The organism is Burkholderia sp. 572, from assembly GCF_040545135.1.
GTDB lineage: Bacteria > Pseudomonadota > Gammaproteobacteria > Burkholderiales > Burkholderiaceae > Burkholderia > Burkholderia cepacia.
The window spans coordinates 56,705-138,392 of record NZ_JBEPLH010000021.1 but is presented as its reverse complement, the minus strand read 5'-3'; the positions used below and the strand labels follow the sequence as shown (position 1 = coordinate 138,392).

Here is an 81,688-nt window from a genome sequence, read left to right as displayed (position 1 = left end):
TCCCGAACAGGACCGTGAAACGACTCTACGCCGATGATAGTGCGGATTCCCGTGTGAAAGTAGGTAATCGTCAGGCTCCCTAAGCCAAGAACCCCCGCCCGAAAGGCGGGGGTTTTTGCATTCCGGCGATGGAAATGCGCGAGTGATCGGGATCGGTGGCCAGGACGCTGCTCGAGCTGGGGCCGGGGTGCCGATTCTCCGCGACTCCCAGGTGCACCCAATCGCAACGCCTGGTTTTCCGAAATGACCGATATCATTCGCGATCCCTTGATCTATTGGTCGTATCTCCGATCAAAACCGCAACTCCCTCCTCTCCGTGTACCGATTAGCGACGTCGTGCACGATCTGCCTTCCATCGTCGACTACGCATATCGGATGGGCCATACAAGCCTCCCTCGCAGATGATGCGTGGTGTAACCGAAACTACCCCGGCTTCCTCGAATCGATTTTTGGTCAGATAACCCAGAATCCGAACGAAATGAACGCTTTATTCGGCGTGTCCACGTAAAATTTGCGAACCCCCATCTAAGCACTCAAAACGATGAACGCCGCGATTCAGGTAGCCCGGGCCGTTTGCCCGCACGATTGTCCGGACACGTGCGCAATGCGTGTGACCGTCGAAAACGGCAAGGCGATCAAGGTCACGGGCGATCCTGACCATCCGCCGACGCAAGGCGTGTTGTGCACGAAAGTCAGCCGATACGCCGATCGCGTTCATCATCCCGATCGCCTCACCGTTCCGCTCAAGCGCATCGGCGCCAAAGGGGAAGGGCATTTCGTACCGATCAGCTGGGACGAGGCGTTCGACGAGATCGGCCGTCGTCTCGGTGAAATCGCGGCGCGCGCACCGGAAGCGATCGTGCCGTACAGCTATGCGGGGACGATGGGGCTCGTGCAAGGGGAGGGCATCGCCCAGCGGTTCTTCCACAAACTGGGCGCCTCGCGGCTCGAGCGCACGATCTGCGCGGCGGCCGGTGCCGCGGGGTTACGGTACACATATGGTGGCAGTCTCGGTATGCATCTCGAGCATTTCGAGGAAAGCGAACTGATTCTGATATGGGGAGCGAACCCGATCGCGTCGAGTCTGCATTTCTGGACGCGTGCGCAGGAAGCGAAGCGCCGAGGCGCCCGTCTTGTCGCCATCGATCCGTACCGTTCGCTGACAGCGGAGAAGTGTCATCAGCATATTGCGTTGAAACCGGGCACCGACGGCGCGTTCGCACTCGGCATGATGCACGTGCTGATTACCGAAGACCTGCTCGATCACGACTACATCGCCAACCATACGCTCGGTTTTGACGCACTCAAGGAACGTGCGATGTCCTATCCGCCGGATCGTGTCGCGCAGATTTGCGGCATCGACGCGTCGGAGTTGATCGATCTTGCGCGTCGTTACGGCGCTACCCGGAAGGCATCGATCCGCCTGAACTACGGCATGCAGCGCGTCCGCGGCGGTGGCAACGCGGTACGGGCGATCGCAAGTCTGCCGGCGCTGACGGGTGCATGGCGCGATCGGGCCGGTGGGTTGTTGCTCTCGTCGTCGGAATCCGCGCCGGTCAACCAGGCTGCGTTGCTGCGCCCGGACTTGATGCCGGGCTGGCCGCACAAACTGCCGCGCATCATCAACATGAACGCGATCGGCGATGCGCTGTTGCACCCGGGCGATGCCACCTTCGGACCGAAGGTCGAAGCGGTGATCGTGTACAACTCGAATCCGGTGGCGGTCGCGCCGGATTCCTCGAAAGTCGCGGCGGGGTTCGCGCGTGACGATCTGTTCACGGTGGTTCTTGAGCATTTCAAGACAGATACCGCCGATTTCGCCGACATTGTGCTGCCGGCAACCACGCAGCTCGAGCATCTGGACATTCACAAATCGTACGGCCACACCTACGTGATGGCGAACCTGCCGTCGATTCCTCCGGTGGGAGACGCGCGGCCGAACACGGAGATCTTCCGCGGGATCGCGCGCAGCATGGGGCTGGACGAGCCCGCGCTCTATCACAGCGACGAAGAGATCGCGCGCGTGGCCCTCCGCTGGGACGATCCGGCACTCGACAGCGACTGGGACACGCTGAAGCGCGACGGCTGGTTGAAACTCAAGCTGCCGGAGGCGCCGTTCGCGAACGGCGGTTTCCGTACACCGTCCGGCAAGTGCGAGTTCTACAGCCCGCGGCTCGAGCAGATGGGCGTGGACCCTGTGCCCGACTACCTGCCGCCGTTCGAATCGGCCGAGGCGGCACCCGAACTCGCCGCGCGCTATCCGCTCGCGATGATTTCGCCGCCGGCCCGTCACTTCCTGAACAGCACGTTCGTGAACGTCGACAGCCTGCGTCATACCGAAGGCGAACCACATCTCGACATTCACCCGTCGGATGCCGATGCACGGGGCATCGCGGAGGGCGATCTCGTCCGCATCTTCAACGACCGCGGTTCGATGCAGGCGCTCGCGAGAATTACCGATCGCGCACGTGCAGGGCTCGTCGTCGGGTTGTCGATCTGGTGGAAGAAGCTGTCGCCGGACGGCAGGAACGCGAACGAGGTGACGAGCCAGGCGCTCACCGATCTCGGCAATTCGGCGACGTTTTACGATTGCCTTGTGGAAGTTGAACGCATTTGACCGAATATCACCGTATCATCCGACGAATCTCCACGGAAGTTCGAAGTGGACATCTAACCCTGTTGTATCGGGACGGGCGAGCCGTTACGATGCGTTTTAGCACGATCATTCGAAAATCCGTGAGGAGACGCGCAGTATGAACAAAATTTGGCTGAAATCGTACCCACCCGGCGTTCCAGCCGAAATTGACGCGTCTCCGTATCCCTCCGTTCCAGACCTGCTCGACGAAAGCTTCCGCCAGTACCGCGACCGCACGGCGTTCGTCTGCATGGGCAAGGGCATTACGTATGGCGAACTCGACAAGCTGTCGCGCCAGTTCGGCGCCTGGCTGCAATCGCGCGGTCTTGCGCGCGGGGCGCGCGTTGCGATCATGATGCCGAACGTGCTGCAGTACCCGGTGGCGATCGCCGCGGTACTGCGCGCAGGCTACGCCGTCGTCAACGTCAATCCGCTCTACACGCCACGCGAGCTCGAACATCAGTTGAAGGACAGCGGCGCGGAGGCGATCGTCATCCTCGAGAATTTCGCGTCGACGCTGCAGGCTGTCATCGCGAATACGAGCGTCAAGCACGTCGTCGTCGCGTCGATGGGCGATCTGCTGGGCATCAAGGGATGGCTCGTCAACTACGTCGTGCGCAACGTGAAGAAGATGGTGCCGGCCTGGCAACTGCCGTCGTTCACGCGCTTCAAGGCCGCGCTGTCCGAAGGCGCGCGGCAGGCATTCAAGGCGCAGAAGATCGGCCCCGATGACGTCGCGTTCCTGCAATACACGGGCGGGACGACAGGCGTAGCAAAGGGGGCGACGCTGCTGCACCGGAACATCGTGTCGAACGTGCTGCAGGCCGGCGCCTGGCATCATCCGGCTCACGAGAAGTTTCCGGAGGTGAAACAGTTCGTGACCGTTGTCGCGCTGCCGCTGTATCACGTGTTCGCGCTGACCGTCTGCGGTTTCCTGACGATGCGTACCGGGGGCATGGGCATCCTGATCCCGAACCCGCGCGACATCGCCGGCATGATCAAGGAGCTGAAGGGCTACCAGATCTCGACGATCCCGGCGGTCAACACGCTGTATAACGCACTGCTGAACCACCCCGAATTCAATCAGCTCGACCTGTCGAAGCTCGTGATCGCCAACGGCGGCGGCATGGCGATCCAGGAAGGCGTCGCGAAACGCTGGTATGAAAAGACCCATACGGCGATCATCGAAGGATACGGGCTGTCCGAAACGTCGCCGGTCGCGACCTGCAACCCGGTGACGGCGACCGAATACAGCGGAACGATCGGCCTGCCGCTGCCGTCGACCGAAGTGGCGATTCGCGACGATGCCGGCAACGACGTCGCGCTCGGCGAACCCGGCGAGATTTGCATCCGCGGGCCGCAGGTGATGGCCGGCTACTGGAACCGGCCGGACGAGACCGCGAAGGTCATGTTCGCGGACGGCTTCTTCAAGACGGGCGACGTCGGCGTGATGGATGCGCGGGGTTACGTGAAGATCGTCGACCGGAAGAAGGACATGATTCTCGTATCGGGCTTCAACGTGTACCCGAACGAAGTCGAGGACGTGGTGGCGTCGCATCCGGGCGTGTTCGAGGTGGCGGCGGTCGGCGTGCCCGACGAGCATTCCGGCGAAGCCGTGAAGCTGTTCATCGTGAAGAAGGACCCGGCGCTCACCGACAAGGACATCCTCGCCTACTGCAAGGAGCGCCTCACTGGCTACAAGCGGCCGAAGCTGGTCGAGTTCCGTACGGAGCTGCCGAAAACGAACGTCGGCAAGATCCTGCGGCGCGAATTGCGCGACGGACGCGCGTAACGTCGCGGTCGATCGAAGGGAAAGGCCCGGCACATGCCGGGCCTTTTTGTTTGCGGTTCGGCCCCGAGGAGGTTTGTCTCCGAACGAGATTGCCTCCGGAATGGGCTTGCGGCGGCGGCCGTGCGTTTCGATGGCTGCAGAGGCAAGCGGCATGGCCCCCCACGACGAGCGCGCAACGCCCGGCGCGATTCGCCGCGCTCCGGCTTTGCGGTTCTGCCCCGCAAAAGAAAAAGGCGCCCGGAGGCGCCTTCAATATGCTGCGGCTTGTCAGGCAAGCTGATTAGAACTTGTGACGGATGCCGACGCGTGCCGCGACCTGGTTGCTGGTGCTCGAACCGGCGAGACCGTTGATCGACGCGGTTGCCTTGATCACGTCGCCATTCGCGTCGAGCACGTTGCCCGATGCGTGCTGGTACACGCCGATCGCGTAGACGTCGGTGCGCTTCGACAGGAAGTAGTCGACGCCCAGCGAGCCTTGGTGGTACTTGGCTGCCGAGTTGCCGTCGATCTTGCTGCCTTGCGTGTAGTCGTACGCCGCGCCGAGAATCAGCGCCGGGGTCAGCTGATACTTGAAGTTGATTTCGCCGTTGTTGAACGTCGCGGTCTGGTTCACGAACGGGCCTGCCGAGAAGCCCTTGAACTTCGTGTTCGAGTACGTTGCGCCGATCGTTGCTGCACCGAACGTGTATGCGCCGCCTGCACCGATGACCTGGTACGTGTTCGCGTTGTTCGCGTACGCACCATAGATCGGCGACGAGACCGACGAGGACGCGGAACCGTTGTTGAACATGCCGCCGAACTGGTTCGGCGTACGTGCGTTCAAGTAACCGACGCCCAAGACCAGCGGGCCGTTGTTGTAGCCTGCGCCGAGCGACCAGACCTGGTTCTTCGAGAACTGGCCTGCCTGACCGCCGAAGCTGTACAGGCCGCCGAACGAGAAGCCGCCATAGGTCTGGCTCGTGAACTTGACCGCGTTGTTCACGCGATAGGCGTTGTTGAAGTTGTCGAGGTCGCCCGGGTGAGCGGCGATGTAGCCGCCCCACTGGTCGCCTGCCTCGAGCGGGCCGACGAAGTCGACGACGGAGTCGTATTGACGACCCAGCGTGACCGTACCGTACTGGCTCGACAGGCCGACGTAGGCCTGACGACCGAACATCAGGCCGCCCTGACCGAGCTTGCCGCTGTTCACGTCGAAACCGTTTTCGAGGGTGAAGATCGCCTTCAGGCCGCCACCGAGGTCTTCGGTGCCGCGCAGGCCGAAGCGGCTGCCTTGCATCACGCCGCTGGCCATGCTGTACAGGTGCTTGCCGCCCGCATTGTTGTTGAAGAGCAGGCCTTCATCGATGATGCCGTAAAGCGTCACGCTGCTTTGCGCATGGGCAGCGCCAGCGAACGCGCCCAGCGCGACGAGCGCGAGAAGCGACTTTTTCATTAACGGATCTCCAAAAATCACTGAATTTTTCTGGCGGGGCGGATAGTTATGTTCTGTTGACGGGCCCCATCAACTTCGCAAGAAGTCGCACGTAATGTAGCAAAACCGGTTTTTGCCACAAAGCGAAATGCCGCAGCTCAAGGCCGCCATGTTTCCTTTATGCAACAATGGTTAAAATCACGGGTTAACCGCAATTTCCGCTGAATAATCAAGTCGGTTACGCAGCGGACTCGTGCCCTTGCCGCTCGCGGCGGCACATGCAGCCAGGAGAACAGGATGGTGTTTGATGAACTGATCAGCGAATTCGATCGCGGCCTGCGGTCGCTGACGGGCATTAGCCGGATGAGCCGGCCGGTGCCCGCGCCGGCCGAGGCGCCCGCCGTCGAACTGACGCCCGCGGAGCGTACGCATGCCGCCGGGCTGATGCGCGTGAACCACGTCGGCGAGGTCTGCGCTCAGGCGCTGTACCAGGCGCAGAAGCTCACCGCGCGCACGGCATCCGCGAAGGCGATGTTCGAGGAAGCCGCGCGCGAGGAGGAGGATCACCTCGCGTGGACCGCGCATCGCCTGAAAGAGCTCGACTCGCGCCCGAGCCTGTTGAACCCGCTCTGGTATGCGGGTTCGCTCGCGATCGGCGTGGCGGCTGGCGCGCTCGGCGACAAGGTCAGTCTCGGCTTCATGGCAGAGACCGAACGGCAGGTCGAGAGCCATCTCGAAGGCCATATGTCCGAGTTGCCGGCGGCCGATACCGCGTCGCGCGCGATCGTCGACCAGATGCGTATCGACGAGGTGAAGCACGGCAAGGCCGCCGCCGACGCAGGCGGGATCGAACTGCCGCTGCCCGCGCGAATGCTGATGCGCGCCGCGTCGAAAGTCATGACGAGCACTGCGTACTATCTGTGAGATTCGCACCGGGGCGATGCGTGACGTCGCTCCGGTTCCCCGCCGCTGATGCCGCCCGTTTATTCCTCGTTTTCCCGCCCCCGAAAGCCCCGTCCGCACACCCGTCTGGCCCGTCTTTCTCACGTATCACCTTCACAAGTTGCACTAGCTCATTCATTTATAACGGTTTTTGGAATGAGGGGCAGCATGAGCATGTGCGCGTAAGTCCTTGTTCTAACTAACAAAATTCGTCAAAAAAGCGGGCCGCTCCCTTGACCGTGCCACACCCTTCCTCTAAAGTGGGAGACAGTGTGAGAAAGTGTATTTTTGTGTGATTTGGCGGGCTATTCCGGCTAAATTCTCAGCATTGAGCGGGTGCTTCGGTGCCCTGAACGGGAGAGCGGAAAGTGTTCCAAGGGGCGTCGGCGCTGACGCTCGATGCGAAAGGGCGGATGTCGGTGCCGGCTCGCTATCGCGAAGCGCTGCAAGGACAGGCAGAAGGACGGGTGACTGTGACCAAGCACCCGGACGGCTGCCTGTTGCTGTTTCCGCGCCCCGAATGGGAAGTATTCCGCGCCAAGATCGCCGCGCTGCCGATGGACGCGCACTGGTGGCGGCGCATTTTTCTCGGCAATGCGATGGACGTCGATCTCGACAGCGCCGGCCGGATTCTTGTATCGCCCGAGCTGCGCATGGCAGCTGGACTGGAAAAGGAAGTCATGTTGTTGGGAATGGGTAGTCACTTCGAGCTGTGGGATTCGCAGACCTACAACGCGAAGGAGCAGGCGGCGATGGCGCAGGGCATGCCCGACGCGCTGAAGAATTTCACGTTCTGATTGCGGTGACGGAGACGCCCGCGATGGGAAACGAATTGCGGCATCGGACGGTGCTGTTGGATGAAGCGGTCGAGTCGCTCGTGACGCGGCCGGACGGCGTTTATGTCGACGGCACGTTCGGGCGCGGCGGTCATAGCCGTGCGGTGCTCGCGCGGCTGGGGCCGGCCGGGCGGCTGATTGCGTTCGACAAGGACCCGCGAGCGATCGAGACGGCGCAAGGCATCGAGGATGCGCGCTTCTCGATCGTGCATGACAGCTTTGCATCGATGCGCGACGCGCTTGCGGCGCGCGGCGTCGAGAAGGTGTCGGGTGTGTTGCTGGACCTGGGCGTGTCCTCGCCGCAGGTGGACGATCCGGCGCGCGGCTTCAGCTTCCGCGCCGATGGCCCGCTGGACATGCGGATGGATCCGACGCGCGGCGAGTCGGCGGCGGAATGGCTCGCACGGGCTTCGGTGCAGGAATTGACGGAGGTGATACGGGATTATGGGGAAGAACGGTTTGCTTTTCAGATTGCAAAGGCGCTTGTTGCTCGCCGGGCAGAGTCCGACCGTCTTGGGCCTCTCGACACCACGGGCGAGCTTGCCCAAATCGTGGGTCACGTCGTCAAAACCCGTGAGAAGGGCAAGGATCCGGCAACCCGCACCTTTCAGGCTATACGGATTCACGTCAATCAAGAGCTTGCGGACCTGCAAGTCGTACTAGACGCGGCACTGTCGTTGCTGGAGCAAGGGGGGCGGCTGGTGGTCATCAGCTTTCATTCACTCGAGGACCGGATCGTCAAGCGATTCATGCAGGCGCACGCGAGTGCGCCTGCGGTCGATCGTCGCCTGCCGATCCGCGCCGTCGACCTCCCGAGCCCGCCGCTCAAGATCATCAGCCGCCAGTTTCCGAGTGAAGCGGAAGTCGCCGCGAACCCGCGCGCCCGCTCGGCCGTGATGCGCATTGCGGAGCGCGTCACGCCATGAGCCGCTTCAATATCTTCCTGTTGATCATCGTGATGGGCTGCGCGCTGTCGGTCGTCAATTCGACGAACCAGCAGCGCCAGATCTTTATCCAGCTGCAGCGCGCGCAGTCGCAGGAGCGTCAGCTCCAGCAGGACTACGCGCAGCTTCAATATCAGCAGAGCGCGCTGTCGAAGACGTCGCGCATCGAGCAGCTTGCGAACGATTCGCTGAAGATGCAGCCGATCTCGACCGGCCGCACGCAATACCTGACGCTGCCTCCGGGCGCGGCGAAGGCGATCGATGCACCGATCCCGGCATCGGCGGACACGGCCGGCAAGGGCAAGGGAGGCGCGCGATGAAGCCGTCCCAGAAGCGCCAGAACGTGAAGTTCTCGTCGAGCCCGGTGCTGGGCGTGCATCTGCCGATGTGGCGCTCGAAGCTCGTCGTGTTCCTGCTGTTCATGGCGTTCGTCGCGCTGGCCGCGCGCGCGTTCTGGATCCAGGGGCCCGGCAACGCGTTCTACCAGAAGCAGGGCGAAAGCCGCTACCAGCGCACGCTCGAGCTGCCGGCGACGCGCGGCAAGATCCTCGACCGTAACGGGCTCGTGCTCGCGACGAGCCTGCCCGTGCGCGCGATCTGGGCGATTCCCGACGCGGTGCCGGACGATCTCGATGCCGACAAGGTCAACCAGCTCGGCAAGCTCCTCGGCATGACGTCGAAGGAACTGCGCGTGAAGCTGTCGGAAGACAAGGGTTTCGTCTACGTGAAGCGCCAGGTGCCGATCGACGTCGCGGACAAGGTTGCCGCCCTCGACATTCCCGGTATCTATCAGCGCAACGAGTACAAGCGCTTCTATCCGGAAGGCGAGATCACCGCTCACCTAATCGGCTTCACGAACGTCGAGGACGAAGGGCAGGAGGGCGTCGAGCTCGGCGACCAGAAGATGCTGTCCGGCACGTCGGGCGTGCGTCGCGTGATCAAGGACCGGCTGGGGCACATCGTCGAGGACGTCGCCGAGCAGATCCCGCCGCACAACGGCACCGACGTCGACCTGTCGATCGACAGCAAGATCCAGTACATCGCGTACGCGAACCTGAAGGCCGCCGTCGAGAAGTTCAAGGCGAAGGCCGGCGCGGCGATGGTCGTCGACGTGCGTACCGGCGAGGTGCTCGCGCTCGTCAATTACCCGACGTACAACCCGAACGACCGCTCGCGCATGACGGGCGAGCAGTTGCGCAATCGGATCATGACCGACGTGTTCGAGCCGGGCTCGATCATGAAGCCGTTTACGGTGTCGCTCGCGCTCGACCTGCACCGCGTGACGCCGAACACGCTCGTCGAGACGGGCAACGGGCATTTCGTTCTCGACGGCGCACCGATCACCGACGACGCGGGTTTCGGCACGCTGACGGTCGGCGGCGTGATCCAGAAGTCGAGCAACATCGGCGCGACGAAGATCGCGATGACGATGCGGCCCGAGGAAATGTGGAATATGTATACGAGCATCGGCCTCGGCCAGGCGCCGAAGGTCGGGTTCCCGGGCGCGGTGGCTGGCCGCCTGCGTCCGTGGAAGAGCTGGCGTCGCATCGAGCAGGCGACGATGTCGTACGGCTACGGCCTGTCGGTGTCGCTGTTCCAGCTTGCGCGCGCGTACACGGCGATCGCGCATGACGGCGAGCTGATGCCTGTGACCATTTTCAAGACCGACCCCAATCAGCCGGTCGTGGGCACGCAGGTGTTCAACCCGACCACCGCGCGCGAAGTGCGCGCGATGCTCGAAACGGTGGTGGCGCCGGGCGGCACGTCGCCCGATGCGGCCGTGCCGGGCTATCGCGTCGGCGGCAAGAGCGGTACCGCGTACAAGCATGAGGGGCACGGCTACACGCGCAAGTACCGCGCGTCGTTCGTCGGGATGGCGCCGATGCCGAATCCGCGTATTGTCGTCGCGGTGTCGGTCGACGAGCCGACCGCCGGCAGCCACTTCGGCGGCCAGGTGTCCGGCCCCGTATTCTCGGCGATCGCCGGCGACACGATGCGTGCGCTGAACGTGCCGCCGAACATGCCGATCAAGCAACTCGTCGTGTCTGACGATTCGCCGGCAGCACCTTCCGCAGCGGGGCCGCAAAAGCTGGCCGCAGGTGGCGGTGCGAAGCATATGATCGTGTCCAGCACGACGCGTAATTCACCAGGAGTTGTTCGATGAGCGCCGCTCGCAGTTCCCATCCGGCGCATCAGCAGATCGCAGCCGCGCTTGCGTGGCTGCATCAGCATGTGGCCCCCGCAGCGCAACTGCATGCCGACACGCGCAGCCTCAAGGCCGGCGACGTGTTTTTTGCCTATGCGGTCGACGGGGCCGACAACCGCGCTTTCATTGTCGATGCCGTCGCGCGCGGTGCGGCCGCCGTACTGTATCAGCCGGAAGGGCTGGCCGCGGCGCCGGCGGTGCCCGTTGCACTGGCCGTGCCGGCGCTCGACCAGCTCGCCGGCGAGATCGCCAGCGGCTGGTACGGCAATCCGAGCGACAGCCTGCTTGCGGTGGGCGTGACCGGCACGAACGGCAAAACTTCGTGCACGCAATGGATCGCTGCCGCACTGACGGCGCTGCACCAGCCGTGCGCGGTGATCGGCACGCTCGGCACCGGGATGCCCGGCCAGCTCGTGCCGACGGGGTTCACGACGCCCGACGCGCCGCAACTGCAGCGCAGTCTCGCGCAGTTGCGCGACGCGGGCGCGAAGGCCGTGGCGATGGAAGTGTCGTCGCACGCGCTGCACCAGGGGCGCGTGAACGGCACGGGTTTCGACATCGCGGTGTTTACGAACCTCACGCAGGATCACCTCGACTATCACGGCACGTTCGATGCGTACGAGGCCGCGAAGGCGAAGCTGTTCGCGTGGCGCGGCCTGCGCGCGGCAGTCGTCAACCGCGACGATGCAGCCGGTCGGCGCCTGCTCGAGAAGCTCGCCGGCCGCGTGCGTACGATCGCGTACGGGATCGGCGACGCACCGGCGCCTGACGCCGATCGCGAACTGGTCGCACTCGACGTGCGCGCCACCGCGACCGGCACGGCGTTCCACCTGCGTTCGTCGTGGGGTGAAGCGGACGTCGAGGTCGGCACGCTCGGCACGTTCAACGTCAGCAACCTGCTCGCGGTGCTCGGCTCGCTGCTCGCGGCCGACCTGCCGTTCGATGCGGCGCTCGCCGAGATCGCGCGGCTCGAGTCCGTCAACGGGCGGATGCAGCGGCTCGGCGGCCGGCTGCAGAACGACGAACCGCTCGTCGTGATCGACTATGCACACACGCCCGACGCGCTCGAAAAGACGCTCGACGCGCTGCGCCCGATCGCCACGGCGCGCGGCGGCCGGCTCGTCTGCATGTTCGGCTGCGGCGGCGATCGCGATGCGACGAAGCGCCCGCTGATGGGCGCGATCGCGGAGCGGCTCGCCGATGAGACCGTCGTCACGAGCGACAACCCGCGCAGCGAGGATCCGCAGCGCATCATCGACCAGATCGTCTCGGGCATGACCGCGGCCGATCACGCACGTCGTATCGAGGATCGCGCGAGCGCGATCCTGCAGGCCGTGCGCGGCGCCGCACGCGAGGATGTCGTCGTGCTGGCCGGCAAGGGCCACGAGGCCACGCAGGAAATCATGGGCAAGAAGCGTACGTTCTCCGACCAGGATCACGCGCGGCTCGCGCTGGCAGCGCGCGCGACGCACGGCAAGGGAGGCGCCGAATGACGATGCTCAGTCTCGGCGAAGCCGCTCGCCTGATTCCCGGCGCAACCGTCCACGGCGATGCGGGCGTCACGTTCGACCGCGTGTCGACGGACAGCCGCACCGTCGGCCCCGGCGACCTGTTCGTCGCACTGAAAGGCGAGCGCTTCGACGCGCACGACTTCCTTGGCGATGTCGCTGCGCGCGGTGCGGCGGCGGCGCTCGTCGCGCACGTGCCGACGGGCGTCACGATGCCGGCGATCGAAGGCGGCGAAACACGTGCCGCGCTCGGCGCACTGGCACATGGCTGGCGCAAACGATTCGCGCTGCCGCTCGTCGCGGTGACGGGCAGCAACGGCAAGACGACCGTCAAGGAAATGATCGCGTCGATCTTCGCGGCGGCGGTCGGCGCCGACGCGCGGCTCGCGACGGCCGGCAACCTGAACAACGACGTCGGCCTGCCGTTGACGCTGCTGCGCCTGTCGGCCGCACATCGTCTCGCGGTGATCGAGATCGGGATGAACCATCCGGGCGAGACCGAAGTCCTCGCGCGTCTCACGGCGCCGACGGTCGCGCTCGTCAACAACGCGCAGCGCGAGCACCAGGAATTCATGGCGACGGTCGAAGCGGTCGCGCTCGAACATGCGGCCGTGATTCACGCGCTCCCGCCGGACGGCGTTGCGGTGTTCCCGGCCGACGACGCGTATGCGGGCATCTGGCGCGTCGCGGCGACCGGCAACCGGATCCTCGATTTCGCGCTGCACGATGCCGAACGGCAGAACGACGCGCAGGTCACGGGCCGTCTTCACGGCGGCGAACTCGCGATCGATACGCCCGCGGGCGCCGTCACGGTGCGGCTGCGCGCGCTCGGCGAGCACAACGCGCGCAACGCGCTGGCCGCCACGGCCGCGGCGCTGGGTGCCGGCGTCGCGCTGTCGGCGATCAAGCAGGGTCTCGAATCGTTCGAGCCGGTCAAGGGCCGGCTGCAGGTGAAGCAGGCGATCGCGGGCAGCCTCGCGGGTGCGACGGTCGTCGACGATACGTACAACGCGAATCCCGATTCGATGCGTGCCGCGATCGACGTGCTCGCCACGCAACCGGCGCCGCGCGTGCTGGTGATCGGCGACATGGGCGAGGTCGGCGACGAAGGGCCGGCATTCCATCGCGAGGTCGGCGCGTACGCGCGCGAGCGCGGGATCGACGCGCTGTTCGCGCTCGGCGACGCATCGCGAGATGCGTGCACGGCGTACGGCGACACGGCACGCCACTTCGACGACGTCGGCGCGCTCGTGGCGGCGCTGCTCGCGGCCGGTTACGGCGCGCAGGCGACGCTGCTCGTGAAGGGCTCGCGGTACATGAAGATGGAGCGCGTGGTCGACGCGCTGACGAACCAACCCGCGGCGGGCACGGCGCCCGCTGCACACTGAGTAGAAGGAAGGAAGCATGCTGCTGGCGCTGGCGCAATGGCTGCAAGGAGACGCAAGCTTTTTGCGCTTGTTCACGTACCTCACGTTCCGGGCGGTGATGGCCACCATCACCGCGCTCGGGATCGGGCTCGTGTGCGGACCGTGGGTGATCCGCAAGCTGACGCAAATGAAGGTCGGTCAGGCCGTGCGCAAGGACGGCCCGCAGACGCACCTTGTCAAGTCCGGCACGCCGACGATGGGCGGCGTGCTGATCCTGATCGGCATCGCGGTCGCGACGCTGCTGTGGGGCGACCTGACGAACCGTTTCATCTGGATCGTGATGCTCGTCACGTTCGGTTTCGGCGTGATCGGCTGGGTCGACGATTACCGCAAGGTCGTCCACAAGGACCCGCGCGGGATGTCGTCGCGCGAGAAGTATTTCTGGCAATCGGTGATCGGGCTGTTCGCCGCTGTCTACCTCGCCTTCAGCGTGTCCGAGGCGAACAACGTGCGCGTGTTCGACCTGTTCATGGCGTGGGTGAGGAGCGGCCTGTCGATGGGGCTGCCGGCACGCGCCGACCTGATGCTGCCGTTCCTGAAGTCGATCAGCTATCCGCTCGGCGTGTGGGGTTTCATCGTGCTGACGTACTTCGTGATCGTCGGCGCGAGCAACGCGGTGAACCTGACCGACGGCCTCGACGGCCTCGTGATCATGCCGGTTGTGCTGGTCGGCGCGTCGCTGGGTGTGTTCGCGTACGTGATGGGCAGCGCGGTCTATTCAAAATACCTGTTGTTCCCGCATATCCCGGGCGCGGGCGAACTGCTGATCTTCTGTTCCGCGATGGGCGGGGCCGGGCTCGCGTTCCTCTGGTACAACACGCACCCCGCGCAGGTGTTCATGGGCGACGTCGGCGCGCTGGCGCTCGGCGGCGCGCTCGGCACGGTCGCGGTGATCGTGCGCCAGGAAATCGTGCTGTTCATCATGGGCGGCATCTTCGTCGCGGAAACGCTGTCGGTGATGCTGCAGGTGTCGTGGTTCAAGTACACGAAAAAGCGCTACGGCGAAGGGCGGCGCCTGCTGAAGATGGCGCCGCTGCATCACCATTTCGAATTGTCCGGCTGGAAGGAAACGCAGGTGGTCGTGCGTTTCTGGATCATCACGCTGATGCTGTGCCTGTTCGGTCTGACCACCCTCAAGCTGCGGTAAAGGAAAGGTAACAAGGATGTCTGGCGAGATGTTTGGAGATCGGCAACGGCCGATGGTGCTCGTACTGGGGCTCGGGGAATCGGGTCTCGCGATCGCGCGATGGTGCGCGAGGCACGGGTGCCGGCTGCGCATTGCCGATACCCGCGAGGCGCCGCCGAACCTTGCCGCGCTGCAGGCCGAAGGCATCGATGCGGAGTTCGTCGGCGGGGCGTTCACGCCTGCGCTGCTCGACGGCGGCATCGAGCTCGTCGGGCTGAGCCCCGGGCTGTCGCCGCTCGAACCGGCGCTCGCGGCGCTGGTCGCGGCCGCGAACGAGCGCGGCATCGCGGTGTGGGGCGAGCTGGAATTCTTCGCGCAGGCGCTGCGTGCGCTCGGCACGAGCGGCTACCAGCCGAAGGTGCTCGCGATCACGGGCACCAACGGCAAGACCACGACGACGAGCCTCACGGGCCTGCTGTGCCAGCGCTCGGGCAAGAAGGTCGCGGTCGCGGGCAACATCAGCCCGGCGATGCTCGACCGGCTCGCCGGCGCGATCGACGAAACCGCGCTGCCGGACGTATGGGTGCTCGAACTGTCGAGCTTCCAGCTCGAGACCGCGCGCACGTTCGCGCCCGATGCGGCCGCGATCCTGAACATCACGCAGGACCACCTCGACTGGCACGGCAGCTTCGAAGCGTACGCGCAAGCAAAGGGCCGGATCTTCGGCGCGACGACGACGCGCGTGCTGAACCGCGACGATGCGGCCGTGATGAAGTTCGCGCCGGCAGCCGGCGCGGCCGACGCGCCGCGTACGGTCACGTTCGGCCTGAACGAACCGGTGCAGGACGGCGACTACGGGCTGTCGCGCGACAACGGCATCGCGTGGCTGGTGGAAGCCGTCGATCGCGATGCACCGGACGAAGCGGCGACGACGAGCCGCCGGCGCAAGCGCGATGCCGCGCACACGCCCGACATCGCGCAGAAGCGCCTGATGCCGGCCGACGCACTGCGTATCCGCGGGCTGCACAACGCGGCGAACGCGCTGGCCGCATTCGCGCTCGCACGCGCGATCGACCTGCCGGCCGCGCCGCTGCTGCACGCGCTGCGCGAGTACCGCGGCGAAGCGCATCGCGTCGAAGTGATCGCGACGATCGACGACGTGGACTACGTCGACGACAGCAAGGGCACGAACGTCGGCGCGACGGTTGCCGCGCTCGACGGGCTCGCCCAGAAGATCGTGCTGATCGCGGGCGGGGACGGCAAGGGCCAGGATTTCGCGCCGCTGGTCGCGCCGGTCGCGCGCTGGTGCCGCGCGGTGATGCTGATCGGCCGTGACGCGCCGGCGATCCGCGACACGCTCGCCGAAACGGGCGTGCCGCTCGCCGACCACACGACGCTCGAAGGCGCGGTGCACGCGGCGGCCGACCTCGCCGAGCCGGGCGATGCGGTGTTGCTGTCGCCTGCATGCGCGAGCCTCGACATGTTCAGGAACTACGCCCATCGCGCGGATGTGTTCCGCGCGGCGGTCGACGAAATCGCCATCGACAAAGGAGCGACGCCATGAGCTGGTCCGATCGCCTCGTCTCCCGTTTCAACGACCGGCGCGACACCGGCGGCAATGCCGCGGGCGGCCGCGTCGCGTCGGCCACGCGCGCCGCGACCGGCGGCCTCGCGAGCGTCGTCAACGGCGTGCGCCCGAGCCGTTCGCGGATGCTCGACTTCGACTACTCGCTGCTGTGGGTCGCGATCGCGCTGCTCGGGCTCGGCGTCGTGATGGTGTATTCGGCGTCGATCGCGATGCCCGATTCGCCGAAATACGCGGCGTATCACGATTACGCGTTCCTGATGCGCCACTGCGTGTCGCTCGTCGTCGCGTTCATCGCGGCGGTGATCGCGTTCCGGGTGCCCGTGTCGACGTGGGACAAATATGCACCGCATCTCTTCCTGATCGCGCTGGTCGGCCTCGTGATCGTGCTGATCCCGCACGTCGGCAAGGGCGTGAACGGCGCGCGCCGCTGGATTCCGCTCGGCATCACGAACATGCAGCCGTCGGAAATCATGAAGCTCGCGGTGACGATCTACGCGGCGAACTACACGGTGCGCAAGCAGGAATACATGCAGAGCTTCGCGAAGGGCTTCCTGCCGATGGCGTTCGCGGTCGGCCTGGTCGGTGCGCTGCTGCTGCTCGAGCCGGACATGGGCGCATTCATGGTCGTCGCGGCGATCGCGATGGGCGTGCTGTTCCTCGGCGGCGTGAACGGCAAGCTGTTCGGCGGCCTCGTCGCGACGGCGGTCGGCACCTTCACGATGCTCGTATGGCTGTCGCCGTGGCGTCGCGAGCGGATCTTCGCGTACCTCGATCCGTGGGACGAGCGCTACGCGCAGGGCAAGGCATACCAGCTCACGCACTCGCTGATCGCGTTCGGACGCGGCGAGTGGTTCGGTGTCGGCCTCGGCGGCAGCGTCGAGAAGCTGAACTATCTGCCGGAAGCGCATACCGACTTCATCCTCGCGGTGATCGGCGAGGAACTCGGTTTCGTCGGCGTGCTGGTCGTGATCCTGCTGTTCTACTGGATCGTGCGCCGCGCGTTCGAGATCGGCCGCCAGGCACTCGCACTCGATCGCACGTTCGCGGGCCTGATGGCGAAGGGCATCGGCATCTGGTTCGGTGCGCAGACCTTCATCAACATGGGCGTGAACCTCGGGCTGCTGCCGACCAAGGGCCTGACGCTGCCGCTCGTGAGCTACGGCGGCTCCGGCATTCTGCTGAACTGCGTGGCGCTCGCGGTGCTGCTGCGGGTCGACTATGAAAACCGGGTGCTGATGCGCGGAGGGAAGGTATGACCGCGTCGCAACGCACGCTGATGGTGATGGCAGGCGGCACCGGGGGCCATGTGTTCCCGGGGCTCGCGGTCGCGCACCGGATGGAGGCGGCGGGCTGGCGCGTCGTGTGGCTCGGCAATCCGGCCGGGATGGAAGCGACGCTCGTGCCGAAACACGGCATTCCGATGGAATACGTGCGGTTCGGCGGGCTGCGCGGCAAGGGCCTGAAGACCAAGCTGACGCTGCCGTTCAACCTGCTGCGCGCATGCGGGCAGAGCCTCGCCGCGCTGCGCCGCGTGCGGCCCGACGTCGTGCTCGGGATGGGCGGCTACATCACGTTCCCGGCGGGTGTGATGACGGCGCTGTCGGGGCGTCCGCTCGTGCTGCATGAACAGAATTCGATCGCGGGCCTGACGAACAAGGTGCTCGCGAAATTTGCGAAACGCGTGCTCGTCGCATTCCCCGGCGCGCTGCCGCACGCGGAATGGACCGGCAACCCGATTCGCGCGGAACTTGCCGGCACCGAAGCGCCCAAAGCACGCTACGCGTCGCGCAGCGGCCCGCTGAACGTGCTGGTCGTCGGCGGCAGCCTCGGTGCGGCCGCGCTGAACGAAGTCGTGCCGCGCGCGCTGGCGATGCTGACGCCGGGTGAACGTCCGCGCATCGTGCATCAGGCCGGCGCGAAGCACATCGACGCGCTGAAGGCGAATTACGAAGCGGCCGGTTTCGCGGCCGGCGAAGACGTGCGGCTCGTGCCGTTCATCGACGACATGGCGGCCGCGTATGCGGCGGCGGATCTCGTGATCTGCCGGTCGGGCGCGATGACGGTGTCGGAGATCGCGGCGGTGGGCGTGGCGGCGCTGTTCGTGCCGTTCCCGTACGCGGTCGACGATCACCAGACGAGTAACGCCGCGTTCCTCGCCGATGCGGGCGCGGCCGTGCTGGTGCAACAACGCGACCTGTCGGCGGAACTGCTCGCCGACTGGCTGCGCGGCCAGTCGCGGGCATCGCTCGCGGACATGGCGGAACGTTCGCGCTCGCTGGCGAAGCCCGAGGCCACCGACGAAGTCGCGCGCGTGTGCGCGAAGGCGGCCGGCGCGAACCTGGAAATATTGCAATGAAACATATCGTCAAACACATTCATTTCGTCGGGATCGGCGGCGCGGGCATGAGCGGCATCGCCGAAGTGCTCGTCAACCTCGGCTACGAGGTCAGCGGCTCGGATCTCTCGCGCAACGCGGTGACTGATCGTCTCCAGGCGCTCGGCGCACGGATCGCGATCGGCCACGACGCGGCGAACATCGAGGGCGCGAACGCGGTCGTCGTATCGACGGCCGTGCGCTCGGACAACCCGGAAGTGCTGGCCGCGCGCGCGAAGCGCGTGCCGATCGTGCAGCGCGCGGTGATGCTGGCGGAATTGATGCGCCTGAAGCAGGGCATCGCGATCGCCGGCACGCACGGCAAGACCACCACGACGAGCCTCGTCGCGAGCGTGCTCGCCGCGGGCGGCCTCGACCCGACCTTCGTGATCGGTGGGCGGCTGATCAGCGCCGGCGCGAACGCGCGGCTCGGCACGGGCGACTTCATCGTCGCCGAGGCCGACGAGTCGGACGCGTCGTTCCTGAACCTGTATCCGGTGATCGAAGTCATCACGAACATCGATGCCGACCACATGGACACCTACGGCCACGATTTCGCGCGGCTCAAGCAGGCGTTCATCGAATTCACGCAGCGCCTGCCGTTCTACGGCAGCGCGGTCGTGTGCGTCGACGATCCGAATGTGCGGCAGATCATCCCGTTCATCTCGAAGCCGGTCGTGCGCTACGGGCTGTCGCCGGACGCGCAGGTGCGCGCGGAAGACATCGACGCGCGCGATGGCCGCATGCACTTCACGGTGATTCGCGAAGGTCGCGCGCCGCTTGCGGTCGTACTGAACATGCCGGGCCTGCACAACGTGCAGAACGCGCTCGCGGCGATCGCGATCGCAACCGACCTCGGCGTGACGGATGACGCGATCCAGCAGGCGCTGGCCGAATTCAACGGCGTCGGCCGGCGTTTCCAGCGCTACGGCGAGGTGCCGACCGCGGACGGCGGCCAGTACACGCTGATCGACGACTACGGCCATCACCCGGTCGAGATGGCCGCGACGATCGCGGCCGCGCGCGGCGCGTTCCCGGGGCGTCGCCTCGTGCTGGCGTTCCAGCCGCACCGCTACACGCGCACGCGCGATTGCTTCGACGATTTCGTCAACGTGCTGTCGACGGTCGATGCGCTGGTGCTGACGGAAGTCTACGCGGCCGGCGAGGCCGCGATCTCGACCGCCAACGGCGACGCGCTGTCGCGCGCGCTGCGCGGGGCAGGAAAGGTTGACCCGGTGTTCGTCGCGACGGTCGACGACGTGCCGGACGCATTGGCGAAGGTCGCGCAGAACGGCGACGTGGTGATCACGATGGGCGCGGGTTCGATCGGCGGCGTGCCGGCGAAGGTCGCGCAGCACACTCAACAGAAGGCATGACATGAGCGGGATTGATCCGAAACGTTTCGGCAAGGTGGCGGTGTTGTTCGGCGGCGAGTCCTCGGAGCGTGAGGTCTCGCTCACGTCCGGCCAACTCGTGCTGCAGGGCCTGCGCGACGCAGGCATCGACGCGCACCTGTTCGACCCGGCCGAGCGCCCGCTGGCGGCGCTGAAGGACGAAGGGTTCGTGCGTGCGTTCAACGCGCTGCACGGCGGTTACGGCGAGAACGGCCAGATCCAGGGCGCGCTCGATTTCTACGGGATCCGTTACACGGGCAGCGGTGTGCTCGGGTCGGCGCTCGGCCTCGACAAGTTCCGCACGAAGCTCGTCTGGCAGCAGACGGGCGTGCCGACGCCGCCGTTCGAGACGGTGCTGCGCGGCGACGACCTCGCGGCGCGCGCGACGGACATCGTCGCGAAGCTCGGCCTGCCGCTGTTCGTGAAGCCGGCGAGCGAGGGCTCGAGCGTCGCGGTGCTGAAGGTGAAGACGGCCGATGCGCTGCCGGCTGCGCTCGAGGAAGCCGCGAAGCACGACCCGATCGTGATCGTCGAGAAGAGTATCGAAGGCGGCGGCGAATACACCGCATGCATCGCCGGCGATCTCGACCTGCCGGTGATCAAGATCGTGCCGGCCGGCGAGTTCTACGACTATCACGCGAAGTACATCGCCAACGACACGCAATACCTGATCCCGTGCGGGCTGCCCGCCGACAAGGAGGCGGAGCTCAAGCGCGTCGCGCGCCGTGCGTTCGACGTGCTCGGCTGCACCGACTGGGGCCGCGCGGACTTCATGCTCGACGCCGATGGCAATGCGTACTTCCTGGAAGTGAACACCGCACCGGGCATGACCGACCACTCGCTGCCGCCGAAGGCCGCGCGCGCGGTCGGCATCAGCTATTCGGAGCTGGTCGTGAAGGTGCTGTCGCTCACGCTCAACGACTGACGCAGGAACGGAACGACGTATGTGGAACAACGTTCGCCAACTCAACCTTGCCGCCAGCGCGCTGTACGCGCTGCTGCTGCTCGTGTTGGCGGCGGCCGGTTGCTACTGGCTGATCCAGCGCCCGACGTTCGCGTTGCGGGAAATCCGGATCGACGGCGACACCGAGCACATCAATTCGCCGACGGTACGCGCGGGCGTGGTCGGCCGGCTGAAGGGCAATTTCTTCACGGTCGATCTCGACGCCGCGCGCGCCGCGTTCGAGCAGATGCCCTGGGTGCGCCATGCGAGCGTGCGCCGGGTGTGGCCGAATGCGCTGGCTGTCACGCTCGAGGAGTACAAACCGCTCGGGACCTGGGGCAGCGACCAGCTCGTGAGCGTCGACGGCGAGCTGTTCACCGCGAACCAGGGCGAGCTGGATCAGGAACTGCCGGCGTTCGACGGCCCGGAGGGCAGTGCGAAGGAAGTCGTCACGCGGTATCGCGACTTCGGGAAATGGTTTGCGCCGCTGAAGGCGGCGCCGGAAGAAGTGACGCTGTCGGCGCGGTACGCGTGGACGGTGAAGCTGTCGAACGGCATGCAGGTCGAGCTGGGCAAGGAACGCAACAGCGAGTCGCTGCATGACCGGAGCCAGCGCCTGGTCGCCGCCTGGCCGGCGGTCACGGAGCGCTGGGGCAACGACATCGAGTACGCGGACCTGCGTTATCCGAACGGATTCGCGATTCGCGCGGCAGGCATGCGGTTCCTGACCGATACCGACAAGCGCAAGAAGTAACGAGAGATCACACGCAAGAGCACTTTATGAGCAAAGACTACAAGGATCTGCTGGTTTCCCTCGACATCGGCACGTCGAAGGTGGTGGCCATCGTCGCCGAGCTGAAAGGCGAAGGTCACTACGAGGTGATCGGTCTCGGCCAGAGCGAGTCGAAGGGTCTGAAGAAAGGTGTGGTGGTCAACATCGAGGCCACCGTGCAGTCGATCCAGCGCGCGCTCGAGGAAGCCGAGCTGATGGCCGACTGCAAGATCACCAACGTGTTCACGGGGATCGCCGGCAGCCACATCCGCAGCTTCAACTCGAGCGGGATGGTCGCGATCAAGGACAAGGAAGTCACGCAGACCGACGTCGCGCGCGTGATCGAGACCGCGAAGGCGATCAACATCCCGACCGACCAGCAGGTGCTGCACATCCTCACGCAGGAATTCATCATCGACGGCCAGGAAGACGTGCGCGAGCCGATCGGGATGAGCGGCATCCGGCTGGAAGTGAAGGTGCACATCGTGACGGGCGCGGTGAGCGCCGCGCAGAACATCGTCAAGTGCGTGCGCCGCTGCGGGCTGGAAGTGAACGACCTGATCCTGCAGCCGCTCGCGTCGTCGCTGGCGGTGCTGACGGAAGACGAGAAGGATCTCGGCGTGGTGCTGGTCGACATCGGCGGCGGCACGACGGACATCGCGATCTTCGCCGAAGGCGCGATCCGCCACACCGCGGTGATTCCGATCGCCGGCGACCAGATCACGAGCGACATCGCGATGGCGCTGCGCACGCCGACGCCGGATGCGGAAGACATCAAGGTCGGCTACGGGATCGCAAAGCAGGCGCTCGCCGATCCGGACGAAATGGTGGAAGTGCCGGGCCTCGGCGAACGCGGTCCGCGCACGTTGTCGCGCCAGGCGCTCGCGGCCGTGATCGAGCCGCGCGTCGAGGAACTGTTCTCGCTCGTGCAGCAGGTCGTGCGCGAATCGGGTTACGAAGAACTCCTGAGCTCCGGCGTGGTCATTACCGGCGGTGCGTCGATGATGCCCGGCATGGTCGAGCTCGGCGAAGACATTTTCCTGAAACCGGTGCGCATCGGCGCGCCGGAGTATGCAGGCGGCCTCTCCGACGTCGTGCGCAATCCGCGCTACTCGACGGCGATGGGGCTGCTCGTCGAAGGCAGTGCCCAGCGCATGCGCGGCCGCAAGGTCGCCGTGCAGTCCGGCAACGCGGGGCAGGTGTTCTCGCGGATGAAGGAATGGTTCCTGAGCAACTTCTGACAAACCGAATCTCGAAATTCGCGCTGGTGCCGGCGGCTGGCGCGCGACAGGGGGTTGCCCGATCTCCTGCCGAATAACGGCCGATTAGCAGTTTTTCTCTTGACGGAGGCAACATGGAATTCGAAATGCTGGAAACCGAGACCAACGGCACCATCATCAAGGTGGTCGGCGTTGGCGGCGCTGGCGGCAATGCCGTCCAGCACATGATCAACCGCGGCGTGCAGGGCGTCGATTTCATCGTGATGAACACGGATGCGCAGGCGCTGTCGCGTTCGCGCGCATCGTCGGTGATCCAGCTCGGCAATACGGGCCTCGGCGCCGGTGCGAAGCCGGAAATGGGCCGTGCGGCAGCGGAAGAAGCGCGTGAGCGCATCGCCGACGCACTGCGCGGCGCGCACATGGTGTTCATCACGGCCGGCATGGGCGGCGGGACGGGCACGGGCGCGGCACCGGTGGTCGCGCAGATCGCGAAGGAGATGGGCATCCTGACGGTCGGTGTCGTCAGCAAGCCGTTCGAGTTCGAAGGCGGCAAGCGCATGCGCGTCGCTGAAGCAGGTTCGCAGCAACTGGAGGATCACGTCGACTCGCTGATCGTCGTGCTGAACGACAAGCTGTTCGACGTGATGGGCGACGACGCCGAGATGGACAAGTGCTTCCAGTGCGCGGACGACGTGTTGAACAACGCGGTGGCAGGCATCGCTGAAATCATCAACGTCGATGGCCTCGTGAACGTCGACTTCGAAGACGTGAAGACGGTGATGGGCGAGCAGGGCAAGGCGATGATGGGCACGGCGACGGTCGCCGGCGTCGATCGCGCGCGCCTCGCGGCGGAACAGGCCGTGGCGAGCCCGCTGCTCGAAGGCGTCGACCTGTCGGGCGCGCGCGGCGTGCTGGTCAACATCACGTCGAGCCGTTCGCTGCGCCTGTCGGAAACGCGCGAAGTGATGAACACGATCAAGAGCTACGCGGCGGAAGATGCGACGGTGATCTTCGGTGCGGTGTACGACGACGCGATGGGCGATGCGTTGCGCGTGACGGTCGTGGCAACGGGTCTGGGCCGTGCGGCGAAGAAGCAGCAGTCGGCACCGATGACGCTGCTGCGCACGGGTACGGACAACCAGCCGGTCAGCGCGGTGTCGCACGGCTATGCACCGGCGCATCACGTCAGCACGGCCGACTACGGCGCACTCGATACGCCGGCGGTGTGGCGCAATTCGCGTGAAACCGCGGCATCGCACGTGCAGGCGCTGCAGGAGAAGGGTGTCGACACGTACGACATCCCGGCTTTCCTGCGCAAGCAGGCTGACTGACGCAAACACAGGCGAAGCCGCGGCGAAACTGCCGCGGTATCGCCGGCGTGACGGATGCTACGGACCACGACAGGCCGCGTCGGCTGCGACGCCGGGCCGGGAAACGTGCCCTCTCCGCACAAGCGGGGCGGGATGGGCCGTGCTGTCCGCGACACGCTGAAAAACCGTATCGCTATGAGGGACCAGCCATGATTCAAGTGGGCGACGCGCTGCCCGACGCGCAACTGTTCGAGTACATCGACGACGCGCGCGAAGGGTGCACGCTGGGGCCGAACGCCTGCAGCGTGCGCGATCAGGTTGCGGGAAAGCGGGTGGTGATCTTCGGATTGCCGGGCGCTTTCACGCCGACCTGTTCGGCGCAGCATGTGCCGGGCTACATCGAACACGCCGAGCAACTGCGCGCGGCGGGTATCGACGAGATCTGGTGCGTGTCCGTCAACGACGCATTCGTGATGGGCGCATGGGGACGTGATCTGCACACCGCGGGCAAGGTGCGCATGATGGCGGACGGCAGCGCGGCTTTCACTCATGCGCTGGGGCTGACGCAGGATTTGTCCGCGCGTGGCATGGGGATTCGTTCCCTGCGCTACGCGATGGTGATTGACGGCGGTGTGGTCAAGACGCTGGCCGTCGAGGCGCCGGGCAAATTCGAAGTGAGCGATGCGGCGAGTGTTCTCGCGACGTTGACGTCCTGATCGTGCGGTGCGCCGTTGCCTGCCGGCAACGCTGCTCACCGGCCTCAGGGCAGTTGTAACACGGGCTGATGACCGGAAACGCCTCCGTTCCGGGCATCGGCCCGTCCCGTATCGGCAGGGGTAAACAGCCGAAACAGATTGATACGCAGTTTCAAACTGCGTTGAATAGGGAATTACGCTATAATCCCTCCTATTGAATATAACTCCTGATTGATATCTTCAATCACGACGAAGAACATCATGCTGAAGCAGCGCACCATCAAATCCATCGTGAAGACCGTGGGTATCGGTGTCCACTCGGGCCGCAAGATCGAGCTGACGCTCCGTCCCGCCGCACCGGGCACGGGCATCGTGTTCTCCCGCGTCGACCTTCCCACGCCCGTCGACATTCCCGCGGCGGCGACGTCGATCGGCGATACGCGGCTCGCGTCGGTGCTGCAGAAGGATGGCGTGCGCGTGTCGACCGTCGAGCACCTGATGTCGGCATGTGCCGGCCTCGGCATCGACAACCTCTATGTCGACGTGACGGCCGAGGAAATCCCGATCATGGACGGCAGCGCGGCGACCTTCGTGTTCCTGATCCAGTCCGCCGGGATCGAGGAGCAGAACGCGCCGAAGCGTTTCGTCAAGGTGAAGAAGACGGTCGAAATCCGTGACGGCGACAAGTTCGCGCGTCTCGATCCGTACTTCGGCTTCAAGCTGAAATTCTCGATCGACTTCCGTCACCCGGCCGTCGACAAGACCGGCCAGGAACTCGAGGTCGATTTCGCGAATACGTCGTATGTGCGCGAGATCGCGCGCGCACGCACGTTCGGCTTCGCGCACGAGGCCGAGATGCTGCGCGAGATGGGCCTCGCCCGCGGCGGCAGCATGGAAAATGCGATCGTGCTCGACGAGTACCGCATCCTGAACAACGACGGGCTGCGCTACGACGACGAGTTCGTGAAGCACAAGATGCTCGACGCGATCGGCGACCTGTACGTGATCGGCCATCCGCTGCTGGCGTCGTACACGGCGTACAAGTCCGGCCACGGGCTGAACAACGCGCTGCTGCGCGAGCTGCTCGCGAACGAAGATGCGTACGAGATCGTCACGTTCGACGATCCGCAGGCCGCGCCGAAGGGTTTCGCGTTCGACGCGCAGACGGCCTTCGCCTGAACTGTGTTCGGCGCAAGCAACAAAAAAGCAGCCTTCGGGCTGCTTTTTTGTTGCCCGGACGATGCCGGCGGCGTAGGCCGTCAGCGCGGCTTTGCGCCGTGCCGGGCCGCCATCCGCGCAAGCGCGGCCTGCAGCGGCGACGGTTCGAGATGATCGGCCAGGTCGCGCAACGCGGCCGCGCCGACCGACGTCATCCGCGCCTGCTTCACGTGCGGCGGCTCCGGCGCATCTTTCGGGCGCACGCGCACGCGCAGCGTCGAGACCGGCCAGCCGCGCTTTTGCAGATCGCCGAGCAGCCGCGGCTCGACCTGCCGCAGCCGCGCGGCCAGCGCGTTGTGCGCCGCAAAGAGGGTCAGGGTGCCGTCCTTCACGAAGCCGGGTTCGACGTGGTTCGCCAGGTAGTCGGGCAGAAGCGCGGCAAGATCGCGCTGCAGCGACGCGATTTGCTCGACGCCGGCGCGCAGTGCCGCGAACGCGTCGGTGCGGCCGAGCACTTCGGACACGGGTTGCGGGCGATAGGCGGCGAGCGGGCCGAAACGCTTGGAAAATCGGTTCATCGAGACATTCTTCGGGCGCGCACGCGCGCGGACGTTGACGCCGATTGTACCCGCGCGGGCCCGTGCACGGGCGGCTTTCGCCCCGTGGGCCCGGCCGTAGGCGCGCAGTGCCCGTCCGGCCGAGACACGGGCGTACGCTTTCCCGCGTGCTAAAATTCGACGTTTGAGTCCACTAATTCGCTAAGCCGCCGAGGCTCGGGCGTCGGGGCGCGCAACACGCGCCGGGCGCCGGTGCTGCGACGCAGGATCCGATCCGATGACAACCGGTTTTCTCCAGAAAATTTTTGGCAGCCGCAACCAGCGGCTCGTCAAGCAATACCAAAAGACCGTCGCGACGATCAATGCGCTCGAAACGCAGATCGAGAAGCTGACGGACGACCAGTTGCGCGGCAAGACGGACGAATTCCGCCAGCGGGTCGCGGCCGGCGAGTCGCTCGACAAGCTGCTGCCCGAGGCGTTCGCAGTCTGTCGCGAGGCCAGCCGGCGCGTGCTGAAGATGCGGCACTTCGACGTGCAGATGATCGGCGGCATGGTGCTCCACTACGGCAAGATCGCGGAAATGCGCACCGGCGAGGGCAAGACGCTCGTCGCGACGCTGCCCGTGTACCTGAACGCGCTGGCCGGCCGCGGCGTGCACGTCGTGACCGTCAACGATTACCTCGCGCAGCGCGACGCCGAATGGATGGCGCGCCTCTACAACTTCCTCGGTCTGTCGGTCGGCATCAACCTGTCCGGCATGGAGCACGACCAGAAGCAGCAGGCTTACGCGGCGGACATCACGTACGGCACGAACAACGAGTTCGGCTTCGACTACCTGCGCGACAACATGGTCTACGAGACCGACGCGCGTGTGCAGCGGGCACTGAACTTCGCGGTCGTCGACGAAGTGGACTCGATCCTGATCGACGAAGCGCGCACGCCGCTGATCATTTCGGGCCAGGCCGAGGATCACACCGAGCTGTACGTGCGGATGAACGCACTGCCGCCGCTGCTCGAGCGCCAGATCGGCGAAGAGAAGGCCGACGGCACGGGTGTCGAGAAGCCGGGCGACTACACGCTCGACGAGAAGGCACGCCAGGTGTTCCTGACGGAATCGGGCCACGAGAAGGCCGAGCGCCTGCTCGCCGAATGGGGCCTGATCGGCGAGGGCGAGAGCCTGTACGCGCCGCAGAACATCACGCTGATGCACCACGTGTACGCGGCGCTGCGCGCACACACGCTGTTCCACAAGGATCAGCACTACGTCGTGCAAAACGGCGAAGTGGTCATCGTCGACGAATTCACGGGCCGCCTGATGGCCGGCCGCCGCTGGTCCGACGGCCTGCACCAGGCGGTCGAGGCGAAGGAACACGTGAAGATCCAGAGCGAGAACCAGACGCTCGCGTCGATCACGTTCCAGAACTACTTCCGGATGTACGCGAAACTCGCGGGCATGACTGGTACCGCGGACACCGAAGCGTACGAATTCAACGAGATCTACGGCCTCGAGACGGTCGTGATCCCGACCAATCGCCCGCCGAAGCGGATCGACAAGCAGGACCAGATCTACAAGACGGCCAAGGAGCGCTACGACGCGGTGATCCGCGACATCCGCGAATGCTACGAGCGCGGCCAGCCGGTGCTGGTCGGCACGACGTCGATCGAGAACTCGGAACTGCTGTCTCACCTGCTGAAGCAGGCCGGGCTGCCGCATGAGGTGCTGAACGCGAAGCAGCACGAGCGCGAAGCGGCGATCGTCGCGGAAGCCGGCCGTCCGAAGCGCGTCACGATCGCGACCAACATGGCCGGCCGCGGTACCGACATCGTGCTCGGCGGCAATGCCGAAAAGCAGGCCGCGTTCATCGAGGCCGACGACGCGATCCCGGCCGACGAAAAGGCGCGCCGCATCCAGCAGTTGCACGACGAGTGGGAAACGCTGCACGAGCAGGTGAAGGCTGCTGGCGGCCTGCACATCATCGGCACCGAGCGCCACGAATCGCGCCGGATCGACAACCAGCTGCGCGGCCGTGCAGGCCGTCAGGGCGATCCGGGCTCGTCGCGCTTCTACCTGTCGCTCGACGATCCGCTGCTGCGCATCTTCGCGGGCGACCGCGTGCGCTCGATCATGGATCGCCTGAAGATGCCGGAAGGCGAGGCGATCGAGGCCGGCATCGTCACGCGCTCGATCGAGTCCGCGCAGCGCAAGGTCGAAGCGCGCAACTTCGACATCCGCAAGCAGCTGCTCGAATACGACGACGTGTCGAACGACCAGCGCAAGGTCATCTACCAGCAGCGCAACGAGCTGCTCGAAGCGCACGACATCACCGAGACGATCTCCGCGATGCGTCACGGCGTGATTGCCGAAGTCGTCCGCCAGTTTGTGCCGGAAGGCAGCATCGAGGAGCAGTGGGACGTGCCCGAGCTCGAGGAAGCGCTGCGCAACGACTGGCAGCTCGACCTCGCGATCCAGGAAATGGTGAACGAGTCGTCGTCGATTACGGCCGAGGAGATTCTCGACGCCGTGATGACGGCCGCCGACGAGCAGTACGAGGCGAAGGTCGCGATGGTCGGCCGCGAATCGTTCAGCGCATTCGAGCGCTCGGTGATGCTGCAGACGGTCGACCGCCTGTGGCGCGAGCACCTCGCGGCGCTCGACCATCTGCGCCAGGGCATCCACCTGCGCGGCTATGCGCAGAAGAACCCGAAGCAGGAATACAAGCGCGAAGCGTTCGAGCTGTTCGCCGCGATGCTCGAGGCGATCAAGCAGGAAGTCACGCGCGTCGTGATGAACGTGCAGATCCAGTCGCCGGAACAGCTCGAGGAAGCGGCCGAGCAGATCGAGGAGCGCGCAGGTCATCTCGAGAACGTCGAGTACCAGCACGCCGACTACGCGGAAGCCGGTGCGCCGGTGGCGAACGTCACGGCTGCCGCGGCGGCCACGGCGACGGCCGACATGGTCGGCAGCGCGATGACGCACAGCGGCCCCGGCGGTGAAATGCCGAAGGTCGGCCGCAACGACCCGTGCCCGTGCGGCAGCGGCAAGAAGTACAAGCAATGTCACGGGAAGCTGTCATGATCGACGGCGGCGCGCGTGACGCGCGCCGCTCGGTTCGCAGCTTCGAGCGCGTGATCTGAGTTGCGGCGGCCCGCGCATGCGGCCGCCGGTTCTTCCAATCGATGCCGGCGCACGCCGGCATTTTCCATCTGGCAGGTGTGCCCCATGGCTGTCAATTTTCCGTCGATCGATCCCGCCCAACTGCATCCCGTCGCCGGCGTCACGCTCGGCTGGGCGGAAGCGAACATCCGCAAGCCGAATCGCAAGGACGTGCTGGTCATCTCCGTCGACGAAGGCGCGACGGTCGCGGGCGTGTTCACCGAAAACCGCTTCTGTGCCGCGCCGGTCATCGTCTGCCGCGAGCATCTGGCGAAGGTGCGCGCGGGCGGTGCGGGCATTCGCGCGCTCGTCGTGAATACGGGCAATGCCAACGCCGGTACCGGCGAGCCGGGCCTTGCGAACGCGCGCGAAACCTGCACGGAACTTGCCCGCCTTGCGGGTATCGAGCCGGCGCAGGTGCTGCCGTTCTCGACCGGCGTGATCCTCGAACCGCTGCCGATCGACCGCCTGAAGGCCGGGCTGCCGGCCGCGCTCGCGAACCGCAAGGCCGCGAACTGGTTCGACGCCGCGCAGGCGATCATGACGACCGATACGCTGCCGAAGGCCACGTCGCGCCAGGTGACGATCGACGGTCATACGGTCACGCTGACGGGCATCAGCAAGGGCGCCGGCATGATCAAGCCGAACATGGCGACGATGCTCGGCTTCCTCGCGTTCGACGCGAACGTCGCGCAGCCGGTGCTCGACACGCTCGTGAAGGAAGTGGCCGACCGCTCGTTCAACTGCATCACGATCGACGGCGACACGTCGACGAACGACTCGTTCATCCTGATCGCGTCGGGCAAGAGCACGCTGCCGGCGATCACGTCGACGGATTCGCCGGCCTATGCGGCGCTGCGCGATGCGGTGACGGAAGTCGCGCAGGTGCTGTCGCAGCTGATCGTGCGCGATGGCGAAGGTGCGACGAAATTCATGACGGTGCAGGTCGAAGGCGGCAAGAGCGTCGCGGAATGCCGCCAGATCGCTTACGCGATCGGCCATTCGCCGCTCGTGAAGACCGCCTTCTATGCATCCGACCCCAACCTCGGCCGGATTCTCGCGGCGATCGGCTATGCGGGCGTCGCGGATCTCGACGTCGGCAAGATCGACCTCTATCTCGACGATGTGCTCGTCGCAAAGGCGGGCGGCCGCAATCCGGCGTACCAGGAAGAGGACGGCCAGCGCGTGATGAAGCAGAGCGAAATCACGATCCGCGTGCTGCTTGGCCGCGGCGACGCACAGGCCACCATCTGGACGTGCGACCTGTCGCACGACTACGTGAGCATCAACGCGGATTACCGCTCCTGATCGGGAGTGCCTGAACGACATGGACAAGCTTGAACAGTTTCTGACGCGCGCGGAAGCGCTGCTCGGTCGTCTCGAGGGGATGTTGCCGCCCGCGCAGGCAGCGGTCGACTGGAATGCCGCACACGCGTTCCGCTGGCGCAAGCGCCAGGGGCGCGGTTATCTGCAGCCGGTGCCGGCCGTGTCGTCGATCACGCTCGACGACCTCCACAACATCGATCGCCAGAAAGGGCTGATCGACCAGAACACGCGGCAGTTCGTGCAGCAGAAGCCGGCGAACAACGTGCTGCTGACCGGCGCGCGCGGTACCGGCAAGTCGTCGCTGATCAAGGCGTGCCTGAACGCGTATGCGAAGGACGGGCTGCGTCTGATCGAAGTCGACAAGGACGACCTGCACGATCTCGGCGACATCGTCGACCTGATCTCGCAGCGTCCCGAGCGCTTCATCGTGTTCTGCGACGACCTGTCGTTCGAGGAAGGCGAGTCGGGCTACAAGGCGCTGAAGGTGGCGCTCGACGGCTCGATCGCCGCGCAGTCGGACAACGTGCTGATCTACGCGACGTCGAACCGCCGCCATCTGCTGCCCGAGTACATGAGCGACAACGAGACGTACAAGCATCTCCCGGATGGCGAGATTCACCCCGGCGAAGTCGTCGAGGAGAAGATCTCGCTGTCGGAGCGCTTCGGTCTGTGGGTCAGCTTCTATCCGTTCAAGCAGGACGACTATCTCGACATCGTCGGGCACTGGCTTCGTCATTTCGGCTGCCCGGATGCGGAGATCGAGTCCGCACGCGGCGATGCGCTCGTGTGGGCGCTCGAGCGCGGCTCGCGGTCGGGGCGCGTCGCGTGGCAGTTTGCGCGCGACTGGTCGGGTCGCAAGGAGCAAGCATGAGCGCGGATCTCGCACAAGGCGCGGTACGCGCGCCCGATGGCCGCAAGGTGACGGAAGTGGCGGTCGGCGTGATGGTGCAGCCTGGTGGCCCGGTCGGCCGCTGCCGCTATCTGCTCGCGCAGCGGCTGCAAGGCAAACCGTACGAAGGCTACTGGGAATTTCCGGGCGGCAAGCTGGAGGCCGGCGAAAGCGTCGAGGACGCGCTTGCGCGCGAACTGCACGAGGAACTCGGCATCCAGGTCACGGCCAGCCATCGCTGGCACACGCTCGAGCACGATTATCCGCATGCCTATGTGCGGCTTTATTTCTGCAAGGTGACGGGCTGGACGGGCGAGCCGCACAGCAAGGAAGGGCAGGCGTTCGTATGGCAGCAACTGCCGGTCGAGGTCGCGCCGTTGCTGCCGGCCGCGCTGCCGGTGCTTGAACTGCTCGAGAAGGAAGCCGCGTCGATCTGACGCCACGATGGCCTGCCGGAAAGGCGGGCCATATCACTGTCACTGGCTGACGGTGCCGAGCGCCGCTCAGCTGTCGCGGCGGCCGTCCGTGCCGTCTTCTTCCGATGAGGGCCCCTCGTCGGAGGATCCCCCGATCCGGTACTTTTCCGCGGCCCAGGCGCCGAGGTCGAGCTGCTTGCAGCGGGCCGAGCAGAACGGACGGAACTGATTTTCGGGCGTCCAGCGCACTTCGGCGCCACACGACGGGCATTTCACAACGGTAGTCATACGAAAGCGATCCGGCACGCGGCCGTTACAGATTGCACAGTGTCAGATGGAACGGCACGTCGATGTCCACCGCACGCGGCCGCACATCGCCGTCCTGCGTGGTGAACCGTACCCACAGCATGTATTTGTTGGCGCTTGCCTCGGGAATGACGCGCAATTCCGGCGCCACGCGCACCTGCATCAACTGGTAGGTGCGGCCGGACAGCATTTGCTGGTAGCTGCCCTGCATCGCCATGACCTTCGACGCCTGGCCCGATTCGCGCGCGAGCCGCAGCACGATCGCAGCGGCATCGCGCAGCGGCAGCATCGGCAGGATCCATTTCGCGATGTCCTGGCGCCGCTGCTCGGCGGGCCATTGCTGCCATGCGTAGTACGACGGCAGGTCGAACTTGCACGTGCCGCCCGGAATCACCGCACGGCTGCGGATGCTGGCGAGCCACTCGTTGTCGACGAGGTGCTGCCCGGTCTTGCCCTGCATCTGCGCGAGATTCGCGAGCGTCTGCTCGATTTCGCCGAGCACGGCTTCGAGCGCGTTCTGCTCGATGCCCGGATTGCCGCGAAAGGGGGCGAGCGTCTGGCGTTGACGTTCGAGCTCCTTCATCAGATCCGATTTCAGGTCCGCGCGGCCCGTTACCTCGGCGATTTCGAACAGCGTCGTCAGCGCGACGTGGTGTTCACGCGGGTCCTCCTGAGCCAAAAAGAACGCGAAGCGCTCGAAGAGATCTTCGAGGCGCAACAGCGTGCGAATTCGCTCGTTGAACGGATACTCGTAAAGAATCAAGCGCGCTCGCCTCTTGGGTAGGGATTGAAACAATGCAGGACATTCTAATGCCCACGCTCTACCCTAGCAACGCGCCAATTTCGTACACCATCACGATCGAGCGCGAGGCTCAGTGCGCGGCGGCCGCGAACCCGAGATAGCGTTGGTGCAGTGCATCGACCTGCGCGGCGAGCGCATCGGGCGTCGTCGCGTCGTTGACGATGACGTCGTCGGCCGCCGCGAGGCGGGCCTCGCGCGACGCCTGCCGCGCGATGATCGCCTCGACCTGTTCGCGCGTGAAGCCGTTGCGCCGCATCACGCGTGCGATCTGCGTTTGGACCGGACAGTCGACGACGAGCACGCGATCGCAGCGCGCCTTCCAGTTGCCGGATTCGACGAGCAGCGGCACGACGAACATCACGTATGGGCCCTGCGCTTCGCGCGCCTCACGATCGGTCTCCGCCCGGATCAGCGGGTGCGTGATCGCTTCGAGGCGCCGACGCGCGTCGTCGTCGCTGAAGATCAGTGCGCGCATCTGCGCGCGGTCGAGCGAGCCGTCGGCGGCAACGAAGTCGCGGCCGAATGCCTGTTCGATCGCGGGCATCGCGAGGCCGCCCGGCGCGGTGATGCGATGGGCGATCAGATCCGTATCGACCAGCGATGCGCCTCGGGCGGCGAACAGGTCGGCGACGGTCGTCTTGCCGCTGCCGATGCCGCCGGTGAGTCCAATTGCGAACATGTCAGCCTCCGAGCGCCGAATAGAAAGGGGTGCCGAAAAACAGCGTCGCGACACCGCCTGCCGCGAGGAACGGGCCGAACGGAATCGGCTCCTCGAAGCGCATGCGACCGCGCCAGGTCGCGACGAGCCCGACGACCGCGCCCGTCACCGCGGCGAACAGCACGACCTGCGGCAGTGCGGCCCAGCCCATCCATGCGCCGAGCGCGGCGAGCAGCTTCAGGTCGCCGAAACCGATGCCCTCGATGCCGCGCAGCCATTTGAACAGCCAGTAGACCGACCACAGGAACAGGTAGCCGGCCATGGCCCCAATCACGGCCGAACGCAGCGATGTGAACGTGCCGCCGAGGTTCAGCACGAGCCCGGCCCAGAGGAGCGGCAGCGTCATCGAGTCGGGCAGGTAGCCGGTCCGGATATCGATCGCGCTCATCGCGAGCAGCGCGGCGCACAGCGCGAACGCGGCGAGCGCGGCGACGGTCGGGCCGAATGCCGCGAGCGAGCCGGCGGCGAGCAGCGCGCACACAAGCTCGACGAGCGGATAACGGATGCCGATCGCGTGGCCGCAGCGTCGGCAGCGCCCGCGCAGGATCAGGTAGCTGACGAGCGGGATGTTTTCCCATGCGCGCAGCACGTGGCCGCAATGCGGGCAGGCGCTGCGCGGGTGCCACAGGTCGTAGCGCGGCGGGTAGCCGTCTTCGGGAGTGGCACTCGTGTTGCCGGTCGCTTCGTCGATCTCGGCCTGCCATGCGCGCTGCATCATCACGGGCAGCCGGTGCACGACCACGTTCAGGAAGCTGCCGACGCACAGGCCGATGATGACCGCGAACGCGTACTGCAGCGCGGCCGGCAGCATCGCCAGCGCGAGCAGCGTGCTCTCGGGCGAATCGGAAACGGCGGACAAGGGCGCGGGTGTCATGAGGCTCAAGGTTCGGACTAAAAGGCGACAGAATCGGTTGCGATGCTACACCACGTTGCCGAGCTGAAGGATGGGCAGGTACATCGCGATCACGAGGCCGCCGACGAGTGCGCCCAGCACGATCACGATCAGCGGTTCGCCGAGCGCGGCGAGCGTATCGAGATGCGCGTCGAGCTGGCGCTCGCACAGCGTGGCGATGTCGGCGAGCATCGTGTCGAGCGCACCGGTCTCCTCGGCGACGGCGATCGGCTGCACGACGTCGTCCGGAAAGCAGCCGGCCGACTGCATCGCGTCCGCGAGACGCGCGCCGCGCAGCACGTGGGCGGCGATGTGGGCGGTGGCGCGCTCGAACACGGGATGGCCGGCCGTGCGTTCGAGCGTGGCGAAGGTGTCTGCGAGCGGCACGCCGGCGCCGAGCAGCGTCGCCAGCGATCGGCACCAGCGCGCGGCCGCGAACCGGCTCATCGCACTCCCCGCGAGCGGGACGTGCAGCAGGCGCCGCGCGACAGCGTGGCGCAGCGGTGCCGATAGCCGTAGCGCGCGATGGGCGGCCAGCGCGGCTGCCGCCGTACCGGCAACCAGCACACCGCCCCACGCCGACAGCGCCGAGGACAACGCGAGCAGCGCACGGGTCGGTGCCGGCAGCGCGGCGCCGAAACCGTCGAAGATCTGGCGGAACGTCGGTACGACCCACACCATCAACGCGGCCGAAATTGCGAGCCCGAACAGGATGACGGCCGCCGGATAGGCAAGCGCGGCCCGCAGCTTGCGCCATTGCGCGTCGGCGCGCTCGCGGTGCTCCGCGACCCGTGTCAGCACGACGCCGAGCGAGCCTGACGCTTCGCCGACCTCGATCAGCTGGCGATACAGTGTGCCGAACTGCGCCGGATAGCGTGCGAGTGCATCTGCGAAGCGATGGCCGCCGACGATCTCGCGGGCGAGACCGGCGGCGATTCGCGGCAGGCCGTCGCGTGGCCGCGTGCGCGCGAGCATCTCGAGCGACGGCGCGAGCGGCAACCCGGCCTGCAGCAGGCTCGCGAGCTGGCGCGTGAAGCGCGTGACGTCCCGCGTGCCGGCCATTGGCGGCCGGGCCGGCCCGCGGATGTCGAGCGATAAGACTGCGATGCCGTCGCGCGCGAGTGCGGCGCGTGCACTCGCGGCGTCGAACGCGATGATGATCCCGCGGCGTGGCGTGCCGTCGCGATGGCGGCCGCGCCATGCGAAGCGGCTTTCGCGCGGCGTTGTGCGCATGCTCATGCAGCAGGTGTCGCGGCGATGGCTTCCGCGATGCTCGTCGTGCCGTCCCGGACACGCGCGAACGCCGCGTCGCGCAGACTGCGCACGCCTTCGGCCGCCGCGCATTGCGCGAGTTCGCCGACGCTTGCCCGGGCGACGATGCGTTCCGCCAGCCGGGGCGATACCGGCATTGTCTGATGCAGGCCGATACGGCCGCGATAGCCGATGCCGTGACAGGCCGAACAGCCTCGCGCAACGAACGGCCGCCATCCTGCGGCGAGCGCAACCGGGTCGCAGCCGGCTTCGCGCAATACGGGCACCGGTGCGTCCGAGTGCATGCGGCAGGCGGTGCACAGCCGCCGGACGAGGCGCTGCGCGGTGACGAGGTGCAGCGCGGCCGCGAGGTTGTACGGAGCGACCCCGATATCGAGCAGCCGCGCGACGGCGGCCGGCGCGTCGTTCGTGTGCAGCGTCGACAGCACGAGATGGCCGGTCTGCGCGGCCTTGATCGCGACGTCGGCCGTCTCCGCATCGCGAATCTCGCCGACCATGATGATGTCCGGATCCTGCCGCAGCAGCGCGCGCAGTGCCGTCGCGAACGTGAGCCCCGCCTTTTCGGCGACGCCGACCTGGCTGATGCCGTCGAGCTGGATCTCGGCGGGATCCTCCACCGTGCAGACGTTGTGCGCGTCGCGATCGAGCATCTGCAGCGCGCAATAGAGCGACAGCGTCTTGCCGCTGCCGGTCGGGCCCGTGACGAGCACGAGGCCATGCGGTGCGCGTATCGCGGCTTCCATCGCGGCCGCCTGTTGCGCGTCGAAGCCGAGACGGGCGAGCGTGAGGTCGGTCGGCAGGGTTTCGAGGCGCCGCAGCACGAGTTTTTCACCGAACAACGTCGGCAGCGAACTGACCCGGTAGTCGCCGCGCGTACCGCCGTCGATCGCGATACGCAGCCTGCCGTCCTGCGGGAGCCGCCGCTCGGCGATGTCCATGCGTGCGAGCACCTTGATCCGCGTGACGAGCGCGTCGCGCAGATGAAGAGGCGGCCGCGCATGTTCATGCAGCACGCCGTCGATGCGCAGGCGGATGCGCCAGCCGGCTTCGAACGGTTCGACGTGGATGTCGGATGCGTCGCGCACGCGTGCCGCGTGAAGCGTGTCCGTCAGCAGCCGCACAGCCGGCGCGTCGTCGAGCTGGGCCGCGTCGAGTGCGCGCGGTGCGGTGACGGGCAACGCATCGGAATGAGCGGGCGGCGGCTGCGTGCGCAGCGGCGCCCCGGGAGGAGTGAAATGCATGTGAGCCGGCACGCTGGCCGCCAGTTGACCGTGACCAGCAGATGGTCGCGCGTCGCGGGCGGCGCCGGCAGTCGGCCGTTCGGCTAACGCGCGGCGGCGCGTGCGGTGCGCGAGCCGCGCGGCTTGAAGAGCTTGACGGTGCGCACGGCCTGATCGTCGCTGCGCATCACCTCGAGCATCACGTCGCCGATTTTCAGGCACACGTCGTCTTCCGGAATTTCCTCGAGGATTTCGAGGACCAGTCCGTTCAGCGTCTTCGGCCCGTCGGTCGGCAGCTTCAGGTGCAGCCAGCGATTCAGTTCGCGTAGCGGCATGCTCGCCGAGACGATGCATTCGCCGTTCTCGTCCCAGCCGCCCGCGCGTTCGCTGCGCGGCATCGATGTCGTGAATTCGCCGATCAGCTCCTCGATGATGTCTTCGGGCGTGACGAGCCCTTCGAGTTCGCCGTACTCGTTGACGACGAGCGCGGTCCGCTGCCGCGTTTCCTGGAAAAACTGGAGCTGCTGGACCACCGGCGTGCCCGACGGCACGTAGTACGGCTCGGCGAGCAGCGTGCGCAGCGTCTCGCGGTCGAACTCCTGGTTGTGCAGCGCGGTCAGCGTCTTGCGGACGTGCAGCACGCCGAGCACCTTGTCGATGTCGCCTTCGTAGACGACAAGCCGGTTGTGATAGCAGGTTTCGAGCTGGTGCAGGACGTCGTCGAGCGGCGCGTAGAAGTTGAGCGACTCGATCTGGCGGCGCGGCACCATCACGTCGTCGACCGTGATGTTCTCGAGGTCGAACAGGTTGAGCAGGATGCTGCGGTGCTTGGTCGGCATGAAACTGCTCGACTCGAGCACGATGGCCCGCAGCTCGTCGGCCGACATCCGCTGGTCGCGGCCCTTCTTCGTGTTGATGCGCAGCACCCACAGCACGCCGTTCGCGAGTGCGTTGACGAACCAGACGACCGGCTTGAACACGCGCATCAGCGGCGCGATCACGAGGCTCGCGGGCAGTGCGATGCGTTCGGGGAACGTCGCGCCGACGATCTTCGGCGCGATTTCGGCGAACACGATGATCAGGAACGCGACGATGCCGGTCGCGATCGACAGCGCGAGATTGTTGCGGCCGAACGTATGGAGCGCGAGCGACGTCGTCAGGACCGGGATGATCGTGTTGAACAGGTTGTTGCCGATCAGGATCACGCTGAGCAGCAGGTCAGTGCGCGTCAGCAGCCCCTGCGTGGTTTTCGCGCCGAGCGCGCCCTGGCCGGCGAGATGCTTCAGCCGATGGCGGTTGAGCGCCATCATCGCGGTCTCGGAAATGGAAAAGAAGCTGGAACAGAGGAGAAGCAGGAAGACGGCGCCGATTTGCGCCCATAAGGGAATTTGGTCCACGCGTTGGAAGGAGCAGTGAAGGACAGGGATGGAGGGAATATAGCAGAGGCCGGCGACCGTGATGTGTCGTGCGCGGCACGAGGGGCCCGCGGCGGCCGGACGAAAAAAAACCGTGCACGTGGTGCACGGTTTTTTCAAAATCTGGTCGGGGTGAGAGGATTCGAACCTCCGGCCTCTACGTCCCGAACGTAGCGCTCTACCAGGCTAAGCTACACCCCGATTTGTACTCTTCCGATTTCGCCGTCTTCTTCAAGACCGCTGCGTCGTCAAGCAAGAACATAACTATAACGACGTTTCTTCAAGAAGGGAAGCCCTTGGAGAAAATTTTTTTTCGAGACGGGTGATTTTCCCGTGTCGAACGTGTGTCGCTGCCGTGGCGGCGACACACGACATGCAATCAGGACTGCCGCGACGTCGAGTAAGAGCACAGCGCGAGCAGGCTCTCCTTGTAGATCGAATCGGGGAATGCGGCGATCGCGGCCGCGGCCGCCTGCGCTTCCTGGCGCGCGCATTCGAGCGTGTGATCCAGTGCGCCCGAGCGCGTGATCGCTTCGAAAATCGTGTCGAAGCGAGCGGTGCCGCCCTGTTCGATCGCCTCGCGTGCCAGCGCTGCCTGCTCGGGCGTGCCGCGCTCGATCAGATAGATGAGCGGCAGCGTCGGCTTGCCTTCGCGGAGGTCGTCGCCGGCATTCTTGCCCATTGCCTCGACGGTGCCCGCGTAGTCGAGCCAGTCGTCCATGATCTGGAATGCGGTGCCGATCCGGCGGCCGTATTCGGCGGCGGCGGCCTCGGTCGGCGCATCGGCGCCCGCGAGCACCGCGCCCAGGCGTGCCGATGCCTCGAACAGCTTGGCCGTCTTGTAGCGGATCACCTGCATGTAGCGCGTTTCGTCGACGTCCGCGTCGTGCATGTTGAGGAGCTGCAGCACCTCGCCTTCGGAAATGATCGTCGTCGCTTCGGACAGGATCTCCATCACGCGCATCTTGCCGACGCCGACCATCATTTCGAACGAGCGCGAATAGAGGTAGTCGCCTACCAGCACGCTCGCCGCGTTGCCGAACAGTGCATTGGCGGTCTGGCGGCCGCGGCGCAGCTCGGATTCGTCGACGACGTCGTCGTGCAGCAGCGTGGCCGTGTGGATGAACTCGACGACGGCGGCCAGCACGTGCCGCTGGTGCGACGTCTCGCCGAGTGCACCGGCGACGAGCAGCAGCAACGCCGGGCGCAGCCGCTTGCCGCCCGCGCCGATGATGTACTCGGCGATCTGGTTGATCAACAGTACGTCGGACGCGAGGCTTTGCCGGATAACGCGATTCACCTGCTCCATGTCGCTGGTGATCGGAGCGAGCAGGTGGGCGGCGCTGAGGGTGGGGGAGGCGGTGGACGACGACATGATGATGGAATTGGGTGATGCCGCGGATTATAAGTCGAATCCGAGATATCCCGGTCTGTCACACGTGCCGCAGCCGCGAATTTGGCCGTTCGGCCGAGGCCCGCGCGCGGCAATCGTCGATCTGTTTTGACTTCGGTGCTAACCCCATGTATAATCACGTGTTTTCCGCGCGTGGTGTGCGGAAAAATTGGATCCAGAGTGAGGTTCTCAATGTACGCGGTCATAAAAACCGGCGGCAAGCAGTACAAGGTTGCCGTTGGCGAAAAACTCAAAGTAGAACAGATACCGGCTGACATTGACGCTGAAATCACGCTCGACCAGGTTCTCGCAGTGGGCGAAGGCGAATCGATTAAGTTCGGTACGCCGCTGGTCAGTGGGGCTTCCGTCAAGGCCACCGTTGTGTCGCACGGTCGTCATGCCAAGGTCACCATCTTCAAGATGCGTCGCCGGAAGCACTACCAAAAGCACGGCGGCCACCGCCAGAACTACACTGAGCTGCGCATCGACGCGATCAACGCGTAAGCGCCTCGGTAAAGGAGCAATCAGATGGCACACAAAAAGGCAGGCGGCTCTTCCCGGAACGGCCGCGACTCCGAGTCGAAACGTCTCGGCGTGAAAGTGTACGGCGGCCAGGCAATCAATGCCGGCGGCATCATCGTGCGTCAGCGCGGTACGCGCATGCACGCAGGCGAGAACGTCGGCATGGGCAAGGATCACACCCTGTTCGCGCTGGTCGACGGTCACGTCAAGTTCGCGACGAAAGGCGCGGACAAGAAGCATCTGGTCATCGTCGTCCCGGCGGCTGCCTAAGTTCAGGCACCCACGGGCTTCGTAGCCGAAAGGCCCCGCAGTCTTCGCGGGGCCTTTTTTTATTTGGCCGCCGGGCGCATGCGCGTTCCGGCGACCGTTGCGCAACCGGCGTACGATCGGCCGAACGGCAGATTGTTCAAGCGTGCCGGCGCGCGGCACAATAGCGGAAATACTGGGCGGAGTGACGAATGAAGTTCATTGACGAAGCACGAATCGAAGTCATCGCCGGCGACGGAGGCGATGGCAGTGCGTCGATGCGCCGCGAGAAATTCGTCCCGTTCGGCGGGCCGGATGGCGGCGACGGCGGTCGGGGCGGTAGCGTGTACGCGATCGCCGACCGCAACATCAACACGCTGATCGACTACCGTTACGCGAAGAAGCATCTGGCGCGCAACGGCGAAAACGGGCGAGGCTCGGATTGCTACGGCAAGGGTGGCGACGACGTCACGCTGCGCATGCCGGTCGGCACGATCATCAGCGACATGGATACCGGCGAGCTGATCGCCGACCTGACCGAGCACGACCAGCAGGTGATGCTTGCGCAGGGCGGTGCCGGCGGGCTCGGCAACCTGCATTTCAAGTCGAGCACGAACCGCGCGCCGCGCCAGAAGACGGACGGTAAGCCCGGCGAGCGTCGCATGCTGAAGCTCGAGCTGAAGGTGCTCGCCGATGTCGGCCTGCTCGGCATGCCGAACGCAGGCAAGTCGACGTTCATCTCGTCGGTGTCGAATGCGCGGCCGAAGATCGCCGACTACCCGTTCACGACGCTTGCGCCGAATCTCGGCGTGGTGCGGGTCGGTCCGAGCAAGAGCTTCGTGATCGCCGACATCCCGGGGCTGATCGAGGGTGCCGCCGAAGGCGCGGGCCTCGGCCATCAGTTCCTGCGCCACCTGCAGCGCACCGGCGTGCTGCTGCATCTGGTCGATCTCGCGCCGTTCGACGAAAGCGTCGATCCGGTTGCCGAAGCGACGGCGATCGTCGGCGAGCTGCGCAAATACGACGAGGCGCTCTACGAGAAGCCGCGCTGGCTCGTGCTCAACAAGCTCGACATGGTGCCGGAAGACGAGCGCAAGGCGCGCGTCGCGGATTTCCTCGAGCGCTTCGAGTGGGACGGCCCGGTGTTCGAGATTTCGGCACTGACGGGCCAGGGCTGTGAAGCACTGTGCTACGCGATCTACGACTACCTCTCCGAACATTCGGACGCGCATCGCGCGGCGGAGGCGGAAGATCTCGCGGCGGACGTGCGTTTCCGCGACGCGCCGCCTGCGAAGGGCGAGGCCGCGCCGGGCGACGACGCCTGAGTGGTTCCGGAGCGCGCCGGGCGTGCCGCCCGGCGTCGGCGCTCAATCGCGCCCGGCCGGGCAGGCATCAGATACAGGAGACAGTGCAGGATGCGTTCGATCATCGCGGATTCGAAGCGATTGGTGGTGAAGGTGGGCTCCAGCCTCGTGACCAACGACGGCAAGGGGCTCGATCATGCTGCAATCGGCCGCTGGGCGGCCCAGATCGCCGCGCTGCGCGCCCAGGGCAAGGAAGTCGTGCTCGTCAGCTCGGGCGCGATTGCCGAAGGGATGCAGCGGCTCGGCTGGAGCAAGCGGCCGCGGGAAATCGACGAGTTGCAGGCGGCCGCCGCGGTCGGCCAGATGGGGCTTGCGCAGGTCTACGAGAGCCGCTTCACCGAGCACGACATCCGCACCGCGCAGATCCTGCTGACGCATGCCGACCTGGCGGACCGCGAGCGCTACCTGAATGCGCGATCGACGCTGCTGACGCTGTTGCGGCTCGGCGTCGTGCCGATCATCAACGAGAACGACACGGTCGTCACCGATGAAATCAAGTTTGGCGACAACGACACGCTCGGTGCGCTCGTTGCAAACCTGATCGAAGGCGATGCGCTGATCATTCTGACCGACCAGTCGGGGTTGTTTACGGCCGATCCGCGCAAGGATCCGAACGCGACGCTCGTCGCGGAAGCGAATGCGGGCGCGCCGGAACTCGAGGCGATGGCGGGCGGTGCGGGCTCGAGCCTTGGCCGCGGCGGGATGCTGACGAAGATCCTCGCGGCGAAGCGCGCGGCGCACAGCGGTGCAAATACGGTGATCGCGAGCGGCCGGGAGTCCGATGTGCTCGTGCGTCTGGCGGCCGGCGAGGCGATCGGCACGCAACTGATCGCACGTACCGCGCGGATGGCGGCACGCAAGCAGTGGATGGCCGATCACCTGCAGGTGCGCGGCCATGTCGTGATCGATGCGGGCGCGGTCGAGAAACTGACGGCCGGCGGCAAGAGCCTGCTGCCGATCGGCGTGATCGACGTACAGGGTGCGTTCGCGCGCGGCGAAGTCATCGCGTGTGTCGGCCCCGACGGGCGCGAAGTGGCGCGAGGGCTCACGAACTACAGCAGCGCGGAGACGAAACTGATTCACCGCAAGCCGAGCGGCGAGATCGAATCCGTGCTCGGCTACATGCTGGAGCCCGAACTGATCCATCGCGACAATCTGGTGCTGGTGTGATCATTCGCCTTGCCGGTTCAGGCCGTCAAATGAAAAAGCCCGCGTGATGCGGGCTTTTTCATGCAGCGGGGCAGAAAGAGCGGCGGCGGGCGCCGCGCGCCATCAGCGCAACTGGCTCATCGCGGTACGGTGAAACCGGATGTTCTCCAGGATCTGCCGGGTCGAGCCTTGCGGCATCTTGTTCGCGCAGAAGTAATCCTGATACAGCGCCGAGTGGTAGGCATTCAGCTCGCCGTTCTCGATGCGCTGCCAATCGTTCTCGACCGTGCGATCCCAGCCGTCGTGGTCCGAATTCAGGCCGGCATACTGGCGCCATTCGTAGGTGTCGCAGCGGATGCCCTCGTAGTTCACGTTGCGTGCGCCGGCCGGGCTCGTGACGACGACCGCGTAGCGCACGACGCCGTCGGTGCCGACCGCGAGCGACTTCGCGTCGACGAAGAACTTGAGCGGCGTGTTCTGCGAGACGTTGAACGGCAGCAGGTCGCTCGCCTGCGGCAGCGGCGGCAGCGAGTCGACCGTGTTTTCCTTCCAGGTTCCCTGGCGGTCCAGCAGATACACGAACTCGCTGTCATCCTTGTTGGTCGGCGTCTTCGAATTCGCGCAACCTGCCAGCGTGGCCACCGCGGCAATCGATGCGAGCGCGAGAGCAATCGCTTTCAATATGCATTCCTCGTAAAAAAAGGGCGCGACACCAAGGTCGCGCCCGGTCATGCAGTTCGATTCGTCATTTGCCGACGATCACGCGGGGCGGCATCTCGTCGAGCGTGCTCGCTTCCACTTCGATCTCCGAACAGACTACCGATGCGTCGACAATCGTCAGCGTCTGCTGGGCCTGTGCGCCGATGACGCGCGGATAGCGCGACAGACGCGGCCCACGCGGCTTCTCGGCTCGCTGCGCCGGGCGGCGCAGGAAGCGCGACAGTTCCGTCAGCGCCAACTGATAGACATCCCGCTTGAACTCGATCACCGCATCGAGCGGCACCCAGTACTCGTTCCAGCGCCACGCATCGAACTCCGGGTGGTCGGTCGCGCGCAAGCAAATGTCGCAATCGCGTCCGACCATCCGCAGCAGGAACCAGATCTGCTTCTGGCCGCGGTAATGACCGCGTACTTCGCGTTTGATGAACTTGTCAGGCACCTCATAACGCAACCAGTCGCGAGTGCGGCCGATTATCTTGACGTGTTCCGGATGCAGACCCGTTTCCTCGTGCAGTTCCCGGTACATCGCCTGCATGGGGGTCTCGCCGTACTTGATCCCACCTTGAGGAAACTGCCAGGAGTGCTCGCGGAGCCGCTTGCCCCAAAACACCTCGTTGCGCGCGTTCAAGAGGATGATGCCGACGTTCGGGCGAAAGCCTTCACGATCCAGCATACAACCACCTTCGAATCCTTTAAAATTGCTTTGATTATAAACAGATAACGGGCGCTGCGCACCGTAGCGGAGCGAATCCGCGCGGGGTACACCGGCTGAATTGTCCCTGATTAGTCTGCTACGTCGTCTGCGCCATCGTCGTCCATTGCTGTTCGCCGCGCGCAGCTTTTTCACCTTGAAACTTTTTCGGGCGCCCCGCCTGGGGGCGCCGTTTTTGGAACCGTCCGCATGAAAGCTTCCCGTTTCTTTATCGGCACCCTGAAAGAAGCACCCGCCGACGCAGAGATCGTCAGCCACAAGCTGATGGTGCGCGCCGGCATGATCCGTCGCGTCGCCGGCGGTATCTATAACTACCTGCCAGTCGGCCTGCGTTCGATTCGCAAGGTCGAGGCGATCGTGCGCGAGGAAATGAACCGGGCGGGCGCCATCGAGCTGCTGATGCCGGCCGTGCAACCAGCCGAACTGTGGCAGGAGTCAGGCCGCTGGGAACAGTACGGCCCCGAGCTGCTGCGCTTCAAGGACCGCAAGGACAACGACTTCGTGATCGGGCCGACGCACGAGGAAGTCATCACCGACATCGCGCGCAACCAGATCAAGAGTTACCGGCAGATGCCGGTGAACTTCTACCAGATCCAGACGAAGTTCCGCGACGAGATCCGTCCGCGCTTCGGCGTGATGCGCGGCCGCGAATTCATCATGAAGGACGCGTACTCGTTCGACAAGGATGCGGCCGGCCTGAACGAGTCGTACCGCAAGATGTACGACGCGTACGTGCGCATCTTCACGCGTCTGGGCCTCGAGTTCCGTGCGGTCGCGGCCGACAGCGGCTCGATCGGCGGCAACTTCTCGCACGAATTCCACGTGATCGCCGACACCGGTGAGGACGCGATCGCGTACTGCCCGACGTCCGAGTTCGCGGCGAACGTCGAAGCGGCCGAAGCGCTGCCGCTGAGCACCGAACGCGCGGCGCCGGCCGAGGCGATGGCGAAGGTCGCGACGCCGGGCAAGGCGAAATGCGAAGCCGTTGCCGAACTGCTGGCCATCCCGCTCGAGCGCACGATCAAGTCGATCGTGCTCGCGACCGACAACGAAGGCGCCGAGCCGACCATCTGGCTCGTGATGCTGCGCGGCGACCACGACCTGAACGAGATCAAGGTGTCGAAGCTGCCGGGCCTGAAGAACCACCGCTTCGCGACCGAGCAGGAAATCGTCGAGTGGTTCGGCACGCCGCCGGGCTATCTCGGCCCGGTCGGCACCAAGAAGCCGGTGAAGGTGATCGCCGATCGCACGGTCGCGAACATGAGCGACTTCGTCGTCGGTGCGAACGAGGTCGACTATCACATCGCCGGCGTGAACTGGGGCCGCGACCTGCCCGAGCCGGACGTCGCCGACGTGCGCAACGTGAAGAAGGGCGATCCGTCGCCGGACGGCAAGGGCGTGATCGACATCTGCCGCGGCATCGAGGTCGGCCACGTGTTCCAGCTCGGCACCAAGTATTCGGAAGCGATGGGCGCGACGTTCCTCGACGAGTCGGGCAAGCCGCAGCCGATGCTGATGGGCTGCTACGGCGTCGGCGTCACGCGTATTCTCGGCGCGGCGATCGAGCAGAACTTCGACGACCGCGGCATCATCTGGCCCGAATCGATCGCGCCGTTCGAAGTCGTGCTGTGCCCGATGGGCTATGACCGCAGCGACATGGTGCGCGAGACCGCCGACAAGCTGTACGCGGAACTCGCCGCGGCCGGCATCGACGTGATCCTCGACGATCGCGGCGAGCGTCCGGGCGTGATGTTTGCCGACTGGGAGCTGATCGGCGTGCCGCACCGTCTCGTGATCGGCGAGCGCGGCCTGAAGGAAGGCAAGATCGAGTATCAGGGCCGCCGCGACGCCGAAGCGACGCTGCTGCCGGCCGACGCGGCTGCGGCGACGGTCGCGGAGAAGATCCGCGCCGCGCTCGCGCGCTAAGCGCACCGACCGGGGAACGCGGTGGAATACACCTTCCTGTCGGCCACCGTGCTCCTGGTGCTGATCACCGATCCGCTCGGCAACATCCCGCTGTTCATTTCGGCCATGCGGGATGTGCCGCGCGAGCGGCGCGTGAAGCTGATCCTGCGTGAAGTGGGGATCGCGTTCGTGATCCTGCTGTTCTTCATGCTGGTCGGCGACCGCTTCCTGCGGATGATGAGCCTCACCGACCTGTCGTTGCGGCTCGGCGGCGGGATCGTGCTGTTCCTGATCGCGCTGCGGATGATCTTCCCGCATCCGGACGGCGCACTCGGCAGCGATCCGCGCGCGGGCGGCGAGCCGTTCATCGTGCCGCTCGCGATTCCGGCGCTCGCCGGGCCGTCGGCGCTCGCGACGGTGATGCTGCTGACGTCGCAGGGGCCCGGCAAGATGCTCGAGTGGGTCGGCGCGCTGACGGTCACGATGATCGTCTGCGCGGTGACGCTGGTGCTGGCCGAGCGGATCCAGCAATGGATCGGCGAACGGACCGTCGCGGCGTTCGAGCGGTTGATGGGCCTCGTGCTCGTCGCGATTTCGGTCGAGATGATGCTGGGCGGCATCCGCGCATTCGTGCACCAGCTGTAGGCGGGGTGGCGCGTGCCCACAAAAAAGCGGCGCTCCGGGAAACCGGAGCGCCGCTTTCTATTTATATAGTGCGAAGCGGGGCGCTCAGACGTTCGTGGTCAGCGCGCGGATCGTCGGCAGGTTGCGCCAGTAGCCCTTCGCATCCATCCCGCAGCCGAACACGTAGCGATCCGGCACCGCGAAGCCGCAGAAGTCGGGGTGCAGCGGCTTCGCCTTCGCGAGCGTCTTCTCGCACAGCACGGCCGACATGAAGCGCTTCGCGCCCATGTCGAGGATGCGGTCGCGGATCGCGGCCATCGTCTCGCCTTCGTCGAGGATGTCGTCGAGCACGAGCACGATCCGGTCCTTCACCGATTCGCGCGGCGCGACGCGCCAGTGCATTTCCGGGCTGCCCTGCGTCGTGTTGCGGTAGCGGGTCAGGTGGATGTAGTCGAATTCGAGCGGGAAATCGAGATGCGGCAGCAGCATCCCGGTAAACACCGCGGCGCCGCCCATCACCGAGAGAACGAGCGGGAACGCATCGCCGATTTCGGCGCGGATCGCGTCGGCCATCCGGGAGATCGATGCATTGACGGCGTCGGCCGAGACGATCTCTTCGGAGTGGTTGAAAATGTGGAGGGCTTCTTCGCGGTTCATGTGTTCTGGCGGGCAGTCGGTATACAAATAAGAATGAAGCAGAACGGCCGGCGCGCGCTACAGCAAAAACCCGCGCGCCGGCCGATGGGCGGAATCAGCGCATGCCGGGCATCATGCCCTTCAGGCCGCGCATCATCTTCTGCATGTTGCCGCCCTTCAGCTTCTTCATCATCGTACGCATCTGGTCGTACTGGTTCAGCATCCGGTTGACTTCCTGCACCGGCACACCCGCGCCGGCTGCAATGCGGCGCTTGCGCGTCGCCTTGATGATCTCGGGTTTCGCGCGCTCGGCGGGCGTCATCGAGCTGATGATGCCTTCCATCCGGCGGATCGACTTCTCGGCCTGGCCCATGTCGGCGCCGGCCGCCGCCTGCTGGAACTGCGCCGGAAGTTTATCCATCAGCGACGACAGGCCGCCCATGTTCTTCATCTGCGAGATCTGCGCGCGGAAATCGTTCAGGTCGAAGTCGCCGCCTTTCTTGACCTTGTCGGCGAGCTTCTGCGCGGCCTGCACGTCGACGCCGCGCTGCGCCTCCTCGACGAGGGCGAGGATGTCGCCCATGCCGAGGATTCGGTTTGCCATCCGGTCGGGGTGGAACACCTCGAGACCGTCGAGCTTCTCGGCCACGCCGACGAACTTGATCGGCTTGCCCGTGACGTGACGTACCGACAGCGCGGCGCCGCCGCGCGAATCGCCGTCGAGCTTGGTCAGCACGACGCCGGTGAGCGGCAGCGTGTCGTTGAATGCCTTCGCGGTGTTGACCGCGTCCTGGCCGAGCATCGCGTCGACCACGAACAGCGTTTCGGCCGGCTTCAGCGTGCCGTGCAGCGCGGCGATTTCCTGCATCATCGCCTCGTCGATACCGAGGCGGCCGGCCGTATCGACGATCAGCACGTCATGGTAGTGGCGCTTCGCCCAGTCGACGGCCGCGACCGCGATGTCGACGGGCTTCTGGTCCGGCGTGGACGGGAAGAAGTCGGCACCGACCTGTTCGCTCACCGTTTTCAGCTGCATGATTGCGGCCGGGCGATACACGTCGCACGACACGGTCAGCACCTTCTTCTTGTACTTCTCGCGCAGCAGCTTCGCGAGCTTGCCGGCGGTCGTGGTCTTGCCCGCGCCCTGCAGGCCGGCCATCAGGATCACCGCGGGCGGCGTGACCGCGAGGTTCAGCTCGGCGGCCTTGCCTTCGTAGTCGCCGCCGATCACGGCGGTCAGTTCCTTCTGGACCACGCCGACGAGCGCCTGACCCGGCGACAGGCTGCTGATCACTTCTTCGCCGAGCGCCTTTTCCTTGACCTTGGCGATGAATTCGCGGACGACCGGCAGCGAAACGTCGGCCTCCAGCAGCGCGAGACGCACCTCGCGGAGCATCTCCTGCGTGTTCGCCTCGGTAAGCCGGGCCTCGCCGCGCAGCGTCTTGACGACGCGCGCCATCCGTTGAGTGAGATTGTCGAGCATGGGGAGCGATGGACAGTGGGGCCCGAAGGCGCGGCGGAACCGAACAAAGGGAGCCGTCGCGGGAAGGGGGCCTAGTGTAAACTTCGAACATGGATATTGTACTGTATGCCCTCACCGCATTCCTGTACGGCGGCCTTGCCGTCGCAGGCTGGCGCACGCACCGCCAGGGCGCGACGCCGCTCGTCGCGAGCGTGCCGGCCGTGCCGGTTCCCGCGTCCGCCGCGTCCGGGATGAGCGGGGCCGGCCGCGCGCTGCTGTTCGCCGCGCTCGTCGCGCACGGCGTGCTGCTCCATACGACCATCTTCCCGCACGACGCGATGGTGTTCGGCTTCGCGTTTGCGCTGTCCGCGATGTTCTGGCTCGGCGCCGGCATCTACTGGATCGAGAGCTTCTTCTTCCCGCTCGACAGCCTGCGGCTGCTCGTGCTGCCGCTCGCGTGCGGTGCGTCGCTGCTGCCGCTCGTGTTCGGCGGCGTGCGGGTGCTTCCTTATGCCGCAGCGCCGCTGTTCAAGCTGCACTTCCTGATCGCGAACATCGCGTACGGGCTGTTCGCGATCGCCGCGCTGCACGCGATCCTGATGCTGATGGTCGAGCGGCGCCTGCAGTCGCTGAGGAGCGGCGGACGCGACGGCTCGACGGGCTGGATCGCGAGCTGGCTCGAGACGCTGCCGCCGCTGCTCACGCTCGAGAAGCTGCTGTTCCGCCTGATCGGCGCCGGCTTCGTGCTGCTCACGCTGACGCTCGCGTCGGGCATCCTGTTCAGCGAGCAGGTCGACGCGCGCGCGCTGCGGCTCGACCACAAGACTGTATTCGCGATCCTGTCGTGGCTGATGTTCGGCGGCCTGCTGGTCGCCCGCAAGACGTCGGGCTGGCGTGGCCGCGGTGCCGCGCGCTGGGTGCTCGTGTCGTTCGCCGCGCTGCTGCTCGCGTATGTCGGCAGCCGGTTCGTTTTCGAGGTGCTGCTGCACCGTTCCGTGGTTTGAACGCAGGTTTCCGATGCGACAGATTCTTCTCCTGATCCTTCTCTTCTTCGCGGGTTCGTGGCTCGCGCGCAAGCTGCGCCAGGCGCAGGAGCACACGCAGGCGCGCACCGGCCGCGGCGCCGGTTACGACGGCGCGCCCGGCACCGGTGGCCCCGGAGCTGCGCGGCCGAACGGCGACGCCGCTCGCTCGCTGCCCGAGCCGATGGTGCGCTGCGCCGAATGCGGCGTGCATGCGCCGAAGGGCGATGCCGTCGTCGCGGGCGGCGAATACTTCTGCAGCACCGAGCACGCGCAGCGCCACGGCGCACGCGCGAGCGGCCACGACGCCCGATGAACGACGCAGCACGACTGTCGGTCGACGCACACGGCTGGGTGCGCGATGCGCGCCACGCGCCGTCGCCGAATTACGAGGTGCGGCCCGCGGGCGCGGTGCCGACGCTCGTCGTCGTCCACAACATCAGCTTGCCGCCCGGCGAGTTCGGCGGCGACGCGATCGAGGCGCTGTTCCTGAATCGCCTCGACTGCGATGCGCACCCCTATTACCAGAGCCACCTGCGCGGCGTGCGCGTGTCCGCGCACTTCCTGATCCGCCGCAGCGGCGAACTCGTGCAGTTCGTGTCGTGCGACGAGCGCGCGTGGCACGCGGGCTCGTCCGAATTCTTCGGCCGGCCGCGCTGCAACGACTTCTCGATTGGCATCGAGCTCGAGGGCGCGGACGACGTGCCGTTCGACGACGCGCAGTACGCGACGCTCGCCGCACTCTCCCGCGCGCTCGCCACACGCTACCCGGTCGACGCATTCGCGGGGCACTCGGACGTCGCGCCGGGCCGCAAGACCGACCCGGGCCCGCATTTCGATTGGCAACGCTTCGCGAGCGATGCCGGGTTTTCCGCCGAATACTTTCCTTTCCGTCAGCACTGATCGCGGGGTTTTTTGACCGGAGAAAGTTTTTTCTCCGACCAATGCCTTGTCGTGTCTGCGCGTGAGCGATGTCAAGACCTCCATCGTAAATTATCCGTTTGGACGTCCTCCGAATGTCCACTATACTTGGTGCCAGTTGAGCAGTTCTGCACTAGATATAGTGTGTGTCGCAGGGGAAACCCGAGCGGCACCGGCCGGCGGCCAACGCCGGCGGACAGGGTTCTCAGGGCGGCGCGTCAGGCCGGGCGGTCCGGGCGTCGCGATCAGCGCAGCGAACTTCGACGGGGCAGGGTATACATGACGAAGCACACGACCGGCTCGGTTGTCGCGCATCGACCGAACCGGCTTCCCCGGCGCATCGCTCGCCTCTTACCGCTCGCGCACCGCGTTGCGCAGCGTTCGTTTTAATCCGCGGTTCTCTCCGCACCATCCAACACCAGGAGCTTTGCACATGCAAACCACCGACAACGCGACGTCCCAGTACGAGAGCGCCTCGAGCCGTCCGCTCGGCGGGACCGAACAGGGCGCGAAGGCGCTCGCGCCGCAGGCCACGTTCGCCGACTACAAGGTGATCCGCCGCAACGGCAGCGTCGTATCGTTCGAACCTTCGAAGATCGCGATCGCGGTGACCAAGGCTTTCCTGGCCGTCAACGGCGGGCAGGGCGCGGCATCGGCGCGCGTGCGCGAGCAGGTCGAACAGCTGACGCACAACGTCGTGCGCGCGCTCGTACGCAGCCGCCCGAACGGCGGTACGTTCCATATCGAAGACATCCAGGACCAGGTCGAACTCGCGCTGATGCGCGGCGGCGAGCACAACGTCGCGCGTGCGTACGTGCTGTATCGCGAGAAGCGTCACCTCGAGCGCCAGCATGCGGGCGAGGAAGCGGCGGCAGCGGGCGGCGAGTCGAGCACCGGCATCAACGTCGTCGACAACGGCGTCACGCGTCCGCTTGACCTGAACGCGCTGCGCGCGCTGATCGTGTCGGCATGCGACGGCCTCGGCGCTGCGGTTAACCCTGACCCGATCGTCGCCGAAACGGTGAAGAACCTGTACGACGGCGTGCCGATGAGCCAGGTCTACGACTCGGCGATCCTCGCAGCGCGCACGATGATCGAGAAGGACCCGGCATACAGCCAGGTCACGGCCCGCATCCTGCTGCACACGATCCGTCGCGAGATCCTCGGTGAGGAAGTCGTCCAGGCCGAGATGCCGGCCCGTTACGCGGAATACTTCCCGCAGTTCCTGAAGCGCGGCGTCGACGCCGGCCTGCTCGACGACAAGCTGCTGCAGTTCGACCTGAAGCGCCTCGGCGAAGCGCTCGACGCGAACCGTGACCTGCAGTTCGGCTACCTCGGCCTGCAGACGCTGTACGACCGCTACTTCCTGCACGTCGACGGCACCCGCATCGAAATGCCGCAGGCATTCTTCATGCGCGTCGCGATGGGCCTGTCGCTGAACGAGATCGACCGCGAGACGCGCGCGATCGAGTTCTACAACGTGCTGTCGAGCTTCGACTTCATGAGCTCGACGCCGACGCTGTTCAACTCGGGTACGCACCGCTCGCAGCTGTCGTCGTGCTACCTGACAACGGTCGCGGACGATCTCGACGGCATCTATGAAGCGCTGAAGGAAAACGCACTGCTGTCGAAGTTCGCCGGCGGCCTCGGCAACGACTGGACGCGCGTGCGTGCACTCGGCTCGCATATCAAGGGCACGAACGGCAAGTCGCAAGGCGTGGTCCCGTTCCTGAAGGTCGTGAACGACACGGCCGTCGCGGTGAACCAGGGCGGCAAGCGCAAGGGCGCGGTCTGCGCGTACCTCGAATCGTGGCACCTCGACATCGAGGAATTCCTCGAGCTGCGCAAGAACACCGGCGACGACCGCCGCCGTACGCACGACATGAACACGGCGAACTGGATTCCCGACCTGTTCATGAAGCGCGTGATGGAAGGCGCCGACTGGACGCTGTTCTCGCCGTCGACCTGCCCGGACCTGCACGACAAGTTCGGCGCCGATTTCGAGAAGGCTTACACGGCTTACGAAGAGAAGGTCGCGCGCGGCGAGATCAAGCTGTTCAAGAAGATCCCGGCGCAGCAACTCTGGCGCAAGATGCTCGGCATGCTGTTCGAGACGGGCCACCCGTGGATCACGTTCAAGGATCCGTGCAACGTGCGCTCGCCGCAGCAGCACGTCGGCGTCGTCCACTCGTCGAACCTGTGCACGGAAATCACGCTGAACACGAGCGACACCGAAATCGCGGTGTGCAACCTCGGCTCGGTGAACCTCGTCGCCCACCTGGTGAAGCAGGCCGACGGCAGCTATGCGCTCGACCACGAGAAGCTGAAGCGCACGATCAGCGTCGCGATGCGCATGCTCGACAACGTCATCGACATCAACTACTACGCGGTGCCGAAGGCGCGTAACTCGAACCTGAAGCACCGTCCGGTCGGCATGGGCATCATGGGCTTCCAGGACTGCCTGCACCTGCTGCGCACGCCGTACGCGTCGGAAGCGGCGGTCGAGTTCGCCGATCGTTCGATGGAAGCGGTCTGCTACTACGCGTACTACGCGTCGACCGAGCTGGCCGAAGAGCGCGGCCGCTACTCGAGCTACCGCGGCTCGCTGTGGGATCGCGGCATCCTCCCGCAGGACACGCTGAAGCTGCTGACGGAAGCGCGCGGCGGCTACGTCGAGGTCGACACGTCGGAGTCGCTCGACTGGACGTCGCTGCGTTCGCGGATCGCCGCACACGGCATGCGCAACTCGAACTGCGTCGCGATCGCGCCGACGGCGACGATCTCGAACATCATCGGCGTGTCGGCCTGTATCGAGCCGACCTTCCAGAACCTGTACGTGAAGTCGAACCTGTCGGGCGAATTCACGGTGGTCAACGAGTACCTCGTCCGCGACCTGAAGGAACGCGGCCTGTGGGACGAAGTGATGGTCGCCGACCTGAAGTACTTCGACGGCATGCTGTCGCGCATCGACCGCATCCCGGCCGACCTGCGCGCGATCTACGCGACCGCGTTCGAAGTCGACCCGACGTGGCTGGTCGAAGCGGCATCGCGTCGCCAGAAGTGGATCGACCAGGCGCAGTCGCTGAACATCTACATGGGCGGCGCGTCGGGCAAGAAGCTCGACGAGGTCTACAAGCTCGCATGGTTGCGCGGCCTGAAGACGACCTACTACCTCCGCACGATGGCGGCGACGCACGTCGAGAAATCGACGGTCGCGCACGGCGCACTGAACGCAGTGCCGACGAGCGGCGGCTCGAGCAGCGGCGGCGCGCAAGGCGCAGCGGGCGGCTTTGGTGCGGCGGGCGGCGATGCGTCGTCGGGCGCGGTCAACGCAGCGCCGGCACTCGCGCCGGTCGAGGCGGATGGTCCGGTGTGCACGATGCGTCCGGGCGATCCTGGCTTCGACGAATGCGAAGCGTGCCAGTAACGCAGTGCGCCTGACCTGAGAAGCAGGCAAGGGCGGCGCACACGACGACCGATCGAGGTTGAAGTGTGCGCCGCTCTCAACTAAAAAAATGATAAGGAATCTGTAACGCGGCACCTGCGTTGCAGGCAGTGACAAGCGATCGAAACATCCCCGACGACGTCGTGTTTCGATCAGCGTTCGATGCGTCGAGCGCACCTCGCGATACACGCGCGACTCACATCGCGCGCTGCATGAATGACGATGCGTTGCTCAAAGTGTTGTATCGAGGTCGCAACGCGAATCGAAAAAAGGATTTTTCGTGAGCGAACCCTTTTATCGCTCAGGAAAAGATGGTACAAACCGTTCTAAATTGATGGTGAGAATTTATGCTCAACTGGGATGACGAGAAGACTGCCGTAACCCCCGCGAGCGGAGCGCAGCAAAACGCAATGCGCACCTCCGCCGGGATGGCTGTCGGAATGCAGGCTGCAACGCCTGCCGCCCATCAGGTCCGTGACATTTTCGAAGGCGATCTTGCGGTGCCGCCGCAAGCATCGGCTGTTCCCGCCGGCGGTTCGGAAGCGCGGGTCAATGTCGCCGACAAGCGCATCATCAACGGCCAGACTGACGTGAATCAGCTGGTGCCGTTCAAGTACAAGTGGGCGTGGGAAAAGTATCTGGCCGGTTGCGCGAACCACTGGATGCCGCAGGAAATCAACATGTCCCGCGACATCGCACTGTGGAAGGACCCGAACGGTCTGACCGAGGACGAGCGCCGCATCGTGAAGCGCAACCTCGGTTTCTTCGTGACGGCCGATTCGCTCGCGGCGAACAACATCGTGCTCGGCACGTACCGCCACATCACGGCGCCCGAGTGCCGGCAGTTCCTGCTGCGCCAGGCGTTCGAGGAAGCGATCCACACGCACGCGTACCAATATATTGTCGAATCGCTCGGTCTCGACGAAGGCGAGATCTTCAACGCGTACCACGAGGTCACGTCGATCCGCGCGAAGGACGAATTCCTGATCCCGTTCATCCACACGCTGACGGATCCGGCCTTCAAGACCGGTACGCTCGAAGCGGACCAGAAGCTGCTGAAGTCGCTGATCGTGTTCGCCTGCATCATGGAAGGCCTGTTCTTCTATGTCGGGTTCACGCAGATCCTCGCGCTCGGCCGCCAGAACAAGATGACGGGTGCTGCAGAGCAATATCAGTACATCCTGCGCGACGAGTCGATGCACTGCAATTTCGGCATCGACCTGATCAACCAGATCAAGCTCGAGAACCCGCATCTCTGGACCGCGGAATTCCGCGCCGAGATCCGCGAGCTGTTCAAACAGGCTGTCGAACTCGAATACCGCTACGCCGAAGACACGATGCCGCGCGGCGTGCTGGGTTTGAACGCGTCGATGTTCAAGAGCTACCTGCGCTTCATCAGCAACCGCCGTTGCCAGCAGATCGGCCTCGATCCGCTGTACCCGAACGAGGAAAACCCGTTCCCGTGGATGAGCGAGATGATCGACCTGAAGAAGGAACGCAACTTCTTCGAGACGCGTGTGATCGAGTATCAGACGGGCGGTGCGCTGTCCTGGGAATAACCCGCAGCAGCGAACCCGTCACATGATGTGAGCAGCCGGTGGCCTCTCGGCCCCGGCCCAAGGTTTAGGAGCAAGAACGCCTGATGCAAAGCATGCCCGGTGCCTTAACGGCCCAACGACACGACAGGCACTTTGCGAACCCTTCAGTGGGATGGGCAAACTTCCCTCCGGAAAAAGCGGACGGCCGTGTGGCGGTCCGCTTGATCAAGCGATTAGGGGTAGCGGCGCGAGGTGCGCCGGCTACCGACTTGATTTGGCGCGCGAGGCCGGGTGGTCACGCGCGCCATACCGTATTCATTAGCGTAAGCGCGTGGTATCCGCGTACGCCGATGAATAGCCCGCTTCGAAGCGCACGTCCTGAACAGCGTCCGCGGGAAGCGGGTTTTGACGAAGGGTGTAGTTTGAACTGACTCTCATCTGAACCTGAAGGAGAACAACATGGCTACCGCCAAGAAGAAACCGGCTGCTAAGAAAGTTGCTGCCAAGAAGACCGTTGCGAAGAAGGCTGCTGCTCCGGCGAAGAAGGCTGCTGCAGTGAAGAAGGTTGCTGCGAAGAAGGTCGCGGTGAAGAAGGTTGCCGCGAAGAAGGCAGCACCGGCGAAGAAGGCCGCAGCGAAGAAGGTTGCAGCCAAGAAGGTCGCGGTGAAGAAGGTTGCTGCGAAGAAGGCAGCACCGGCGAAGAAGGCCGCAGCGAAGAAGGTTGCAGCCAAGAAAGTCGCAGTGAAGAAGGTTGCTGCGAAGAAGGCCGCACCGGCGAAGAAGGCTGCTGCGAAGAAGGCCGCACCGGCGAAGAAGGCTGCTGCGAAGAAGGCCGCGCCTGCTAAGAAGGCTGCTGCCAAGAAGGCCGCGCCTGCGAAGAAGGCTGCCGCGAAGAAGGCTGCGCCTGCTGCGAAGAAGGCTGCCGCTGCTCCTGCGAAGAAGGCCGCTGCTCCGGCGAAGAAGGCTGCTGCACCGGCCAAGAAGGCTGCAGCTCCGAAGAAGGCCGTCGTGAAGAAGGCTGCGCCGGCAACGACCGCGTCGACCGCATCGGTTGCGCCGGCATCGGGCGTGAAGACCGCGCTCAACCCGGCAGCGGCATGGCCGTTCCCGACCGGCAGCCGTCCGTAATCGAGGCTGACCCGTACCACCCGGACACTCACATGGTGTCCGTGGGTTGAGTAGCGCTACTCAATCAGTCCCGCCATCTGGCTCAGGTGGCGGGATTTTTTTCGTCCGTGTTGTCGATGTGCCTGGGAGCCTGTATGCCGGCTGCCCGTATGCGGGCCGCGGCGAGTACGGACGAAAAAAAACGCATGTGCAGCTTCGCACATGCGTTCGACCGCGGCTTGCGCCGCGAGCTGAGGTACCTGTTAGTGCGTGACGCGCGTGACGCCGCCGCTCGACAGCAGTCGCACCCGTTCGCCGGCGCGGAACGCTTCGCCGCTTGCTGCCTGCGTGATCGAGCGCAGATCGCCGTTGTCGAGGCGCACGGTGATTTCGACACCGTTCGCCGTGCTGAGGTTTTCGCCGACCGCGTTGCCCGCGACCGCACCGACGAGACCGCCCGCGATCGCGGTCAGGATCGATCCCTTGCCGCCGCCGATCGCGCTGCCTGCCACCGCACCGAGTGCGCCGCCGCCGAGCGTGCCGATCGCACTGCCGCCGCCGTCGGACTGGATGCGCACTGCACGGACGCTTTCGACCGTGCCCATGCGAACCGTCTGTTCGCGCTGCGCCTGGCCGACGCTATAGACATCCGCCGAGCCCGGCGCGGTGAAGCAACCGGTGAGCGTCAGCGAGGCCGTCAGCATGGCCGCGAGCGTGAGGGTCTTTTTCGTCAACATCTTTGCTCTCCCACAATATTCATTTGAGACTGTAACCGAAGGCAGTCTCGAAGCGCGCGTCGATCTCGGCGCGCGTCAGTACGTAAGTCTGGGGCCCCTGGTGGGCGATCTTGATCGAGCCCATCAGGCTCGCGAGGCGGCCCGTGGTTGCCCAGTCGAGGCCATGCTCGATGCCGTACAGCAGGCCGCCCCGGAAGGCGTCGCCGCAGCCGGTCGGATCGGCGACGTGCTCGGCCGGTACGACCGGAATCTGCTCCGCACCCTGCTTGTGGCGGATGGTCGCGCCGTGCTCGCCACGCGTAATGACGAGGGCGTCGACCCGGCTGGCGATTTCATCTTCGGACCATCCCGTCTTGTCGCTCACCAGCTTGGCCTCGTAGTCGTTGACCGCTACATAGGTCGCAAGTTCAATGCTGCGGCGCAGCGTCGCACCGTCGAACAGCGGCAGGCCCTGGCCCGGATCGAACACGAACGGCACACCGGCCTTGGCGAGCTCTTCCACGTGCTGCACCATCCCGTCGAAGCCGTCAGGGCCGACGATCGCGAGCGTGATGTCCGGCGCGTCGCCCGCGTGGTTCAGGTGCGACTGCATCATCGCGCCCGGGTGGAACGCCGCGATCTGGTTGTTGTCGAGATCGGTCGTGATCATCGCCTGCGCCGTATAGGTATCGGGCAGCACGCGAACGTGGTCGCGGCGCAGGCCGAGCTGGTCGAGCCGGTCGAGATACGGCTGCGCGTCGAGCGCGCCCACCGTTCCCATCATGCGTGCATCGCCGCCGAGCAGGTGCAGCGCGTACGCGATGTTGCCCGCGCAGCCGCCGAATTCGCGGCGCATCGTCGGCACCAGGAAGCTCAGGTTGATGAGGTGCACCTGGTCGGGCAGGATGTGCTCGCGGAACCGCCCTTCGAAGGTCATGATGGAGTCGTAGGCGATCGAGCCGCAAATCAACGTAGCCAAGGTGTGCGTTCCTGTAGAAATGAGGGACCCTGCGCGACAACGCCGCGCGAAAGGCGCGGCGCGGCAGGGGAAAGCGAAAGAAAGCTTACTTCAGTGCGGCGAGCGCTGCATCGTAGTTCGGCTCGTCCTTGATTTCGCTGACGAGTTCCGAGTGGATCACCTTGTCCTCCGCGTCGAGCACGACGACCGCACGGGCGGTCAGGCCGTTCAGCGGGCCGCTCGTCACGTCGACGCCGTACGCGTTCGCGAATGCGCGGCCGGTGCGGAACGTCGAAGCCGTCACGACGTTCTCGAGGCCTTCGGTCGTGCAGAAGCGCGTCGCGGCGAACGGCAGGTCGGCCGACACGACGACGACAACCGTGTTGTCGAGCGACGATGCGGCTTCGTTGAACTTGCGGGTCGACGTCGCGCAGGTCGGCGTGTCGAGGCTCGGTACGATGTTCAGCACCTTGCGCTTGCCGGCGAAGCTGGCGAGCGACAGGTCGGCGAGATCCTTGCCGACCAGCTTGAAATCGGCGCCTTGCGCGCCGACGGCCGGGAACGTGCCGGCGAGATCGATCGGGTTGCCACCCAGCGTAACTTTGCTCATGTTCGTGCTCCGAATGAGCGCGCCGCTCGGGCGCGCGGGTTGAGACGGGCGCGCATGCGCGCGCCGCGGTGCGTCACGGATAGAAGATCTGGACGCGGAAATTCGAGGCGGGCGTGCCGTTCGTTTCGAGGCGGACGACCATCGTCTGCGTCGTGCCGGGCGGCAACCCGGCGTCGATCGGCGTGCCCGGGCGCACGTAGTCGCGCGGTGCGAGTACGCGGCGCACGGTCACGTGGTTGGTGTCGTCCAGCAGCGTCAGTTCGAGCGACGGGTAGGCGAGCGCGACGCGGTAGCGGTTCGTCAGCGGTACCTTCAGCTCGAGCTCGCGCGGGCCGTCGAGCTGGCGCAGGTCGGTCGCGTCGAGCCGCAGGCCGTCGATCGCGCGCGGCGGCGCGACTGTGCAGCCGAGCGGCGCGCAGGCCTGCCGGAACCAGCCCTGCGTGACCGGCCAGTGGATCATCAGCGTTTCGCGTTGCCACCACGCGAGTTGCGCGACGAGCAGCACGGCCAGCACGGCGGCGACGAGGCCGCCGAAAAAGCCGCCGAGCATTCCGCGCCGCTGCGGGGCGCGCGTCTCGCGCGTGACGGCGAAGTGAGGACGATCGTCGTCGGTCAGCGCAGCGGGGAACGGTGCGGCCGGCGCGCTGGCGGCCGCGGCTGGTTTCTCTTCGTGCGGTGCCTTTGCGCCGGTACCGGTGTCGGGTTCGGATCCGGCCGCGGCGAAGGCCGGTGCCGGTGCGAATGCAAAACGCGGTTCGCGCGGTGCGCGTTCGTCGTCCGGCACGGCGAAGTGCGCGGTGCCGACGGGTTCGGCGGCATCGTGAGCGGTATCTGCGTCCGACGGACGGTGTGCGACGAAGCGTGGCTCACGCGGGTCGCGCTCGACGGGCGCGGCCGATGGTTCGGTATCCCGCGGCGTTTGCGTCTGCAGCGATTCGGCTGGTTGCGCGACGGCAGCGAAAGTGCCCAGCTCGGCCGGGGAGGGGGCGAGCGGCGCGGGCGCACCCGACAAGTGAACGACGCCGGAGTCGGTGGACGGAAGGGCGAGCGGAATCAGCGGCTCGGTGCGCACGGTCTGCACGTTGTGTTGCAGCGACGGGTCGACGCCGGCGTCGAGCCACGGCGCCCACATGTCCCAGCCTTCCGGCTTGTAATCGGTGTCGGAAGATGCCCCGGCCGGCGCATCGGTAGTGAACAGCCGGGCCGGCGGGGCCGGATGGCGCGCGTTGCCTTCGTCCGGCGCGGCAGCCGGTTCGGTCAGGGCCGGCTCGGGCTGCTGCGCGTGCTCGGGAACGAGCGACTCGGATGCGTTGAAGACTTCGTGGCAATGCCCGCAGCGCACGAGCCCTTGATGCAGCGAGAGCTGTTCCTGCTGCAGCCGGAAGACGGTTTCGCAATGAGGGCAGCGCGTCGCAAGAAGCATGTCGAGCCGGGCGGCCTGCTGGCCAGAGTGAAGGACAGCGCTATTCTAATGGCTTTCGCGCCGGGTTCCGGCGAGGCATACCCAACCTTCGTGTTCACGCCAGACCGAGATGTCGACGTAGCGCGCGTAGACGGCCGCGACTTCGTTCGCCTGGCGCGCGAGCACGCCCGACAGCGCGATGCGCCCGCCCGGCTTGACCTTCGATGCGAGCATCGACGCCATCAGCTTCAGCGGATTCGACAGGATGTTCGCGACGACGATGTCGAATTCGCCGTCCGGGCACGCATCGGGCAGCCCGTACGTGACTTCCGCACGGTTGCGTTCGCTGTTCTGCCGTGCCGATTCGACGGCTTGCGGATCGATGTCGATGCCGATGACGGGGTTCGCCCCGCATTTCTTCGCGAGGATCGCGAGAATGCCAGAGCCGCAACCGTAGTCGAGCACCGATTGGCCGGGTTTCACCGACTGCTCGAGCCATTCCATGCACAGGCGGGTGGTCGGATGGCTGCCGGTGCCGAACGCGAGGCCCGGATCGAGTTCGAGGACGAGCGCATCGGGATCGGGCGCATCGTGCCACGACGGCACGACCCAGATCCGCTCGCCGATCGGGATCGGCTCGAACTGCGATTGCGTGAGTCGCACCCAGTCCTGTTCCTCGACTTCGCGGACGACGAACGTCGGCGTTTCAGCGATGCCGATCTCGTTGGCAGCCGCGGCGAGCAGCACGGCCGGCTCATGCTCGGCCGCGAGCAGCGCGACCACGCGCGAGTGCTGCCACGCGGTGCGGTCGGGCACGAGGCCCGGCTCGCCGAAGAGCGGCTGTTCGTCGGGCGTGTCGGCGTCGGCGTCTTCCACGGACACCGACAACGCGCCGAGTTCGAGCAGCGCGTCGGACAGTGCCTCCGCGTGCTCACGGGCCAGTTCGACGACGAGTTCGCGATAGCTCATGCTTACGCTTCTTCCGGTGCGACCTGCTGCTTCTGGGCGAGCCGGTTTTCGAGGTAGTGGATGCTGGTGCCGCCTTCGACGAACTTCGAATCGATCATCAGCTCGCGGTGCAGCGGGATGTTGGTCTGGATGCCTTCGACGACCATTTCGGACAGCGCGATGCGCATCCGGCTGATCGCCTGCTCGCGCGTCGCGCCGTAGGTGATCAGCTTGCCGATCATCGAATCATAGTTCGGCGGCACGAAATAGCCATTGTAGGCGTGCGAATCGACGCGCACGCCGGGGCCGCCCGGCGTATGCCACGACGTGATCCGGCCCGGCGACGGCGTGAACTTGAACGGATCTTCGGCGTTGATCCGGCATTCGATCGCATGTCCGCGGAACTGGATGTCGCGCTGGCGCAGCGTGAGCTTCTCGCCGGCCGCGATGCGGATCTGTTCCTGCACGATGTCGACGCCCGTGATCAGCTCCGAAACCGGATGCTCGACCTGCACGCGCGTGTTCATCTCGATGAAGTAGAACTCGCCGTTTTCGTACAGGAATTCGAACGTGCCCGCGCCGAGATAGCCCATCTTCTTGCAGGCGTCCGCGCAGCGGTCGCCGATGCGGTCGATCAGGCGGCGCGGAATGCCGGGCGCCGGCGCTTCCTCGATCACCTTCTGGTGGCGGCGCTGCATCGAGCAATCGCGTTCGCCGAGCCAGATCGCGTTCTTGTACGCGTCGGACAGCACCTGGATTTCGATGTGGCGCGGGTTCTCGAGGAACTTCTCCATGTACACCTGCGGGTTGCCGAACGCACGGCCGGCTTCCTCGCGGGTCATGTTGACCGCGTTGACGAGCGCGGCCTCGGTGTGCACGACGCGCATCCCGCGCCCGCCACCGCCGCCCGCCGCCTTGATGATGACCGGATAGCCGATCGCGCGCGCAATCTTGACGATCTCCTTCGGATCGTCCGGCAACGCGCCTTCCGAGCCCGGCACGCACGGCACGCCGGTCTTGATCATCGTCTGCTTCGCGGTGACCTTGTCACCCATCATGCGGATCGTTTCCGGGCGCGGGCCGATGAACGTGAAGCCCGACTGCTCGACGCGTTCCGCGAAATCGGCGTTCTCCGACAGGAAGCCGTAGCCGGGGTGGATCGCTTCGGCGTCGGTGACTTCCGCGGCGCTGATCAGCGCCGGCATGTTCAGGTAGCTCAGGTTCGACGGGGCCGGGCCGATACAGACGGCTTCGTCCGCGAGGCGCACGTACTTGGCTTCCTTGTCGGCTTCCGAGTAGACGACCACCGTCTTGACGCCGAGCTCGCGGCACGCACGCTGGATGCGCAGCGCGATTTCACCGCGGTTGGCAATGAGGATTTTTTCAAACATAGCGAGTATTCGTCTCTTCGAGGGGCGCGCGAACGGCGCCTGGCGAGCATCGGCGGTGCGCGGCCCGCAGGCCGCGCGGCGGACTTAGCCGATCACGAAAAGCGGCTGGCCGTATTCGACGGCCTGGCCGTTCTCGACGAGGATTTCCTTGATCACGCCGGCCTTGTCCGACTCGATCTCGTTGAGCAGCTTCATCGCTTCGATGATGCAGATCGTCTGGCCTTCCTTGACCGTGTCGCCCACCTGGACGAACGGGTCCGCGCCCGGCGACGGCGCGCGATAGAACGTGCCGACCATCGGCGACGTCACGACGTGGCCCTGCGGGGCAGCCGGTGCGGCAGCGCCGCCAGCGGCCGGCGCGGCAGCGCCTTCGGTCGGCAGCGCGACCGACGGAGCGGGCGCGCTGACTTGCGGGGCATACCCAGCCGTCGGCTGCACGTAGACCGGCGGCGCGTTCTTGACGATGCGCACCTTGCCTTCGCCTTCCGTCACTTCCAGCTCGGAGATGCCGGATTCGGAAACGAGGTCGATCAGAGTTTTCAGCTTACGAAGATCCATCGGGAATTCCCCTTTCAATACGTGAAAGCGCCGGTTAAGGGCCGGCGCTGAATCTAGATCGCGAATTCAGCCGCGCGACGTGCCTTGCAGCTTGTCCAGCGCGTACTCGAGCGCGTACAGATAACCTTTCCAGCCGAGCCCGCAGATCACGCCTTCGGCCTGGTCGGAAAAGTAGGAGTGGTGCCTGAACGCTTCGCGGCGATGCACGTTCGACAGGTGAACCTCGACGAACGGGATGCCAACGCCGGCGATCGCGTCCCGGATCGCGACGCTCGTGTGCGTATACGCGGCCGGATTGATCAGGATGAAATCGGTCTGTTCCTCCCGCGCGGCCTGGATGCGGTCGACCAGCGCGCCTTCATGGTTGCTCTGGAACGACGACAGTTCGGCGCCGGCTTCCCGGGCGCGCGCGGCAAGCGCCTGATCGATCTGTGCGAGCGTGACGCGGCCGTACACCTCCGGTTCCCGGGTGCCGAGAAGGTTCAGGTTGGGGCCGTGCAGCACCAGCAATCGTGTCATGGTCGCTTCTATTTCTGCGGAATTGCGCGAACTTTAGCGCTATTTAGAGAAATTTGTCTAGTTTTGCCGAACGGCCGAGCGCGCGGGACCTGCAAGAATTACCGGCGCGCATGCAAAGTATCGGCGAATTCACGCGAAATTGCGGCGATCAACGGGCAAATCGCCGACAACGTCCGGGCTGCCGTTCGGACAGGTTACAGCGCGTCGAGCGTCTTTTTCAGCTCGGCCGGCTGGATTTGTCCCAATTTTGTCTCGCGAATCTTGCCGGTTTGGTCGATGACGACCGTAAACGGCAACGCGCCGGCGGTATTCCCGAAATTGCGGGCCAGATCGGCGCCCGCATAGCCGCTGACGAAGACGGGATAGTCGACCTTCACCTTCTGCAGAAAGTTCTTCACGTTCTGTTCGGAATCGACGCCGATCCCGATGAAACGGATGCCCTTCTGTTTGTATTGGTGCGACAGCGCGACGAGCTCCGGCATCTCCTCGACGCACGGGCCACACCATGACGCCCAGAAATTGACGACGACCTTCTGGCCCTTGAAGGCGGACAGCGTGGCCGGCTTGCCGTCGACACCCGTCAGGGAGGCCGCCCACAACTGTTCGACCGGGCTGCCCTGTGCGGCGGGCGCGGCGACGGCGACCCCGTCATCGGCGGTGCCGCGGAACCAATGGCCGGCGGCGAGCCCGCCGGCAACGGCGGCGGCCGCGACGACCGCGAGCGCCAACATGCGTTTCATCATCATCGTTGAATCATTCCGGTTCGGAAGGGGCCTTGCCTGCTTCGACGAGCGCGCGCAGCGCGGCGGCATCCGCACGGGCGACCCGGCCGCGCGCGTCGGCCTTGACCGCGCCGCGCAGGTCGTCGCTCGCATAGAGCGCGAGATGGATGCCGATCGCATCCACGTCGCGCCGCGGGCGCCACAGGAAACTGAGCGTCTCGACGTCGGCGCGGCCCGCGAAATGCCGCGTCTCGGACACGTCGTACTGGACGTTCTGGTTCAGCAGGTAGATCGCGACGTCCTTCGGGTTGTCGGTGAATGCCTGCAAATGGATATCCGAATGCGCGTTCGCGGTGCCGTTCAGCACGGCACCCGTCACATAAGGATGGAACTCGGCGAGCCGGCGCATCCAGTCGAGCGCGACTTCGCGCAGGCGGCGCAGTTCGTCCGGCTGCGTGTCGCTCTGGAACAGCGCGAGGTACTCGCGCAGTTCTTCCTCGATCTGGTCGTTATCCGGCAGCCATTCGCCTGCAACGCGCGAGTCGCCCAGCAACTGGCGCGCGGCCTTGCGTTTTGCGCCGGCATAGTCGAGGCCGTCCTCCGCGATCAGGCGGGCGGCGGACTGGGCAATTTCCTCGCGGAGGCGCCGCGGGTCGACAAGAGGTTTGCGAGACATGATCCGGCAATCATACTCGATCGCCGCGGCGCCCGAGCGCGGGTGCGGCGGCCTGCCGCCCGGCGTGCCGGCGCCGCTCGCGCGCATCGTTCGGGCCGCCGGGCACGGCAGGCCGTCAGTTACAATAGTGCTCTTTGTGTCGCGGCAAAAGCCGTTGGCCGGGCGCCGGCCGCGCGGCCCGTCCGGCGCGCCGCACACACATCCTTTCCGAATCGACGGCGCCCGGCGGCGCGAAAGCATTCATCTATGCACATCCACATTCTTGGCATCTGCGGCACCTTCATGGGCGGTCTCGCCGTACTCGCGCGCGAGGCGGGCCACACGGTGACGGGTTGCGACGCGGGCGTCTATCCGCCGATGAGCACGCAGCTCGAGGCGCAGGGCATCACGCTGATCGAGGGCTACGGCGCCGAGCAGATCGACCTGAAACCGGATCTGTTCGTGATCGGCAACGTCGTCACGCGCGGCAATCCGCTGATGGAGGCGATCCTCGATCGCGGCCTGCCTTATGTATCCGGCCCGCAATGGCTCGGCGAGCACGTGCTGGCCGGCAAGTGGGTGCTCGCGGTCGCAGGCACGCACGGCAAGACGACCACGTCGTCGATGCTCGCGTGGCTGCTGGAAGACTCCGGTCTGAACCCGGGCTTCCTGATCGGCGGTGTGCCGCTGAACTTCGGCGTGTCGGCGCGGCTCACCGATTCGAGCTTCTTCGTGATCGAGGCCGACGAATACGATACGGCATTCTTCGACAAGCGCTCGAAGTTCGTCCACTACCGGCCGCGCACCGCGGTGCTGAACAACCTTGAATTCGATCACGCCGACATCTTCCCCGATCTCGCCGCGATCGAGACGCAATTCCACCATCTCGTGCGTACCGTGCCCGGCGTCGGCAGAATCGTCACGAACGGCCGTTCCGACGCGCTCGAGCGCGTGCTGGCGCGCGGCTGCTGGAGCGAGGTCGAGCGGTTCGGCGTCGACGGCGGCTGGCAGGCGCTGCCGGCCGAGGACGGCGTGCCGGTCGACGAGCGTTTCGCGGTGTATTCGCACGCGGAACGCGTCGGCGAAGTCGCATGGCAGGTGCAGGGCGATCACAACCGGATGAACGCGCTCGCGGCGATCGCGGCCGCGCGCCACGTCGGCGTGCCGCCCGCGCAGGCCGCCGCGTCCCTCGCGTCGTTCCGCAACGTGAAGCGCCGCATGGAAGTGCGCGGCAGCGTGGACGGCGTGACCGTCTACGACGACTTCGCGCACCATCCGACCGCGATCGAAACCACGATCGCCGGCCTTCGTGCACGCATCGGCCGCCAGAATTCCCGCATTCTCGCCGTGCTCGAGCCGCGCTCGAACACGATGAAGCTCGGCGTGATGAAGTCGCAATTGCCGGCGAGCCTGGCCGACGCCGATCTCGTGTTCGGTTACGGCGCGCCGGCCGGGCGCGACGCGCTCGGCTGGAATCTGGCCGAGGCGCTGGCGCCGCTCGGCGATCGCGCGCACGCGTTCGACGACCTGCACCTGCTGGTGAAGTCCGTCGTCGCAGCCGCCCGCCCGGGCGACCACGTGCTCGTGATGAGCAACGGCGGCTTCGGCGGCGTCCATCAGAAGCTGCTCGATGCGCTCGGGAGCCGCTCGTGATCCTGTATCTGCACGGCTTCCGGTCGTCGCCGGAATCGCAGAAGTCGCGCCAGCTCGCCGCGCGCATGGCCGAGCTCGGCCGCAGCGGCGAGTGGCGGTGCCCGTCGCTGTCGGTGTCGCCGCTCGAAGCGATCGCGGTCGCGGAAGCCGAGGTGGCCGGCGCGCGCGACGTGACCGTCATCGGCAGCTCGCTCGGCGGCTATTACGCGACCTGGCTGGCCGAAAAACACGGCTGGAAGGCCGTGCTGCTGAATCCGGCCATCGTGCCGCAGCGCGATCTCGAGCAGCACCTGGGCGAACAGCCGCTGTGGCACGGCGGCGGCACGATCGTCGTCGAGCGCCATCACCTGCATGAACTCGACGCGCTGCGCGTGCCGGCAATCACGCGTGCCGAACGCTACTATCTGTTCGCGGCGACCGGTGACGAAGTGCTCGATTACCGCGAGATGCTCGCGCATTACCCGGGCGCGAAGACGCGCGTGATCGAAGGCAGCGATCACGGGATCAGCGAATTTGCCGACTATGTCGACGACGTTCTCGCGTTTTGCGACGGAAAGACGTCTTAATCCGGCCACGTGCCGATCGAATTCCCATCATCATGCGGCGCCGCGGACGCGGCGCCCGGCAGTCTGAACGAGAGTACTGAGTGAACGTTTTCTTCGAGGAATCGGGCAGTTTCAAGGCGGGCAGCGTGCTGTCGCGCCAGGGCGACGCATTTCAGGTCGAGTTGCCCGGCGGGCGGCGGGCCAAGGTGCGCGCGAAAGACGTGCTGATCGAATTCGACAAGCCGGCCGCGGGCGAACTGATGCAGGAAGCCGACACGGCCGCGCAGCAGATCGACCTGGATTTCCTGTGGGAATGCGCGCCGACCGACGAGTTCGCGTATACGGCGCTGGCCGCGGAATATTTCGGCGCGACGTACGGCCCGGTGGAGCGTGCGGCGCTGGTGTTGCGACTGCACGGCTCGCCCGTCTACTTCCGCCGCAAGGGGCGCGGCCAGTACCAGCGCGCGCCGGAAGAGCAGCTCAAGATGGCGCTCGCGTCGCTCGAGCGCAAGCGCCAGCAGGCGCTCGTCCAGGCGCAGTATGAAGAGGAACTGAAGGCCGGCAAGCTGCCGGAAGCGTTCGCGGGCAAGGTGCTCGGGCTGCTGACGCGGCCGGACAAGAACGCGATCGAATACAAGGCGATGGAAGCGGCGGCTGGTGCGCGCGGCGTGTCGCCGGCGCGGCTGATGCTCGACTGCGGCGGCATCGCGTCGCCGCGCGCGCTGCACGAGGCGCGCTTCCTCGCGGAGTTCTTCCCGCACGGCACGGGCTTTCCGGCCGTCACGGTCGGCCCGCTGCCGGACGACCTGCCGCGCGCGGACGTCGAGGCGTTCTCGATCGACGACATCACGACGACCGAAATCGACGACGCATTCTCGGTCGAGCATCTCTCCGACGGCCGCGTGCGCATCGGTGTGCACATCGCGGCGCCGGCGCTCGGCATCGTGCGCGGCGACGCGATCGACGCGATCGCGCGCACGCGCCTGTCGACCGTCTACATGCCGGGCGACAAGATCACGATGCTGCCGGACGACGTCGTCGACGTGTTCACGCTGAAAGAGGGCGACTACCGCCCGGCACTGTCGCTGTACATCATCGTCAACCGCGAAACGCAGGAGATCGTCGCGAACGAGACGCGCGCCGAGCTCGTGTTCGTGAAGAACAACCTGCGGCACAACAACCTCGACGAGCTCGTCAACGAAGAGACGCTCGCGGCCGGCACCGGCGACTATCCGCACAAGGACGACATCGCCGTGCTGTGGCCGCTCGCGCAGGCGCTGTTCGAGAAGCGCCAGGTCGCGCGCGCGGGTTACGGCCTGAAGCGCGAGGTGCAGCGCAACACCGACTACAACTTCTACGTCGAAGGCGAGCACGTGACGATCACGCCGCGCCGCCGCGGCTCGCCGCTCGACCTGATCGTGTCGGAGCTCGCGATCCTCGCGAACTCGACCTGGGGCGCGTTCCTGCACGATCACACGGTGCCGGGCATCTACCGCTCGCAGCGCGGCTTCGGCGCACCGGGCCCGAAGCGCACGCGGATGCAGACGACGGCCGCGCCGCACGAAGGTCTCGGCGTCGCGCAGTACGCCTGGAGCACGTCGCCGCTGCGCCGCTACGTCGACCTCGTGAACCAGTGGCAGCTGCTCGCGTGCGTGCAGCACGGCGTCACCGCGAAGCTCGCCGCACCGTTCAAGCCGAAGGACGCCGACCTGTACGCGGTCGTGCAGGGCTTCGACGACACGTATACGGCCTACGCCGACTACCAGCGCCGGATGGAGTACTTCTGGTGCCTGCGCTGGCTCGCGCAGGAGCAGAAGAAGCAGGTCGTCGCGAGCGTGGTGAAGGGCGATCTCGTACGCCTCGAGGAAATTCCGCTGCTGCTGCACGTGCCGGGGCTCGGCGTGCATGCGCGCGGCACGCGCGTGCTGCTCGACGTGATGTCGCTCGACGAGCTGACGATCGAGGCATCGGTGCGGTTGCTGAACGTGCTCGATGCGCCGACCGTGACGAGCGGCGACGCGGCCGACGAAGAGGATGACGCCGAAGGCGGCGACGACACGCTGATCGACGCCGAAGACGCGACGGCCGAAACCGAGGCGGAAGCGCTGGCGGAGGCGGACGGCGCGGCAGCCGGCGAAGGTGGTGAAGGCGGCGAAGCCACGGGCGGCAACGCCGAAGAAGAGGGGCGCGCATCATGACCGCAGCTGCGTCGACGAGCGGCGCCGACCGCTATGTCGTGTTCGGCAACCCGGTGGCGCACAGCAAGTCGCCGTTCATCCACGCGCAGTTCGCCGCGCAGACGGGCGAGCCGGTCGAATACACGCACCGGCTCGCGCCGGTCGACGGGTTCGACGCGGCCGTGCGGGCATTCGTCGCCGAAGGCGGTCGCGGCGCGAACGTGACGGTGCCGTTCAAGCTCGAGGCGCATGCGCTTGCCGACACGCTGTCGCCGCGCGCGGCGGCGGCGGGCGCGGTGAATACGCTGCGCATCGACGCCGACGGCCGTATCCATGGCGACAACACCGACGGCGTCGGCCTCGTGCGCGACATCGAAGCGAATCTCGGCGTGTCGCTGGCGGGCGCGCGCATCCTGCTGCTCGGCGCGGGCGGCGCGGCGCGCGGTGTCGTGCTGCCGCTGCTCGACCGCGCGCCGCTGTCGATCACGATCGTGAACCGCACCGCGAGCAAGGCCGAGGCGCTCGTCGGCCAGTTCATGCAGGCCGCCCACGATGCGGGCTGCACGCTCGCGGGCGGCGGCCCGGACGTCGTGCGCGCGGAGCCATATGACGTCGTGATCAACGCGACGGCCGGCAGCCTCGATGCCGCGCTGCCGGAGTGCGACGCGGCCGCGTTCGGCGCGGGCACGCTCGCGTACGACATGATGTACGGCGCGCAGCCGACGGTGTTCATGCAGCATGCGGCGTCGCTCGGCGCGCGCACCGCCGACGGGCTCGGGATGCTCGTCGAGCAGGCGGCCGAATCGTTCTTCATCTGGCGCGGCGTGCGTCCGGACGGCGCACCGGTGCTGGCCGCGCTGCGCCAGGCGCTCGCGGCGAGCTGAACGGGGCGCGGCACGTGGTGGCGGTGAGCGGCACGCAGCACACGCGGACGGTGAGCCCGACGCGCTGGATCGTCTATGCGGGATCGGTGTTCGCGGGTGCGTGGCTCGCGACGCAACTGTTCTATCTCGTACAGATCGCGCTGTGGTCGTTCGTGAACCCGGGCTCGACCGCGTTCATGCGCACCGACGCGTGGTGGCTGTCGCGCGACAAGCCGCCCGCGCAGATCCAGCACCAGTGGGTGCCTTACGACCAGATCTCGCGCAACCTGAAGCGCGCGCTGATCGCGTCGGAAGACTCGACCTTCGCGACCAACAACGGCTACGACGTCGACGCGATCCTGCAGGCGTGGGAGAAGAACAAGGCGCGCGGCCGGATCGTCGCGGGCGGCTCGACGATCACGCAGCAGCTCGCGCGCAACCTGTTCCTGTCGCGCGAGAAGAGCTACATCCGCAAGGGGCAGGAGCTCATCATCACGTGGATGCTCGAAACGGTGCTCGACAAGGAGCGGATCTTCGAGATCTACCTGAATTCCGTCGAGTGGGGACGCGGCGTGTACGGTGCCGAGGCGGCCGCACGCTATTACTACCGGATTCCCGCGAGCCGGCTCGGCGCGTGGCAGTCGGCGCGCCTCGCGGTGATGCTGCCGAAGCCGCGCTGGTTCGACGCGCACCGCGGCTCGGCCTACCAGGCGCAGCGCGCGGCAGTCATCGCCCGCCGGATGGGCGCGGCCGAACTACCGCAATCGGAGTGAACGGCGCGAGTGCGCCGTCACATTGACCGTTTCGACGCCCGTGCGCTGCACTCGGGTCGCGCGCGGGCCGTTTGTGCGCTGCAGCGCATGCGCGTCACGCGCATTTCGGGTCACATCCATTAGACGAATCCGTCTATTTCGCTTTGCTGAGCAATGCTCGCGATCACGCGCGTTTGTTGGCTGATATGGCACGAAATCCTGGAATTTTTAGTATTCCCGGGTAAACGCGAAAGTCCGTGAAAGGCACGTGAAATGCAACGTTTCGCGAACCGAAGCATTCCTGAAAGGTGTGCGCCGCACCGGCCGCCGGCCAAATATTTCAAAATTTTTCAAAGCTGACGGGCTCGCGTATATTGGCCAGCGCCTCGGCTTATCGGCCGCGATCGAGGCGGGGGGCGGCTTATCCGGCTGCTCGATACAAAAAACATCCGAGAGAAGGAAAGCAACGATGCCAGCGAGCAAAGCGAAGCTGTTGTTGGGAGTGGTGTTTTCTTCGCTGATTCTGACGGCCTGCAACGACGACGTGACATCGTCCGCTGCTGCCAGCGCCGACAACTCAGCCGATCCCGCCGGTCAGGTGGACAGGGCGTACAACGATCCGAACAGTTATTCGTCGAGCGCGAACGCGTCGCTCGACGCCTCCGCCGCGGTTGAAAAGGCCGCCGTCACGCATCACCAGATCACGCTGAACGGCAAGACGATCCGCTACACGGCCACGGCCGGCCACCTCGTCGCGCGCAATCCGCAGACGGGCGCGCCCGAAGCCTCGTTCTTCTATGTCGCCTATACGGCCGACAACCAGCCCGCGGCGAAGCGGCCCGTCACCTTCCTGTACAACGGCGGTCCCGGCTCGGCATCGGTGTGGCTGCACCTCGGCTCGTTCGGCCCGCGCCGGATCCAGACGGGCGACCCGAACGCGAACACGTCGACGTTCCCGTTCGTCGACAACCAGGAAAGCCTGCTCGACACGACCGACCTCGTGTTCGTCGATGCGATCGGCACCGGCTTCTCCGAAGCGATCGCGCCGAACACGAACCAGACGTTCTGGGGCGTTGACCAGGATGGCGGCGCGTTTCGCGATTTCGTCACGCGCTACCTCGCCGTGAACCAGCGCAGTGCATCGCCGAAATACCTGTTCGGCGAATCGTACGGCACGCCGCGCACCGACGTGCTCGCGAACCTGCTCGAGACCGCGGGCGTGAAGCTCGACGGCATCGTGCTGCAGTCGTCGATCCTGAACTACAACACGAACTGCGACATGGCGAGCGACTACATCGGCAACTCGAACAACGGGTCGAGCCCGGTGAGTTGCGCGGGTTTCGTGCCGTCGTATGGCACCGTCGGTGCGTACTACCAGCTCGACAACCCGAACCCGTCGAACCTGCCGCAGTATGCGGACCAGATGCGCCTGCTGACGGCCGGCAGCTACGCACCCGCCGTGAACGCGTACCTGGCGAGCCATACGCCGCCGCCGCCGGCCCTCGTCACGACGATGGTGAATTCGACCGGCGTGAAGCAGTCGCTGTGGAATGCGGACTTCAACGTGATCCCGACCTTCTTCGACAACAGCTTCCAGCTGTCGCTGATCCCGGGCACGCTGATCGGCCGCTACGACGCGCGCGTGAACGTGCCGGTGTCGAGCCCGCTTGCCGCGGACGGCGATCCGTCGAGCTCGTTCATCACGAAGCCGTTCACCGACACGATCGGCAAGTACCTGCCGAACGAGCTGAAGTACACCGCGCAGTCGGCGTATTCGTTGAGCAGCAACGCGATCAACACGTGGGACTGGACGCACGACGGGCTCGCGATGCCCGACACGATCCCCGACCTCGCCGCGGCGCTGACGCTGAATCCGCAACTGAAGGTGCTGTCGCTGAACGGGTATCACGACATCGCGACGCCGTTCTACCAGACCGAGCTCGACCTCGCGCGGCTCGGGACGCAACCGAACCTGACGATCAGGGACTATCAGGGCGGACACATGGTCTATCTCGACGATACGTCGCGTCCGCAGGAGAAAGCCGACCTCGTGACCTTCTACAACGCGGCCGCGCACTGATGCTGCGCCGGCCGGCGACAGGCGCCCGCGGTGGCGCCGCGCCGGCCGTCGACGACCTCATTCCAGACTGGAGCCTGATATGAAGAATCGTTTCATCGTCGTTGCCGCGGCGCTCGCATGTGTCGGCGCCGCAGCATCCGTATCCGCGTTCGCGCAGGCGAGCGACGCCGCCGCGCCGGCGCGCGCGCGCCAGGCGCAGCTCGGCGATCCGTACGTGCCGCCGGCCGCGCGCAAGCCGACCGCCGGCACGCAGACGACGGGCGCCGCGCTGCATGCGCAGGTGGTGCGCAAGCTCGCGCGGCAGTTCAGCGCGGCCGACTCGCAGAACACGGGTTCGATCACCGAATCGCAGGCGCGCGCGGCCGGCCTCGGTTATGTCGCGAACCACTTCCGGCAGATCGACTCGAGCGGCAACGGCCGCGTGTCGTTCGCGGACGTACAGCGCTACATGCAGGCACGCAGCACGAGCCAGCAGTAAGCGCGGCGCGCGGTGAACCAACGGGGGCGGAACCTGCGACACGGCGGGTTCCGCCCCCGTGCACATGGCGCGGCCGTTACGGCCTGCCTGCCGCGGATTTCCGCCAAATTCTCATTATCTGGGCAACGCATTCAAATATTGGAGGCGAGTGCGTGCGCTCCTACAATCCGAAGCACATCGACAGCTTCGGACCCACGCATCGCGCGGCGCCCGACGCACACGGAGACACCTTCCATGAAGTTCGCCGGGCGCTTTATTCGGTGCATCGACCGCCGCCTCGCCGCGATGCCGGACGCAGTTCCGGCGTCGCGCGAACGGCTTCACCGGTTCCGTTGAAGAAGCCCGCCCCATGACCAAGATGCCCGACTCCCTTGCCCTCGACGCCCGGCGCGCGACGCCGGACGATGCGTCGCTGACCGACAGCATCGGCGCGACCAGCACGCCGCTCGATCTCGCTGCCCAGCAGGCCGGTACGCAGACGCTGCTGCGCGGTCTGGCGATCCTCGAGGCGATCGCGAACGGCGCGCGCGACATGCGCGCGATCGGCGCCGCGCTCGGCACGACGCGCAGCACGACGCATCGCCTCGTCAGCAGCCTCGTGCAGGCGCGCTACCTGCGGCAGGTGCAGGGCGGCTACCTGCTCGGCCCGAAGCTGATCGAGCTCGGCACGATCGCGCTCGAGCAGATGCCGCTCACCGCGGTCGCGCGCCCGCACCTCGAAGCGCTCGCGGAAGCGACGCTCGACACGATCCATCTCGGCGTGCGCGACGGCGACGACGTGCTGTACATCGACAAGATTCCCGGTACGCGCGGCCTCGAGATGCGCTCGCGCGTCGGCCACCGGATGCCGCTCGCGTCGACCGGCATCGGCAAGGCGATGATGCTCGACCTCGATCCCGACCTGTGGCGCTCGCTGTTCGAGGCCGCACGGCGCGCGCTGGCCGGCGTCAATTTCAAGCCCGACAACCGGCCCGAGACGAGCGCGTTCCTGCAGCGCATGGCCCATTACGCAGCGGGCGGCTATACGTTCGACCTCGAGGAGAACGAGGCGTCGATCCGCTGCGTGGCGGCACCGATCCGTGACGCATCGGGCGCGGTCGTCGCGGCGGTGTCGGTGGCGAGCACGATTCCGTACATGCCGCACGACCGGATGGACGAACTGATTCCGCTCGTGCAGCGCGAAGCGCGAGCCATTTCCGCGGAACTGGGCTGGAGCCCGCCGCAGGGTACCCGCAGGATCAAACGATGACGACTTCGACCCGGCCCGTTCCGGATGCCACCTCCGCCACCCCGTCGCTGATCGCGCTCGACTGGGGCACGACCTCGCTGCGCGCGTATCTGTACGACGCGCACGGCGCGCTCATCGACACGCGCAGCCGTCCGGCGGGCGTCATGCATGTGCCGGGCGGCGGCGCGCGCGCGTTCGACGCGGTGTTCGAGGAAGCCTGCGGCGACTGGCTCGACCGCTCGCCCGGCCTGCCGGTGCTCGCCGCCGGGATGGTCGGCAGCGCACAGGGCTGGCGCGAGGCGCCGTATGTCGCGGTGCCGGCCGGCGCCGACGCGCTCGTCGCGGGCCTCATCACGGTGACGACCTCGCGCGGGGCGACGATCTCGATCGTGCCGGGCGTGATCGCCACGGGCGAATTGCCCGACGTGATGCGAGGCGAAGAAACGCAGATAGTCGGCGCACTCGCGAGCGATCCCACGCTTGGCGCCGATCGTTCAGGGGTACTGATCGGCCTGCCGGGCACGCATGCGAAATGGGCGTGGGTGACGGACGGGCTGATCGAGCGGTTCCAGACCTTCATGACCGGCGAGCTGTTCGCGGTGCTGCGCGACCACACGATCCTCGGCCGCACGATGCGCGCCGGTGCGTCGCCCGATCGCGCGGCGTTCGTGCGCGGCGTATCGGTCGCGCGCGGCGCGCGGCACACGGGTCTGCTCGCGACGATTTTCAGCACGCGCACGCTCGGCCTGACCGACCGGCTCGCGCCCGATGCGCAGGGCGACTACCTGTCCGGCCTGCTGATCGGCCATGAGCTCAACGCGCTCGACGCGATGCTCGCGGAGCGCGGCATCGCGCTCGCGGACCAGCCGCTGCTGCTGATCGGCAACGACGGCCTGTGCGCGCGCTACGCCGATGCGCTCCAGGAATTCGGCCACCCGCCCGCGCGAGTCGTCGCGCATGCGACCGAGCGCGGCCTGTGGCGGATCGCGTCACGCGCCGGGCTCGTGCGCGCGGACGGCGAGCCTGTCTGCGCCGACCAATGAACCGATTGCAGAGGAACCCCTGATGCCGTCCGACCTTACGCTCCCCGCGCCGTACACGCCTCACGCCGCGCTGATGCGCGCGTTCGACGCGTGTCCGCTGATCGCGATCCTGCGCGGGATCACGCCCGCGGAAGCGGCCGACCACGGCCGTGCGCTGTACGAAGCCGGCTTCCGGATCGTCGAGGTGCCGCTCAATTCGCCGGAGCCGTTCGGCAGCATCGCGGCGCTGCGGCGCGCGCTGCCCGACGACGCGATCGTCGGCGCGGGCACGGTGCTGCGCGCGGAGTATGTCGATCGCGTGCAGGATGCGGGCGGCTCGCTGATCGTGATGCCGCACAGCGACGCGGCCGTGATCCGCCGCGCACGCGAGCGCGGCCTCGCGAGCGCGCCGGGTGTCGCGACGCCGACGGAAGCGTTCGCGGCGCTCGCGAACGGCGCGGACGTGCTGAAGATGTTCCCGGCCGAGCAGCTGGGCGTGGTCGTCGTGAAGGCGTGGCGCGCGGTGATCGACCGCGCGGTGCCGCTGATCCCGGTCGGCGGGATTGCACCCGACAACATGCAGCCGTTCCTCGCGGCCGGCGCGAACGGCTTCGGGCTCGGTTCGGCGCTGTACCGGCCCGGCCAGCCGGCCGACGAGACTGCCGCGAACGCGCGTGCGTTCCAGGCCGGCCTGCGCGCGGCGCGCGGCGGAGCCGCATGATGGGCCGCCTCGCGGACAAGGTCGCGATGGTGACGGGCGCGGGCCGAGGCATCGGCGCCGCGATCGCCCGCGCGTTCGTTCGCGAGGGCGCGGCCGTCGCGCTCGTCGATCTCGACCTCCCGCAGGCGCAGCGCACGGCCGCCGGGATTGCACACGACATCGCCGGCGCGCGCGTGCTGGCGCTGCAGGCGGATGTCGCGCGCCAGGATGCGGTGCGCGATGCCGTGGCGCGGACCGAGGCGGCGTTCGGTCCGCTCGACGTGCTCGTGAACAACGCGGGCATCAACGTGTTCGCCGATCCGCTGACGATGACCGACGACGACTGGCGCCGCTGCTTCGCGGTCGACCTCGACGGCGTGTGGCACGGCTGCCGCGCGGCGCTGGAAGGGATGGTCGAACGCGGTCGCGGCAGCATCGTGAACATCGCGTCGACGCATGCATTCAGGATCATCCCGGGCTGCTTTCCGTACCCGGTCGCGAAGCACGGCGTACTCGGTCTCACGCGTGCGCTCGGCATCGAATACGCGGCGCGCAACGTCCGCGTGAACGCGATCGCGCCGGGCTACATCGAGACGCAGCTCACGCGCGACTGGTGGGACGCGCAGCCCGACCCGGCCGCCGCGCGCGCCGACACGCTCGCGCTGCAGCCGATGAAGCGGATCGGCCGGCCCGAGGAGGTCGCGATGACGGCCGTGTTCCTGGCGTCCGACGAGGCGCCGTTCATCAATGCCGCATGCATCACCGTCGACGGCGGGCGTGCGGCGCTGTACCACGACTGACACGATTGACGTAGCGATTCGAAAGACCGCACGTGCGACGGCCGCGCGCACGCTGCGTCGAAACCAACAAGCGGCTGCATCCTGTTCGATGAAGACAAGGAGACACTGGAGATGAAACGCAGAACGTTCGTAACGCTGGCCGCCGCTGCCGCGGTGGTGATCGGGAGCCCGGTTGCGCATGCGGCCGATCCGGTCAAGATCGGCTTCCTGGTGAAGCAGCCGGAAGAGCCGTGGTTCCAGGACGAGTGGAAGTTCGCCGAGATGGCGGCGAAGGCGAAAGGCTTCACGCTCGTGAAGATCGGTGCGCCGTCCGGCGAGAAGGTGATGAGCGCGATCGACAACCTGTCCGCGCAGAAGGCGCAGGGCTTCATCATCTGCACGCCCGACGTGAAGCTCGGGCCGGGCATCGTCGCGAAGGCGAAGTCGCACAACCTGAAGATGATGACGGTCGACGACCGCCTCGTCGACGGCGCGGGCAAGCCGATCGAGTCGGTGCCGCACATGGGGATCTCCGCGTACAACATCGGCAAGCAGGTCGGCGACGGCATCGCGGCCGAGATCAAGAAGCGCGGCTGGGACATGAAGGACGTCGGCGCGATCGACATCACCTACGAGCAGCTGCCGACCGCGCACGACCGCACGAGCGGCGCGACCGACGCGCTGGTGGCCGCCGGCTTCCCGAAGGCGAACGTGATCGCCGCGCCGCAGGCGAAGACCGACACGGAGAACGCGTTCAACGCGGCGAACATCGCGCTCACGAAGAACCCGCAGTTCAAGCACTGGGTGGCGTACGGCCTGAACGACGAGGCCGTGCTCGGCGCGGTGCGCGCGGCCGAAGGGCGCGGCTTCAAGGCCGACAACATGATCGGCATCGGCATCGGCGGCTCCGATTCGGCGCTGAACGAGTTCAAGAAGCCGCAGCCGACGGGCTTCTACGGCACCGTGATCATCAGCCCGAAGCGCCATGGCGAGGAAACCTCGGACCTGATGTACGCGTGGATCACGCAGGGCAAGGCACCGCCGGCGCTGACGCTGACGACGGGCATGCTCGCGACGCGCGACAACGTGTCGAAGGTGCGCGACGAGATGGGGCTCGCGTCGAAGTAAGCGGCCCGCCGGCTGCCGCGGCGATGCGGCGGCCGGCGGTCGATCGATTCCGGAAGTGGAGAGACGACGTGTCAGCGGCACTGCGTTTTGACAATATCGGCAAGGTATTTCCCGGCGTGCGCGCACTCGACGGCATCTCGTTCGACGTGCATGCGGGCGAGGTGCATGGCCTGATGGGCGAGAACGGCGCGGGCAAGTCGACGCTGCTGAAGATTCTCGGCGGCGAATACCAGCCCGATGCGGGCAGCGTGCTGGTCGACGGCCAGCACGTGCAGTTCGCGAATGCGGCCGCGTCGATCGCGGCCGGCATCGCGGTGATTCACCAGGAGCTGCAGTACGTGCCCGACCTGACGGTCGCGGAAAACCTGCTGCTCGGCCGCCTGCCGAATGCGTTCGGCTGGGTGAGGAAGCGCGAGGCGAAGCGCTACGTGCGCGAGCGGCTCGCGGCGATGGGTGTCGATCTCGATCCCGATGCGAAGCTCGGGCGGCTGTCGATCGCGCAGCGGCAGATGGTCGAGATCTGCAAGGCGCTGATGCGCAATGCGCGCGTGATCGCGCTCGACGAACCGACCAGTTCGCTGTCGCATCGCGAGACCGAGGTGCTGTTCAAGCTCGTCGACGACCTGCGCGCGCAGGGCCGCGCGCTGATCTACATCTCGCACCGGATGGACGAGATCTACCGGCTCTGCAATGCGTGCACGATCTTCCGCGACGGGCGCAAGATCGCGTCGCACGAATCGCTCGGCGACGTGCCGCGCGAACGGCTCGTCGCCGAAATGGTCGGGCGCGAGATTTCGGATATCTACCATTACGCGCCGCGCACGCTCGGCGACGTGCGGTTCTCCGCCGAAGGCGTCGACGGCCATGCCCTGCGCGAACCCGCGAGCTTCTCGGTGCGCGCGGGCGAGATCGTCGGCTTCTTCGGGCTGGTCGGCGCGGGCCGCAGCGAGCTGATGCGGCTCGTGTACGGCGCGGATCACCGGCGCGCGGGCGTGCTGACGCTCGACGGCGCGCGCATCGACGTGAAGCGCACCGGCGACGCGATCCGCCACGGCATCGTGCTGTGCCCCGAGGATCGCAAGGAAGAAGGGATCATCGCGATCGCGTCGGTCGCGGAGAACATCAACATCAGCTGCCGCCGCCATTCGCTGCGCGCGGGGCTGTTCATCAACCGCAAGGCCGAAAGCGAAACCGCCGACCGCTTCATCCAGCGGCTCAAGATCAAGACGCCGAACCGGCGCCAGAAGATCCGCTTCCTGTCGGGCGGCAACCAGCAGAAGGCGATCCTGTCGCGCTGGCTCGCGGAGCCCGACCTGAAGGTCGTGATCCTCGACGAGCCGACCCGCGGGATCGACGTCGGCGCGAAGCACGAGATCTACGACGTGATCTACCGGCTCGCGGAGCGCGGCTGCGCGATCGTGATGGTGTCGTCGGAGCTGCCGGAAGTGCTCGGCGTGTCCGACCGCATCGTCGTGATGCGCGAAGGCCGGATCGCGGGCGAGCTGCCGCGCGAACGGGCGAACGAGCACGCGGTGCTGAGCCTGGCGCTGCCGCAGACGAGCGCCGTCGAGGCGGCCTGACGCGGGACACGACAATCGAATCGGACGCGCGGCACGGGCCGCGCGATGCAGGAGCAGGAGACACAATCATGCAAGTCAACGAAAACCTCGGCAGCGCCGCCGTGAAGCCCACGGCCGACGCGCTGGTGCCGCAGCAGAGCGACCGCCAGAAGTGGTGGCAGCACCTGACCGAATACAGCCTGATCGCGATCTTCGCGGTGATGTTCATCA

The 81,688-nt window shown here is 66.2% G+C and carries 75 protein-coding genes and 1 tRNA gene (1 of these 76 only partly in view); 51 read left to right on the top strand and 25 right to left on the bottom strand.

Going from position 1 to position 81,688, the window contains the following annotated elements; genetic code table 11:
* Positions 1-541 precede the first annotated feature (541 nt).
* Together ABIC51_RS31765 and ABIC51_RS31760 are read left to right on the top strand one after the other, a co-directional pair.
* A complete protein-coding gene (locus ABIC51_RS31765) occupies positions 542-2,617 on the top strand; it encodes a molybdopterin-containing oxidoreductase family protein (protein WP_060085786.1) in 2,076 nt (691 codons plus the stop codon).
* Positions 2,618-2,753: 136 nt separating this feature from the next.
* Positions 2,754-4,427, top strand: coding sequence for a long-chain fatty acid--CoA ligase (locus ABIC51_RS31760; protein WP_027788459.1), 1,674 nt, complete (start codon positions 2,754-2,756; stop codon positions 4,425-4,427).
* Positions 4,428-4,707: 280 nt separating this feature from the next.
* On the opposite strand, the gene ABIC51_RS31755 is transcribed toward ABIC51_RS31760, so the two are convergent.
* Positions 4,708-5,859, bottom strand: a complete 1,152-nt coding sequence (locus tag ABIC51_RS31755; protein ID WP_027788458.1) for a porin — start codon at positions 5,857-5,859, stop codon at positions 4,708-4,710.
* Between the two features lie 276 nt (positions 5,860-6,135).
* Between ABIC51_RS31755 and coq7 the strand changes: the two genes are divergently transcribed.
* From coq7 to lpxC, 18 genes are all read left to right on the top strand, one after another.
* Positions 6,136-6,762, top strand: a complete 627-nt coding sequence (coq7, locus tag ABIC51_RS31750) for a 2-polyprenyl-3-methyl-6-methoxy-1,4-benzoquinone monooxygenase (RefSeq protein ID WP_027788457.1) — start codon at positions 6,136-6,138, stop codon at positions 6,760-6,762.
* A 386-nt stretch (positions 6,763-7,148) separates the two neighbouring features.
* Complete coding sequence (mraZ, locus tag ABIC51_RS31745) at positions 7,149-7,577, top strand: division/cell wall cluster transcriptional repressor MraZ (RefSeq protein WP_006487094.1); 429 nt, start codon at positions 7,149-7,151, stop codon at positions 7,575-7,577.
* A gap of 23 nt (positions 7,578-7,600) precedes the next feature.
* Positions 7,601-8,542: a 16S rRNA (cytosine(1402)-N(4))-methyltransferase RsmH gene (gene rsmH, locus ABIC51_RS31740; RefSeq protein ID WP_027788456.1), complete on the top strand. Its 942-nt coding sequence runs from the start codon at positions 7,601-7,603 to the stop codon at positions 8,540-8,542.
* A complete protein-coding gene (gene ftsL / locus ABIC51_RS31735; protein WP_021159919.1) occupies positions 8,539-8,880 on the top strand; it encodes a cell division protein FtsL in 342 nt (113 codons plus the stop codon). The genes rsmH and ftsL overlap by 4 nt, the downstream gene beginning before the upstream one ends.
* Positions 8,877-10,724: a peptidoglycan D,D-transpeptidase FtsI family protein gene (locus ABIC51_RS31730; RefSeq protein ID WP_027788455.1), complete on the top strand. Its 1,848-nt coding sequence runs from the start codon at positions 8,877-8,879 to the stop codon at positions 10,722-10,724. Before ftsL ends, ABIC51_RS31730 begins: the two co-directional genes overlap by 4 nt.
* Positions 10,721-12,259, top strand: coding sequence for a UDP-N-acetylmuramoyl-L-alanyl-D-glutamate--2,6-diaminopimelate ligase (locus ABIC51_RS31725; RefSeq protein WP_134256562.1), 1,539 nt, complete (start codon positions 10,721-10,723; stop codon positions 12,257-12,259). The genes ABIC51_RS31730 and ABIC51_RS31725 overlap by 4 nt, the downstream gene beginning before the upstream one ends.
* Entirely contained in the window at positions 12,256-13,662 is a 1,407-nt protein-coding gene (locus ABIC51_RS31720; protein WP_060318882.1) for a UDP-N-acetylmuramoyl-tripeptide--D-alanyl-D-alanine ligase, read from the top strand. Before ABIC51_RS31725 ends, ABIC51_RS31720 begins: the two co-directional genes overlap by 4 nt.
* A gap of 16 nt (positions 13,663-13,678) precedes the next feature.
* A complete protein-coding gene (gene mraY, locus ABIC51_RS31715; RefSeq protein WP_006477019.1) occupies positions 13,679-14,848 on the top strand; it encodes a phospho-N-acetylmuramoyl-pentapeptide-transferase in 1,170 nt (389 codons plus the stop codon).
* A 28-nt stretch (positions 14,849-14,876) separates the two neighbouring features.
* Positions 14,877-16,391: a UDP-N-acetylmuramoyl-L-alanine--D-glutamate ligase gene (gene murD, locus ABIC51_RS31710; RefSeq protein ID WP_027788452.1), complete on the top strand. Its 1,515-nt coding sequence runs from the start codon at positions 14,877-14,879 to the stop codon at positions 16,389-16,391.
* Entirely contained in the window at positions 16,388-17,671 is a 1,284-nt protein-coding gene (gene ftsW / locus ABIC51_RS31705; protein WP_021159916.1) for a putative lipid II flippase FtsW, read from the top strand. The genes murD and ftsW overlap by 4 nt, the downstream gene beginning before the upstream one ends.
* Positions 17,668-18,771 carry an undecaprenyldiphospho-muramoylpentapeptide beta-N-acetylglucosaminyltransferase gene (murG, locus tag ABIC51_RS31700; protein WP_021159915.1) on the top strand — a complete coding sequence of 368 codons (1,104 nt, stop codon included), beginning with the start codon at positions 17,668-17,670 and terminating at the stop codon, positions 18,769-18,771. The genes ftsW and murG overlap by 4 nt, the downstream gene beginning before the upstream one ends.
* Positions 18,768-20,165: a UDP-N-acetylmuramate--L-alanine ligase gene (gene murC / locus ABIC51_RS31695; protein WP_059586549.1), complete on the top strand. Its 1,398-nt coding sequence runs from the start codon at positions 18,768-18,770 to the stop codon at positions 20,163-20,165. The genes murG and murC overlap by 4 nt, the downstream gene beginning before the upstream one ends.
* 1 nt (position 20,166) lies before the next feature.
* The gene (locus ABIC51_RS31690; protein WP_021159913.1) at positions 20,167-21,108 is read left to right on the top strand and encodes a D-alanine--D-alanine ligase; all 942 of its coding nucleotides are present in this window, start codon (positions 20,167-20,169) and stop codon (positions 21,106-21,108) included.
* A 19-nt stretch (positions 21,109-21,127) separates the two neighbouring features.
* Positions 21,128-21,880 carry a cell division protein FtsQ/DivIB gene (locus tag ABIC51_RS31685; RefSeq protein WP_021159912.1) on the top strand — a complete coding sequence of 251 codons (753 nt, stop codon included), beginning with the start codon at positions 21,128-21,130 and terminating at the stop codon, positions 21,878-21,880.
* A gap of 26 nt (positions 21,881-21,906) precedes the next feature.
* Complete coding sequence (gene ftsA, locus ABIC51_RS31680; protein ID WP_006487138.1) at positions 21,907-23,139, top strand: cell division protein FtsA; 1,233 nt, start codon at positions 21,907-21,909, stop codon at positions 23,137-23,139.
* A gap of 113 nt (positions 23,140-23,252) precedes the next feature.
* On the top strand, positions 23,253-24,449 hold the full coding sequence (gene ftsZ / locus ABIC51_RS31675; RefSeq protein WP_021159911.1) for a cell division protein FtsZ: 1,197 nt from the start codon (positions 23,253-23,255) through the stop codon (positions 24,447-24,449).
* Between the two features lie 188 nt (positions 24,450-24,637).
* Positions 24,638-25,144, top strand: coding sequence for a peroxiredoxin (locus tag ABIC51_RS31670; protein ID WP_124818394.1), 507 nt, complete (start codon positions 24,638-24,640; stop codon positions 25,142-25,144).
* 240 nt (positions 25,145-25,384) lie between these two features.
* On the top strand, positions 25,385-26,302 hold the full coding sequence (lpxC, locus tag ABIC51_RS31665; protein WP_027788449.1) for a UDP-3-O-acyl-N-acetylglucosamine deacetylase: 918 nt from the start codon (positions 25,385-25,387) through the stop codon (positions 26,300-26,302).
* Positions 26,303-26,382: 80 nt separating this feature from the next.
* Here the strand turns inward: lpxC and ABIC51_RS31660 are convergent, their stop codons facing one another.
* Complete coding sequence (locus tag ABIC51_RS31660; RefSeq protein ID WP_021159908.1) at positions 26,383-26,859, bottom strand: DciA family protein; 477 nt, start codon at positions 26,857-26,859, stop codon at positions 26,383-26,385.
* A 256-nt stretch (positions 26,860-27,115) separates the two neighbouring features.
* On the opposite strand from ABIC51_RS31660, the gene secA reads away from it, so the two are divergent.
* The 4 genes from secA to ABIC51_RS31640 all read left to right on the top strand — a co-directional run bounded on the left by secA (position 27,116) and on the right by ABIC51_RS31640 (position 32,644).
* Positions 27,116-29,914 (top strand): preprotein translocase subunit SecA, encoded by a 2,799-nt coding sequence (gene secA / locus ABIC51_RS31655; RefSeq protein WP_027788448.1) that lies wholly within the window; start codon positions 27,116-27,118, stop codon positions 29,912-29,914.
* A gap of 144 nt (positions 29,915-30,058) precedes the next feature.
* A complete protein-coding gene (argJ, locus tag ABIC51_RS31650) occupies positions 30,059-31,300 on the top strand; it encodes a bifunctional glutamate N-acetyltransferase/amino-acid acetyltransferase ArgJ (protein WP_027788447.1) in 1,242 nt (413 codons plus the stop codon).
* Between the two features lie 19 nt (positions 31,301-31,319).
* Positions 31,320-32,189, top strand: coding sequence for an ATP-binding protein (locus ABIC51_RS31645; RefSeq protein WP_021159904.1), 870 nt, complete (start codon positions 31,320-31,322; stop codon positions 32,187-32,189).
* A complete protein-coding gene (locus ABIC51_RS31640; protein ID WP_027788445.1) occupies positions 32,186-32,644 on the top strand; it encodes an NUDIX domain-containing protein in 459 nt (152 codons plus the stop codon). Before ABIC51_RS31645 ends, ABIC51_RS31640 begins: the two co-directional genes overlap by 4 nt.
* Before the next feature lie 66 nt (positions 32,645-32,710).
* Here the strand turns inward: ABIC51_RS31640 and ABIC51_RS31635 are convergent, their stop codons facing one another.
* The 9 genes from ABIC51_RS31635 to ABIC51_RS31595 form a co-directional block, all read right to left on the bottom strand.
* On the bottom strand, positions 32,711-32,911 hold the full coding sequence (locus ABIC51_RS31635) for a DNA gyrase inhibitor YacG (RefSeq protein WP_027788444.1): 201 nt from the start codon (positions 32,909-32,911) through the stop codon (positions 32,711-32,713).
* A 25-nt stretch (positions 32,912-32,936) separates the two neighbouring features.
* Positions 32,937-33,692 (bottom strand): cell division protein ZapD, encoded by a 756-nt coding sequence (gene zapD / locus ABIC51_RS31630; protein WP_027788443.1) that lies wholly within the window; start codon positions 33,690-33,692, stop codon positions 32,937-32,939.
* Between the two features lie 109 nt (positions 33,693-33,801).
* Positions 33,802-34,410 (bottom strand): dephospho-CoA kinase, encoded by a 609-nt coding sequence (gene coaE, locus ABIC51_RS31625; protein WP_175862000.1) that lies wholly within the window; start codon positions 34,408-34,410, stop codon positions 33,802-33,804.
* A gap of 1 nt (position 34,411) precedes the next feature.
* Positions 34,412-35,323, bottom strand: coding sequence for a prepilin peptidase (locus ABIC51_RS31620; protein ID WP_059697884.1), 912 nt, complete (start codon positions 35,321-35,323; stop codon positions 34,412-34,414).
* 45 nt (positions 35,324-35,368) lie between these two features.
* Positions 35,369-36,580 (bottom strand): type II secretion system F family protein, encoded by a 1,212-nt coding sequence (locus ABIC51_RS31615; protein ID WP_175862001.1) that lies wholly within the window; start codon positions 36,578-36,580, stop codon positions 35,369-35,371.
* Complete coding sequence (locus ABIC51_RS31610) at positions 36,577-37,854, bottom strand: GspE/PulE family protein (protein ID WP_175897935.1); 1,278 nt, start codon at positions 37,852-37,854, stop codon at positions 36,577-36,579. Before ABIC51_RS31610 ends, ABIC51_RS31615 begins: the two co-directional genes overlap by 4 nt.
* 83 nt (positions 37,855-37,937) lie before the next feature.
* The gene (locus tag ABIC51_RS31605) at positions 37,938-39,230 is read right to left on the bottom strand and encodes an HlyC/CorC family transporter (RefSeq protein WP_021159896.1); all 1,293 of its coding nucleotides are present in this window, start codon (positions 39,228-39,230) and stop codon (positions 37,938-37,940) included.
* A 142-nt stretch (positions 39,231-39,372) separates the two neighbouring features.
* Positions 39,373-39,449: transfer RNA gene (locus ABIC51_RS31600), tRNA-Pro, on the bottom strand.
* 178 nt (positions 39,450-39,627) lie between these two features.
* A complete protein-coding gene (locus tag ABIC51_RS31595; RefSeq protein WP_027788438.1) occupies positions 39,628-40,623 on the bottom strand; it encodes a polyprenyl synthetase family protein in 996 nt (331 codons plus the stop codon).
* Positions 40,624-40,833: 210 nt separating this feature from the next.
* Here ABIC51_RS31595 and rplU point away from each other — a divergent pair, with 210 nt between their 5' ends.
* The 4 genes from rplU to proB all read left to right on the top strand — a co-directional run bounded on the left by rplU (position 40,834) and on the right by proB (position 43,943).
* On the top strand, positions 40,834-41,145 hold the full coding sequence (gene rplU / locus ABIC51_RS31590) for a 50S ribosomal protein L21 (protein ID WP_006025184.1): 312 nt from the start codon (positions 40,834-40,836) through the stop codon (positions 41,143-41,145).
* A gap of 24 nt (positions 41,146-41,169) precedes the next feature.
* Entirely contained in the window at positions 41,170-41,433 is a 264-nt protein-coding gene (rpmA, locus tag ABIC51_RS31585) for a 50S ribosomal protein L27 (protein ID WP_006476999.1), read from the top strand.
* 188 nt (positions 41,434-41,621) lie between these two features.
* The gene (obgE, locus tag ABIC51_RS31580) at positions 41,622-42,734 is read left to right on the top strand and encodes a GTPase ObgE (RefSeq protein ID WP_042975354.1); all 1,113 of its coding nucleotides are present in this window, start codon (positions 41,622-41,624) and stop codon (positions 42,732-42,734) included.
* 90 nt (positions 42,735-42,824) lie between these two features.
* Positions 42,825-43,943 carry a glutamate 5-kinase gene (proB, locus tag ABIC51_RS31575; protein ID WP_027788436.1) on the top strand — a complete coding sequence of 373 codons (1,119 nt, stop codon included), beginning with the start codon at positions 42,825-42,827 and terminating at the stop codon, positions 43,941-43,943.
* 102 nt (positions 43,944-44,045) lie between these two features.
* On the opposite strand, the gene ABIC51_RS31570 is transcribed toward proB, so the two are convergent.
* Both ABIC51_RS31570 and ABIC51_RS31565 read right to left on the bottom strand, forming a co-directional pair.
* Positions 44,046-44,654 carry a CNP1-like family protein gene (locus ABIC51_RS31570; RefSeq protein WP_034195819.1) on the bottom strand — a complete coding sequence of 203 codons (609 nt, stop codon included), beginning with the start codon at positions 44,652-44,654 and terminating at the stop codon, positions 44,046-44,048.
* A 13-nt stretch (positions 44,655-44,667) separates the two neighbouring features.
* Entirely contained in the window at positions 44,668-45,315 is a 648-nt protein-coding gene (locus tag ABIC51_RS31565) for an RNA pyrophosphohydrolase (RefSeq protein ID WP_027788434.1), read from the bottom strand.
* Positions 45,316-45,543: 228 nt separating this feature from the next.
* Between ABIC51_RS31565 and ABIC51_RS31560 the strand changes: the two genes are divergently transcribed.
* The gene (locus tag ABIC51_RS31560) at positions 45,544-47,280 is read left to right on the top strand and encodes a proline--tRNA ligase (protein WP_059687192.1); all 1,737 of its coding nucleotides are present in this window, start codon (positions 45,544-45,546) and stop codon (positions 47,278-47,280) included.
* 21 nt (positions 47,281-47,301) lie between these two features.
* The gene (locus ABIC51_RS31555) at positions 47,302-47,904 is read left to right on the top strand and encodes a MarC family protein (protein ID WP_059697879.1); all 603 of its coding nucleotides are present in this window, start codon (positions 47,302-47,304) and stop codon (positions 47,902-47,904) included.
* An 84-nt stretch (positions 47,905-47,988) separates the two neighbouring features.
* Here ABIC51_RS31555 and ABIC51_RS31550 read toward each other — a convergent pair whose 3' ends face one another.
* Together ABIC51_RS31550 and ffh are read right to left on the bottom strand one after the other, a co-directional pair.
* Positions 47,989-48,540, bottom strand: coding sequence for a hypoxanthine-guanine phosphoribosyltransferase (locus ABIC51_RS31550; protein WP_021159891.1), 552 nt, complete (start codon positions 48,538-48,540; stop codon positions 47,989-47,991).
* A 94-nt stretch (positions 48,541-48,634) separates the two neighbouring features.
* Positions 48,635-50,002: a signal recognition particle protein gene (gene ffh / locus ABIC51_RS31545; RefSeq protein WP_021159890.1), complete on the bottom strand. Its 1,368-nt coding sequence runs from the start codon at positions 50,000-50,002 to the stop codon at positions 48,635-48,637.
* A gap of 89 nt (positions 50,003-50,091) precedes the next feature.
* On the opposite strand from ffh, the gene ABIC51_RS31540 reads away from it, so the two are divergent.
* The 7 genes from ABIC51_RS31540 to ABIC51_RS31510 all read left to right on the top strand — a co-directional run bounded on the left by ABIC51_RS31540 (position 50,092) and on the right by ABIC51_RS31510 (position 58,035).
* Positions 50,092-50,985: a cytochrome C assembly family protein gene (locus tag ABIC51_RS31540; RefSeq protein WP_027788432.1), complete on the top strand. Its 894-nt coding sequence runs from the start codon at positions 50,092-50,094 to the stop codon at positions 50,983-50,985.
* Positions 50,986-50,998: 13 nt separating this feature from the next.
* A complete protein-coding gene (locus ABIC51_RS31535; protein ID WP_175897934.1) occupies positions 50,999-51,319 on the top strand; it encodes a PP0621 family protein in 321 nt (106 codons plus the stop codon).
* Positions 51,316-51,906, top strand: a complete 591-nt coding sequence (gene ampD, locus ABIC51_RS31530) for a 1,6-anhydro-N-acetylmuramyl-L-alanine amidase AmpD (RefSeq protein ID WP_175897933.1) — start codon at positions 51,316-51,318, stop codon at positions 51,904-51,906. Before ABIC51_RS31535 ends, ampD begins: the two co-directional genes overlap by 4 nt.
* 451 nt (positions 51,907-52,357) lie before the next feature.
* Positions 52,358-55,351, top strand: coding sequence for a ribonucleoside-diphosphate reductase subunit alpha (locus ABIC51_RS31525; protein WP_027788430.1), 2,994 nt, complete (start codon positions 52,358-52,360; stop codon positions 55,349-55,351).
* 365 nt (positions 55,352-55,716) lie between these two features.
* A complete protein-coding gene (locus ABIC51_RS31520; RefSeq protein ID WP_014898151.1) occupies positions 55,717-56,928 on the top strand; it encodes a ribonucleotide-diphosphate reductase subunit beta in 1,212 nt (403 codons plus the stop codon).
* A gap of 83 nt (positions 56,929-57,011) precedes the next feature.
* Entirely contained in the window at positions 57,012-57,338 is a 327-nt protein-coding gene (locus ABIC51_RS31515) for a hypothetical protein (protein WP_080982133.1), read from the top strand.
* A 28-nt stretch (positions 57,339-57,366) separates the two neighbouring features.
* The gene (locus tag ABIC51_RS31510) at positions 57,367-58,035 is read left to right on the top strand and encodes a histone H1-like DNA-binding protein (protein WP_021161894.1); all 669 of its coding nucleotides are present in this window, start codon (positions 57,367-57,369) and stop codon (positions 58,033-58,035) included.
* A gap of 242 nt (positions 58,036-58,277) precedes the next feature.
* Here the strand turns inward: ABIC51_RS31510 and ABIC51_RS31505 are convergent, their stop codons facing one another.
* The 10 genes from ABIC51_RS31505 to ABIC51_RS31460 form a co-directional block, all read right to left on the bottom strand.
* Positions 58,278-58,751 (bottom strand): outer membrane lipoprotein, encoded by a 474-nt coding sequence (locus ABIC51_RS31505; protein WP_021161893.1) that lies wholly within the window; start codon positions 58,749-58,751, stop codon positions 58,278-58,280.
* 19 nt (positions 58,752-58,770) lie between these two features.
* Complete coding sequence (locus ABIC51_RS31500; RefSeq protein WP_060205200.1) at positions 58,771-59,709, bottom strand: carbohydrate kinase family protein; 939 nt, start codon at positions 59,707-59,709, stop codon at positions 58,771-58,773.
* A gap of 85 nt (positions 59,710-59,794) precedes the next feature.
* On the bottom strand, positions 59,795-60,298 hold the full coding sequence (gene tpx / locus ABIC51_RS31495; RefSeq protein WP_146253337.1) for a thiol peroxidase: 504 nt from the start codon (positions 60,296-60,298) through the stop codon (positions 59,795-59,797).
* Positions 60,299-60,371: 73 nt separating this feature from the next.
* Entirely contained in the window at positions 60,372-61,721 is a 1,350-nt protein-coding gene (locus ABIC51_RS31490) for a zinc-ribbon and DUF3426 domain-containing protein (RefSeq protein WP_146253338.1), read from the bottom strand.
* A gap of 45 nt (positions 61,722-61,766) precedes the next feature.
* Complete coding sequence (prmA, locus tag ABIC51_RS31485; protein WP_175856075.1) at positions 61,767-62,669, bottom strand: 50S ribosomal protein L11 methyltransferase; 903 nt, start codon at positions 62,667-62,669, stop codon at positions 61,767-61,769.
* 2 nt (positions 62,670-62,671) lie between these two features.
* Positions 62,672-64,039, bottom strand: a complete 1,368-nt coding sequence (gene accC, locus ABIC51_RS31480) for an acetyl-CoA carboxylase biotin carboxylase subunit (protein ID WP_021161890.1) — start codon at positions 64,037-64,039, stop codon at positions 62,672-62,674.
* Between the two features lie 84 nt (positions 64,040-64,123).
* Positions 64,124-64,597 (bottom strand): acetyl-CoA carboxylase biotin carboxyl carrier protein, encoded by a 474-nt coding sequence (gene accB / locus ABIC51_RS31475; protein ID WP_021161889.1) that lies wholly within the window; start codon positions 64,595-64,597, stop codon positions 64,124-64,126.
* Between the two features lie 66 nt (positions 64,598-64,663).
* On the bottom strand, positions 64,664-65,116 hold the full coding sequence (gene aroQ, locus ABIC51_RS31470; RefSeq protein WP_011350880.1) for a type II 3-dehydroquinate dehydratase: 453 nt from the start codon (positions 65,114-65,116) through the stop codon (positions 64,664-64,666).
* Between the two features lie 194 nt (positions 65,117-65,310).
* Positions 65,311-65,862 carry a TlpA family protein disulfide reductase gene (locus ABIC51_RS31465; protein ID WP_021161888.1) on the bottom strand — a complete coding sequence of 184 codons (552 nt, stop codon included), beginning with the start codon at positions 65,860-65,862 and terminating at the stop codon, positions 65,311-65,313.
* 7 nt (positions 65,863-65,869) lie between these two features.
* On the bottom strand, positions 65,870-66,514 hold the full coding sequence (locus ABIC51_RS31460; protein ID WP_027788425.1) for a hypothetical protein: 645 nt from the start codon (positions 66,512-66,514) through the stop codon (positions 65,870-65,872).
* A 42-nt stretch (positions 66,515-66,556) separates the two neighbouring features.
* On the opposite strand from ABIC51_RS31460, the gene mpl reads away from it, so the two are divergent.
* The 14 genes from mpl to araH form a co-directional block, all read left to right on the top strand.
* Positions 66,557-68,146, top strand: coding sequence for a UDP-N-acetylmuramate:L-alanyl-gamma-D-glutamyl-meso-diaminopimelate ligase (gene mpl / locus ABIC51_RS31455; protein WP_224052407.1), 1,590 nt, complete (start codon positions 66,557-66,559; stop codon positions 68,144-68,146).
* A complete protein-coding gene (locus ABIC51_RS31450; protein ID WP_021161885.1) occupies positions 68,143-68,712 on the top strand; it encodes a YqiA/YcfP family alpha/beta fold hydrolase in 570 nt (189 codons plus the stop codon). Before mpl ends, ABIC51_RS31450 begins: the two co-directional genes overlap by 4 nt.
* Positions 68,713-68,792: 80 nt before the next feature.
* Positions 68,793-70,889 (top strand): ribonuclease catalytic domain-containing protein, encoded by a 2,097-nt coding sequence (locus ABIC51_RS31445; RefSeq protein ID WP_027788423.1) that lies wholly within the window; start codon positions 68,793-68,795, stop codon positions 70,887-70,889.
* Entirely contained in the window at positions 70,886-71,752 is an 867-nt protein-coding gene (aroE, locus tag ABIC51_RS31440; RefSeq protein ID WP_027788422.1) for a shikimate dehydrogenase, read from the top strand. The genes ABIC51_RS31445 and aroE overlap by 4 nt, the downstream gene beginning before the upstream one ends.
* Before the next feature lie 14 nt (positions 71,753-71,766).
* Positions 71,767-72,504: a monofunctional biosynthetic peptidoglycan transglycosylase gene (mtgA, locus tag ABIC51_RS31435; protein ID WP_042976647.1), complete on the top strand. Its 738-nt coding sequence runs from the start codon at positions 71,767-71,769 to the stop codon at positions 72,502-72,504.
* A 448-nt stretch (positions 72,505-72,952) separates the two neighbouring features.
* A complete protein-coding gene (locus ABIC51_RS31430) occupies positions 72,953-74,563 on the top strand; it encodes a S10 family peptidase (RefSeq protein WP_027788420.1) in 1,611 nt (536 codons plus the stop codon).
* Positions 74,564-74,642: 79 nt separating this feature from the next.
* Entirely contained in the window at positions 74,643-75,041 is a 399-nt protein-coding gene (locus tag ABIC51_RS31425; RefSeq protein ID WP_027788419.1) for an EF-hand domain-containing protein, read from the top strand.
* Positions 75,042-75,390: 349 nt separating this feature from the next.
* Positions 75,391-76,290, top strand: a complete 900-nt coding sequence (locus tag ABIC51_RS31420) for an IclR family transcriptional regulator (protein WP_021161879.1) — start codon at positions 75,391-75,393, stop codon at positions 76,288-76,290.
* Positions 76,287-77,312 (top strand): 2-dehydro-3-deoxygalactonokinase, encoded by a 1,026-nt coding sequence (locus ABIC51_RS31415; protein WP_027788418.1) that lies wholly within the window; start codon positions 76,287-76,289, stop codon positions 77,310-77,312. Before ABIC51_RS31420 ends, ABIC51_RS31415 begins: the two co-directional genes overlap by 4 nt.
* Positions 77,313-77,334: 22 nt before the next feature.
* Positions 77,335-78,012, top strand: coding sequence for a 2-dehydro-3-deoxy-6-phosphogalactonate aldolase (locus ABIC51_RS31410; RefSeq protein WP_060372815.1), 678 nt, complete (start codon positions 77,335-77,337; stop codon positions 78,010-78,012).
* Positions 78,012-78,791, top strand: a complete 780-nt coding sequence (locus tag ABIC51_RS31405) for an SDR family oxidoreductase (RefSeq protein ID WP_042976654.1) — start codon at positions 78,012-78,014, stop codon at positions 78,789-78,791. The genes ABIC51_RS31410 and ABIC51_RS31405 overlap by 1 nt, the downstream gene beginning before the upstream one ends.
* Positions 78,792-78,902: 111 nt before the next feature.
* Entirely contained in the window at positions 78,903-79,898 is a 996-nt protein-coding gene (locus ABIC51_RS31400; protein ID WP_027788415.1) for an arabinose ABC transporter substrate-binding protein, read from the top strand.
* A gap of 68 nt (positions 79,899-79,966) precedes the next feature.
* The gene (gene araG / locus ABIC51_RS31395; protein ID WP_175897932.1) at positions 79,967-81,478 is read left to right on the top strand and encodes an L-arabinose ABC transporter ATP-binding protein AraG; all 1,512 of its coding nucleotides are present in this window, start codon (positions 79,967-79,969) and stop codon (positions 81,476-81,478) included.
* Between the two features lie 68 nt (positions 81,479-81,546).
* A protein-coding gene (araH, locus tag ABIC51_RS31390) for an L-arabinose ABC transporter permease AraH (RefSeq protein ID WP_060359803.1) crosses the window boundary here: on the top strand, positions 81,547-81,688 show its start. 875 nt of this gene lie beyond the right edge of the window; 142 of the gene's 1,017 nt are visible here — the first part of the coding sequence; the start codon lies at positions 81,547-81,549; its stop codon lies off the right edge, out of view.

Excerpts from the sequence above, each read along its gene's own strand:
- ABIC51_RS31640 (WP_027788445.1), top strand. The coding sequence starts at position 32,186 with ATGAGCGCGGATCTCGCACAAGGCGCGGTACGCGCGCCCGATGGCCGC.
- ABIC51_RS31760 (WP_027788459.1), top strand. The coding sequence starts at position 2,754 with ATGAACAAAATTTGGCTGAAATCGTACCCACCCGGCGTTCCAGCCGAA.
- ABIC51_RS31420 (WP_021161879.1), top strand. The coding sequence starts at position 75,391 with ATGACCAAGATGCCCGACTCCCTTGCCCTCGACGCCCGGCGCGCGACG.
- ABIC51_RS31405 (WP_042976654.1), top strand. The coding sequence starts at position 78,012 with ATGGGCCGCCTCGCGGACAAGGTCGCGATGGTGACGGGCGCGGGCCGA.
- ABIC51_RS31765 (WP_060085786.1), top strand. The coding sequence starts at position 542 with ATGAACGCCGCGATTCAGGTAGCCCGGGCCGTTTGCCCGCACGATTGT.
- ABIC51_RS31460 (WP_027788425.1), bottom strand. The coding sequence starts at position 66,514 with ATGTCTCGCAAACCTCTTGTCGACCCGCGGCGCCTCCGCGAGGAAATT.
- ABIC51_RS31505 (WP_021161893.1), bottom strand. The coding sequence starts at position 58,751 with ATGTTGACGAAAAAGACCCTCACGCTCGCGGCCATGCTGACGGCCTCG.
- rsmH (WP_027788456.1), top strand. The coding sequence starts at position 7,601 with ATGGGAAACGAATTGCGGCATCGGACGGTGCTGTTGGATGAAGCGGTC.
- coq7 (WP_027788457.1), top strand. The coding sequence starts at position 6,136 with ATGGTGTTTGATGAACTGATCAGCGAATTCGATCGCGGCCTGCGGTCG.
- ffh (WP_021159890.1), bottom strand. The coding sequence starts at position 50,002 with ATGCTCGACAATCTCACTCAACGGATGGCGCGCGTCGTCAAGACGCTG.
- ABIC51_RS31570 (WP_034195819.1), bottom strand. The coding sequence starts at position 44,654 with ATGACCGGGCGCGACCTTGGTGTCGCGCCCTTTTTTTACGAGGAATGC.
- ABIC51_RS31725 (WP_134256562.1), top strand. The coding sequence starts at position 10,721 with ATGAGCGCCGCTCGCAGTTCCCATCCGGCGCATCAGCAGATCGCAGCC.
- ABIC51_RS31645 (WP_021159904.1), top strand. The coding sequence starts at position 31,320 with ATGGACAAGCTTGAACAGTTTCTGACGCGCGCGGAAGCGCTGCTCGGT.
- ABIC51_RS31560 (WP_059687192.1), top strand. The coding sequence starts at position 45,544 with ATGAAAGCTTCCCGTTTCTTTATCGGCACCCTGAAAGAAGCACCCGCC.
- ABIC51_RS31720 (WP_060318882.1), top strand. The coding sequence starts at position 12,256 with ATGACGATGCTCAGTCTCGGCGAAGCCGCTCGCCTGATTCCCGGCGCA.
- accB (WP_021161889.1), bottom strand. The coding sequence starts at position 64,597 with ATGGATCTTCGTAAGCTGAAAACTCTGATCGACCTCGTTTCCGAATCC.
- ABIC51_RS31415 (WP_027788418.1), top strand. The coding sequence starts at position 76,287 with ATGACGACTTCGACCCGGCCCGTTCCGGATGCCACCTCCGCCACCCCG.
- argJ (WP_027788447.1), top strand. The coding sequence starts at position 30,059 with ATGGCTGTCAATTTTCCGTCGATCGATCCCGCCCAACTGCATCCCGTC.
- lpxC (WP_027788449.1), top strand. The coding sequence starts at position 25,385 with ATGCTGAAGCAGCGCACCATCAAATCCATCGTGAAGACCGTGGGTATC.
- ABIC51_RS31520 (WP_014898151.1), top strand. The coding sequence starts at position 55,717 with ATGCTCAACTGGGATGACGAGAAGACTGCCGTAACCCCCGCGAGCGGA.
- aroQ (WP_011350880.1), bottom strand. The coding sequence starts at position 65,116 with ATGACACGATTGCTGGTGCTGCACGGCCCCAACCTGAACCTTCTCGGC.
- ABIC51_RS31525 (WP_027788430.1), top strand. The coding sequence starts at position 52,358 with ATGCAAACCACCGACAACGCGACGTCCCAGTACGAGAGCGCCTCGAGC.
- ABIC51_RS31535 (WP_175897934.1), top strand. The coding sequence starts at position 50,999 with ATGCGACAGATTCTTCTCCTGATCCTTCTCTTCTTCGCGGGTTCGTGG.
- ABIC51_RS31620 (WP_059697884.1), bottom strand. The coding sequence starts at position 35,323 with ATGACACCCGCGCCCTTGTCCGCCGTTTCCGATTCGCCCGAGAGCACG.
- murD (WP_027788452.1), top strand. The coding sequence starts at position 14,877 with ATGTTTGGAGATCGGCAACGGCCGATGGTGCTCGTACTGGGGCTCGGG.
- ABIC51_RS31595 (WP_027788438.1), bottom strand. The coding sequence starts at position 40,623 with ATGTCGTCGTCCACCGCCTCCCCCACCCTCAGCGCCGCCCACCTGCTC.
- tpx (WP_146253337.1), bottom strand. The coding sequence starts at position 60,298 with ATGAGCAAAGTTACGCTGGGTGGCAACCCGATCGATCTCGCCGGCACG.
- ABIC51_RS31465 (WP_021161888.1), bottom strand. The coding sequence starts at position 65,862 with ATGATGATGAAACGCATGTTGGCGCTCGCGGTCGTCGCGGCCGCCGCC.
- ABIC51_RS31635 (WP_027788444.1), bottom strand. The coding sequence starts at position 32,911 with ATGACTACCGTTGTGAAATGCCCGTCGTGTGGCGCCGAAGTGCGCTGG.
- ABIC51_RS31410 (WP_060372815.1), top strand. The coding sequence starts at position 77,335 with ATGCCGTCCGACCTTACGCTCCCCGCGCCGTACACGCCTCACGCCGCG.
- coaE (WP_175862000.1), bottom strand. The coding sequence starts at position 34,410 with ATGTTCGCAATTGGACTCACCGGCGGCATCGGCAGCGGCAAGACGACC.
- ftsZ (WP_021159911.1), top strand. The coding sequence starts at position 23,253 with ATGGAATTCGAAATGCTGGAAACCGAGACCAACGGCACCATCATCAAG.
- ABIC51_RS31425 (WP_027788419.1), top strand. The coding sequence starts at position 74,643 with ATGAAGAATCGTTTCATCGTCGTTGCCGCGGCGCTCGCATGTGTCGGC.
- ABIC51_RS31540 (WP_027788432.1), top strand. The coding sequence starts at position 50,092 with ATGGATATTGTACTGTATGCCCTCACCGCATTCCTGTACGGCGGCCTT.
- ftsL (WP_021159919.1), top strand. The coding sequence starts at position 8,539 with ATGAGCCGCTTCAATATCTTCCTGTTGATCATCGTGATGGGCTGCGCG.
- ABIC51_RS31685 (WP_021159912.1), top strand. The coding sequence starts at position 21,128 with ATGTGGAACAACGTTCGCCAACTCAACCTTGCCGCCAGCGCGCTGTAC.
- ABIC51_RS31510 (WP_021161894.1), top strand. The coding sequence starts at position 57,367 with ATGGCTACCGCCAAGAAGAAACCGGCTGCTAAGAAAGTTGCTGCCAAG.
- aroE (WP_027788422.1), top strand. The coding sequence starts at position 70,886 with ATGACCGCAGCTGCGTCGACGAGCGGCGCCGACCGCTATGTCGTGTTC.
- rplU (WP_006025184.1), top strand. The coding sequence starts at position 40,834 with ATGTACGCGGTCATAAAAACCGGCGGCAAGCAGTACAAGGTTGCCGTT.
- ABIC51_RS31660 (WP_021159908.1), bottom strand. The coding sequence starts at position 26,859 with ATGAACCGATTTTCCAAGCGTTTCGGCCCGCTCGCCGCCTATCGCCCG.
- ABIC51_RS31755 (WP_027788458.1), bottom strand. The coding sequence starts at position 5,859 with ATGAAAAAGTCGCTTCTCGCGCTCGTCGCGCTGGGCGCGTTCGCTGGC.
- ABIC51_RS31610 (WP_175897935.1), bottom strand. The coding sequence starts at position 37,854 with ATGCATTTCACTCCTCCCGGGGCGCCGCTGCGCACGCAGCCGCCGCCC.
- ABIC51_RS31730 (WP_027788455.1), top strand. The coding sequence starts at position 8,877 with ATGAAGCCGTCCCAGAAGCGCCAGAACGTGAAGTTCTCGTCGAGCCCG.
- ABIC51_RS31515 (WP_080982133.1), top strand. The coding sequence starts at position 57,012 with ATGCAAAGCATGCCCGGTGCCTTAACGGCCCAACGACACGACAGGCAC.
- murC (WP_059586549.1), top strand. The coding sequence starts at position 18,768 with ATGAAACATATCGTCAAACACATTCATTTCGTCGGGATCGGCGGCGCG.
- ABIC51_RS31550 (WP_021159891.1), bottom strand. The coding sequence starts at position 48,540 with ATGAACCGCGAAGAAGCCCTCCACATTTTCAACCACTCCGAAGAGATC.
- proB (WP_027788436.1), top strand. The coding sequence starts at position 42,825 with ATGCGTTCGATCATCGCGGATTCGAAGCGATTGGTGGTGAAGGTGGGC.
- ABIC51_RS31565 (WP_027788434.1), bottom strand. The coding sequence starts at position 45,315 with ATGCTGGATCGTGAAGGCTTTCGCCCGAACGTCGGCATCATCCTCTTG.
- murG (WP_021159915.1), top strand. The coding sequence starts at position 17,668 with ATGACCGCGTCGCAACGCACGCTGATGGTGATGGCAGGCGGCACCGGG.
- ABIC51_RS31690 (WP_021159913.1), top strand. The coding sequence starts at position 20,167 with ATGAGCGGGATTGATCCGAAACGTTTCGGCAAGGTGGCGGTGTTGTTC.
- ABIC51_RS31490 (WP_146253338.1), bottom strand. The coding sequence starts at position 61,721 with ATGCTTCTTGCGACGCGCTGCCCTCATTGCGAAACCGTCTTCCGGCTG.
- ABIC51_RS31430 (WP_027788420.1), top strand. The coding sequence starts at position 72,953 with ATGCCAGCGAGCAAAGCGAAGCTGTTGTTGGGAGTGGTGTTTTCTTCG.
- ftsA (WP_006487138.1), top strand. The coding sequence starts at position 21,907 with ATGAGCAAAGACTACAAGGATCTGCTGGTTTCCCTCGACATCGGCACG.
- mraY (WP_006477019.1), top strand. The coding sequence starts at position 13,679 with ATGCTGCTGGCGCTGGCGCAATGGCTGCAAGGAGACGCAAGCTTTTTG.
- ampD (WP_175897933.1), top strand. The coding sequence starts at position 51,316 with ATGAACGACGCAGCACGACTGTCGGTCGACGCACACGGCTGGGTGCGC.
- ABIC51_RS31400 (WP_027788415.1), top strand. The coding sequence starts at position 78,903 with ATGAAACGCAGAACGTTCGTAACGCTGGCCGCCGCTGCCGCGGTGGTG.
- accC (WP_021161890.1), bottom strand. The coding sequence starts at position 64,039 with ATGTTTGAAAAAATCCTCATTGCCAACCGCGGTGAAATCGCGCTGCGC.
- secA (WP_027788448.1), top strand. The coding sequence starts at position 27,116 with ATGACAACCGGTTTTCTCCAGAAAATTTTTGGCAGCCGCAACCAGCGG.
- ABIC51_RS31615 (WP_175862001.1), bottom strand. The coding sequence starts at position 36,580 with ATGAGCATGCGCACAACGCCGCGCGAAAGCCGCTTCGCATGGCGCGGC.
- rpmA (WP_006476999.1), top strand. The coding sequence starts at position 41,170 with ATGGCACACAAAAAGGCAGGCGGCTCTTCCCGGAACGGCCGCGACTCC.
- ftsW (WP_021159916.1), top strand. The coding sequence starts at position 16,388 with ATGAGCTGGTCCGATCGCCTCGTCTCCCGTTTCAACGACCGGCGCGAC.
- prmA (WP_175856075.1), bottom strand. The coding sequence starts at position 62,669 with ATGAGCTATCGCGAACTCGTCGTCGAACTGGCCCGTGAGCACGCGGAG.
- ABIC51_RS31670 (WP_124818394.1), top strand. The coding sequence starts at position 24,638 with ATGATTCAAGTGGGCGACGCGCTGCCCGACGCGCAACTGTTCGAGTAC.
- obgE (WP_042975354.1), top strand. The coding sequence starts at position 41,622 with ATGAAGTTCATTGACGAAGCACGAATCGAAGTCATCGCCGGCGACGGA.